Annotated in this window: 106 protein-coding genes (2 of these 106 cut by a window edge); 65 read left to right on the top strand and 41 right to left on the bottom strand. The window is 68.0% G+C overall.

Going from position 1 to position 113918, the window contains the following annotated elements; all coding sequences use genetic code 11:
* The 11 genes from CUR96_RS12490 to dnaA form a co-directional block, all read right to left on the bottom strand.
* On the bottom strand, positions 1-395 hold the 5' portion of the coding sequence (locus tag CUR96_RS12490; RefSeq protein WP_102193627.1) for a LuxR C-terminal-related transcriptional regulator. 295 nt of this gene lie to the left of the window's left edge; 395 of the gene's 690 nt are visible here — the first part of the coding sequence; it begins with the start codon at positions 393-395; its stop codon lies beyond the left edge, outside the window.
* 52 nt (positions 396-447) lie between these two features.
* Positions 448-1713 carry a sensor histidine kinase gene (locus CUR96_RS12485; protein ID WP_102193626.1) on the bottom strand — a complete coding sequence of 422 codons (1266 nt, stop codon included), beginning with the start codon at positions 1711-1713 and terminating at the stop codon, positions 448-450.
* A gap of 157 nt (positions 1714-1870) precedes the next feature.
* Entirely contained in the window at positions 1871-2275 is a 405-nt protein-coding gene (locus CUR96_RS12480) for a DUF3566 domain-containing protein (protein ID WP_102193625.1), read from the bottom strand.
* Positions 2272-4851 carry a DNA gyrase subunit A gene (gyrA, locus tag CUR96_RS12475; RefSeq protein WP_102193624.1) on the bottom strand — a complete coding sequence of 860 codons (2580 nt, stop codon included), beginning with the start codon at positions 4849-4851 and terminating at the stop codon, positions 2272-2274. The genes CUR96_RS12480 and gyrA overlap by 4 nt, the downstream gene beginning before the upstream one ends.
* A 52-nt stretch (positions 4852-4903) precedes the next feature.
* Positions 4904-6976, bottom strand: a complete 2073-nt coding sequence (gyrB, locus tag CUR96_RS12470; RefSeq protein WP_102193623.1) for a DNA topoisomerase (ATP-hydrolyzing) subunit B — start codon at positions 6974-6976, stop codon at positions 4904-4906.
* A 118-nt stretch (positions 6977-7094) separates the two neighbouring features.
* Entirely contained in the window at positions 7095-7589 is a 495-nt protein-coding gene (locus tag CUR96_RS12465) for a DUF721 domain-containing protein (protein WP_102193622.1), read from the bottom strand.
* Positions 7582-8757 carry a DNA replication/repair protein RecF gene (gene recF, locus CUR96_RS12460; protein ID WP_102193621.1) on the bottom strand — a complete coding sequence of 392 codons (1176 nt, stop codon included), beginning with the start codon at positions 8755-8757 and terminating at the stop codon, positions 7582-7584. Before recF ends, CUR96_RS12465 begins: the two co-directional genes overlap by 8 nt.
* A 107-nt stretch (positions 8758-8864) precedes the next feature.
* Complete coding sequence (locus CUR96_RS12455) at positions 8865-10676, bottom strand: amidase family protein (RefSeq protein ID WP_102193995.1); 1812 nt, start codon at positions 10674-10676, stop codon at positions 8865-8867.
* Between the two features lie 50 nt (positions 10677-10726).
* Positions 10727-11452: a cohesin domain-containing protein gene (locus CUR96_RS12450; protein ID WP_102193620.1), complete on the bottom strand. Its 726-nt coding sequence runs from the start codon at positions 11450-11452 to the stop codon at positions 10727-10729.
* A gap of 223 nt (positions 11453-11675) precedes the next feature.
* Positions 11676-12818 carry a DNA polymerase III subunit beta gene (gene dnaN, locus CUR96_RS12445; protein ID WP_102193619.1) on the bottom strand — a complete coding sequence of 381 codons (1143 nt, stop codon included), beginning with the start codon at positions 12816-12818 and terminating at the stop codon, positions 11676-11678.
* A 477-nt stretch (positions 12819-13295) separates the two neighbouring features.
* Entirely contained in the window at positions 13296-14687 is a 1392-nt protein-coding gene (gene dnaA / locus CUR96_RS12440; RefSeq protein ID WP_102193618.1) for a chromosomal replication initiator protein DnaA, read from the bottom strand.
* Between the two features lie 315 nt (positions 14688-15002).
* Here dnaA and rpmH point away from each other — a divergent pair, with 315 nt between their 5' ends.
* The 10 genes from rpmH to CUR96_RS12390 all read left to right on the top strand — a co-directional run bounded on the left by rpmH (position 15003) and on the right by CUR96_RS12390 (position 22936).
* A complete protein-coding gene (rpmH, locus tag CUR96_RS12435; RefSeq protein ID WP_045278552.1) occupies positions 15003-15140 on the top strand; it encodes a 50S ribosomal protein L34 in 138 nt (45 codons plus the stop codon).
* Between the two features lie 6 nt (positions 15141-15146).
* A complete protein-coding gene (gene rnpA / locus CUR96_RS12430) occupies positions 15147-15497 on the top strand; it encodes a ribonuclease P protein component (protein WP_102193617.1) in 351 nt (116 codons plus the stop codon).
* On the top strand, positions 15494-15844 hold the full coding sequence (gene yidD, locus CUR96_RS12425) for a membrane protein insertion efficiency factor YidD (protein ID WP_102193616.1): 351 nt from the start codon (positions 15494-15496) through the stop codon (positions 15842-15844). Before rnpA ends, yidD begins: the two co-directional genes overlap by 4 nt.
* 3 nt (positions 15845-15847) lie before the next feature.
* The gene (gene yidC, locus CUR96_RS12420) at positions 15848-16909 is read left to right on the top strand and encodes a membrane protein insertase YidC (protein WP_102193615.1); all 1062 of its coding nucleotides are present in this window, start codon (positions 15848-15850) and stop codon (positions 16907-16909) included.
* A complete protein-coding gene (locus CUR96_RS12415; RefSeq protein WP_102193614.1) occupies positions 16906-17400 on the top strand; it encodes a protein jag in 495 nt (164 codons plus the stop codon). The genes yidC and CUR96_RS12415 overlap by 4 nt, the downstream gene beginning before the upstream one ends.
* 34 nt (positions 17401-17434) lie before the next feature.
* Complete coding sequence (gene rsmG / locus CUR96_RS12410) at positions 17435-18061, top strand: 16S rRNA (guanine(527)-N(7))-methyltransferase RsmG (RefSeq protein WP_245861310.1); 627 nt, start codon at positions 17435-17437, stop codon at positions 18059-18061.
* 1176 nt (positions 18062-19237) lie between these two features.
* Positions 19238-20113: a ParA family protein gene (locus tag CUR96_RS12405; protein WP_245861240.1), complete on the top strand. Its 876-nt coding sequence runs from the start codon at positions 19238-19240 to the stop codon at positions 20111-20113.
* On the top strand, positions 20113-21087 hold the full coding sequence (locus tag CUR96_RS12400) for a ParB/RepB/Spo0J family partition protein (RefSeq protein ID WP_102193611.1): 975 nt from the start codon (positions 20113-20115) through the stop codon (positions 21085-21087). The genes CUR96_RS12405 and CUR96_RS12400 overlap by 1 nt, the downstream gene beginning before the upstream one ends.
* A gap of 61 nt (positions 21088-21148) precedes the next feature.
* A complete protein-coding gene (locus CUR96_RS12395; RefSeq protein WP_102193610.1) occupies positions 21149-22588 on the top strand; it encodes a sugar porter family MFS transporter in 1440 nt (479 codons plus the stop codon).
* A gap of 18 nt (positions 22589-22606) precedes the next feature.
* On the top strand, positions 22607-22936 hold the full coding sequence (locus tag CUR96_RS12390; RefSeq protein ID WP_102193994.1) for a tryptophan synthase subunit alpha: 330 nt from the start codon (positions 22607-22609) through the stop codon (positions 22934-22936).
* A gap of 22 nt (positions 22937-22958) precedes the next feature.
* On the opposite strand, the gene CUR96_RS12385 is transcribed toward CUR96_RS12390, so the two are convergent.
* From CUR96_RS12385 to CUR96_RS12365, 5 genes are all read right to left on the bottom strand, one after another.
* Positions 22959-23270 carry a hypothetical protein gene (locus CUR96_RS12385; RefSeq protein ID WP_146008159.1) on the bottom strand — a complete coding sequence of 104 codons (312 nt, stop codon included), beginning with the start codon at positions 23268-23270 and terminating at the stop codon, positions 22959-22961.
* A 105-nt stretch (positions 23271-23375) separates the two neighbouring features.
* Positions 23376-23699 carry a thioredoxin gene (gene trxA / locus CUR96_RS12380; protein WP_102193608.1) on the bottom strand — a complete coding sequence of 108 codons (324 nt, stop codon included), beginning with the start codon at positions 23697-23699 and terminating at the stop codon, positions 23376-23378.
* Positions 23700-23768: 69 nt separating this feature from the next.
* A complete protein-coding gene (gene trxB / locus CUR96_RS12375; RefSeq protein WP_102193607.1) occupies positions 23769-24743 on the bottom strand; it encodes a thioredoxin-disulfide reductase in 975 nt (324 codons plus the stop codon).
* 123 nt (positions 24744-24866) lie between these two features.
* Positions 24867-26465 carry a murein biosynthesis integral membrane protein MurJ gene (gene murJ / locus CUR96_RS12370; RefSeq protein WP_102193606.1) on the bottom strand — a complete coding sequence of 533 codons (1599 nt, stop codon included), beginning with the start codon at positions 26463-26465 and terminating at the stop codon, positions 24867-24869.
* The gene (locus tag CUR96_RS12365) at positions 26462-28579 is read right to left on the bottom strand and encodes a DUF6049 family protein (protein ID WP_102193605.1); all 2118 of its coding nucleotides are present in this window, start codon (positions 28577-28579) and stop codon (positions 26462-26464) included. Before CUR96_RS12365 ends, murJ begins: the two co-directional genes overlap by 4 nt.
* A gap of 97 nt (positions 28580-28676) precedes the next feature.
* Here CUR96_RS12365 and CUR96_RS12360 point away from each other — a divergent pair, with 97 nt between their 5' ends.
* From CUR96_RS12360 to CUR96_RS12345, 4 genes are all read left to right on the top strand, one after another.
* The gene (locus CUR96_RS12360; RefSeq protein WP_102193604.1) at positions 28677-30209 is read left to right on the top strand and encodes a DUF7059 domain-containing protein; all 1533 of its coding nucleotides are present in this window, start codon (positions 28677-28679) and stop codon (positions 30207-30209) included.
* A 29-nt stretch (positions 30210-30238) separates the two neighbouring features.
* On the top strand, positions 30239-31303 hold the full coding sequence (locus CUR96_RS12355) for an LLM class flavin-dependent oxidoreductase (RefSeq protein ID WP_102193603.1): 1065 nt from the start codon (positions 30239-30241) through the stop codon (positions 31301-31303).
* Positions 31300-31785 (top strand): GNAT family N-acetyltransferase, encoded by a 486-nt coding sequence (locus CUR96_RS12350; protein WP_102193602.1) that lies wholly within the window; start codon positions 31300-31302, stop codon positions 31783-31785. Before CUR96_RS12355 ends, CUR96_RS12350 begins: the two co-directional genes overlap by 4 nt.
* A 64-nt stretch (positions 31786-31849) precedes the next feature.
* Complete coding sequence (locus CUR96_RS12345) at positions 31850-32143, top strand: hypothetical protein (RefSeq protein WP_102193601.1); 294 nt, start codon at positions 31850-31852, stop codon at positions 32141-32143.
* Between the two features lie 98 nt (positions 32144-32241).
* Here the strand turns inward: CUR96_RS12345 and CUR96_RS12340 are convergent, their stop codons facing one another.
* Complete coding sequence (locus CUR96_RS12340) at positions 32242-34014, bottom strand: alkaline phosphatase family protein (protein ID WP_102193600.1); 1773 nt, start codon at positions 34012-34014, stop codon at positions 32242-32244.
* Between the two features lie 63 nt (positions 34015-34077).
* Between CUR96_RS12340 and CUR96_RS12335 the strand changes: the two genes are divergently transcribed.
* The 4 genes from CUR96_RS12335 (at position 34078) to CUR96_RS12320 (ending at position 39259) form a co-directional block, all read left to right on the top strand.
* Positions 34078-35505, top strand: coding sequence for a CCA tRNA nucleotidyltransferase (locus CUR96_RS12335; protein WP_102193599.1), 1428 nt, complete (start codon positions 34078-34080; stop codon positions 35503-35505).
* A 208-nt stretch (positions 35506-35713) separates the two neighbouring features.
* Positions 35714-37039 carry a GAF domain-containing protein gene (locus CUR96_RS12330; protein WP_102193598.1) on the top strand — a complete coding sequence of 442 codons (1326 nt, stop codon included), beginning with the start codon at positions 35714-35716 and terminating at the stop codon, positions 37037-37039.
* A 205-nt stretch (positions 37040-37244) separates the two neighbouring features.
* Entirely contained in the window at positions 37245-38795 is a 1551-nt protein-coding gene (exaC, locus tag CUR96_RS12325; RefSeq protein ID WP_102193597.1) for an acetaldehyde dehydrogenase ExaC, read from the top strand.
* A 62-nt stretch (positions 38796-38857) separates the two neighbouring features.
* Complete coding sequence (locus CUR96_RS12320; RefSeq protein ID WP_102193596.1) at positions 38858-39259, top strand: DUF779 domain-containing protein; 402 nt, start codon at positions 38858-38860, stop codon at positions 39257-39259.
* 202 nt (positions 39260-39461) lie between these two features.
* On the opposite strand, the gene CUR96_RS12315 is transcribed toward CUR96_RS12320, so the two are convergent.
* Together CUR96_RS12315 and CUR96_RS12310 are read right to left on the bottom strand one after the other, a co-directional pair.
* Positions 39462-40574, bottom strand: a complete 1113-nt coding sequence (locus tag CUR96_RS12315) for a hypothetical protein (RefSeq protein ID WP_102193595.1) — start codon at positions 40572-40574, stop codon at positions 39462-39464.
* Positions 40571-41557, bottom strand: coding sequence for a hypothetical protein (locus tag CUR96_RS12310; RefSeq protein ID WP_102193594.1), 987 nt, complete (start codon positions 41555-41557; stop codon positions 40571-40573). The genes CUR96_RS12315 and CUR96_RS12310 overlap by 4 nt, the downstream gene beginning before the upstream one ends.
* A 153-nt stretch (positions 41558-41710) precedes the next feature.
* On the opposite strand from CUR96_RS12310, the gene CUR96_RS12305 reads away from it, so the two are divergent.
* Positions 41711-42070 (top strand): hypothetical protein, encoded by a 360-nt coding sequence (locus CUR96_RS12305; RefSeq protein ID WP_245861238.1) that lies wholly within the window; start codon positions 41711-41713, stop codon positions 42068-42070.
* A 9-nt stretch (positions 42071-42079) separates the two neighbouring features.
* Here CUR96_RS12305 and CUR96_RS12300 read toward each other — a convergent pair whose 3' ends face one another.
* Complete coding sequence (locus CUR96_RS12300; protein WP_245861237.1) at positions 42080-42604, bottom strand: Lrp/AsnC family transcriptional regulator; 525 nt, start codon at positions 42602-42604, stop codon at positions 42080-42082.
* 211 nt (positions 42605-42815) lie between these two features.
* Here CUR96_RS12300 and CUR96_RS12295 point away from each other — a divergent pair, with 211 nt between their 5' ends.
* The 14 genes from CUR96_RS12295 to rplI all read left to right on the top strand — a co-directional run bounded on the left by CUR96_RS12295 (position 42816) and on the right by rplI (position 55776).
* Positions 42816-44402, top strand: a complete 1587-nt coding sequence (locus CUR96_RS12295) for an ABC transporter substrate-binding protein (protein WP_180969019.1) — start codon at positions 42816-42818, stop codon at positions 44400-44402.
* A 14-nt stretch (positions 44403-44416) separates the two neighbouring features.
* A complete protein-coding gene (locus tag CUR96_RS12290; protein ID WP_102193593.1) occupies positions 44417-45478 on the top strand; it encodes an ABC transporter permease in 1062 nt (353 codons plus the stop codon).
* Positions 45475-46380: an ABC transporter permease gene (locus CUR96_RS12285; RefSeq protein ID WP_102193592.1), complete on the top strand. Its 906-nt coding sequence runs from the start codon at positions 45475-45477 to the stop codon at positions 46378-46380. The genes CUR96_RS12290 and CUR96_RS12285 overlap by 4 nt, the downstream gene beginning before the upstream one ends.
* A complete protein-coding gene (locus CUR96_RS12280) occupies positions 46377-47165 on the top strand; it encodes an ABC transporter ATP-binding protein (protein ID WP_102193591.1) in 789 nt (262 codons plus the stop codon). Before CUR96_RS12285 ends, CUR96_RS12280 begins: the two co-directional genes overlap by 4 nt.
* Positions 47158-47997 carry an ABC transporter ATP-binding protein gene (locus CUR96_RS12275; RefSeq protein WP_102193590.1) on the top strand — a complete coding sequence of 280 codons (840 nt, stop codon included), beginning with the start codon at positions 47158-47160 and terminating at the stop codon, positions 47995-47997. Before CUR96_RS12280 ends, CUR96_RS12275 begins: the two co-directional genes overlap by 8 nt.
* 96 nt (positions 47998-48093) lie before the next feature.
* Positions 48094-49074, top strand: a complete 981-nt coding sequence (locus CUR96_RS12270; RefSeq protein ID WP_102193589.1) for a glycosyltransferase family 2 protein — start codon at positions 48094-48096, stop codon at positions 49072-49074.
* Positions 49071-50420: a polysialyltransferase family glycosyltransferase gene (locus tag CUR96_RS12265; protein ID WP_102193588.1), complete on the top strand. Its 1350-nt coding sequence runs from the start codon at positions 49071-49073 to the stop codon at positions 50418-50420. The genes CUR96_RS12270 and CUR96_RS12265 overlap by 4 nt, the downstream gene beginning before the upstream one ends.
* On the top strand, positions 50417-51577 hold the full coding sequence (locus CUR96_RS12260) for an acylneuraminate cytidylyltransferase (protein ID WP_102193587.1): 1161 nt from the start codon (positions 50417-50419) through the stop codon (positions 51575-51577). Before CUR96_RS12265 ends, CUR96_RS12260 begins: the two co-directional genes overlap by 4 nt.
* Before the next feature lie 68 nt (positions 51578-51645).
* The gene (locus tag CUR96_RS12255; RefSeq protein WP_102193586.1) at positions 51646-52518 is read left to right on the top strand and encodes an N-acetylneuraminate synthase family protein; all 873 of its coding nucleotides are present in this window, start codon (positions 51646-51648) and stop codon (positions 52516-52518) included.
* Complete coding sequence (locus tag CUR96_RS12250; RefSeq protein ID WP_102193585.1) at positions 52515-53921, top strand: DUF6716 putative glycosyltransferase; 1407 nt, start codon at positions 52515-52517, stop codon at positions 53919-53921. The genes CUR96_RS12255 and CUR96_RS12250 overlap by 4 nt, the downstream gene beginning before the upstream one ends.
* Positions 53922-54099: 178 nt before the next feature.
* Positions 54100-54468: a 30S ribosomal protein S6 gene (gene rpsF / locus CUR96_RS12245; protein WP_102193584.1), complete on the top strand. Its 369-nt coding sequence runs from the start codon at positions 54100-54102 to the stop codon at positions 54466-54468.
* 5 nt (positions 54469-54473) lie between these two features.
* Positions 54474-54992, top strand: a complete 519-nt coding sequence (locus CUR96_RS12240; protein ID WP_102193583.1) for a single-stranded DNA-binding protein — start codon at positions 54474-54476, stop codon at positions 54990-54992.
* 65 nt (positions 54993-55057) lie between these two features.
* Complete coding sequence (rpsR, locus tag CUR96_RS12235; protein ID WP_102193582.1) at positions 55058-55312, top strand: 30S ribosomal protein S18; 255 nt, start codon at positions 55058-55060, stop codon at positions 55310-55312.
* 11 nt (positions 55313-55323) lie between these two features.
* Positions 55324-55776, top strand: a complete 453-nt coding sequence (gene rplI / locus CUR96_RS12230; RefSeq protein ID WP_102193581.1) for a 50S ribosomal protein L9 — start codon at positions 55324-55326, stop codon at positions 55774-55776.
* Positions 55777-55841: 65 nt separating this feature from the next.
* On the opposite strand, the gene CUR96_RS12225 is transcribed toward rplI, so the two are convergent.
* Positions 55842-56801 carry a helix-turn-helix transcriptional regulator gene (locus tag CUR96_RS12225; protein WP_102193580.1) on the bottom strand — a complete coding sequence of 320 codons (960 nt, stop codon included), beginning with the start codon at positions 56799-56801 and terminating at the stop codon, positions 55842-55844.
* A gap of 62 nt (positions 56802-56863) precedes the next feature.
* Between CUR96_RS12225 and CUR96_RS12220 the strand changes: the two genes are divergently transcribed.
* From CUR96_RS12220 to dnaB, 3 genes are all read left to right on the top strand, one after another.
* Positions 56864-58105, top strand: a complete 1242-nt coding sequence (locus tag CUR96_RS12220; RefSeq protein ID WP_102193579.1) for an epoxide hydrolase family protein — start codon at positions 56864-56866, stop codon at positions 58103-58105.
* A gap of 2 nt (positions 58106-58107) precedes the next feature.
* Positions 58108-59190, top strand: coding sequence for a winged helix DNA-binding domain-containing protein (locus CUR96_RS12215; protein ID WP_180969018.1), 1083 nt, complete (start codon positions 58108-58110; stop codon positions 59188-59190).
* Between the two features lie 481 nt (positions 59191-59671).
* Positions 59672-61045 (top strand): replicative DNA helicase, encoded by a 1374-nt coding sequence (gene dnaB, locus CUR96_RS12210; protein ID WP_102193577.1) that lies wholly within the window; start codon positions 59672-59674, stop codon positions 61043-61045.
* Positions 61046-61097: 52 nt separating this feature from the next.
* Here dnaB and CUR96_RS12205 read toward each other — a convergent pair whose 3' ends face one another.
* Together CUR96_RS12205 and CUR96_RS12200 are read right to left on the bottom strand one after the other, a co-directional pair.
* On the bottom strand, positions 61098-61640 hold the full coding sequence (locus tag CUR96_RS12205; RefSeq protein WP_102193576.1) for a putative immunity protein: 543 nt from the start codon (positions 61638-61640) through the stop codon (positions 61098-61100).
* Positions 61640-62086, bottom strand: a complete 447-nt coding sequence (locus CUR96_RS12200) for a DUF6194 family protein (RefSeq protein WP_102193575.1) — start codon at positions 62084-62086, stop codon at positions 61640-61642. Before CUR96_RS12200 ends, CUR96_RS12205 begins: the two co-directional genes overlap by 1 nt.
* 55 nt (positions 62087-62141) lie before the next feature.
* On the opposite strand from CUR96_RS12200, the gene CUR96_RS12195 reads away from it, so the two are divergent.
* From CUR96_RS12195 to CUR96_RS12180, 4 genes are all read left to right on the top strand, one after another.
* Entirely contained in the window at positions 62142-62882 is a 741-nt protein-coding gene (locus CUR96_RS12195) for a MerR family transcriptional regulator (RefSeq protein WP_102193990.1), read from the top strand.
* 192 nt (positions 62883-63074) lie between these two features.
* Positions 63075-64409 (top strand): ABC transporter substrate-binding protein, encoded by a 1335-nt coding sequence (locus CUR96_RS12190; RefSeq protein ID WP_180969017.1) that lies wholly within the window; start codon positions 63075-63077, stop codon positions 64407-64409.
* Positions 64410-64469: 60 nt separating this feature from the next.
* Positions 64470-65450: a carbohydrate ABC transporter permease gene (locus tag CUR96_RS12185; protein ID WP_102193573.1), complete on the top strand. Its 981-nt coding sequence runs from the start codon at positions 64470-64472 to the stop codon at positions 65448-65450.
* Positions 65447-66418 carry a carbohydrate ABC transporter permease gene (locus CUR96_RS12180; RefSeq protein ID WP_219721983.1) on the top strand — a complete coding sequence of 324 codons (972 nt, stop codon included), beginning with the start codon at positions 65447-65449 and terminating at the stop codon, positions 66416-66418. Before CUR96_RS12185 ends, CUR96_RS12180 begins: the two co-directional genes overlap by 4 nt.
* A gap of 21 nt (positions 66419-66439) precedes the next feature.
* On the opposite strand, the gene CUR96_RS12175 is transcribed toward CUR96_RS12180, so the two are convergent.
* Complete coding sequence (locus CUR96_RS12175; protein ID WP_245861235.1) at positions 66440-67150, bottom strand: ThuA domain-containing protein; 711 nt, start codon at positions 67148-67150, stop codon at positions 66440-66442.
* Between the two features lie 119 nt (positions 67151-67269).
* Here CUR96_RS12175 and CUR96_RS12170 point away from each other — a divergent pair, with 119 nt between their 5' ends.
* Genes CUR96_RS12170 through CUR96_RS12160 form a run of 3 tightly spaced genes read left to right on the top strand, consistent with a single transcriptional unit; the run spans position 67270 to position 71275 of the window.
* On the top strand, positions 67270-69333 hold the full coding sequence (locus tag CUR96_RS12170; RefSeq protein ID WP_102193572.1) for an alpha-galactosidase: 2064 nt from the start codon (positions 67270-67272) through the stop codon (positions 69331-69333).
* Positions 69330-70310, top strand: coding sequence for a hydroxyacid dehydrogenase (locus CUR96_RS12165; protein ID WP_102193571.1), 981 nt, complete (start codon positions 69330-69332; stop codon positions 70308-70310). The genes CUR96_RS12170 and CUR96_RS12165 overlap by 4 nt, the downstream gene beginning before the upstream one ends.
* An 8-nt stretch (positions 70311-70318) precedes the next feature.
* Positions 70319-71275: a glycoside hydrolase family 43 protein gene (locus CUR96_RS12160; RefSeq protein ID WP_102193570.1), complete on the top strand. Its 957-nt coding sequence runs from the start codon at positions 70319-70321 to the stop codon at positions 71273-71275.
* 80 nt (positions 71276-71355) lie between these two features.
* On the opposite strand, the gene CUR96_RS12155 is transcribed toward CUR96_RS12160, so the two are convergent.
* The 3 genes from CUR96_RS12155 to CUR96_RS12145 form a co-directional block, all read right to left on the bottom strand.
* Positions 71356-72144 (bottom strand): hypothetical protein, encoded by a 789-nt coding sequence (locus CUR96_RS12155; protein ID WP_146008158.1) that lies wholly within the window; start codon positions 72142-72144, stop codon positions 71356-71358.
* Positions 72080-76141, bottom strand: coding sequence for a putative Ig domain-containing protein (locus CUR96_RS12150; RefSeq protein ID WP_102193568.1), 4062 nt, complete (start codon positions 76139-76141; stop codon positions 72080-72082). Before CUR96_RS12150 ends, CUR96_RS12155 begins: the two co-directional genes overlap by 65 nt.
* A 178-nt stretch (positions 76142-76319) precedes the next feature.
* Entirely contained in the window at positions 76320-77846 is a 1527-nt protein-coding gene (locus CUR96_RS12145) for an alpha-L-fucosidase (RefSeq protein ID WP_219721982.1), read from the bottom strand.
* A 180-nt stretch (positions 77847-78026) separates the two neighbouring features.
* On the opposite strand from CUR96_RS12145, the gene CUR96_RS12140 reads away from it, so the two are divergent.
* From CUR96_RS12140 to CUR96_RS12115, 6 genes are all read left to right on the top strand, one after another.
* The gene (locus CUR96_RS12140; RefSeq protein ID WP_102193567.1) at positions 78027-79028 is read left to right on the top strand and encodes a LacI family DNA-binding transcriptional regulator; all 1002 of its coding nucleotides are present in this window, start codon (positions 78027-78029) and stop codon (positions 79026-79028) included.
* A 127-nt stretch (positions 79029-79155) separates the two neighbouring features.
* Positions 79156-80457, top strand: a complete 1302-nt coding sequence (locus CUR96_RS12135) for an L-fuconate dehydratase (protein ID WP_102193986.1) — start codon at positions 79156-79158, stop codon at positions 80455-80457.
* A 25-nt stretch (positions 80458-80482) separates the two neighbouring features.
* Entirely contained in the window at positions 80483-82861 is a 2379-nt protein-coding gene (locus tag CUR96_RS12130; protein ID WP_102193566.1) for a glycosyl hydrolase family 95 catalytic domain-containing protein, read from the top strand.
* 72 nt (positions 82862-82933) lie between these two features.
* Positions 82934-83971 carry a LacI family DNA-binding transcriptional regulator gene (locus tag CUR96_RS12125; RefSeq protein ID WP_245861233.1) on the top strand — a complete coding sequence of 346 codons (1038 nt, stop codon included), beginning with the start codon at positions 82934-82936 and terminating at the stop codon, positions 83969-83971.
* Between the two features lie 109 nt (positions 83972-84080).
* Positions 84081-85001 carry a family 43 glycosylhydrolase gene (locus CUR96_RS12120; protein ID WP_102193564.1) on the top strand — a complete coding sequence of 307 codons (921 nt, stop codon included), beginning with the start codon at positions 84081-84083 and terminating at the stop codon, positions 84999-85001.
* Positions 84998-86635, top strand: a complete 1638-nt coding sequence (locus CUR96_RS12115; RefSeq protein WP_102193563.1) for a glycoside hydrolase family 43 protein — start codon at positions 84998-85000, stop codon at positions 86633-86635. Before CUR96_RS12120 ends, CUR96_RS12115 begins: the two co-directional genes overlap by 4 nt.
* 44 nt (positions 86636-86679) lie before the next feature.
* On the opposite strand, the gene CUR96_RS12110 is transcribed toward CUR96_RS12115, so the two are convergent.
* Positions 86680-86997: an NIPSNAP family protein gene (locus CUR96_RS12110; RefSeq protein ID WP_102193562.1), complete on the bottom strand. Its 318-nt coding sequence runs from the start codon at positions 86995-86997 to the stop codon at positions 86680-86682.
* Positions 86998-87215: 218 nt separating this feature from the next.
* Here CUR96_RS12110 and CUR96_RS12105 point away from each other — a divergent pair, with 218 nt between their 5' ends.
* The 9 genes from CUR96_RS12105 to CUR96_RS12065 are packed head-to-tail and all read left to right on the top strand — an operon-like array spanning position 87216 to position 94082.
* Entirely contained in the window at positions 87216-87779 is a 564-nt protein-coding gene (locus tag CUR96_RS12105) for a dihydrofolate reductase family protein (RefSeq protein WP_102193561.1), read from the top strand.
* A gap of 9 nt (positions 87780-87788) precedes the next feature.
* A complete protein-coding gene (locus CUR96_RS12100) occupies positions 87789-87968 on the top strand; it encodes a hypothetical protein (RefSeq protein WP_102193560.1) in 180 nt (59 codons plus the stop codon).
* 53 nt (positions 87969-88021) lie between these two features.
* A complete protein-coding gene (locus CUR96_RS12095; protein ID WP_102193559.1) occupies positions 88022-89443 on the top strand; it encodes an adenosylhomocysteinase in 1422 nt (473 codons plus the stop codon).
* The gene (locus CUR96_RS12090; protein ID WP_102193985.1) at positions 89440-90738 is read left to right on the top strand and encodes an amidohydrolase family protein; all 1299 of its coding nucleotides are present in this window, start codon (positions 89440-89442) and stop codon (positions 90736-90738) included. The genes CUR96_RS12095 and CUR96_RS12090 overlap by 4 nt, the downstream gene beginning before the upstream one ends.
* A complete protein-coding gene (locus CUR96_RS12085) occupies positions 90735-91190 on the top strand; it encodes a cupin domain-containing protein (RefSeq protein ID WP_102193558.1) in 456 nt (151 codons plus the stop codon). The genes CUR96_RS12090 and CUR96_RS12085 overlap by 4 nt, the downstream gene beginning before the upstream one ends.
* A 2-nt stretch (positions 91191-91192) precedes the next feature.
* A complete protein-coding gene (locus CUR96_RS12080) occupies positions 91193-92041 on the top strand; it encodes an ABC transporter substrate-binding protein (protein WP_102193557.1) in 849 nt (282 codons plus the stop codon).
* A 17-nt stretch (positions 92042-92058) separates the two neighbouring features.
* On the top strand, positions 92059-92904 hold the full coding sequence (locus tag CUR96_RS12075) for an amino acid ABC transporter permease (RefSeq protein WP_102193984.1): 846 nt from the start codon (positions 92059-92061) through the stop codon (positions 92902-92904).
* Positions 92901-93638: an amino acid ABC transporter ATP-binding protein gene (locus tag CUR96_RS12070; protein WP_102193556.1), complete on the top strand. Its 738-nt coding sequence runs from the start codon at positions 92901-92903 to the stop codon at positions 93636-93638. The genes CUR96_RS12075 and CUR96_RS12070 overlap by 4 nt, the downstream gene beginning before the upstream one ends.
* Positions 93639-93683: 45 nt before the next feature.
* Complete coding sequence (locus CUR96_RS12065) at positions 93684-94082, top strand: VOC family protein (protein ID WP_102193555.1); 399 nt, start codon at positions 93684-93686, stop codon at positions 94080-94082.
* Positions 94083-94106: 24 nt separating this feature from the next.
* Here CUR96_RS12065 and CUR96_RS12060 read toward each other — a convergent pair whose 3' ends face one another.
* Complete coding sequence (locus tag CUR96_RS12060; protein ID WP_245861232.1) at positions 94107-94763, bottom strand: histidine phosphatase family protein; 657 nt, start codon at positions 94761-94763, stop codon at positions 94107-94109.
* 36 nt (positions 94764-94799) lie between these two features.
* A complete protein-coding gene (locus tag CUR96_RS12055) occupies positions 94800-95027 on the bottom strand; it encodes an RNA-binding S4 domain-containing protein (RefSeq protein WP_102193554.1) in 228 nt (75 codons plus the stop codon).
* A gap of 98 nt (positions 95028-95125) precedes the next feature.
* On the opposite strand from CUR96_RS12055, the gene CUR96_RS12050 reads away from it, so the two are divergent.
* Both CUR96_RS12050 and CUR96_RS12045 read left to right on the top strand, forming a co-directional pair.
* Positions 95126-96211 carry a serine hydrolase domain-containing protein gene (locus tag CUR96_RS12050; protein ID WP_102193553.1) on the top strand — a complete coding sequence of 362 codons (1086 nt, stop codon included), beginning with the start codon at positions 95126-95128 and terminating at the stop codon, positions 96209-96211.
* Entirely contained in the window at positions 96208-96579 is a 372-nt protein-coding gene (locus CUR96_RS12045; RefSeq protein ID WP_102193552.1) for a hypothetical protein, read from the top strand. Before CUR96_RS12050 ends, CUR96_RS12045 begins: the two co-directional genes overlap by 4 nt.
* Positions 96580-96585: 6 nt before the next feature.
* On the opposite strand, the gene CUR96_RS12040 is transcribed toward CUR96_RS12045, so the two are convergent.
* From CUR96_RS12040 to CUR96_RS12010, 7 genes are all read right to left on the bottom strand, one after another.
* The gene (locus CUR96_RS12040; RefSeq protein ID WP_102193551.1) at positions 96586-97371 is read right to left on the bottom strand and encodes a DNA/RNA non-specific endonuclease; all 786 of its coding nucleotides are present in this window, start codon (positions 97369-97371) and stop codon (positions 96586-96588) included.
* A 54-nt stretch (positions 97372-97425) separates the two neighbouring features.
* Positions 97426-98142 (bottom strand): nicotinamide riboside transporter PnuC, encoded by a 717-nt coding sequence (gene pnuC, locus CUR96_RS12035; protein WP_180969016.1) that lies wholly within the window; start codon positions 98140-98142, stop codon positions 97426-97428.
* A 73-nt stretch (positions 98143-98215) separates the two neighbouring features.
* Positions 98216-99313 (bottom strand): GTP 3',8-cyclase MoaA, encoded by a 1098-nt coding sequence (gene moaA / locus CUR96_RS12030; RefSeq protein ID WP_102193550.1) that lies wholly within the window; start codon positions 99311-99313, stop codon positions 98216-98218.
* A gap of 20 nt (positions 99314-99333) precedes the next feature.
* Complete coding sequence (locus tag CUR96_RS12025; protein ID WP_102193549.1) at positions 99334-100401, bottom strand: ABC transporter ATP-binding protein; 1068 nt, start codon at positions 100399-100401, stop codon at positions 99334-99336.
* Complete coding sequence (locus CUR96_RS12020; protein WP_102193548.1) at positions 100398-101219, bottom strand: ABC transporter permease; 822 nt, start codon at positions 101217-101219, stop codon at positions 100398-100400. The genes CUR96_RS12025 and CUR96_RS12020 overlap by 4 nt, the downstream gene beginning before the upstream one ends.
* Positions 101216-102016 (bottom strand): molybdate ABC transporter substrate-binding protein, encoded by an 801-nt coding sequence (gene modA / locus CUR96_RS12015; RefSeq protein WP_245861230.1) that lies wholly within the window; start codon positions 102014-102016, stop codon positions 101216-101218. The genes CUR96_RS12020 and modA overlap by 4 nt, the downstream gene beginning before the upstream one ends.
* Positions 102013-102420: a TOBE domain-containing protein gene (locus tag CUR96_RS12010; protein ID WP_102193547.1), complete on the bottom strand. Its 408-nt coding sequence runs from the start codon at positions 102418-102420 to the stop codon at positions 102013-102015. Before CUR96_RS12010 ends, modA begins: the two co-directional genes overlap by 4 nt.
* Positions 102421-102657: 237 nt before the next feature.
* On the opposite strand from CUR96_RS12010, the gene CUR96_RS12005 reads away from it, so the two are divergent.
* Together CUR96_RS12005 and CUR96_RS12000 are read left to right on the top strand one after the other, a co-directional pair.
* Complete coding sequence (locus CUR96_RS12005; RefSeq protein WP_102193546.1) at positions 102658-103188, top strand: nucleoside deaminase; 531 nt, start codon at positions 102658-102660, stop codon at positions 103186-103188.
* 41 nt (positions 103189-103229) lie between these two features.
* Positions 103230-104705 carry an NCS2 family permease gene (locus CUR96_RS12000; protein WP_102193545.1) on the top strand — a complete coding sequence of 492 codons (1476 nt, stop codon included), beginning with the start codon at positions 103230-103232 and terminating at the stop codon, positions 104703-104705.
* Between the two features lie 259 nt (positions 104706-104964).
* On the opposite strand, the gene xdhC is transcribed toward CUR96_RS12000, so the two are convergent.
* From xdhC to CUR96_RS11980, 4 genes are all read right to left on the bottom strand, one after another.
* Positions 104965-105798 (bottom strand): xanthine dehydrogenase accessory protein XdhC, encoded by an 834-nt coding sequence (gene xdhC / locus CUR96_RS11995; protein ID WP_102193544.1) that lies wholly within the window; start codon positions 105796-105798, stop codon positions 104965-104967.
* 12 nt (positions 105799-105810) lie between these two features.
* Entirely contained in the window at positions 105811-108204 is a 2394-nt protein-coding gene (gene xdhB / locus CUR96_RS11990) for a xanthine dehydrogenase molybdopterin binding subunit (protein ID WP_102193543.1), read from the bottom strand.
* Positions 108201-109712: a xanthine dehydrogenase small subunit gene (locus CUR96_RS11985; RefSeq protein WP_102193542.1), complete on the bottom strand. Its 1512-nt coding sequence runs from the start codon at positions 109710-109712 to the stop codon at positions 108201-108203. The genes xdhB and CUR96_RS11985 overlap by 4 nt, the downstream gene beginning before the upstream one ends.
* Positions 109713-109889: 177 nt before the next feature.
* Positions 109890-110639 carry an IclR family transcriptional regulator gene (locus CUR96_RS11980; protein ID WP_102193541.1) on the bottom strand — a complete coding sequence of 250 codons (750 nt, stop codon included), beginning with the start codon at positions 110637-110639 and terminating at the stop codon, positions 109890-109892.
* Between the two features lie 205 nt (positions 110640-110844).
* Between CUR96_RS11980 and aceB the strand changes: the two genes are divergently transcribed.
* The 3 genes in view from aceB to CUR96_RS11965 are tightly spaced (at most 34 nt apart) and all read left to right on the top strand, a layout consistent with a single transcriptional unit that may run on beyond the window.
* Complete coding sequence (aceB, locus tag CUR96_RS11975; RefSeq protein ID WP_102193540.1) at positions 110845-112467, top strand: malate synthase A; 1623 nt, start codon at positions 110845-110847, stop codon at positions 112465-112467.
* The gene (locus CUR96_RS11970; protein WP_102193539.1) at positions 112464-113717 is read left to right on the top strand and encodes a DUF6986 family protein; all 1254 of its coding nucleotides are present in this window, start codon (positions 112464-112466) and stop codon (positions 113715-113717) included. The genes aceB and CUR96_RS11970 overlap by 4 nt, the downstream gene beginning before the upstream one ends.
* A 34-nt stretch (positions 113718-113751) precedes the next feature.
* Positions 113752-113918 carry the 5' portion of a bifunctional allantoicase/(S)-ureidoglycine aminohydrolase gene (locus tag CUR96_RS11965; RefSeq protein ID WP_102193538.1) on the top strand. Its footprint extends 661 nt past the window's final position, so only the first 167 of its 828 coding nucleotides appear in the window; it begins with the start codon at positions 113752-113754; its stop codon lies off the right edge, out of view.

Genomic DNA, 113918 nt, shown 5'->3' with positions numbered 1-113918 from the left:
GGGTCGAGCACCGTGGCACCCTCCGAGATCCGCTGGACGGATGCGAGGAACTCCGAGACATCGGCCACCCGATCCTTGAGCAGGTAGCCGAGGGGCCCGCCCTGCGCGGCGATCAGGTCGCTGGCGTACCGCTCCTCGACGTACTGCGAGAGCACGAGGAGGGGGAGCGACGGGTGCGTGGATCGAAGCCCGAGCGCGGCACGGATCCCCTCATCGGTGAACGTCGGGGGGAGCCGCACATCGAGGATGCAGAGTTCCGGTGCGGTGTTCTCGACGGATTCCGCGAGACCCTCGGTGTCGGGGAGTGCGGCGACCACTTCGTGGCCGGCGTCCTCCAGCAGCCGGACGAGTCCTTCGCGGAGCAGAACCGAGTCCTCGCAGATCAGGATGCGCATGAGAAGCGTCCGTCCGTGTCGATGTCGTCGTGCCGGCTGAAGTGCGTGCAGATCAGGATGCGCATGGCACGTTCACCTCCAGCGACGTCGGGCCGCCCTGCGGGCTGTCCAGCCGGAAGGTTCCGCCGGCTGCGAGGATGCGGTTGGCGATGCCGTCGAGACCGCCCCCGGGCTGGACCTGTGCACCGCCGATGCCGTTGTCCTCCACGCGGGCCCACAGCGTCCCGCCCTCGCGGATCCGCACGATCACCCTGGCCTCACTGGCGCGGGAGTGCTTGGCGGCATTGGTCAGCGACTCCGCGATCGAGAAGTACACGGCGGCCTCGGCTTCACGGCTGCATCGACCCTCCATGCGCACATCGAGGTGCACCGGGATGTGGGAGCGACCGGCGAGCGCTGACAGCGCCGCGTCGAGTCCTCGATCATCGAGCACCGACGCGTGGATGCCGCGGGCGAGCTGCCGCAGCTCGGTGATGGCTGCCTTCGTCGATGTGTGCGCCTCGGAGATCAGCGCCTTCGCCGTCTCCGGGTCGTCGTCGATCTTCTGCTGGGCGAGGCCCAGGGTCATCCCGACCGAGACCAGCCGCGGCTGGACCCCGTCGTGGAGGTCGCGTTCGATGCGGGTGCGCTCGACATCGGCCGCCCGCACAGCGCCCTCGCGCTGAGCCGTCGTCGTGCGGACACGCTCGGTCAGCTCGGCCTCGCGACTGCGGACGACGATCGCCAGGCTGATCGTCCTGTGCAGCAGGGCGAGCCCCAGCACTCCCATCGCGCAGGCGAGCACACCGAGGATTCCGACCAGAGGCGCCCAGCCAGGAGCAACGGCGTTGCCGAAGATGCCGTCGACCGGACCGTCGGACATCAGCGGCGAGAAGGCGAAGATCGCCGACGACACCAGTCCCCATGCGAGGCGCAGCACGATCGTGCCGAAGACGCCGGCGATGGCGAAATTCGCCAGTGCGCGCCACATCCGCCCGTCGATCGACTGCCGGGCGAGCGAGCGCAACCAGCCGCCGAAGCCGGGGTGCCCGCTGCCCCGCCAGCGCAGGGGAGCGATGTCGACGCGATACAGACCGCCGACGCGGGCCACCTCGAACCAGCCGATCCCGAACAGGGCGTACACGAGGCCGACGAGCAGGAGCACGCCGACGCCGAAGGCGAAGAGCAGGCCGATGCCTGCCCCGAGCAGACCGGAGAGCGTTGCGAGAACGGCCGATCCGATCACGCCGAGAGCGGCGAGATGCAGGATGGTCGTGATCACCCGCAGCGGGGGTTTCGCCGTCTGCGTCGGCGTCGGGGTCGCAGTCTGTGTCGTCATGGTTCAAACGTAGGGCGCGGCCCCCGGCCGCCGACACCGAGTCATCCGGAGATCCGAGTTCGGGTTTTCCCTACTCGCCCATCCGGGAAAGCAAGAAGCGAGGCGGATGCCGCAGCATCCGCCTCGCTTCTGAACCGGTGGTGAACCGGCCGAAGGACTAGTTCGACATGAAGCCGACGAGCAGCCCGCCGGTCACCTTGACGGCGACGTTGTAGATTCCTGCGATCACGGCGCCGAGCACGGTGAACACGATGAGGTTGAGGATCGAGACCACGGCGGCGAACGCCATCACCTGGGGAAGGCCCACGACCTGCGAGAGCTGGATGCTGCCGTCGGTGAAGCTGGCGACGATGCCGTCGGCTTCGGCCAGCAGCCCGGTCGCCTGCAGCACCAGGTAGATGAGGAAGAACGACACCATGGTGACGATCGCCAGGGCGACGGCACCGAGGAAGGAGAGCTTCACGGCCGACCAGAAGTCGACGTAGACCAGGCGCAGACGGACCTGCTTGCCGCCGGTCTTGCGCGTCGACTTCTTCGCCAGCTTGTCGGCTACTGTGCTCATGCGTCTTGGCTTTCCTCAGGGGTCTGTGTGGTCTCGGTCGCGGTCGCCTCGGCATCCGCTGCTTCCTCGACTTCTTCAGCGAGGCCCCGCTCGATGTTGCGGGCGATGGCGAGGATCCGGTCGGCTTCCGTCGTCCGGGCGAACACCACTCCCATGGTGTCTCGGCCCTTGGCAGGCACCTCGGCCACGGCAGAGCGTACCACCTTGCCGCTGGACAGAACCACCAAGACCTCGTCGTCCTCGGCCACGATCAGACCACCCGCGAGAGTGCCCCGATCGTCGTGGAGTTTGGCGACCTTGATGCCGTATCCGCCGCGTCCCTGGACGCGATACTCCTCGACCGCGGTGCGCTTCGCGTAACCGCCGTCGGTCACCACGAACACGAACTGACCGGGTGCTGCGACGGATGCCGAGAGCAGGCTGTCGCCCTCACGGAACTTCATCCCCTTGACGCCGGCGGTCGCGCGTCCCATCGGACGCAGCGCCTCGTCGGTGGCCTGGAAGCGCACCGACATGCCGCGGCGGCTGATGAGGAGGATGTCGTCCTCCTTGTTCACCATCAGCGCGCTGACGAGCTCGTCCTCCTCGTTCAGGCGGATCGCGATCACCCCGCCCTGGCGGTTGGTGTCGTAGTCGCCGAGGCGGCTCTTCTTGACCAGACCGTCGCGCGTCGCGAGCACCAGGTAGTCGGCCACCTGATAGTCGCGGATGTCGAGGACCTGGGCGATGCTCTCGCCGGGCTGCAGCGCGAGCAGGTTCGCGACGTGCGTGCCCTTCGCGTCGCGGCCCGACTCCGGCACCTCGTAGGTCTTCGCGCGGTAGACGCGTCCCTTGTCGGTGAAGAACAGCAGCCAGTGGTGCGTCGTCGTCACGAAGAAGTGCTCGACGATGTCATCCGCCCGCAGCTGCGCGCCCTTGATGCCCTTGCCACCGCGGTGCTGCGAACGGTAGTTGTCGCTGCGCGTGCGCTTGATGTACCCGTCTCGCGTGACGGTGACGACCATCTCCTCCTCGGCGATGAGGTCTTCCATCGACACGTCGCCGTCGAAGCCGTGCAGGATGTGCGTGCGACGCTCGTCTCCGAAGCGCTCGACGATGCCCGTGAGCTCTTCGCGGATGATGGTGCGCTGGCGCAGCTCGTCGGCGAGGATCGCCTTGTACTCCGTGATCTGGGCTTCGAGTTCGGTGGCCTGATCGATGATCTTCTGGCGCTCGAGGGCGGCCAGGCGGCGCAGCTGCATCTGCAGGATGGCGTCGGCCTGGATGTCGTCGATGTCGAGGAGCTTCTGGAGTCCCTCGTTCGCCTCCTGCGTGGTCTGCGATCGGCGGATGAGGGCGATGACCTCGTCCAGAGCATCCAGTGCCTTGAGGTATCCGCGCAGGATGTGCATGCGCTTCTCGGCCTCGTTGAGCCGGTACTGCGTGCGGCGGACGATCACTTCGATCTGGTGCGCGATCCAGTGGGTGATGAAGCCGTCGATCGCGAGCGTGCGCGGCACGCCGTCGACGATCGCCAGCATGTTCGCGCCGAAATTCTCCTGCAGCTGCGTGTGCTTGTACAGGTTGTTCAGCACGACCTTGGCGACGGCATCCCGCTTGAGGACGACGACGAGGCGCTGACCGGTGCGGTCGGACGACTCGTCGCGGATGTCGGCGATGCCGGTGATCTTGCCGTCACGGGCCAGGTCGCCGATCTTCACCGCGACGTTGTCGGGGTTCACCTGGTACGGCAGTTCGGTGACCACCAGGCAGGTGCGACCCTGGATCTCCTCGACGTTGACGACCGCGCGCATCGTGATCGAGCCGCGACCGGTGCGGTACGCCTCCTGGATGCCCTTGGTGCCGAGGATCTGCGCGCCGGTCGGGAAGTCGGGGCCGGGGACGCGCTGGATGAGGCCGTCGAGCAGCTCCTCGCGGGAGATGCCGGGGTTGTCGAGCGCCCAGAGCGCGGCATCCGACACCTCACGCAGGTTGTGCGGCGGGATGTTGGTCGCCATGCCGACCGCGATGCCGACCGAGCCGTTGACGAGCAAGTTGGGGAAACGAGCCGGGAGGACGGAGGGCTCCTGGGTCTGGCCGTCGTAGTTGTCGTGGAAGTCGACGGTGTCCTCTTCGATGTCCCGCACCATCTCGAGGGCGAGGGGCGCCATCTTGGTCTCGGTGTATCGAGGGGCGGCCGCACCCATGTTGCCGGGGGAGCCGAAGTTGCCCTGGCCGAGAGCCAGCGGGTAGCGCAGCGACCACGGCTGCACGAGACGGACGAGGGCGTCGTAGATCGCCGAGTCGCCGTGCGGGTGGTACTGACCCATGACCTCGCCGACGATGCGGGCGCACTTCGAGAACGACTTGTCGGGGCGGAACCCGCCGTCGTACATGCCGTAGATGACGCGGCGGTGCACCGGCTTCAGACCGTCGCGGACATCGGGAAGCGCACGCCCGACGATGACGGCCATCGCATAGTCGAGATAGCTGCGCTGCATCTCGGACTGCAGGTCGACCTGGTCGATCCTGCCGTGGTCGTGCACCGGCTCGGCGCGCTGCTCACCCTTGTCGGTGGGGAATTCTTCGTCAGTCATGTGTGTGTCAATCCGGTCGTTGATCGTGCGAGGCGAGGCGAGACGCCGGCACTCAGATGTCGAGGAAGCGGACGTCCTTGGCGTTGCGCTGGATGAAGCCGCGGCGCGACTCGACGTCTTCACCCATCAGCACGCTGAAGATCTCGTCGGCGGCCGCCGCGTCCTCGATCGTGATCTGCTGCAGGGTGCGGGTGGAGTGATCCATCGTGGTCTCCCACAGCTCCTTCGGGTTCATCTCACCGAGACCCTTGTAGCGCTGGATGCCGGCATCCTTCGGGATCCGCTTGCCGTTGTCGAGGCCGTGCTTGAGCAGGGCGTCGCGCTCGGCGTCGCTGAAGACGTACTCGTGTGCGGAGTTCGACCACTTCAGGCGGTACAGCGGCGGCATCGCGAGGTAGACGAAGCCCGCTTCGATCAGACCGCGCATGTAGCGGAACAGCAGCGTCAGCAGCAGCGTCGTGATGTGCTGGCCGTCGACATCGGCATCCGCCATCAGCACGATCTTGTGATACCGCGCCTTCTCGATGTCGAACTCCTCGCCGATGCCCGTGCCGAAGGCCTGGATCATCGCCTGGACCTCTTTGTTGCCCAGTGCCTTGTCGAGGCGCGCGCGTTCGACGTTGAGGATCTTGCCGCGCAGCGCCAGGATCGCCTGGGTGTGCGGATCGCGACCCTGCACCGCCGAGCCGCCTGCGGAGTCACCCTCGACGAGGAAGATCTCGCTGATCGACGGATCCTTGCTCGTGCAGTCCTTGAGCTTGTCCGGCATCGCGGCCGACTCGAAGACGCTCTTACGACGTGCCGTCTCGCGGGCCTTGCGCGCGGCGAGGCGGGCGGTGGCCGCGTCGATCGCCTTGCGGATGACGTTCTTCGCCTGCACCGGGTTGCGCTCGAACCAGTCGCCGAGCTGGTCGCCGACGACCTTCTGCACGAACGCCTTCGCCTCGGTGTTGCCGAGCTTGGTCTTCGTCTGACCCTCGAACTGCGGCTCGCCGAGCTTGATCGAGATGACGGCGGTCAGGCCCTCGCGGACGTCGTCGCCGGAGAGGTTCTCGTCCTTCTCCTTGATGATGTTGTTCGCGCGGGCGTACTTGTTCACCAGGGTCGTCAGCGCCGCGCGGAAACCCTCTTCGTGGGTGCCGCCCTCGTGCGTGTTGATCGTGTTCGCGTAGGTGAACACGTTCTCGGTGTACGAGGTCGTCCACTGCATCGCGACCTCGAGTGAGATCTTGCGCTCGGTGTCTTCGGACTCGAAGGCGATGACCTCATCGTTGACGACCTCGGCATGACGCACCTTGTTCAGGTACTCGACGTAATCGACGAGTCCGCGTTCGTAGAGGAAGACGTCGCTCTTCTGCTTCTCGACGACCGCGCCATCCACCTCGATCTCGTATGCCGAGGAGGGGCGCTCGTCCTGCAACTCGATGCGCAGGCCCTTGTTGAGGAAGGCCATCTGCTGGAAGCGCGTGCGCAGCGTGTCGTAGTCGAACTCGGTCGACTCGGTGAAGATCTCGGCGTCGGGCCAGAAGGTGATGACCGTTCCGGTCTCGTCGGTCTCCTCGCCCTTCTCCAGTGCCTGCTGCGGAACGCCGCCGTTCGCGAAGCTATGACGCCAGACGTGACCCTGACGCTTGATCTCGACCTCGAAGCGGGTCGAGAGGGCGTTCACGACCGACGAGCCGACGCCGTGCAGGCCGCCGGAGACCGCGTATCCGCCGCCGCCGAACTTTCCGCCGGCGTGCAGGATCGTCAGCACGACCTCCACCGTCGACTTCGACGGGTCGGAGGAGTGCGGGTCGACCGGGATGCCGCGGCCGTTGTCGACGACGCGCACGCCGCCGTCTTCGAGCAGCGTGACGAGGATCGCGTCGGCGTGACCGGCCATCGCCTCATCGACCGAGTTGTCGACGATCTCCTGGACCAGGTGGTGGAGCCCTCGGGGACCCGTCGAGCCGATGTACATGCCGGGGCGCTTGCGGACGGCCTCGAGACCCTCGAGGACCTGGATCTCATCGGCACCGTATTCGCCGGGCTGCTTCGGCGGGCGAGAGGAGGGGGTGCTCGCGGATACGGGGGTTCCCCCGGTGGTCGATTCCGTCTCGTCAGCGGGGGATTCAGGCGTCATCAGAGGGCGTTCTCCACATCGATATCACGAACTCCCATTCTAGCGGGATTTTCGTGCTCAATGCGGCTCAGCGGCCACGTGCGGCTCTGTAATCGATCGGAACCCCCTCGATGATGCCCTACCCGTAGGTATCGCGCGGGCCCCGCCCTGGAACGACTCTGGGACCCCATTTCCAGGAGGGGACGTCCGGCCCGATGAAACGGAGGTTCTCCACTCCTGCATCCGGGTACCGTCGGCCGATCTCGGTGAGGATCGTCGCGCGCATGAACTGCAGGTTCTTCGCCCACGCCGTCGAATCGCACTTCACGGTGAGGACGCCGTTCTCCAGCGACACCGGTTCGGAGTGCTGGGCGGTGCCGGCGCCCGCGAGGTCTGCCCACTGGCGCACCAGGTCTTCCCGGGCGAGGGTGATCTGCCAGCCGGAGTCCCGGCTGAGCTTGTCGAGCACCGATCCGAGCGCTCCGGGATCGCGACCGGGGGTGAACGGAGCGTTGTCATCGTCGTCCGCGATTCGCCGCTTGCGCTTCCACGACTTCGAGCTCGGCTTCAGACCGCGCAGCCGCAGATACGTGGCGACGGTCTCCGGCGTCTCGGATGCGGCTGTGTCAGTCATCTGTTCCTCCCGCCTGGCTCTCCGCGCGTTCGTCGCTGATGGTGCCCGCATCGATCCGCACCACATGGGCGTGCAGCACCGCAGGGATATCCTCCTCCACCGCCGCGGTCACCACCACCTGCTCGTAGCCGGCGGTGAGGGCGGCCAGTCGCTGTCGTCGATCGGCATCGAGCTCGGCGAAGACGTCATCGAGGATCAGCACCGGATCTCCCGCCGGCGATTCGCTGCGCAGCAGCTCGGCCGACGCCAGCCGCAGCGCCAGCGCCACCGACCAGGACTCGCCATGCGAGGCATACCCCTTCACCGGCAGGCCGCGCACGCGCAGGATCAGGTCGTCGCGGTGCGGGCCGACCAGCGTGAGTCCCCGGTCGAGCTCCTGCGTGCGCTTGGCCAGCAGCGCCGCGCGGAACAGATCGGCGATCTCGCCGCGGGTGTCGGATGCCGCGTCCTCGCCCTCCTCCGGGTCGCCGCCGCGCACCGACAGCGCCCATTCGAGCTGCGGCTGATGATCCGCGCCGGCGATCGCGGCGTAGGCCGTTGCGATCGGCGCCTGCATGTCGGTGGCCAGCCGCTGTCTCGCATCGATGATCTCGGACCCGAGCGCGATGAGCTTGTCGTCCCAGATGTCGAGCGTCGTCAGTGCTTCGCCCCGGATGCCGCGGGCTCGTGCGGACTTCAGCAGCGCGGTGCGCTGCTTGAGCACGCGGTCGTAGTCGCCGAGCACCGCCGCCATGCGCGGTGTGCGCTGGATGAGCAGCTGATCAGCAAAGCGCCGGCGAGAAGACGGATCGCCGCGGACGATCTGCAGATCCTCGGGGGCGAACAGCACGACGTGGGCGTAGCGGGGGAGTTCGTTGATCTTCGACGGCGAGCCGTTTATGCGCGCCTTGTTCGAACCCTGCCGGTTGAGCTGCACCTCGGCGAGCACCTTGCGTTCGCCGTGCGACAGCCGGGCCCGGATGATGGCGAACTCCTGCCCGTCGCGAACCATCGGAGCATCCGACGACACCCGGTGGGAGCCGAGTGTGGCGAGGAAGACCACGGCCTCGGCGAGGTTCGTCTTGCCCTGCCCGTTGCGGCCGACGAGAACGTTCGGGCCGGGGTGGAGGGAGAGTTCCGCGGTCGGATAATTGCGGAAGTCCACGAGGCTCAGGTGTTCCACAATCACGTGGTCAGCCTACCTTCGGGGTGGGACACCGGTTCGGTCGTCCCGAGCGGGAGGATCCCGCCGCCTCGGTGAACACGAAGGCGACGGGGTCCTCTCGCGACGACTCGTCAGGGGAGCGGTCCGTACAGGACCGGCGTCGTGCGGGCGTGCGTCGCCTGCTCGAACGCATACCCCAGTCCGAGGAGCGTGCCCTCATCGAAGTCACGTCCGAGGAATTCGAGGTTGACGCCGGCGCCCGGGTTGTCCTCGCCCTCGATCGTCTGCCCCATCGGCACGGTCACCGCGGGCATTCCGGTGTTCGGACTCAGACGCATGTTGGTCGCCTGCGTGCTGAACGCGTTGGTGCTCGGGTAGATGATCGCGTCGAGATCCCACTCATCCATCAACTGCGTGACGAGTTCCTTGCCCGCCGCGAGCTGGAGCGTGTGCGTGCCGTTCTCACCCGCCCACGCCTGGTAGGTCTCCTCCGTCACCGCGTTGCGTGTCTCGTAGACGGGCAGACGCGAAGTCACGTAGTTGCCGGTGGCGAGGATGTCGGTGAGGGTCCGAGCCTCGACGTCGGCGCCGAGGTGCGTGCCGATGTAGGAATCGAGGTCGTGCAGGAACTCGTTCGTCGACCCGGAGGGCTCGGACAGCACAGCGGCGAATCCCTCCGGCGCAGAGATCTCCACCACGGTCGCACCCTGTGCTCCGAGAGCGGAAGCCGCCTCGCCGAACAGCCGGACGGTACCTGTCTGCGTGCCCACCATTGCGGGGATGTAGCCGATGCGCGCGCCATCCAGGGACGTGTCATCGAGGAAGGAAGTGTACGAGTCCGGGACGCGCCCGTCCTGTTTCAGGGTCACCGGGTCCTCCTCGTCGATCCCGACGACGGCATCGAGGGCGACGGCCGCATCCATGACGGATCGCGTCAACGGTCCGCCGGTGTCCTGTGACAGGGCGAGTGGAATGATGCCGTCCCGGCTGGCGAGACCGACCGTGGGGCGCACGCCGACGAGCTGGTTGTAAGACGAGGGGACACGGATGGATCCACCGGTGTCCGTGCCGAACCCGATGCCGGCGAGGTTCGCCGCGATCGCCGCTCCGGTACCGCCGCTGGATCCACCGGCGGACTTGGTGGTGTCGTAGGGGTTCGCGACCAGCAGCGTCGATCCGGGTGTCTGGAACGACGAGAACTCCGAGGCGAACCCGTACGCGAACTCGTCGAGGCTGGCCTTGGCGAAGATCACCGCCCCCGCGGCACGCAGGCCTTCGATCATCTTCGCGTCCGTGGTCGTCTGGTTCTCGTTCCAGCATCCGCAACCACCCGTCGTGACCATGTCGACGGTGTCGTAGTTGTCCTTGACGGCGATCGGGATCCCCAGGAGCATGCTCGTCATGCCTTCCGCCGAACGCGTGGCGTCTGCCGCCGCGGCGGCGGCGAGGGCCTGATCTCCGACCGTGATGATCGAGTTGAGTGCACGGAAGCCGCCCGGCACGATGGCGCGGTCATAGGCTTCGATGCGATCGATGTAGTGCTGGGTGAGTTCGACGGATGTGGTCACGCCGGCGTTCATCGCCGCCTGCATGTCGATCACCGATGCCTCGATGATCTCGAAGGCGCCGTCGTCGTAGATGATCCGGTGTGACAGATCAGCCAGATCGACCACGGTGAGGGTTCCGTCGAGGTCCGTGTCCAGCACCGCGAGATCCTGCCACCCGGCTGACCCCGCGGTGAGACCCAGCGACGCGGCGGCGAGGTCGACATCGGCCGTGGTGACCTGCGCATCTCCGGTGACATCGAGTTCGGTGTAGTACGGCGCGAGCATCGGCGCACTCTCGGGTTCGGCGGCGGACGCCGGCGACATCGTGAAGGCGGACGCGGCGACGGCGCAGCCGATCGTGAGAACAGCGGTGCCGCGAATCGTGCGGAGCTTCATGGTGGTCCTTCTGCGGTCGAGTGTGCGAACGGGGCCTGCGGTGATCGAGGTCATGACCTCGCCCCCCGACGACGGAGGATCAGCACGATTCCAGTGGCTACGGCGGCCAGCGCGCCGGTGGCGGCGACGATCCATGGCGTCGCTTCCCCGCCTGTGCCGGCGAGCGGATCCCGTTCCACGGGCGGGGGAGTGGACCCGTTCGACCCGGATCCGCCGGTGCCTCCTCCGCTACCCGGATCCGTTCCGCCACCGGCATCTGCGATGACCGTGCTCGTCGCCGCGCCGACCTCGATATCGGCGGATGCGCCCGTGGAGTCGACCAGGGTTCCGCGGAGTAGGGTCACTGCCGCATCTCCTGGCGCGAGTGCGGTGAAGGTCAGGGTCACAAGGGACTGGGCTCCCGATAGACCGGGCGAGGTGCCGAGTCGCGTCGCCACCGCCGAGACCGCACCGTCCTCAACGTTCGCCGCCGAGATACCTCCGGCGGGGAAGACCTCGCTGCCATCTAGGAGTGACAGGAGTGCGGGGTCGAATCCGATCGAGAGCTCGTAGGCGTAGACATCGATGAGGCCCTCGGCCGAGACGGTCACGGTGATCGTCTCGCCGACTGCGGCCTTCGGTTTATCGGCAGTGATGGTGAGCGTGTCCGCCGGTTCGGGTGTGGTCTCGGCTGAAGCAGAGGATGCGATTCCCAGGGTCGATGCGGTGATGGCGGCTGCAGCGAGAAAGGTCGCGATGAGACCTCGCCCGCCGCGGATGAGGGTGTGATCCGGCATGCGTTGCGTCTTTCGTCAGAGGAAGACGAGCGCGGCTGCACGGCTGTTCGGAGCAGCCGTGCTCATCGGGTACGCACACTCTGACAGCGGCATGTTTCGTGCCAGGGACTCCGCGTTTCGACGATGTAAAGCGGGGAGTCATCAGCGCTCGGTCGGCGAAACGACGGTCGTCGCGATCAGGGCGCGACGGCGAAGGCCGAACGGGTGCTGCTGATCCTGTGGATCAGCGAAGGAGGAGGTTGGGCTGCAGCAGGTACTTGAACGAGTCGAGACCGGCCTGCTCCACGGAGGTCTGGCTGGTGATCAGCACCGGGCTGAGCTTGTTCGCGTTGTCGCTCGAGGTGAAGGTGACGCGTACGAACTCGCTCTTGACCGCGCCGAGGGCCTCGATCAGGTACTGCGGGTTGAGTCCGAGAGTGACGTCATCGCCACCGGAGAGGATCGCGTCGACGGATTCCGAGGCACGGGCGTGCTCGTTGCCGGAGGCATCCATCGTGACGCTGTCGCTGGTGAATGTGAATCGCAGCGGAGCTGCGCGGTCGAGCACCAGCGACACTCGGCGGACGGCTTCGACGAGGTCGGCCGTGTTGACGACCGCGTAGTGGTCGGTCTGCTCCGGGAAAAGGCGGCGGACCGGGGGGAAATTTCCCTTGATGAGCAACGACGTGACCGTCTTGTTGCCGGCGGTGAAAGCGATGATCTCGCGCTCGCCTGCTCCGGAGAACGCGATCTGGATGGTGCCGGCGTGACCGAAGGTCTTCCCGACCTCGAGCAGCGTGCGGGCAGGAACCAGAGCTGCCTGTTCGACGGCCGCACCGTCCCAGGGGATGTCGCGGAGCGACACCCGGTAGCGGTCGGTGGCGACGAGGCTCAGGCTCTGACCCGAGACTTCGAGCTGCACACCGGTGAGCACCGGGGTGACATCGTCGCGAGAGGCGGCGAAACCGACCTGGGCGATCGCGGTGCCGAAGTCGTCGGCCGGGACCACGCCCGTGGAACCGGCGACCTCGGGGATCGATGGATATTCCTCGACGGGCATGGCAGCCAGGGTGAAGCGGGCCGAACCGCAGGTGACGGTGATGCTGCCATCTTCCTCGACGGCGATGTCGATCGGCGCGTTCGGCAGGCGGCTGGCGATGTCGGAGAGCAGACGCCCATGGACGAGGATCGTGCCGGGTGTTTCGACCGTGGCTTCGATGGTCGTGCGAGCGGATGCCTCGTAGTCGAATGCCGAGAGCGTGAGGCCCGAGCCATCCGCCTCGATCAGCACACCGGCCAGGATCGGCTGCGGGTTGCGCTGGGGCAGAAGCTTGACGACGAACGACACAGCCTCGCTGAAGACATCGCGGTTGACCTGAAACCTCACGGGTGCTCCCTTGTCATCGTTCTCTGATGTGCCGTCATCATCCGGTCCCTGTGTGCAGGGCTTCCCATGCTAGCCCCACACTCCTGTCGTTCCCTACGCCCGGGTTTCGCACCTTCTGGTGATCGGATCGCGCTCATCAAAGGGTTAACTCCTTAACGGTGTTAACCGCTGTGGATTCTGTGGATAACTCGGTGGATAGTAGTCGCGAGTAGGGAACTACACGGCTGTCACTTGTGGAATCCCTGAGGAATCCGCGGTTCGGCGGCATCCACAGGGAATGGAGCAACCGGGTAGTTATCCACAGGTTGGCCCGATTCGCCCACATCCGTCCCGATGTGAACGGGTTCCATCCACAAGTTATCCACATGTGCATAGAGGCATCTATCGACGGCGCGCCGACCCCCTTGGGACGCAGAAGGGGCACGGAGACCCCTGCGGATGTCCGTGCCCCTTCTGCAGAGCCTCGTCGCTCGCTCGTCAGCGTCGCCCGAGCTGCGTGGTGATCTCGGTGACCTGGTTGTAGATCGAGCGCCGCTCCTTCATGAGTTCGCTGATCTTCTTGTATGCGTACATCACGGTCGTGTGATCCCGGTTGCCGAACAGCTGACCGATCTTCGGCAGCGACAGACTGGTGCGTTCGCGGCACAGATACATCGCGATCTGACGTGCGGTGGCGATCTGCTGGGAGCGGCTCGAGCCGTACAGGTCGTCGACGGTGAGCTTGAAGTAGCCCGCGGTGGCGGTGATGATGTCGGTCGGCGAGATGATGTTGTCCTCGGCCGTGTCGATGATGTCGCGGAGCACGGTCTGGGCGAGAGAGATGTCGAGTGCCGAGCGGTTCAGACTTGCGAAGGCGGACACCCGGATGAGCGCGCCCTCCAGTTCCCGGATGTTGGACGAGACGACCGTGGCGATGTACTCCAGGACCTCGTCCGGAATGTGCAGCGACTCGCTCTGAGCCTTCTTGCGGAGGATCGCGATGCGGGTCTCGAGGTCGGGAGCCTGGACGTCGGTGATGAGCCCCCACTCGAAGCGGCTCCGCATCCGGTCCTCGAAGCCCGTCAGGTGCTTGGGTGCGACATCACTGGTGATCACGACCTGCTTGTTGTGATCGTGGAGCGTGTTGAAGGTGTGGAAGAACGCCTCCTGCGTCTCCGCGCGTCCCTGCAGGAACTGGATGTCGTCGATGAGGAGGATGTCGACGTCGCGGTAGCGCGCCTGGAAGGCCGCGCCTCGGTTGTTCGCGATCGAGTTGATGAAGTCGTTCGTGAACTCCTCGCTGGAGACGTACCTCACCTTGACGCCGGTGTACAGCGACTGCGCGTAGTCGCCGATCGCGTGCAGGAGGTGCGTCTTGCCCAGGCCGGAGTCGCCGTAGATGAAGAGCGGGTTGTAGGCCTTCGCCGGGGCTTCGGCCACGGCGACCGCGGCCGCATGCGAGAACCGGTTCGACTGGCCGATGACGAAGTTGTCGAAGGTGTACTTCGGGTTGAGGCGCGACTCGTGCCGGATCGGGGTCGGCTGCTCCATCGGCGACTCGGGGCGGGGCTGCTCGCTGCGGCCGAAGTCGGTGACCGAGATCGGCGCCGTGGCCTGCTCGATGAGTTCATGGTTCACGACCACGCGGTACGAGGTGACCTCCTCGCCGATGTGGGAGAGGGCTTCCATGATCGGCAGGCGCAGACGTTTGTTGATCTGCGCGGCGGTCAGGTCGTTGGGAACGTCGAGGTACAGCGTCGCGCCCATCACACCGGCCGGAACCGCGAGGCTCAGGAAGCCCTGCAGCTGGGGGGTGACCCGGTCATCATCTGCCAGCAGCTCCTGCACCGTCGTCCAGATCGGCACATCGGGCAAGGCAGGTGAGGACATGGTGCTCCGGACGGGGCTCGCGGAAGGTCGGAAAACTACGGCCCCCCTGTGGATAACTTCGGATGCCACGGTAGTCACCGCGGCTGAGAACGGCAACCTGCCCTGGAGATTCCGCGCGCGTGTTGCGCGCACGCGGGCGACCAGGTTGTGGATAATGGCTGTGCGCATCCTGCCGGGTGCGGTCACTCGCTGTGCGCAGATTTGCTCTGCGCGCCGCCAAGACGTACCCTTAGTCGGTTGACTTATGCCATTTTTGGCAGTTCCCCATGTCTCCGGTCGCAGTGAACCCGGTGGCAGTATTCCCGGAGTGATTCCATGACTAAGCGCACCTTCCAGCCCAACAACCGTCGTCGCGCCAAGAAGCACGGCTTCCGTGCCCGCATGCGCACTCGTGCCGGTCGCGGCATCCTCGCGGCCCGCCGTGCGAAGGGCCGCACCGAGCTCTCCGCGTAGCCCGCTGTGCTCGCCCGCCCGTATCGTCTGACCCGCGGGAGCGACTACCGACTGGTCGTTCGACGTGGTTCACGCTGTGGCGGGGCGCGCGTCGTGACTTCGATGTTGTCGACGGGCGAGAGCAGAGTCGCGAGATTCGGCTTCATCATCAGCAAGCAGGTGGGTACGGCTGTGGTGCGCAACACCGTTCGACGGCGGCTCAAAGCCGTCTGTGCGGAAGCGCTCGAGCTCGTCCCCGAGGGCACGGATGTCGTCATCCGTGCCCTTCCTGCGTCCGCGTCGGCGAGTTTCGCCGAACTGCGGGCAGACGTACACCGCTGCCTCGGGCGGCTTGACGCAGATCGGCCGGCACCATGACGGCCCTTCCCCAGTCATCGGTGGGCACGGGGCATCTTGAGGCGAAGGATGCTGTGCGCAGCATCCCGCTGATCCCGCGCAACCTGGTGCTGGGCTTCCTCGCCGGCTATCGCAAGGTGATCTCCCCGCTGTATGGAGACGTCTGTGCGTACTATCCCTCCTGTTCCGCCTACGCTGTAGGTGCGGTGCAGCAGCACGGTGCCGCACGGGGAGCGCTGCTCTCCGCCTGGCGCATCCTGCGATGCAATCCCTGGTCCCGCGGTGGCGTCGATGACGTACCGCCGCACGAACACTTCCGCCACGACCTGACCTCGAATGGTTTCGTCGTCCCTGCTCGAAAGGACTGACCGGTGGGTCTCGACCTTCTGTTCGCAAGTACCTCGCCCCCGCCGGCCGCCGGCGGGTTCGATCTGCTCAGCACCATCCTCTGGCCCCTCAAGTGGGTCGTCGAGCTGGTCCTCGTCGCGTGGCACGCGCTGTTCACGGCCGTCGGGTTGCCTGCGGCATCCGGCATCACCTGGGTGCTCTCGATCGTCGGTCTCGTCATCGTCGTCCGAGCCGCTCTGATCCCGCTCTTCGTGAAGCAGATCAAGAGCCAGCGAAAGATGATGGAAATTGCCCCTGAACTGCGGAAAGTTCAGGAGAAGTACCGCGGTAAGAAGGATCAGCTCTCTCGCGAGGCCATGAGCCGCGAGACGATGGCGCTGTACAAGAAGCACGGCACGACGCCCATGTCGAGCTGTCTGCCGTTGCTGGTGCAGATGCCGATCTTCTTCGCCCTCTTCAGCGTGCTGAACGATGTGACCAAGCACGCCGGCTGGGGTGTCGGCGGAGTCGGGCTTCTGAACGCCGATCTCACGCGACAGTTCTACGACGCCAAGGTCTTCGGTGCGTCTCTGCATGAGACGCTCGGCAATGCGGTGGACGCGCAGAACGTCACCGCGATCATCATTCTCGCCACCCTGGTCGTCCTCATGATCGGGTCGCAGTTCTTCACGCAGCTTCAGATCATCTCGAAGAACCTGTCGCCGGAGGCCAAGACGGGCCAGGCGTACCAGATGCAGAAGATCATGCTCTACGTGCTTCCGCTGGGCTTCATCTTCTCGGGTGTCTTCTTCCCATTGGGTGTCGTCGTGTACTGGTTCATCTCGAACCTGTGGACCATGGGGCAGCAGTTCCTCGTCATCCGTGAGATGCCGACTCCCGGTTCCGAGGCAGCGAAGGCGCGCGAAGAGCGACTCGCGCGCAAGGGCAAGGCCATCGACTCGTCCGGCAAGGTCGTTCCGATGTCGGTGTACGAGGCCGAGCAGCAGCGTCTGCTCGAGGCCGTGGAGAAGGCGAAGGCCGAGACACCGAAGCGCCAGCAGCCCGTGGGTAAGAAGCGCGCGAAGAAGAAGGGTCCCACCGCATGACGACCGAGAGCGTGACCGCACACACCGAGCCGACGGTGGCCGAGCTCGAGAACGAAGGCGACATCGCCGCAGACTTCCTCGAAGAGCTGCTCGACATCGCCGACATCGATGGCGACCTCAATCTCGACGTCCGCCAGGGTCGGGCATATGTCTCGGTCGAGGCAGAGGGAGACGGACTCGCGCTGCTCTCCGCACCCGACACCGTCCAGTCCCTGCAGGAGCTGACTCGTCTCGCCGTGCAGAACAAGACCGGTTCGTTCTCGCGCCTCATCCTCGACATCGGCGGATCCCGCGACGTACGTCGTCGTCAGTTGGAGACGCTCGTGGATGCTGCGGCTGCGAAGCTGGACGAGGGAGCATCCCAGGCATCCCTGCCCGCGATGTCGAGCTACGAGCGCAAGCTCGTGCACGATGTCGCCGCCGAGCGGGGCCTCGTCTCGGAGTCGTACGGCGAAGGTGCCGATCGGCACACGGTTCTCCGCCGTCGTTGATGTTTCACGTGAAACATCCCGCTGGAGATCGCTCGTGAACGCAGTCGAGGCGGAGCCGGCGGTCACGGCTGATCTGTTCGGCGACAGAGTCGAGCTTGCCCGATCCTTCACCGCCGCCCTGGCCCGAGTCGGGGAGGAGCGCGGACTCATCGGCCCGCTTGAACTCCCACGACTCTGGACCCGTCACATTCTCAACAGTGCGATCGCAGCACCTCTGTTCTCCGGGTCTGTGGCGGACATCGGTTCCGGTGCTGGCCTCCCGGGGATCGTGCTGGCCATCGCTCGCCCCGATGTGCACTGGACGCTCATCGAGCCGATGGAACGTCGTGTCACCTGGCTCAATGAGCAGGTGAACGATCTCGGGCTGGACAACGTCGAGGTGCTGCGCGCTCGCGCCGAAGAGGTGGGTCGTCCCAAGGGTTTCGACGTCGTCACCGCACGTGCCGTCAGTGCTCTGCGCACACTCATCCCCATCACAGCGCCTTTGGTGCGCGATGGGGGAGAGCTAGTCTTGCTCAAAGGGATGAACGCCGCGAACGAGATCGAGGCGGCGCAGAAGCAGGTCAAGAAGTTCCGGCTCTCCGGGGTTCGCGTTGAAGTGCTCGGTGAAGGTGTGCTGCCGGAGACGACACGAGTTGTTCGGGCGGTTGTTCGGGGCTGAGGCCGGGCTTCGATGTTTCACGTGAAACATAGGGCTTTTGCGGGTAGTCGGTTGGTGCGGTGGGTATCTTAGAAACGGGCTTCGGGATGCTCCCCTTCGTTCGCAGAGCGGGTTCCCTCCCGCTTCGCGGGCCCCTCCCGATGCTCACTCCGGGGACATCCCTGCGCCCTCTGTGTCGGTGATCAGGACGGTTCTCCATCATTGGTGGTGAGTAGAGGGGTGGCAGCGTCTCGCTTCGCTCGACGACTGCGTGCGGTGATCTTCTGATGCACGCTGAGTGAAGGACATCACTGCTTCGGTTGGATAGGAAGCGCCGTGGTCCCGAGGCGAGATGTTTCGCGTGAAACATGCGTGATGATGTACGCGGGGAGTAGCTGTCGATTGATCTGCCGGCGAGCCCGGGGATGCACGTGGATGCGTGTCTGGACAACAGTGTCGCGATCGATGCGGTCTACCTGATCTTGGAATCGGCGAGCGAGCATCGGGTATTGCACTCGCGATGAGGGCTGGCGAGTGTCGGCGGCGTATGTGGGTGCGCGCGACGAGTACGGCTGGCCTCCACCGGATCGTCTATTGCGGATCGCACCTCAACGGCCTCATTGGGAGTGGGTGATCTCCCCGCTGGAACGATGGGAGTCATACGCGAACGACCTCGCCATCTCCGAGGCTCGCGACCTCATCCGTCAGGCATTGCACGACTCCGTATGTTTCACGTGAAACATACGCCCAATGGAGGCGTGGTGATCCCCGCTCGTCTGAAACTCGATCGGACGCGCTGATCCAGTCTCTCCGAGCGCTGTTTCACGTGAAACATCTCCCTCTAACCCGCGCCGCGCCCTCCGCAAACGAAGTGACGACGTTCTTCATACGGCGTACATCAGAAGATCACCGCGCAGTCGTCGAGCGAAGCGAGACGCTGCCACCCACCTGCCGCAACAGACTGTTGCTACTCGCCCGCGGGTGAGCATCGGGAGGGGCCCGCGAAGCGGGAGGGAACCCGCTCTGCGAACGAAGGGGAGCATCCCGGAGCCCGTTTCTAGGATGCCCAACGCACCAACAACACTACGAGCGACAAGCAACGTCCCCCGTTGCGATTAGAGTGGAACGCGGCCCCGAAAGGAGTGGATGTTTCACGTGAAACAATCCGAACAGGCATCACCGAAGTCTTCTTTCGGGATGGATACGCCGCTCGCGCGGGAACTCGCTGACCTCTCCGCCCGCCGCCGCGCGCTGGAAGCCGTGAACGTCGAGTTCACCGGGGAGACGCGGGTTCTCACCGTGTCGAACCAGAAGGGCGGGGTCGGAAAGACCACCACGGCGGTGAACATCGCTTCTGCTCTCGCGGGACTGGGCGCCAAGGTGCTCGTCATCGATCTCGATCCGCAGGGCAACGCCTCGACCGCGCTCGGCGTTCCGCACAGCGCGGACATCCCCAGCGTCTACGACGTCCTGATCGAAGAGTTCCCTCTTGCGGACATCATTCAGGTCAGCCCGGAGAACCCCAATCTCTTCTGCGCACCGAGCACGATTCACCTCGCCGGCGCAGAGATCGAACTCGTAGCCCAGGTCGCCCGCGAGCACCGCCTCCGCCGCGCACTGGAGGAGTACCTCCGTGACAGCCCGGTGGACTTCGTGATCATCGACTGCCCTCCGTCCTTGGGGCTGCTGACGATCAACGCCTTCACCGCGGCATCCGAGGTCTTCATCCCGATCCAGTGCGAGTACTACGCGCTGGAGGGTCTGAGTCAGCTGCTCGGCAGCATCCAGATGATCCAGAAGCACCTCAATCCCGAGCTGCACCTGTCCACGATCCTGTTGACGATGTTCGATGGACGCACCCGGCTCGCGCAGCAGGTCGCGGAAGAGGTGCGGAGTCACTTCCCGAGCCAGGTTCTGGAGACCGTCATCCCGCGTTCGGTGCGGGTGTCGGAAGCGCCGAGCTTCGGCCAGACCGTGATCGCCTACGATGGGCAGTCCGCCGGCGCCATCGCCTACCGCGAGGCAGCCGTCGAGATCGCGACACGTACCGTGTCGCAGAGCAAGGAGAAATGATGGCCAAGCGCACTGGACTGGGCCGGGGGATCGGCGCACTGATCCCCACCGCCGATCAGATGGAGCGTCCCGTCGACGTCTTCTTCCCCGGCGCGAATCTCCGACCGGCTCACGGGATCGACATCAATGGCCCCGAGGCCCAGCCGAAGGAGGAACTGGCCGAGGTCCCTGGTATCCACCTGGTTCAGATCGACCCGCACAAGATCGTCCCCAACCCGCGCCAGCCCCGTACTCACTTCGACACCGAAGACCTGGCGGAGCTCGTGCACAGCGTTCGCGAGTTCGGAGTGCTGCAGCCGGTCGTCGTGCGCAAGAACTCCGAGGGCGAGTACGAGCTCATCATGGGGGAGCGGCGCACGCGCGCCGCCCGTGAGGCCGGCCTCGAAGCGATCCCGGCGATCGTTCGTGAGACCGCCGATGAGGATCTCCTTCGCGACGCGCTGCTCGAGAACCTGCACCGCTCCGAGCTGAACCCGCTGGAAGAGGCATCCGCCTATCAGCAGCTGCTCGAGGACTTCGGCATCACCCAGGAGCAGCTGGCCACGCGCATCGGTCGTTCCCGCCCGCAGATCAGCAACACGATCCGCCTGCTGAAGCTGCCGGTGCCCGTGCAGCAGCGTGTGGCGGCCGGCGTGCTCTCGGCCGGCCACGCCCGGGCGATCCTGAGCCTTCAGACCCCGGAGGCCATGCAGCGCCTGGCTGACAAGGTCGTGAACGAAGACCTCTCGGTGCGTGCCACGGAGGAGGCCGCGAAGTCGCAGCCCACCGCGGCCGGGAAGGCGCCGAAACCCACTCCCGGGGCTCGACGCGCGTACCTCGACGAGGTGTCCGGCAAGCTCGGAGACCGCTTGAACACCCGCGTGAAGATCTCTCTCGGCGCGCGCAAAGGCCAGGTCACCATCGATTTCGCTTCGATCCAGGATCTGAACCGCATCCTCTCCGAACTGGGCGAAGAAGGATACGGTCAGGGCTGATCCCCCCAGCGGCGGATCGCTTCGCCTAGACTCGCGTCAATTCGACGATGAGGGGGATGACATGTCCAGAGTCCAGACAGCAGCCGGCATCCAAGGACGTGTGATCGCGGTCAGTATCGCTGCAGCACTCGGTGGATTCCTCTTCGGGTTCGACACCGCGGTGATCAATGGCGCTGTCGACGCCCTCGCCGGCGACGTATCGGGGTTCGATCTGGGAGTCGGTCTCAAAGGCTTCGCAGTCTCGTCGGCGTTGATCGGCTGCGCCGTGGGTGCCTGGTTCGCCGGACCCATCGCGAACAAGCGCGGTCGGATCCCCGTCATGGTCGCCGCCGCTGCGCTCTTCTTCCTCTCGGCGATCGGGTCGGGACTCGCGTTCAGCGTTGTCGATCTGATCATCTGGCGCGTGGTCGGTGGACTCGGTGTCGGAGCCGCATCCGTCATCGCTCCCGCTTACATCGCCGAAGTCTCGCCGGCACACATCCGCGGACGACTCGGGTCTCTCCAGCAGCTGGCGATCGTGACGGGCATCTTCGCGGCACTCCTCTCCGATGCGATGCTCGCGGGCATCGCTGGGGAGGCCGCAGCGCCGCTGTGGGGTCTCACCGCCTGGCGCTGGATGTTCATCGTCGAGGCGATCCCCGCCCTCGTCTACGGGATCATGTCGCTGCGCCTCCCGGAGTCTCCGCGCTATCTCGTCGGAAAGGGCGAGTTGGAGAAGGCGGAGCAGGTGCTGACGACGGTGACCGGAACAGTCGACGTGAAGGCGAAGATCGCGGAGATCACCGGAACGATCAACACCGATCGAACGGGATCGTTGCGTGATCTGCGCGGGAACCGGTTCGGCCTGAAACCTGTGGTGTGGGTCGGAATCCTGCTGTCGGTGTTCCAGCAGTTCGTCGGCATCAATGTGATCTTCTACTACTCCACGACCCTGTGGCAGTCCGTGGGCTTCGGTGAAGCGCAGGCACTGCTCATCACCGTGATCACCTCGGTCACCAACATCGTCGTGACGATCATCGCCATCATGCTCGTCGACAAGGTCGGCCGACGCGTCATGCTGCTCGTCGGTTCGGTCGGGATGACGCTCACGCTCGGCCTGATGGCGCTGGCGTTCTCGTTCGGCACCCTCGACGCTGCCGGAACGGTCACGTTGCCCGACCCGTGGTCGACGGTCGCTCTCATCTGCGCCAACGGTTTCGTCGTGTTCTTCGGTGCCACATGGGGGCCGCTGGTCTGGGTGCTGCTCGGGGAGATGTTCCCGAACTCGATCAGGGCTGCAGCCCTTGCCGTGGCGGCGGCGGCGCAGTGGGCGGCGAACTTCTTCATCTCGACGACGTTCCCGGCCTTCTCCGAGATCGGCCTCACCTTCGCCTACGGGTTCTACGCGTTCTTCGCCCTGCTGTCGTTCTTCTTCGTCTACTTCAAGGTGGCCGAGACGAAGGGCAAAGAACTGGAGGAGATGACCGACGACGCCAAGGTGGAGCGCCGACCCCGCCGGTAGCGCGCGTAGGCTGGAATGGTGTCAGAGTCCATTCCACGCCGCGCGAGTCTCGAAGTTCTGCGTGCCGAGGCGGCGGACGAACTGGCCGTGCTGATCCAGGAGCGCCTGCTCGGCGGCGAGGACCCGTGGGAGTTCATGGAGGACCTGCCCAGCGTGGACGAGCTGGTCGTCTACCTGCTCCGCGCGGACAACATCAATGCGAACGACGGCGTGCGCCCCAATGCCGCGCGACACTACCGGGTGCTCCGTCAGATCGCCCTCGAGTATCCCGATCTGACGCCGGCGGTCTGGGGACTGCTCGACGAGAAGCAACGGCACCGGAGATGGGACCCGACGGTCTCATCCTGAGACGGGGTCGGGGCCTGCGTCGCTAGCCTGCCTGCGCAGCCAGTGCCACCACGACGGCGACGACGGGTACGGCCCCGAGAACGATCGCGATGGCGCCGAACAGTCTCGGCCGCGAGAAGATGGCCGCCGCGATCCCGAGAATGACGGCGACCGCTCCGACGACCACCGATGCGTAGAAGAACAGGACAGCCAATACGACGGCGTTCGTCAGACCCTGGTCCGAGGAGCCGCCGATGAGCCAGTATCCGAGGATCATCAGTGTCGCCACAGCCCCCAGTACAAGGGAAGTGATCGCGAGTCCAAGCCGGGAGTTGCTCGGTGAGAGTGTCGTCATACGAGGAGACTATCGGCCCGCGGGATCTGAGCGATCCGCCGCGCTCATGAAGAAGCCCGCCCCCTCCAAGCGGAGGGGGCGGGCTTCGTCATGAAGAGCCGAGTGTCAGCCGATGAAGGCTTCGAGGTCCTTCTCGAGCGCGAACTTCGGCTTGGCGCCGATGATGGTCTGCTTGACCTCGCCGCCCTGGAACACCTTCATCGCCGGGATCGACGTGATCTGGTACTTCATGGCGAGCTCGGGGTTCTCATCGACGTTGAGCTTGAGGATCGTGATCTTCTCGGGATGTTCCGACTGGATCTCGTCGAGCACGGGGGAGACCATGCGACACGGGCCGCACCATTCCGCCCAGAAGTCGACCAGTACGGGACCATCGGCCTGCAGCACGTCCTGCTCCCAGGTCGCCTGGCTCGTCGCCTGTGCACTCATCAGAAATTCTCCTTGATCGTAGGATTCGCCTGCTACAACAGCGGGCGACCGGTATGTGTTCCCGAGGGGTCATGCGACGATGATCTCCGCGGCTTCAGCCGCGGGAACCTCGACCGATGCGTCCTCGAGGTCGGCGAGGAAGTGCTCCGCGTCGAGTGCGGCCACCGTTCCGGTTCCGGCAGCGGTGATCGCCTGACGGTAGGTCGGGTCGATGACGTCGCCGGCGGCGAACACGCCGGGGACCGAGGTGATCGACGTGCGACCGTCGACCCAGATCGTGCCCTCGGGGGTGAGGTCGAGCTTGCCGTGCACGAGGTGCGTACGCGGGTCGTTGCCGATCGCGACGAACACGCCGTCCAGCGGGAGGTCGCGCAGCGATCCGTCGACCGTCGAGCGCAGCTGCACGCCGGTGACGGCATCCGCACCCTGGATCTCGGCGACCTCGCTGTTCCAGATGAACTCGATCTTCTCGTTCGCGAACGCGCGCTCCTGCATGATCTTCGACGCGCGCAGGGAGTCCTTGCGGTGGATGACGTACACCTTCGACGCGAAGCGGGTGAGGAAGGTGGCCTCTTCCATCGCCGAGTCGCCGCCGCCGACGACGGCGATGGTCTTCTCGCGGAAGAAGAAGCCGTCGCAGGTGGCGCACCAGGACACGCCGTAACCGGAGAGGCGCTCCTCGCCGGCGACCTCGAGCTTGCGGTAGGCGGAACCGGTCGCGTAGATGACGGTGGATGCCTCGTGCACCGCACCACTGCCCAGTGTGACCGTCTTGACGGGTCCGTCCAGGTCGAGGGACGTGACGTCGTCGTAGAGCACCTCGGTACCGAACTTCTCGGCCTGCTCCTGGAACTTGGCCATCAGCTCGGGGCCCTGGATCCCCTCGGGGAAGCCGGGGTAGTTCTCGACCTCGGTGGTGTTCATCAGCTCGCCGCCGACCTCGACGGAGCTCGCGATGAGCAGCGGGTTGAGGCTCGCGCGCGCCGCATAGATGGCAGCCGTGAAACCGGCCGGGCCGGAGCCGATGATGATGACCTGACGCATGTGCTCTCCGTTGCTGAAAGTCTGTTCCCCTGGTTCAACCCATGGTAACGGCGGGTCATTCCCGGAGACAGCGTCGATGGAGCCCTGACATGAACATTCGGTGCCGGCTCCCAGCCGGCCGACTCAACGACCAGGCAGGAAGCGCCGCAGCATCGAGGTGGCGACCTTGAGCTCCGGGGCGCGCAGCAGGAGCAGCACGAGGATGTAGACCGCGACGGCGGCCGCACCGATCACCGCCGTGCCGAGGGCGCCGAAGAGCTTGTCGGCGGTGGTCCAGCCGGTGTTCCCGCCCAGGAGCAGGAAGGTGCCCCAGCCGGCGAACCCGGCCGAGATCGCCGCGATGACGTAGCGACCGAGCGACAGCGCCGTGCGGCCGAGCTCGAGACTGCCGAGACGTCGACGCAGCATCCACACGGCGATGATCATCTGCACGATGCCGGCGATCGACTGACTGAGTGCGACCCCCGCGGCCAGCTGGGAGAGCGGCACGAAAGAGGGGAGCGCGACAGCGGTGGCGACGATGATCGCGCACTGCACGACGGTGAACCAGAACGGCGTGCGCGTGTCGCCGTAGGCGTAGAACGTGCGCTGCACGATGAACAGCACCGACAGCGGAAGGAGCCCGACGAGGTACGCGATGAGCACGGGAGCTGCCGCGGCGGCGTCGGCGGCGTCGTTGGTGAAGATGCGGGTGGCGGGCACGGATGCAGCGACCAGGGCCACCGTCGAGACGACGATGAAGAGCGACACGACGCGGATGCAGCGGGCGACGTCGCCGCGCACATCGTCGTCTCGCCCTTCGGCGGCGTGTTCGGAGATCTGCGTGAAGTACGGGGTGCCGATGGACACCGTGAATATGGAGTACGGCAGCATGAACACGAGCCAGGCCGCCATCATCATGAACCCGGACGGGTGATCGCCAGACGCGGCCGAGACGATCGTCGCCTGCACGAGTCCGGCCAGCTGGCCGGCGATGACCATCGCGAAGGTCCAGCCCGCAAGCCGGCCGACGTGCCGGAGTCCGACGCCGCGCCAGTGGAAGTCCGGGCGCAGGTGCAGACCGGTCTTTCGCCAAGCGGCGAGCAGGATCACGGCCTGCACGGCGATCCCCAGGGTGGCCGTTCCCCCGAGCACCGAGATCATCGCCGGATCCCACATGTCGACGTTGCGACGGTCATCGCCGAACAGCGCGATGAAGAGCAGAAAGCCGGCGATGGAGATGACGTTGTTGGCGATGGGGGCCCAGGTGTACGGGCCGAAGACGCGTTTCGCGTTCAGGGTCTCGCCGACGAGCGCGTACAGGCCGTAGAAGAGGATCTGCGGCAGGCACCAGTAGGCGAATGCGGTGGCGAGGGCGTGCTGGTCGGGCGTGAAGTCTTTCGCGTAGACGAACACGAGCCACGGGGCGAGGAGCATCGCCAACGCTGTCGCTCCGACGAACACGATCGTGCCGAGGGTGAACAGCTTCGAGATGAACGCCTGGCCGCCGTCTTTGTGGCTCCCGGCCCGGACGATCTGCGGGATGATCACGGCGGTCAGGATGCCGGTCTGGATGATCGTGAAGATGTTGTTGGGCAACTGGTTCGCGGTGCCGAAGGCGTCACCGGCCCGCCCGATCGATCCGATCGCGGCGACCAGCACGATCGTGCGCAGCAGACCCGTCAGCCGTGAGACCAGCGTTCCCGCCCCGAGAATGGCGCTGGCCCGGCCGAGACTGCTCAATGCTCCTCCTCGAGCGGTGCCGCCTCGGCATCCGCCTTCACGTCTTCAGCTGCCGCATCCGCATCATTGCGACGCCGGCGGCGCACCGTGCGCACCACGCCCACGACGATCAGCAGCGCGGCCAGCCCGCCGAAGATGACGAGGCCGATGGTCTCCCATTCGGCGCGCACCGAGACATCCGCGTAGCGGGTCGTGCCGATGTCGACCCCGGTCGGGCTCTTCAGGCTGAGTCTCACGTCGAGCTCGCCGCTGCCGACACGCGCCGACACGGGAACCTTGACGCGGGTGTTGCTGGCGGCGTCCGCACGGGCCTCGGTCTCGCGCTGCACGTCGAGGCGCAGGTCGGAGGGCTGCGCGAGCAGACGGACGTTCACCGGCCACGGCAGATCGTTGCGCACCCAGAAGCCGAAGTCCGCATTCGCTCCGAACAGCTGGATCGTGCTCGTCGGCTCGATTCCCACGGATCCCAGAGTGGTCTGCGTGGCGGTGCGATGCTCGTCGACGGCCGTCGTGAACTCATCATCGGTCTTGCCGACGGCGATCACCCGGAGGATCTGGATGCGCTCAGGGCCGAGCAGCAGCTGCGGTTCGTCGAGGATCGTCGAGAAGGCGTTCAGGGTGACCTCGTCGGCCAGCATCGCCTGCAGCGCGGTGGCACGGGAGGCATCCGGGGCTGCCGTCAGGGTCACGGCCGACGGAGCAGCGGAGCGGAGCGCCGAGAGGTCGAAGGCCGGAGTGTCGACGGCCGAGATCGCGGCGCGCAGGGCCGCAGCGGTGCGGGTCTCGTCGCGCTCGAGTCCGATGAGAAGCGGGACACCCGGCGCGCTCTGCGCAGCCAGGAAGAGATGCCCGTTCGCGGCCGCGAGCGCACCGGCGCGCGCGTCGGTGTCGGGTTCGGCTGCCGCGGCCGACAGAGCGGCCGACATGGCGGCGTCGGTGATGAGGAGGTCGTTCTCGCCGGCGACGGCGTGCCCGCTCACTCTCTCGTCGATGGAGGTGGAGGGCAGGATGGTCGTCGCGGGCCCGCCGAGGTAGCCGGCGAAGGTCGCGAGGTCGTCGCCGGTGACATCGCCCCGCGGCCAGAGGATGCCGGGCATCGCTCCCGTGACCGTGGTCAGTGCCGTGTCGTCGGGAACGGCGGGTTCGGGGGTCGGTGACGGCGTGGGTTCCGGGGAGGCGGTGTTCGGGGCGCTCGGGAACAGCTTCGGGTCGAGGAAGGCGCGCAGGGTGGTCGGCTGCAGCAGTGCGGGGAGAGCGGCGTGGGCCTGCGTGGCGGCATCCGCATCGCCGAACTGCAGTGCGAACCGTTCATTCGGAAGAGCCTCGAGACGCGCCAGCCATTCGACCACCCGGCCCGGGGCCGACGTGCCCAGCGCCCGGATCGCGGCGGGGATGGCCGGATCGATCGCCAGCGCGGCGGCAGTGCCGACGACCCCTTCGAGCTGCGCGGTGAGAGCGCCGTCCGGCGCGGTCAGCGCGACGAGTTCGTCGAGGGTGAGGAGCGACCCGCTCGCAGGAGTCGCGGTGATCGGCACGAGTACTCCGACCTGCGGCGCAGGGGCGGCGGTGACGATGAGGACGCTTCTCGAGGCGACGTCGGTCAGGATGGCGGGGTCGGAATCGGCGCCGTCGGTGCCGCTGAGTGTGGCCCGCAGCGGATAGACACCGGGGGTGAGGTCGGCGAGGGATTCCTGCGGAACGGTGATGCTCGTGGTGGAGGAGGCGCCGGGCTCGACGGAGGTCGTGCCGTCGGAGCCCAGGGGGGTGAACACCGCGTCGATCACCCCTTCATCCAGCCAGGCCGAGAGGGATGCGCCATCGCTGAGCGCAGTGCGACCGAGTTCGAGGACCACGCGCCCTGCGGAGAGTTCGGCGTCGGCGCCGTTCTGCACCGTCAGTTCGGCGGTGGTGGCCGTTCCCGGGGCCACCGCTCCGTTCAGGCCGACCGACATGAAAAGTTCCACGAAGCCCTCTTCGGACTGCGCGTCTGTCGCGGCGTAGCTCGGAGCGGCACCCATCCCGCAGATGCCCAGAACGATCGCGAATGCGACCGCGCCGCGCGCGAGCCGCAGCAGCTGCGCGCGAAGGCCGGTTTCGGGAGTGATCACGGTCATAGGGTCTTCCTCGAACGCCGGCGACGCTGGCTGCTCGTGAGTACTGACCCTGTGATTCTAGGTGTGCGACCGAAGGAGAACCCTGAAGACGCGTAGAGTGACGGCCGTGTCCGACACCCCTGCGCCCGTACCCGAGCCGTTGCACTGCGCTGCGCTCGCCGCCGACCTCGACGCCGCGGACTTCCGCTCCGAACCGCTCCGGCGCCTGTGGGGAGAAGAGGCCGACGATGCTCTCGGGCGGGGGATGCGCGAGCCGATCCTGCGCGCGATCTCGGGTGACGAGGGAGTACTCGCGACGCTCGGACGACTGTTCGTGCTCGGGATGCCTCAGCCGGCGAACCTCGTCGCAGCGGCCGTCCCCCGCCTCGGGCTCAACGGGCTGACCGCTCTGGGTCTGGCCCGCGCCGACGCGGAGACGGTGACCCCGTGCGCGCTGCTGCGCCCGCAGTCTTTCGTCGATGCCGACGGCGTCGGGGAGTGGTGGATCGCCAGTGACCTCGACGAGACCGCGCTGGGGACGGCCCTTCCTGCCGACCACGTGCTCGGCGTCGGCGGCGCATCACGCACTCTCGCTGAGACGATCCTTCCCATCGAGGTCGACCGGGCCCTGGATCTCGGCACCGGGTGCGGCATCCAGTCGCTCCTCGTCGCCCGATACGCCCGTACGGTCGTGGCGACCGACCTCTCGGCACGTGCCCTCGCCTACGCGGAGCTCAACGCGCGGATCAACGGCGTGTCGAACATCGTCTTCCGCCACGGGAGCATGTTCGAGCCGGTGGCCGGAGAGGCTTTCGACCTGGTGGTCTCGAACCCGCCGTTCGTGATCACGCCGCGCGGCGAAGGAGTGCCGGAGTACGAGTACCGCGACGGCGGTCTCGTCGGCGACGCGCTCGTCGAGCAGTTCATCCGTGATGTTCCCTCGTATCTGACGCCCGGGGGAGTCGCCCAGCTGCTCGGGAACTGGGAGACGCGCACGGGAGCGCATGGCCAGGAACGGCTGTCGTCATGGGTTCCGGCCGGTCTTGACCTGTGGGTGGTGCAGCGGGAGGAGCTCACGCCGCTCGGCTACGCGGAACTCTGGATCCGCGACGGCGGCACGACCCCGAGGGATGCGGCGTTCACGCCTCTGCTCTCCGCGTGGCTCGACGATTTCGCCCTGCGGGGAGTGACATCGATCGGCTTCGGCTACGTGCTGCTGCGTCGCCCGGCTTCGGCGGATTCGCCGTTGCGGCGGATCGAGACCGTATCGCAGCCGGTGTCCGGCGTCGGCCGGGCGCTGCGAGACGGTCTCGCGGCGCATGACCTGCTCGCCGCCGGTCTTCCACCGACCCTGGTGACCGCGCCCGACGTCACCGAGGCGAGGCACCTGCTCCCCGGTGACGACGATCCGAGCGTGATCGAGCTGCGTCAGGGCGGCGGATTCTCCCGCACGCTGTCCGTCGACCCGGCGCTCGCCGCATTCGTCGGCGCGTGCGACGGCGAACTGACGGTCATGCAGATCGCGGCCGCGCTCGCCGACCTGTTCGAGGTGCCGTTCGCCGATCTGTGGGCCGACCTCGAGCCCCGCATCCGCTCGCTCGTGTTCGACGGGTTCCTGGCGCCGCCCGCATCGTCGGGCGTACGGGAATAGCCGGCAGCATCCATTCGTTCGCATAGATCATGAAGGCTTTCGGATTCCTCTCGTTCGGGCACTACGCCGACGTACCCGGCTCGGCGACCCGCACCGCGGGTGACATGCTGAAGCAGACCATCGAGATCGCAGAGGGCGCCGACGAGATCGGCGTGAACGGCGCCTACGTGCGGGTGCACCACTGGGCCCGTCAGGCCGCCTCGCCGATGCCGCTGCTCAGCGCGATGGCTGCGCGCACGAAGCGCATCGAGGTCGGCACCGGCGTCATCGACATGCGCTACGAGAACCCGCTGCAGTTCGCGGAGGAGGCGGCCGCTCTCGACTTCATCGCCGACGGGCGCATCGCGCTCGGTGTGAGCCGTGGGTCACCCGAGACCGCGCTGCGCGGTTACGAGACGTTCGGGTACGTCGATGAAGAGGATGCGGAGCGCGGGAGCGTGCTCGCCCGGGAGAAGTTCGACCTGTTCCTCGCCGCCATCGAGGGCGAGCGCATCGCCCCCGGCGATCCGCGGATGGTCGGCGCCGGGCGCTACCTCGCGATCGAGCCGCAGTCGCCGACGTTGCGCGACCACATCTGGTGGGGCTCCGGTTCACGGGCGACCGCCGAGGACACCGGGCGCCGCGGTCTCAACATGATGAGCTCGACGCTTCTCACCGAGGCTACGGGAGTACCGTTCCACGAGCTGCAGCGCGAACAGATCGACCTGTACCGCGCCGCCTACAAGGCGGCCGGTCACACCGGCACTCCGCGCGTCTCGGTCAGCCGCAGCGTCTTCCCGCTCGTCTCCGATATGGATCGCGCCTACTTCGGACTGCGCTCCGAGGAGAACAGCGATCAGGTCGGAATCATCGACGGCTTCCGCTCGACCTTCGGCAAGACCTACGCGGCCGAGCCGGACGTGCTGATCAATCAGCTGCTCGCAGACGAGGCTGTGATGGCCGCCGACACTTTGATGCTGACCATCCCGAACCAGCTCGGCGTCGACTACAACCTGCACGTGCTGGAGTCGTTCGCGAAGCACGTTGCACCGGCCCTGGGCTGGAAGCCGAACACCGAGGGGCCGGTTCAGGGCGATCCCGTCTCAGACGCATGACGGACCGCTCGAGCATGGTCGTCGTCCGCGAGGCGTCCTTTCCCGAAGACGAAGCCGCAGTCTCCGCCCTGCTGGAGGACTACCTCAAGCAGACGGAGGCGGAGAAGGCGGATCACGACCTCACCCCACGGGCAGCTGCACTTCCCGATCGCTACGCCCATGAGATCACGGACCCCGAGAAGTCGCTGGCCGGGATGCGTGTGCTCGTGGCGTCGGTCGACGGAGTGGATCGCGGGATCATCGTGGTTTCGAGGGGTGCCGAGGTGTCGGAGATCAAGCGTTTCTGGACGACGCCGCCGGCGAGAGGTCATGGCGTGGGAAGCGCACTGATCGGTGAAGCCCTTCGTCACGCCGCTCGCCCGGTGAGACTGTCGGTGTGGGACTGGCGCGAGCCGGCCATCCGCATGTATCGGGGACTGGGATTCTCGCCCGCCGTTCCCTGGGACGAGCGGGAGAGGCTTCTGTTCCTCGAGCTCATCTGAGCGGCCCTGACCGCGAGCGCATCCGCCCTCCGGCCGACGAAGCTGATTCGCTACGGTGGGACGCATGAGCTACACAGGGGACTCGTCGGTCGGTGGACGTGTGAGAGATGTCGAGAAGGACTACGCACAGCGGCAGACGAGGCTGTTCCGCAACTTCGCCCTCGTCGAGGGAAGCGTGCTGCTGATCGTCGTGGTGGTGGTCTACGTGCTCGGACTCGTCGATCCCGATGTCGGAGTCTGGGTGCTCGCCGGCGTTGCGCTGATCGGAGGGGTTTCGCTCAGCGCGCTCCTCATGCAGCACTTGAAGAAGCGTGCGGCGGCACTGGCGCAGGCCCGCGGAGAGAACCCGCTGTTCTGAGCGACATTTCCGCCTGAAACGGGCCTTCCAGCACGAGACAGAGCCCGCCCGGCCCTGGTCTCATGCCGGAAACTCTGTCTCATGCCGGGGGCTCGTCCTCACCCCTGGTCGACGCCGAACAGGCCCTTCCCGTGCTTGTGCAGCAGCTCGTACGCATCCTCGTAGGTCTGCGGCTCCTTGTCGCCCGGCAGTCCGTATCGCGACAGGAGCAGACCCAGCAGGCCGTGGGCAGGCGGCGTGAGCGGCTTGTCCTTGTGTGCGTGCGCCGGGTGCGGCGGAATCGCCTCGGGGTTCTCCGGGTTGAACGACGGCCTCGTCTCGGGCCAGTCCGCAGGATGCCGCGGCTTGTCGAGGTTGATGACGTTGAACAGGTCGTTCGCGGTGGCGTCGCGCCGGGTGAGCGGCTTGAGACCGTGCAGCCTGCTCAGCGTCGCGATCACCGAACCGTGGTGCATCTCGTCGTTGATGACGGTACCGCTTCGGGTGTACGCGGACACCGCGATGGCGGGAACGCGGCAGCCGAGCCGATCGAACTCGAAGCCCATCTCGCCGGGACCGTCCGCCGGGTTCGGCGGGGTCGCCTCGGGCGGCGGCACGTGGTCGTAGCATCCGCCGTGCTCGTCGAAGGTGATCAGCAGCATCGTGTTGACGGCGTTGGAGCCCTTCTCGGACTTGCTCTGCCGGATCGCGGTGTAGATGTCGTGGATGAGCTCGTCGCCCGCGCGCACGTCGGAGAACGCGCTGTTGATCACCTCGGAGCCGTACACGTCGCTCTCGTGCAGCGCTCCGAACGGCGGGTGGAAGTCGTTGTGGTTGTAGACCATGCGCGGTTCGATGAACGCGTACGCGGGCAGTTCGCCGTGCTCGGCATCCGCGTAGAAGTCGTCCATCGTGCCGAAATGCTCGGTCTTCCAGAACTTCTCCAGCACGGGTGCGTGCAGCACGCCGGTGAAGGACACCATCTGCAGCTCGTCGAAGTACACCTTCCAGCTCAGGCCCGCGTCCTCGAGCCGGTTGAAGACGGTCGGCACGGGGGGCGCATCGATCCACTTGTCGTAGCCGCCGCCGTGCTTGTTCGTGACGAAGCCGTGCGAGGTGGAAGCGTGGAAGAAGTGCCTGTTGCAGAACGTCTGCGACGGCACGGCGCAGAACCAGCTGTCGAACACCGCGAACTCCTTCGCGAGCGTCGACAGCGTCGGCAGCATCTGCGGGGAGAACGACCCCATGATCTGGTTCGCCTCTTCGGGGGTGGGAGCCGTGCCCTTCTTCAGGCGCATGTAGTTGATGATGTAGTCGGTGAGGAAGCCGCCCATCGTCGCCTTCTCGCCGTTCTGCGGAGCGTTGAACGGATGCTCCATGCTCTCCACGAAGAGCGCCGCGTTCGTCTCGGGCACGACGGTGTTGAAGAGCTGGGTGTTGACGTGGGGATACTCCTCACCGGGGTCGGGGTTGGGGTAGCCCATGATCTTGTCGGTGTCGCCCTGGTAGATGTGGGTGGGGACCCACGTCGTCCCGTCGATCGAGAAGTTGCCGTAGTCGCCGAAGTTGAGGCCGTCGAAGGTCTGCCCCTCCGGCAGGTCCTCCTTCGAGTACAGGTAGCCGAGCAGATTGTCGAAGGACCGGTTCTCACCCATCACGACGACGAGGTGGTCGAATCCGGGCGCATGCCGCGGAGCGAGCGCGCCGAAGTCGTTGGATCCTTCGAGGAAGCCATGACGTTCGCCGATCGCATTCCCGATCGCCGCCCCGCCGACGCCGCCCGCCACGGCACCCGCGACGGCGGCCCCGCCGATCTTGAAGAAATCGCGCCGGGAGGTGGCACGCTTGCTCGCCGCGAGATCGTCCGCCGCTGGGCCGTCTGTGTCAGTCATGAGGCTGATCCTATATATCGGCCTCCGCCGGGAGTACGGGGGCACCCCGGTACGCTGGAACCCATGCTCAATATGGCCGACGGCCTGGCCCGCCTCGGCGCGCTCGCCGCGCACCCCGTCGTCGCGACGCTCGCGCGCGCCTTCGCCGACGCCGGTTTCGACCTCGCCGTCGTGGGCGGCCCGGTCCGCGATGCGCTGCTCGGACGCGAGACCCACGACCTCGACTTCACCACCGACGCACGGCCGGACGACATCCTCCGCATCGTGAAGCCGATCTCCACTGCGCACTGGGACATCGGCCGCGCCTTCGGCACGATCGGCGCCCGCGTCCAGGGCGAGCAGGTGGAGATCACCACCTACCGCGCCGACAGCTATGACGGCGTCACGCGTAAGCCGACCGTCGAGTTCGGCGACACCATCGAGGGGGATCTCGCTCGCCGCGACTTCACCGTCAACGCCATGGCCCTGCAGGTGCCGGCGGTCAAGCTGGTCGACCCGGCCGGCGGCGTCGAAGACCTCGTCGCCGGCATCCTGCGCACCCCGGCCGACCCGGGCGTGAGCTTCGGCGACGACCCGCTGCGGATGCTGCGGGCCGCCCGGTTCAGCGCGCAGCTCGGCTTCGAGATCGAAGAGGCGACGACCGACGCGATCACGCGGCTGCGCGAAACGCTGACGATCGTCAGCCCGGAGCGCATCCAGTCCGAACTGGTGCGGCTCATGCAGACCGACGACCCCGTGCGCGGCATCCGCGCCCTCGTCGACACCGGCCTCATCGAGGAGTTCCTCCCCGAAGTGAGCGCGCTGCGCCTCGAGGTCGACGAGCACCACCACCACAAGGACGTCTACGAGCACTCGCTCACCGTTCTGACTCAGGCGATCGAACTCGAGCACGCCCGCAACCCGGGGGCCGAGCCGGATGTCGCCCTGCGCATCGCCGCGCTGTTGCACGACATCGGCAAGCCCCGCACGCGCAAGCTCGAGGACGGCGGCGTCGTCACCTTCCACCACCACGACATCGTCGGCGGGCGGATGGCGCGCAAGCGGATGCAGTCCCTGCGCTTCGACAGCGGCACGACGGATGCCGTCGCCACCCTCATCGAACTGCACCTGCGCTTCTTCGGCTACGCCGAGGGCGCGTGGACGGATGCCGCGGTGCGCCGCTACGTGCGAGACGCCGGCGACCTGCTGGAGCGCCTGCACATACTCACGCGTGCCGACGTGACCACGCGGAACCGGCGCAAGGCCGCACGGCTCTCCAGCGCGTACGACGACATCGAGTCGCGCATCGCGGCGCTCCGCGAGCAGGAGGAGCTCGACTCCATCCGCCCGGAGGTCGACGGCAACCGCATCCAGGAGATCCTCGGGATCAAGCCGGGCCGCGAGGTCGGCGAGGCCTACCGGTTCCTGCTCGACCTCCGTCTCGACGAGGGCGTGCTCGGCGCGGACGTCGCCGAGCAGCGGCTCCGGGAGTGGTGGGCCGCCCGCGGCTGAGCCGTTCGTGGGCATCCGGACGCATCTCGCTGTCGGCAGTCGTTCCGGTACATCTGTCGGCTCAGATCACAGATGTCGGCCCCGAAACCCTTTTCTCCGCCGACGATCGCGATTCCCGACCGACAAAACGCACCGGTCTCGAGGCCATTCCGCCCGCGGCATCCGGCTCGTACACTGGGAGCGCTCCCCGCCGACGATCGGAGACTTCGTGGCCGCGCCGTGGCACCCTTCGGGTGATGCCCTTCCGGAGGCATCGCGTCTGCTCATCGAGCGCGCGCACGAGGAGCTGATCGCGGGGAACCTCGAAGACAAGCGACTCCTGCAGGTGCGCCCGCTGGTGCGCGAGTCCTGGGAGCGATCGCTGCGAGGACGGGTCGGGCCGGAGGCCGCGCCGGGGCTCGAGCTCGCCACCGAGGAGATCGAGGCGTATCGGCTTTCGCATCCGCTGGCGTCGGTGATGGACATGATCCGTTCTCTCCTGCTCGGGGCGAGTGAAGAGGATTCCGGCGTCGTGATCGCGGTCGGAGATCAGGCCGGCCGTCTGCTCTGGGTCGAGGGCGACCGTCAGGTGCGCTCGCTCACGGGCGACATGGGATTCGTCGCCGGAGCGAACTGGGCGGAGGATGCCGTCGGCACGGCCGCACCGGGCACCGCCCTGACTCTCGGGCAGTCGGTGCAGATCCGCGGCGCCGAGCACTACAACCGGCTCGTGCACCCCTGGTCGTGCACCGCGGCGCCGGTGCGAGACCCGGAGACGCGGCGCGTGCTCGGGGTGATCGACATCACCGGAGGCGACGAGGTGGTCTCGCCGCAGGCGCGCCTTCTCGTCGACGCGACCGCACGTGCGGTGGAGTCCGAACTCATGGTGGCTCGACTGCGCCGTCGCAGCGAGACTCCTCGGCCGGCCTCGACCTCGACGCGGGCGAGGCCGACCACCCGGGCGACCCTGCACGTCCTCGGGCGAGACCGAGCCCGGCTCGAGACCGAGGCGGCATCGGAGGAATCGGTGATCGAGCTCAGCGCCCGCCACGCCGCGATCCTGCTGATGCTCGCCGTGCATCGCCAGGGGCTCTCCGCCGAGCGCCTGGCCGAACTCGTCTACGGTCCGGACACCTCGGTCGACACCCTTCGTCCCGAGATGGTGCGCCTGCGCAAAGTGCTCGAGCGGCACGCGCCCGGGCTGGTCCCGGATTCGCGGCCGTACCGGCTGCCGATCGTGCTCGAGACGGATGCTCAGGACGTGCTGTCGCTCTTGGACCGCGGTGCGCACCGTGTGGCGCTGACGGCGTATCGCGGGCCGGTGCTGCCGGAGTCGACCTCCCCAGGGGTCGAGGAGTTCCGCGAGTCGGTGCGCGGCGCACTGCGCGAGGTGATGCTGTCTGAGGCCAGCCTGGACGTGCTGCTCGCCTACGCCGAGATACCCGAGGGGCAGAACGACGCCGCGACACTCCGCCTGGCCTTGGAGATGCTGCCGGCACGCTCACCGAAGCGCGCCGCCCTGGTCGCCCGCATCACGCGCCTCGAATCCGACTAGCGACCCGCGGCGCCAGCATCCACCGCTCCCGTCGCGAAAAGGCCCGGTGTTCAGCGCGAATACCGGGACATTTCGCGACGGGAACGAGCTGACCCGGCCGGGCGCAAGTACCCGCAACGTTGCGCATCCTCGCGCAACCCCGGCGGAGCTACGTTCTGAGCACAGCCGCAGAGCACCGAAGCCGCGGCCCGTCGAAGGAGTCAGGATGACCATCGTCGAAGAAGACGTGTCCACCGCCTACGCCGCCCCCGGTCAGCCCGGAGCCGTCGCGAACTATCGTCCCCGGTACGGCCACTACATCGGCGGCGAGTTCGTCGAACCCGCGAAGGGGCAGTACTTCGAGAACATCAGCCCCGTCAACGGCAAGCCGTTCACCGAGGTCGGACGCGGGACCAGCGAAGACATCGACCGGGCTGTCGATGTCGCCTGGAAGGCGTTCGCGGGCTGGGGGAAGACCAGTCCGGCCGAACGCGCCGTCGTCCTGAACAGGATCGCCGACCGGATCGAGCAGCACCTCGAGGAGATCGCCGTCGCGGAGACCTGGGAGAACGGCAAGCCGGTGCGCGAGACGCTCGCCGCCGACATCCCCCTCGCGATCGATCACTTCCGCTACTTCGCGGGTGTGCTGCGGGCGCAGGAGGGCGGGATCAGCCAGCTCGACGAGAACACCGTCGCCTACCACTTCCACGAGCCGCTCGGCGTGGTCGGGCAGATCATCCCGTGGAACTTCCCGATCCTGATGGCCGTGTGGAAGCTGGCGCCGGCGCTCGCCGCGGGCAACTGCATCGTCATCAAGCCCGCGGAGCAGACCCCCGCATCCCTGCTCTTCCTCTTCGAGATCATCGGCGATCTGCTCCCCGCCGGCGTCGTCAACATCGTCAACGGCTTCGGCATCGAGGCGGGTGCGCCGCTCGCCCAGCACAAGCGCATCCGCAAGGTCGCCTTCACCGGTGAGACCACGACCGGGCGCCTGATCATGCAGTACGCCTCTCAGAATCTGATCCCCGTCACGCTCGAGCTGGGTGGAAAGAGCCCGAACGTCTTCTTCGAGGATGTCGCGCGTTCGACCACCGACCCCTTCTACGACAAGGCGCTCGAGGGCTTCACGATGTTCGCCCTGAATCAGGGGGAGGTGTGCACATGCCCGTCCCGCGCCCTCATCCAGCGCTCGATCTATGATGGCTTCCTCGCGGACGGACTCGAGCGGGTGAAGAAGGTCGTGCAGGGCAACCCGCTCGACCCCGCCACGATGATCGGCGCGCAGGCATCGAACGACCAGCTGGAGAAGATCCTCAGCTACATCGACATCGGCACGCAGGGCGGTGCGCGTCTTCTCACCGGCGGCGAGCGGGTCGACCTCGGCGGCGACCTCAGCGAGGGCTACTACGTCGCTCCGACCGTCTTCGAGGGCACGAACGACATGCGCATCTTCCAGGAGGAGATCTTCGGCCCGGTGCTTTCGGTCACGAGCTTCGACGGGTTCGACGACGCGATCTCCATCGCCAACGACACCCTGTACGGCCTCGGCGCCGGTGTCTGGAGCCGCAGTGGCGACACCGCCTACCGCGCGGGACGGGCGATCGAGGCGGGTCGGGTGTGGACCAACACCTACCACCAGTACCCGGCGCATGCCGCGTTCGGCGGGTACAAGCAGTCCGGCATCGGTCGCGAGAACCACAAGATGATGCTCGATCACTACCAGCAGACGAAGAACCTCCTCGTCTCCTACGCGGAGGGCCCGATGGGCTTCTTCTGAATCGCATCCGCCCGGCGGGCGCTTCGGCATCCGCCGGGATCCGACACGAGAAAGGGGGCGACATGGCCGGCAGTCAAAAGGAGCGGGTCGCCGTGACGGATGCCGCCGCATTCCTCGTCCGCGAGCTCTCGATGCAGCACGGACCCCTGATGTTCCATCAGTCGGGTGGATGCTGCGACGGCTCATCACCCATGTGCTACCCGGTGGGGATGTTCCTCACCGGCCCGAGCGATGTGCTGCTGGGTGCACTCGACGTGGGACTGGATGCACCTGTCGAGGTCTTCATGTCGGAGTCGCAGTTCGAGTACTGGAAGTACACGCATCTCACGATCGACGTCGTACCGGGACGTGGCGCGGGCTTCTCGGTCGAGGGGCCGACCGGTATGCGATTCCTCATCCGCTCCCGGATGCTGAGCGAGGCCGAGCTGGAGTACTTCGGCCTCGCGTCGCATGCAGGCGCATGAACGCAACCGCGCGCAACCTGGGCGGGTATACCCTTTCCCACACGCGCCGTGAAGTGTCAGTCCCCAGCTGATCGCCGGCGTTGACGGCTCTGCCGTCGTTCGGAGGGGGAGTCGATTCTCTTCTGATCCCGAGGGGGGACGGGGTGGACGTCTGTCCCCACAGGCGCCCACCCCGACACCCGGTCTTGCCCCCTCGCCCGGTTCAGCGCAGCTGCATCCAGAACCAGAGCATGCCGAACGCGGCCATGACCACGATCGGCACCCAGGTGAAGCGCCGCTTCAGGCGACGCCCCTGCGCCGCGACACCCGGGGGAGGCGTCAGCATTCCGGCGGGAGCCGCGAACGGCAGCGCCTGATGGGTACCCGGTGCGGATGCCGCGACACCCGGGTTCTCCAGCAGCAGCCGCTCATCGCGCCAGCGCGCCCACTGGTCGAACTTCGTGATCAGCGCGCCGACGGCCCCGAAGAGCCACGCCCAGGTCGCCGAATCCAGCGTGGTGACCTGGCGTTTCGTGTACAGGAACAGCCAGTCGTCGACGATCTCGACGTCGAGCTGCGCGGCGTTGTCGATGAAGCGCGCCATGATGTCGGGCGTGAACAGGTAGAGAGCGTCGCGTTCGTAGCCGGCCGGGCAGTACAGCGTGAAGTACCTGTCGAAGTCGCCCTCGAGGGAGAGGCGCTGCTCCTTGTGGAACGACGCCGGCAGGTTGGACCCGAACACGGAGTTGTTGCCCTCGGCGTCGAGCACGATGTTCGGCAGCGGCACATCGAGCTTCACGGCGACGTAGCCCCAGGTGTAGGTGGTCGAGTTCTTCCCCGACTTCACCGTGTACTGATAGTTGCCGAACTCGACGAACCGCGGTGCGGTGCCGCGCACCAGATCCTTCGCGACGCGTCCGCCACCGATGCTGAAGATCATGCCGGGCAGGGGCGGGTCGGCGACCTTCGCCTCGTAGCTCATGCCGTTCGCCTGAGCGAAGCGGTTGAGGCGGTAGCGCCGCTCGCGCGCGCCGCGATAGCCGAACCATGCCAGTACGCCGCCGCCGATGAGGATCGCGGCGAGGACGGCCAGCGGGATGGCAGCGATCCACGGCGATCTGCTGGACGCGCTCATCGCGAGGGCGATCGTCGATGCGACCGGAATGAACACCATCCCGGCGATGACCAGCGCGACGACGGCGATGACAGTCGACGCCGACGCCCCGGATGAGCCTCGTGCCCGCAGTTCGGCGGCGAAGGCGCTCACCGCGCGCGCGTCGACCGGCTCCGTGAGCGGGCGGGCGTCGAAGGCCACCGACGGCTGCGGAGCGGTCACGCGTTCACCTCATCCGCATCCCAGGTGAGCTCGGAACCCTCGTCGATCGGGAAGGCCTCGAGGCGATCGTCGGCGCGGATCGCCTCGACCAGCTCCACGGACCCCGCGATGATCGTCGAATCGAAGTCAACCTCGCTGACCAGCACCCAGGCATGGTCGTCGGGCCACAGGATGCTGGGACTCTGCGCCGACGGCGGGAAGCCGTGCTCTTCGGCCGGCCGGTCCCGCCAGGGTGCGTCGAGGATCCAGTCGGGGTGCGCGAAGGACCGCGGTGCGGCAGAGAACAAGACGTGCCCCCGATGGGGGAGTTGGAGCCTCGGGCCCTCGGAGATCTCGCGGGAGAGGATCCCCTCCTGCCACGTCTTTCTCCGGAACACGCTGTTGAAGGGGTCGCGGCCGCTGCGATCGAGCATCGCCTGATGGTTCGGGTCGTCGCTGAAGGAGTAGAACCCTCGTGACGGGCCGTGGCCGCGGAATCCGAGGAGGCCGCCCCACCCCTCCCAGACGGCGGCCCAGCCGGCATCCGGGGTCGACGTGTGCGTGACGAGGTGCTCGGCGACGGCGGCGAGCGGCTCGATCTCCAGCCGACCGATCGGCGGATCCAAGTACCGCCATCCCGCGCTGTCCCGGGGCCCGTCCTCGTTCTCGATGATGCGCCCTGGCGCGACGAGGTGCTGCCACTGAGCTCCGGGATGCATCGTCGTGCCCATGGATGCGGCGGTGTCGGTCCAGCTCACCCGATCACCGATGATCTCCGGGTCGCGTGCCTGGAAGGCATCCCACGCGTCGCGGTGCGCATCGTAGGGGAGTCCGGGCCACTCGTCTCCGACCGGGCGGTCGCGGTGCGCGGGGTGGAACACGCGCGCATACGCCGGGTATCCGCGCGGCACGACGACGTGCATCGTCCAGGCATCCGTCGGAGGGCCGTCGTCGAGCCGCTCGCGCAGCCAGTCTCCGGCCGAGGTGTCAGACGTCCATCGCATGCGACCCACGGTACCTGCGTGCGTCAGACAAAACGCACCCCACGGGAGCTTCGGCGAACGTTTCGTCTCGCCTCGTTCGTGCGCCGGGTGGCCGCAGGAGACACCCGAAGAACCCGCCCGAGCGTCTTCGGGCGGCTCCTCCATAATCGGAGCATGACTTCCCCCGCACGCATCGCCTCCCTCGACGGCCGCCGATTCCGGATGGTGTCGTCGACGACCTCGGCGGTCGATCACGAGGCTCCGAGCATCTTCGAATACTTCGAACGCGACGGCGCGATCTGGGGCGGGTACGAGGGTGACACCGTCACATTCGGGAAGTTCGTCGGCACCCGCACGGGCGACACCATCTGGGTCTCCTTCGTGCACGTGCTCGCCGCATCCGGTGCGGTCGTCACCGGCGATGGCGAGAGCGACCTGGAGCTGACCGACGACGGAGCGATCCGTCTGGTCGAGCACTACGAGATGCACGGGCTTCCCCAGCTCAGCGTGTGCGAGGAGATCCTCGCGGGCTGAGAAAGCCGATCAGCGCGGCGGCAGCGTGTCGCGGCCGGGAGACGCCGGCGTCCAGCGGGTCATGCCCAGCGGGATCTCGGTGCGGCGCTCCGGAAGGTCCGACGGCAGCAGGTACGCCCGGCGGATCACTTCGTCCAGCACCACGACGCTGACGACCGTGCGCACCTCCGGCAGCTGCGCGATGACTCCCGTGGAGAACTCGTGCACGCCGCTGACGTCGACGGCACGGATCAGGAGCATCGCGTCGTGCTCGCCGGTGGTGATGGCGCACCATTCGACGTCCGGCATCTCAGTGACCTGCTCGCGGAAGGACTCCCAGGCCTGCGGCATCACCGTCACGAACACGAGCGCGGCGATCGAGAGCCCGGCCTTGGCCGGATCCACCCGCGCGCTGAACCCGGTGATCACCCCGTCGTGCACGAGCGTCTCCATCCGCGTATAGGCGCTGGCCCTCGAGATGCCCACCCGTTCGGCGAGCGACGCGATCGAGACCCGGCCGTTGTCACGCAGCACATCGAGGATTCTGTAGGACACGTCGTCCAGCGGCATGGCACTTCGTCCAGATTGCTTCGGGACTTCCGAGACTCTGCTGGACATAATGCTCCTTGTAGGTGTGGTTGGCACCAGATCGTGACAGCGTTACCCATTCTTGATAGACGGATCGCCGCCTATCGTGGGAATCTGAACCCGGTCGTCCACTCGATGTCGACCTACCCGAATGTACTCCTCGCCCTTGGAGGCCGCCATGATGTCGCCCCGAAGCACATCGTTCATCGCCCTGGGAGCCGTCGCGCTCCTCGCCCTCGCCGGCTGCTCGGGAGGGAACTCCGCGAACAACGGCGGTGACTCCGCCGCCGGGGACTCGCTCGTGATCGACACCGCGTTCACCGTCGAGACCGCCGACCCCGGCCACACCTACGACCCCACCGGCAACATGCTCGCCAAGGCGCTGTACGAGACGCTCGTCGACTTCGAGGGTTCCGACGTGTCCACCCCGGTCCCCGGGCTCGCCTCGTGGGAGCAGAACGACGCCGCGACCGAGTTCACCTTCACGCTCGAAGGCGATCGCGTCTTCTCCGACGGAACGCCGGTCGAGGCGAAGGACGTGGTGTTCACGCTGCAGCGCATCCAGGGGATGGCCGACGCGAAGCCGAACTTCCTGCTGGCCGGTGTGACCATCGCGGAGGTCGACGAGAAGACGATCACCTTCACCACCGAGACGCCGCTGCTGCAGCTGCCAGCGATCCTCGCCAACCCGGCACTCGGCATCGTCAACTCCGACGTCGTGATCGAGAACGGCGGCAGCATCGACGGCAGCGACAGCGCCCAGAAGTTCCTCGACGGCGAGTCCGCCGGGTCCGGGCCGTTCACGCTCGACACGCTCGATCTCGCCTCGCAGATCGTGCTGACCAAGAACGACGAGTACAACGGCGACGAGGAGGCCGGCTACTCGCGGGTCGTCATCCGCAACGTCACCGAGAGCGCCACGCAGCTCGCCAACCTCAAGGGCGGCGACTCGATGGTCGCGATGGACCTCAACGGCGACCAGGTCGCGAACCTCGGCGGCGGACTCCAGGTGGAGTCGGTGCCGTCCGGCCAGACCATCTTCCTGCTGCTGAACCAGTCGGAAGCCGTCGCCGGCGAACTCGCGAACGTCAAGCTCGCCGAGGCGATCCGCTACGCGCTCGACTACGACGCTCTGCTCGAACTCGCCGGTGCCGGTGCCGTGCAGGCGACGGGCGTCATCCCGCCCGGGTTCGAAGGCGCGCTGGACGGCGGCATCGAGCAGGACCTCGGCAAGGCAGAGGCGGCGCTCGCCGCGGCCGGCTACACGGGTCAGACCCTGAAGCTGCAGTTCCCGAACGACTACCCCGTGGGCGGAGTGGAGTTCACCCCGCTCGCCGAGCGCGTGCAGGCCCAGCTGGCGGATGCGGGCATCACGGTCGAGCTCGCACCCGCGCCGTTCGCCACCGAACTCGACGCGTACGTCAACGGCACCGAGGGCTTCGGCCTGTGGTTCTGGGGTCCGGACTACGCCGACTCGGCGAACTTCCTGCCCTTCGGCCCCGGCCTCAAGGTGGGCCTGCGCAGCGGCTGGGCAGCCGAGGCGAACCCGACGATCGCCGGCATCGCGGCAGAGGCCGCCAGCGCGACGGATCCCGCCCAGCGGACGTCCGCCTTCACGGAGTTCGCCGAGGCGATGCAGGCAGAAGGCCCCTTCGTGCCGCTGATCGTCCCCGGTCGCAACATCTCGACGGCGGATGACGTCTCCGGCGCCGTGTACAACTCGGTCTGGGAGATGGACATCGCCGAGATCGCCCCAGCCGGCTGAGCGGGGCCACCGTCATGACGACCGTGGCCGTGCGGCAGCAGGCGCAGCGGCGCCGGTCCCCGCTTCTCGGGTACCTGCTGCGCCGGATCGGCACCTCTGCGCTGCTGCTGCTCGGCGTGACCATCGTGACGTTCGCGCTCACGAACCTCGTTCCTGGCGATCCGGTCTCGGCGGCGCTCGGCGAGGGCGCCTCGCAGAACCCGGAGACCCGGGAGGCGTTCATCCGGGCGCACGGACTCGATCAGCCGCTCGTGGTGCAGTACCTCATCTACATGGGGAACCTGTTCCGCGGAGACCTCGGCGACTCGCTGGTCACCGGCCGTCCGGTGACCAGCGATCTCGCCACCGCGGTACCGGCGACGATCGAGATCGCGATGTGCGCCATCGTCGTCAGTCTCGCGGTCAGCGTGGTGCTCGGCACCCTCGCCGCGTACCGGCGCGGGCTCGTCACCGACCAGATCGTCCGGGTGGTGACCCTGGTAGGCCTGAGCGTCCCGACGTTCTGGCTGGCGCTGGTCAGCTTCTACGTCTTCTTCCTTCAGTTGCGCATCGCACCGGGCTCCGGCCGCATCTCACCGTCGATCACCCCGCCGCCCCGGATCACCGGGCTGTACACGATCGACTATCTGCTCAACGGCGACGGCGTCGGATTCGTCGACGCGATGGCGCACCTGGCCCTGCCGGTGATGGTGCTGTCGCTCGTGACGATCGGCCTGCTCACCCGGTTCATCCGCACCTCGGTGCTGGAGGTGCTCGGCAGCGACTACGTGCGCGCGGCCAGAGCCAAGGGGCTGCCGGCGATGCGCGTCATCCTCGACTACGTGCTGCGAGGTGCGGCGCTGCCGATCCTCACGGTCGTCGGCGTCGCGTTCGGCTCGCTGCTCTCGGGCACCGTGCTCGTCGAGTCGGTGTTCGCCTGGCCGGGCCTGGGCACCTACGCCTACAACTCGGCGTCGAACCTCGATCTGCCCGGCATCATGGGCGTCGGCCTCGTCGTCGGCGTCATCTACCTCGTGATCAACTTCGTCGTCGATCTGCTCTACGGCGTGCTCGATCCGAGAGTGAGGATCGCATGACCGCTCGCACCGCACCCCTCGGGCGGTTCCGCTTCCGCTGGCCCCGGGCCTGGCGCACCCCGCTCGGCATCATCGGCACCGTCATCGCCGCCGGCTGGGTCATCGTCGCCTTCACCGCGCAGTGGTGGGTGCCGTTCGGGCCGAACGCGCAGGTGCTGCCCCGCCTGCAGCCGCCGGGCATCGACACGCTCCTCGGCACCGACGGCAACGGCCGTGACATCTTCTCCCGGCTGATGACCGGAGCCACCGTGAGCCTTCCGCTCGCGCTCATGCTCGTCCTCGCGGCGATGGTGATCGGCACGGTGATCGGCGCCGTCGCCGGCTACTTCGGCGGATGGCTCGACGAGACCCTCATGCGCATCACCGACCTCTTCATGGCGTTCCCCACCGTGATCCTCGCGATGGTGGTCGCGGCATCCCTCGGGCCCTCGCTGTTCAATGCGGTGATCGCGGCGATCGTGGTGTCCTGGCCGCAGTACTCCCGCGTGACGAGGAGCATCGTGCTGGGACTGCGGGGACAGAACTACGTGATCGCGGGGCGCCTGCTCGGCCACTCGCCGCTGCGGACGCTGTTCGTCGACATCCTGCCGAACATCGCCGGCCCTGTGCTGGTGCTCGCGACCCTCGACATCGGCGCGGCCATCCTGCTGCTGTCCGGCCTGTCGTTCCTCGGCCTCGGGGCGCAGCCGCCCACCGCGGAATGGGGCTCGATGATCTCCTCGGCCATCCAGAACTTCGACGCGTGGTGGCTGGGCGTGTTCCCCGGTCTCGCCATCCTCACCGTCGTGCTCGCCTTCAACCTCCTCGGTGACGCGATGCGCGACGTGCTCGACCCGACCGCCGAGATCGCGCACGAGAAGCAGGCCGAGCACAACGCCTCGGCGAAGGTGGGTGCCGCATGAGCGCGCTGAGCATCCGCGATCTCACGATCGACATCGGCCGGCCGCTGGTCCGCGGCGTCTCCCTCGAACTGGAACCGGGGCGCATCCACGGTCTCGCCGGCGAATCCGGCTCCGGCAAGACCCTCACCGCGCTCGCCGTTCTCGGCCTGCTGCCGCGGCAGGCGCGCACCGGCGGCTCCATCACGCTCGGCGGGGAGCAGCTGCTCGGGATGCGCCGGCGTGCGCTGAACCGCATCCGCGGCCGCCGGGTCGCGATGGTCTTCCAGGATCCCTCGGCATCGCTGCATCCACAGCTGCCGGTCGGACGCCAGCTGACCGACCACATGCGGGTGCACCTCGGGCTGCGCGGTGCGGCGGCGCGCGAACGCGCGGTGGAACTGCTCGAGACCGTGCAGGTGCCGAACCCGGCCGAAGCACTCCGGCGCTACCCGCACCAGTTCTCCGGGGGTCAGCGTCAGCGCATCGCGATCGCGTGCGCCCTCGCCTGCGACCCGGATGTGCTCCTCGCCGACGAGCCGACGACCGCGCTCGACGTCACCGTGCAGGCCGGCATCCTGCGCCTGCTGCGCGACCTCGCCTCCGAGCGGGAACTCGCTGTGCTGCTCGTCACGCACGACCTCGGAGTGATGAGCGCCATCGCCGACGAGGTGATGGTGATGAAGGACGGCCAGGTCGTCGAACGCGCCGACCGCGAGACGCTGTTCCGCTCGCCGCAGCACGAGTACACCCGGAAGCTCCTCGCGGCGCTGCCCGGGTCACGGATCGAGGAGGACCCGAATGACTGAGATCGCTGTCCTCGATGCCAGAGACATCGTGGTGCGCTACCCCGGCAGCCCGCCCGTGATCGCCGTCGACGGGGTGTCCGTGCAGGTCGCCGTCGGGGAGACCGTCGCGCTGGTCGGCGAATCCGGAAGCGGGAAATCGAGCCTGGCGCGCGCCGTCGTCGGCATCGAGAAGGTCGCGGCCGGAACCGTGCGCTTCCGTGACGCCGAGGTCGCGCCCCTCGGCATCCGCCGTCGCCCGACCGCCCTCACCGGCATCCAGATGGTGTTCCAGGATCCGTCGACGTCGCTCAACCCGCGCCGCCGGATCGGCGACCAGATCGCCGACGGCATCGCCACCGCGCGCCACCGCGGCGAGGCAGGGTCGCGGGTCGAGGAGTGGCTCGAGCGCGTCGGCCTGCCCGCCCAGGTCGCGACGCGGTTCCCGCATCAGTTCTCCGGCGGCCAGAAGCAGCGCATCGCCATCGCCAGGGCGCTCGCCGCCCGGCCGGCCCTGCTGGTGGCCGATGAGCCGATCTCGGCACTGGACGCCTCGACCCAGACGAGCGTCGCCGCCCTGATGCGCGATCTCGTCGCGGAGGCCGGAGCGGGGATGCTGTTCATCTCGCACGATCTCGCCGTGGTGCAGCGCATCGCCGACCGGACGCTCGTCATGTACGGCGGGCGGGTGCTGGAATCGGGGCCCACCGCCGAGCTGTGGGCAGACCCGCAGCATCCGTACACCCGGTCGCTGCTCGCGGCGATCCCGGAGCCGGACGGCCTGGGACGGATCCCGGAGGCGCCGACCGCCGAGGACCGGATGCTGTGGACCGAGGTCGCTCCGGTCGTGCGCTGAGGGGCGGCACAGGTCACCCGGTGTTCACCCGGGCGTCGCCAGTCGGCAAGGGGGGAGTGCCACCATGCCGGATACCTGTCCAGCCCCGGGAGTTCTGTGCGCACGCCATCGGTCACCGTCATCCTTCCCGCAAAGGACGCCGGAGCGTTCATCGGCACGACGCTGGAGACCCTGCTGCGGCAGTTCGACGATCCGGCCGCGCTGAAGCTCGTCGCCATCGACGACGGGTCCAGCGACGACACCGGAGCCCAGATGCGACGGTACGCCGAGCGCTTCGCGCACGCCGAGGTGCTCGTCAATCCCCGCGCGGTCGGGCTCGCCACCGCCCGCAATCAGGGGCTGGCGCATGTGGAAGGCGAGGCGTTCTGCTTCGTCGACGGGGATGACTGGATGCAGCCGCAGCGCCTGCAGGTGCTGGCCCGTCGGCTGGGCGAGCTGGACTGCGACTTCGTGCGCACGGATCACGTGCGCGTGACCGGCACGGAGCGCGTGCTCGTGCGCGCGCCGTTCGCCTGGCGGGAGGTGGTGGCCTCGCCGAGGGAGGCGATCCTCCCCGCCGACGACACGACGATGGTCGACTATCCGTACGCCTGGGCGGGGGTGTTCCACCGGCGCCTCATCGATCGCGGACTCGCCGCGTTCCCCGACGGCCTGTTCACCGCCGAGGACCGGCCGTGGATCTGGCGCCTGCATCTGCAGGCAGAGACCTTCGCCGTCGTCGATGCCCCCGCACTCCTCTATCGACGGGGCGTCTCCACCTCGCTCACCCGGGTGCACGATCGCCGCCAGCTCGACTTCGCCCGCTCGCTCGGTCAGGTGATCGACATCGTCGAGCAGGATGCCGAGGCGGAGCGCTTCCTGCCGAAAGCCGTGTGGACCGCGCTCGCCCTGAGCTCGCACCACCTCGTCCGCTCTCGGCAGATGACGCCCCGATTGCGCGCGGAGATGCGCAGCGGCATCCGAGAGCTGCTGCGCCGTTTGCCCGCGACCGAGGTCGCGGCCGCCCTGGACGACTTCGCGGGGTCGCGGCGGAGGGTGCTCGCCCGGTCGCTGCGCGGGGCAGGACGAGCCTCATGACGCAGCTCTTCGCCCTGCACAGCGCCTACGGCCTCGCCACCGCCGCGGCCGCCATCGACGAGGGCGTGTTCGACGGGGGAGGGACGCGCATCCTCGTGCCGTTCAACTCGGCCAGGGTGCCCGAGACGACGCGCGGCATCGACGAGCTCCCGAACCTCGCCCGGCTGCGTGCCCGCTTCGATCGGATCGAGTCGCTCGACGCGCTGCTCACACCGCTGCATCCGAGCGCCTGGGACCCGTCCGAGGGTGAGCTGCTCGTGCTGCGCCGCCTGCTCACCCGCGCGTGGAAGCTCGAGGGGGAGCTGGAGCTGTGCGTGCAGAGCCCCCAGGTGGCGCCGGCGCGCACCCTGCTCTCCCTCTTCCCCGACGCCCGGCTGACCATCATCGGCGACGGGCTGATGACGTACTCGCCGATCCGCGTCGCGCTGCCCCGCACGGTCGTCGAGCGCATCGGGCGCGTCGTGTACGCCGATGTCGTGCCGGGCGTCGAGCCGCTCGTGTTCACGGAGGCGGGCGCCGTCCGGGTGCCGGTCGCAGCTGGGAGCTTCGGGCGCGTGCTCGCCGAGACGGCGGCATCCGACTCCGAACTCGATGCCCTCGCCGACGGTACTCCCACGGCACTCGTGCTCGGGCAGTACCTCGCAGCCCTCGGTCTCGTCGCGCCGGCCGAGGAGATCGCGATGCAGGCGGAGATGGTCGATCGCGCGGCCGGGTGGGCGCCGGGCCGCATCGTCTTCAAGCCGCACCCGGCCGCCCCGCCGCAGCTCGTCGAGGCGCTGCGCGAGCGCGCGCTCGGCCACGACATGGAGTTCGCGGTGTACGAGGGGCCGGAGTCCGCAGAATTGGTCGCGGAGAGGCTGGATGCCGTCGGCGTCGTCGCCGGCTTCTCGACCGCACTCCCCACCGTGCAGGCGCTGTCCGCCCGGCCGATCGCGGCGGCGGGCACGGCGGCGGTGCTGCGGCGATTGGCCCCCTACGAGAACAGCAACCGGGTGCCGGCGACGATCGTGGATGCGCTGACGAGACCGGCATCGCCCTACCGCGAGCCCGGTCGCCTTCAGCTGCTCGTCGACGCCGTCGGTTACGCGATGCAACCCGTCATCGCGGCGCATCTGCGGCCGCGCGCGGAAGAGCTGCTGCGCACGATCAGCGCCACGGAGCGCGAGCGGTACTTCTTCGCGGAGCGGCTCGCCGAGCTGCGCCTGCCCGGCGCGCCGAGGGAGGGGTTCGCCCGTCGGATGCTGCGCTCCGCCGGCGGCGTCGGACGCGTCGAGGAACTCCGACTGACCATCGCCGGAGCGCGCAAGCGCGCCGCACGAGCATGGAAGGTGGTGCGGGGCCGATGACCCGAGTCGCCGCGATCATCCCCGCCAGAGGCGGATCCAAGCAGGTCCCGCGGAAGAATCTCAGCAGGGTCGGCGGTGTGCCGCTCATCGTGCGGGCGGTGCGCGCCGCTGCGGCGGCCGACGGCGTCGACGTGGTCGTCGTCACCACCGACGACGACGAGATCGCCGCGGTGAGCGCCGCCGCCGGAGCGCACGTCGTCCGCCGCCCGGCCGAGCTCTCCGGCGATACGGCATCATCGGAGAGCGCCCTCCTGCACGCGCTGGATGCCCTGGAGGGCGAGGGGATGCCCGTCGATCTCGTCGTCTTCGTGCAGGCCACGTCGCCGTTCATCCCCAGCGCGGGGATCGACGAGGCCATCGAGCTGGTCCGCTCCGGTAGCTGCGACAGCGTCTTCTCGGCGCACGAGACGTACGGGTTCCTCTGGGCGCGGGGCGAGGACGGAGCGGCCGTCGCCGTCAATCACGACGCCGCGCACCGGCCGCGGCGCCAGGACCGCCAGCCGCACTTCCTCGAGACCGGGGCGTTCTACGCATTCACGGCCGATGGGTTCCGACGGGCCGGGCACCGCTTCTTCGGCCGGATCGGGATCGTCGAGGTGCCGGAGTGGACCGCGGTCGAGATCGACGACGCGCAGCACCTCGCCGTGGCATCCGCCGTCGCCGGCCTCGTGAGCGGATCCGAGGCGATCGAGGTGCGCGCCGTGGTGACCGACTTCGACGGGGTGCACACCGACGACACGGCCCTCGTCGACAGCGAAGGCCGCGAGTTCGTGCGCGTGAGCCGGGAGGACGGCATGGGGGTGTCGCTGCTGCGGCGCGCCGGCATCCCGATGCTCATCCTCTCCACCGAGACGAACCCCGTCGTGCGCGCCCGAGCCGAGAAGCTGCGAGTGCCGGTGCTGCAGGGCATCGACGACAAGCAGGCGGCGCTGGCCGACTGGGCGGCCGAGAACGGCATCGCGCTCACGGACATCGCGTACCTCGGCAACGACGTCAACGACCTCTCCGCGATGCGGTCGGTGGGGTGGCCGGTGGCGGTCGCGGATGCGCATCCGCTGGTGCGATCCGAAGCCCGCGTCGTGCTCCGCGCCGCCGGGGGACAGGGCGCCGTCCGCGAGCTGATCGAGCGCGTTCTGCAGGTCGACCGACCCCGGTAACCCGCGATTCGCACGATGTTCACCCCCGGCGCGTACCCAGGAAGCTGAGGCTACGACTGGAGGACGACATGACCGTCACAATCGGATCGCGCGTGATCGGAGGGGGCCGTCCCGCATACGTCATCGCGGAGATCGGCCTGAACCACAACGGCGACGTGGACATCGCCAAACAGCTCATCGACGTGGCGGCCCGTGCCGGTGCCGATGCGGTGAAGTTCCAGAAGCGCACCCCGGAGATCTCGACGCCGGAACACATGCGCGACGTGCTGCGTGAGACGCCGTGGGGCACGATGACCTACCTCGACTACCGTCGCCGCGTCGAGTTCGGCCGTGACGAGTACGTCGAGATCGGCGACCACGCCACACTGCAGGGACTGGACTGGTTCGCGTCCCCGTGGGATGTGCCGAGCGTCGCGTTCCTCGAGGATCTCAACGTGGTGGCGCACAAGGTCGCCTCGGCCAGCCTCACCGATACCGAGCTGCTCGTGGCGCTCCGCGAGACCGGCAAGCCGATCATCCTCTCCACCGGCATGTCGACGATCGAGCAGATCGACCGGGCACTCGACACCCTCGGCACCGACCGGGTCGTGCTCATGCATGCCACCTCGACGTATCCGATGGAGCCGGAAGAGGCCAATCTCCGGGTCATCAGCACGCTCCGGGATCGCTATCCCGGCGTGCCGGTGGGCTATTCCGGACATGAGCGCGGACTGCAGATCTCGCTCGCGGCCGCAGCCCTCGGCGCCGTCGCGGTGGAGCGCCACATCACCCTCGACCGCACGATGTGGGGCTCGGATCACGCTGCCTCTCTCGAGCCGACCGGCCTCGCGCACCTGGTGCGCGACATCAGAGTCATCGAGACCGCCCTCGGTGACGGGGTGAAGCGCGTCTTCCCCGGCGAGCAGGCGCCGATGGCGAAGCTGCGTCGCGTACCGGCATGACGTCCGCCTCGCACGGAGATCCGCTGCGGGTCGTCGCGATCGCCGACGCCGACTCGTTTGTGAAGTGGTCGGCGTCGCTGCTCGACGCCGTGCCGGGCATCCGCCGCCACCTGCTGATCGTGCGCACCCCGCTGACCGTGAGCCCGGCGCAGCAGCGCACGGCGCTCGCGGGCACGTCCTTCGTGGATGCCGGGGTGACGCGGGTCGGATTCGACGAGCTCGACGGCTGGCTGGGCGGGCACCGCCCCGATGTCGTCGTGCTCGCCGGCCGCGGACCCTTCGTGCGCCTCGTCGCCCGGCGCATCGACCGGATGCGGCGGCGCCCCGTCGTCGTCAGCGGACTGCCCGGGATGTCGATCCCCGCCCAGCGCGGGGCGCTCGAGTACCGCCGCGAGAGCGACCTGCTCGTGCTGCACTCGCATCGGGAGGAGCGGGCTTTCGCCGAACTCGGCAGGCAGATCGGGGTGACGTTGCCGACGGCGCTGGCCACCCTGCCCTTCGCGCGGTCGCTCACGATCGAGAGCACGCGCGCGGTTGCCTCGGCACGCGTCTCCGCGCAGGTTCGCGCGAGCGCCCGCGGCCACTCGGCCGGAAGGGTCGCCCTTGCCGAGCGCCCCGCGCCGCGCCCGTCCGGTACCGATCTCGTGTTCGCGGCCCAGGCGCTGGTGCCGACCGAACGGCAGGAACGGGCGGAGCTCGCTCGGGTGCTCCGACAGGCGGCGGAGGCCGATCCGACTCGGCGCGTGGTCGTGAAGCTGCGCTCGCGGCCGGGAGAGGCCGAAACGCACCTCGAGCGCGACGCCTACGCCGATCTGCTCGCCGCGCGGCCGGCGAACCTGGTGTTCTCGCATCAGCCGATGGCGGCGGCCCTGGAGAGCGCAGAAGGCCTGGTCACCGTCAGCTCGACCGCGATCGTGGAGGCGATCGCGCGCGACATCCCGGTGATCGCCCTCGACGTGTTCGGCGTGAGCAAGCCGCTGCTGAACACCGTCTTCGTCGGCAGCGGGCTGCTGGGCGGAGCGGAGGAGGTCGTGGGGCGGCGGTTCCGGCATCCGCATCCGCAGTGGTTGCGCGACAACTACTTCCACTCGGATGCGGAGTCCACGTGGTGGACCCAGGTCGAGCAGCTGGTCGCGCTGCGCCGCGAAGGCCGACTGCGTGCGAAGCCCGTGCCGGTCGGGCGTGGCGGAGCGCTGCACGCCGCGTGGCACCGCGCGAGCGTGCTCGGCGCCGAGGACCGCACGGTCGCCGGACGCGTCGCACTGGGGATCGGCAGTCCGCTGGTGCGCGGCATCGTCGCGCTGCGACGCTCGCGCGGTCGCGCGGGCGCCGACACGTGGGCGGATGCCGGCACCGACTACACGCTCGAACCGACCCCGCACCGCGACCCGATCCGGCGCTGATCCGGCGTCGGGCGGAGGACGGCCGGCGGGCGGCATTCGCGACACGCCCGGATCTCCGCTAGACTGCCAAGGTTGTCTGCTCGATTCCGGGATCTCCGGAAGACGGCCGGCACGTTCACACACCCTCCTGCTTCCGGGAAAGCCCCGGAAGCCGTTCTAGTCCGAAGGAGGTGGGTAAGTGACGCACCAGTACGAGCTCATGGTCATTCTGACCCCCGAGATCGACGAGCGCCAGGTCGCCCCTACGCTCGACAAGTTCCTGAAGGTCATCACCAACGATGGTGGCTCGATTGACAAGGTCGACATCTGGGGCAAGCGCCGTCTTGCATACGAGATCCAGAAGAAGAACGAGGGCATCTACGCCGTCGTCAACTTCACCGCTACCAGCGAAGCCACGCAGGAGCTCGATCGTCAGCTGAAGCTGAACGAGCAGATCATGCGCACCAAGGTGCTGCGGTCTGAAGAGGCTCAGGCGATGGTCATCGCAGAGGCGAAGCGCTCCGACGAGAAGGCAGCCCGCAAGGCCGCCAAGGCTGCGAAGGCCTAAGTCTCATGGCCGGCGAAACCGTCATCACCGTTGTGGGAAACCTCACGGCCGACCCCGAGCTGCGCTACACGCAGAACGGGCTGCCGGTGGCGAACTTCACCATCGCATCGACGCCGCGCAACTTCGACCGTGCCGCGAATGAGTGGAAGGACGGCGATGCGCTGTTCCTCCGTGCATCCGTCTGGCGCGAGTTCGCCGAGCACGTGGCGGGTTCGCTGACGAAGGGCATGCGCGTCATCGCGCAGGGTCGCCTGCGTCAGCGCTCCTACCAGGACCGCGAGGGCAACCAGCGCACCGCGATCGAGCTGGAGGTCGACGAGATCGGCCCCTCGCTTCGGTACGCGACCGCGCAGGTCACCCGTGCGGCCTCGACCGGCGGCGCCGGTGGCGGTGGCGGTGGCGGTGGACAGTCTCGTCCCGCGCAGCAGCAGGTGTCGGAGGAGCCGTGGTCGACGCCCGGTTCCTCGACCAGCGCAGATGCCTGGAGCACTCCGGGCAGCTTCGGCGACGACACCCCGTTCTAAACAACTTCGGATCCGTTTCCTGAGCTCGTCTCGGGATCGCATCCGCTCATCGAAAAGGTAAAACAATGGCTGGAAAGTCGAGCGGCGACCGCCGCAAGCCGCGGAAGGGTGGCAAGCCCACCGCTCCCGCGAAGTCCATCCGGGTTGGCGTCATTGACTACAAGGACGTCGCAACCCTTCGCAAGTTCGTCTCGGAGCGCGGCAAGATCCGTGCCCGTCGTATCACCGGTGTCTCGGTGCAGGAGCAGCGTCTGATCGCCACGGCGGTCAAGAACGCACGCGAAATGGCGCTCCTGCCTTACGCCGGCGCCGGACGCTGAGGGGTAGGGACATGGCAAAGCTGATTCTCAAGAACGAGGTCGCCGGGCTCGGTAGTGCCGGTGACGTGGTCGAGGTCAAGAACGGGTTCGCCCGCAACTACCTCATCCCCCAGGGCTTCGCTACGGCGTGGACCCGCGGTGGCGAAAAGCAGGTCGCATCGATCCAGGCCGCGCGTCAGGCACGCGCGATCCACGATCGTGACGACGCTGTGGCCGTCAAGAACGCCCTCGAGGGCACCAAGGTCCGCCTCGCCGTCAAGGCGGGTGGCGAAGGTCGCCTCTTCGGATCGGTCAAGACCGAGCACATCGCGGATGCTGTCGCAGCCGCAGGTCTCGGCGCGATCGACAAGCGCAAGGTGCACATCACGTCGCCGATCAAGACGACCGGTGAGCACGAGGCCACGGTTCGCCTGCACGACGACGTGACCGCAGTCATCACGCTGCAGGTCGTCGCCGCCAAGTAAGGCACGATACCCGCACGAATGCCCCTGTCCTTCGGGACGGGGGCATTCGTCGTTTCCGGGCGTGCTCAGTGTCCGCCCGCGGCACGCGAGAGGCGGTCGGCGAGGCGGCGGGCCTCGGCGGCGAGAGCGGGCGTATCGGCGACCGAGAAGTCGAGGTCGAGCATGCTGAGGTGGCGGAGCAGCGCCGCCGGATCATCGGAGCCGCTTTCCAGCACGCAGCTCTCGTCATCCCGCCGGGTCAGCCGCCCCGCCGACGAGGGCAGACGCTCGGCGACGACCGACAGCGGCGCGAGGATCACGACGCGCGCCCGGTACTCCCAGGGCGCGGAGGCAACGCCGCGGTCGACATGGTCGGCCGGGCCTTCGGGCGGCAGTTCGCGAGGCACGAACCGCCGGCCCGTGGGCAGGCGCGGAGAGAGCCGGTCGACGCGGAAGGTGCGCCAGTCGTCGCGTTCGAGATCGAAGGCGAGCAGATACCAGCGGCCGGCGCGGAGAGCCAGCCGGTACGGCTCGACGATGCGGCGCGACTCCGACTCGGAATGCGAGCGGTAGTCGAACCGGAGCTGCACCGCATCCCGGCACGCGGTCGCCAGAGTGAGGAGCAGGTCGGAGCCGACAGAGGGGCCGTGGAACGGCACGGCGACCATCGTCGACTGCATCGTGCGGATGCGGTGGCGGAGGTGCGACGGGAGCACCTGGTGCAGCTTCGCCAGGGCGCGGACGGAGGCCTCCTCGAGATCGGCGATCGAGCCGTCCGCTGCCGTGCTCAGTCCCACGGCCACCGCAATGGCCTCCTCATCGTCGAGGAGCAGCGGAGGCAGCGCTGCACCCGCGCCGAGCTGGTACCCGCCGGCGACGCCGGGGGTGCTCTCGATGGGATAGCCGAGTTCGCGCAGACGTTCCACATCCGCGCGGATCGTCCTGGTGGTGACCTCGAGACGCTCGGCGAGCAGACGGCCCGGCCAGAAGGGCCGGACCTGCAGCAACGACAGCAGCTGCAGGAGACGTTCGGAAGTTCTCAACATGATCTCAAGTCTCTTTTATATTGCGGAAGCGAACGTTCCGCAATGACTTCTACCTTGGAGTCATGAACAACACGACGAGCAGCATCCGCCCCTTCCGCATCGAGATCGCCGACAGCGCCCTCGACGATCTCCGCACTCGGCTCACGCAGACCCGCTGGCCGCGCGACCTCGACGGGACCGCGTGGGAGCGCGGCATCCCGGTCAGCTACCTGCGCCCGCTCGCCGAGTACTGGCGCGACCGGTTCGACTGGAAGGCGCAGGAGGCGCAGCTGAACGAACTGCCCCACTTCGTCACCGACGTCGACGGCCAGCCGATCCATTTCGTGCACGTGCGGTCTGCGGTGGCGGGCGCCAGGCCGCTGCTGCTCCTGCACGGGTGGCCGAGCTCGTTCGTCGAGTTCCTCGATGTGATCGGACCGCTCACCGACCCGGTCGCGCACGGCGGTCGCGAAGAGGATGCCGTGCACGTGGTCATCCCATCGCTGCCCGGTTTCGGATTCTCGCCGCTGAGCGGGCAGGGGTGGGGCGACCTGTTCCGCGTCGCCGGCGCGATGGCCGACGTGATGACACGACTCGGCTACGACCGCTTCCTTGCGCAGGGCACCGACGTCGGTTCCGGCATCGTGGGGATGCTGCCGATGGTGGCTCCGGGGCGCGTCATCGCGACGCACGTCAACGGCCCGAGCCCGTTCCCCCTGGGGGCCGCGATCCCCGTCGACGGTCTCACCGGCGCCGACCGGGAGCGCGCGGAGCGCTTCAACGTCTTCCGTGAGGACGGTGCGGGATATCTGCACATCCAGGCCACGCGTCCGCAGACGATCGCCTACGGCCTCAACGACTCGCCGGTCGCCCAGCTGGCCTGGATCGTGGAGAAGTTCAAGGAGTGGAGCGACCCGGCGGCAGCTCTGCCGGAGGATGCCGTCGACATCGACCGGCTGTTGACCACCGTGAGCCTGTACTGGTTCACTGAGGGCGGCTGGTCGTCGGCCCATGCGCTCTATGAGGGGATGCAGGTGTATCGCCGTTTCGCCGCGATGGCGGCCACCGACAGCAACGCGTCCGGCGAGGGCGCGTCCGACGAGGGCGCGTACGACGCGGGCGCCGCCGGTGGGTGGGAGGCTCCGCCGATGCCCCCGGCTGCGGCCTCGGTCTTCGCTGCCGACTTCTCCGTTCGCTCAGTCATCGACCCGGCATCCGCATTCGAGTCATGGACGGAGCACGAGAACGCCGGACACTTCCCCGCGATGGAAGCACCCGAGACCCTCGTCGCCGATCTCCGCCGCTTCTTCGGCGAGCACCGCTGACCATGGGGGCGCAGACGCTCAGCGACCGGGCCCTGAACAGGGCGCTGCTGTCCCGGCAACTGCTGCTCGATCGCGGCGACCACTCCGCGATCGATGCGGTCCGGCTGCTCGTGGGGATGCAGGGGCAGGCGCCGCTGGCGCCCTACGTCGGTCTCTGGTCGCGGCTGCGCGATTACCGGCCGGAGGCTCTTGCCGAGGCCCTCGAGCAGCGCCGCCTCGTTCGTGCGACCCTGATGCGCGGCACCGTGCACCTGGTGACGGCGGATGACGCGCTGGTGATGAGGCCGCTCACGGAAGCGGCTATCGCCCGAGGGTTCCGGATGGGCTTCAGCAAGCGTCTTCCGGCCGAGCAGGCGGAGGAGGTCACCGCGCTCGGCCGGGAGCTGCTGTCTGAAGCGCCGCTGACGCGGTCGGAGCTGCGCGCGCACTTCCGCGAGCGCTGGCCCGACCGCGACGCGGACGCCATGGCCTACGCCGTCAGCTATCTGCTGCCGACCGTGCAGCCGACGCCGAGGGGCGTGTGGGGGCAGCCGCAGGGCCAGGCGCGGCTCGCCCTCATGGACTCGTGGATCGGTCAGCCTCTCCAGGCGGATCCATCGATCGACGATGTCGTGCTGCGCTACCTCGGAGCGTTCGGGCCGGCCAGCGTCGGCGATGTCCAGGCGTGGTCGGGGCTCACCGGACTGCGTGAGGTGCTCGATCGCCTGGCGCCGCAGCTCATCGTGTTCGTCTCGGAACGGGGGGAGGCGCTCTACGACCTTCCCGATGCGCCACGACCCGACGCCGGCATTCCGGTGCCGCCGCGCTTCCTTCCCGAGTACGACAACGTCCTCTTCTCGCATCGAGACCGGGCCCGGATCATCGACACAACCGGCCGCATCCCGTTGCCGCCGGGCAACGGCGCACGCGCCGGCACCTTCCTGCTCGACGGCATGTTCCGGGGCACCTGGGGCGTCGAGGGAGAATCGCTGCGCATCGTTCCGTTCGCCGCGCTGGATGACGCCTCCGTGTCTGCACTGCTCGAGGAGGGGCGGCTTCTCGCGGCGTTCCTCGGCGTGACGACCGCGACCGTCGACGACGATTGATCGGGCGCAGATCGCTCGAGAGTACTCCTGTGATCCATCCTTTGTCCATGAGACTTCCGGGCGTGACGGGTGGACATCCGGCGAAGGCGCGCCCGGGAGAGATCCGGCTTGACTTTCCCCAGGTTCTGCACATCTCCCCATCACGAGCTCAACCTTCAATCACGCCTTGAAGTCGATTCCCATCCACAGGGTGGGGAAACATGAAAACCCTGGTCCCCGCAAAAAAGAAAGTCAACAGGCAGGGCAGTCCACGGGGTTATCCACAGGCGTTGTGCACAGACACTCCGGCTTTGTCCGCACGCTTTCCACATAGTTATCCACAGGCCGTGTTGCGTGTGGAATCGGCCGCTCCTAACGTGGTCGAGCGACCGAATGTCGGGGGCTCCTGGTTCGCTGTGCGAAGGGTGGGGACTCACCGTCATCGCAGGCAATCAAGCTCGGGCAGCAGCCGAAGCAATCACGTCGCATCGAAGGGGGCAGTGTGTCGATCGCCGACATCTCGGAGGAGCGACTCGGGGGAAAGCGCCCGCCGGAGCGCGTGCCACCGCACGACCTTCTCGCGGAGCAGAGCGCGCTCGGCGGCATGCTGCTGTCGAAGGATGCAGTCGCCGATGTGATCGAGACGCTCAGGGGCGCCGACTTCTACATCCCCAAGCACGAGCTCATCTTCGAGGCGATCCTCTCGCTGTACTCCCACGGTGAGCCGACGGACGTCGTCGCGGTCACCGATGAGCTGATCAAAACCGGTGAACTCGGCCGAGCCGGCGGTGCCGACTACCTGCACACGCTCACCTCGATCGTCCCGACCGCGGCGAACGCCGGCTACTACGCGGGCATCGTGTCGGAGCGGGCGATCCTGCGTCGGCTGGTCGACGCGGGCACGCGCATCGTCCAGCTCGGCTACGACGGCCAGGGCGATGCGACGGACATCGTCAACAACGCGCAGGCCGAGATCTACTCGATCACCGGTTCCGAGACGGCCGAAGACTACGTTCCGCTGCAGGTCGCGGTCGACGCCGCGCTCGAGGAGATCGAAGCCGCGAGCGGCCGCGACGGATCGATGACCGGAGTTCCGACGGGCTTCAAGGAGCTCGACGAACTGACCAACGGCTTGCACGGCGGACAGATGATCGTGGTCGCCGCCCGACCCGCCATGGGTAAGTCGACGCTCGCACTCGACTTCGCGCGCTCGGCATCCATCGGTCACAACATCCCCTCGGTCTTCTTCTCGCTCGAGATGGGCAAGAGCGAGATCGCGATGCGTCTGCTCAGCGCCGAGGGTGCGATCCCCCTGCAGAATCTGCGCAAGGGAAACCTCGATCCTCGGGACTGGACCACAGTCGCCGCGACCCGCGGGCGCATCAACGATGCGCCCCTCTACATCGACGACAGCCCGAACATGACGCTCGTCGAGATCCGCGCGAAGTGCCGTCGCCTGAAGCAGCGCGAGGGCCTGCGCATGGTCATCATCGACTACCTCCAGCTGATGACCTCGGGCAAGCGCGTCGAGTCACGCCAGCAGGAAGTCTCCGAGTTCTCCCGTAGCCTCAAGCTCATCGCGAAGGAGCTGCAGGTTCCGGTCATCGCGCTCTCGCAGCTGAACCGTGGTCCCGAGCAGCGCACCGACAAGAAGCCCGCGATCAGCGACCTTCGCGAGTCGGGCTCGATCGAGCAGGATGCCGACATGGTGATCCTGCTGCACCGCGATTCGGTCTACGACAAGGACATCCGCCCCGGCGAGGCCGACCTCATCGTGGCCAAGCACCGTAATGGCCCGACCGCGACGATCACCGTCGCGTTCCAGGGGCACTACTCCCGGTTCCGCGACATGGCGCCGGGTGGGGACTTCGCGTAACAACGAAGGTTTCGCGTGGGAGCGGGTCGCTGTCTCAACGCGATTGTGCGGATCAGAAGGTCCGATCGGCCAGATCTGCTTGGATGGCGCGGATGTTCGCTGCGAGGACACCTCGACTGAGAAGCCCGGGTCCGAGCGGACCGCTCGTGTCGTCACCGAGGAGCGGCAGCCGTCGTAGCGCTGTCCTGGCTTCCGGGCTCAGCTGATCGAGCTGCCAGCGGATCTCTTCACAGACAGCATCGGCCTGATCGGGTCTCGACAAGCCCGCAGCTTTGGCCGCGTATGCGGCGGCCCCGAGGGCATGGGCGCCCATATGCGCCACGCCGGCGGCTTGCGCAGCGGCTCGGGCGGCCGCGATGGCCGGCTGGGTGGTGACGACGTGCGCAGCGCGTCCGGCGACGAAGCGGCGACGGATCTCTCCTGCGGCATCGAGCTCGCCGCGCGCGAATGCCCGGGTGCGAGCGATCGCATCTCGCGGCCGCGAATCGGCAGGTGACTCCGACTCGAAGAGCGCGAGGACTCGTTCGGCGCAGTCCGCTGCCCACCATGCCACGAGCCGGCGGTCGATCTCGCTCAATGCCTGCAGCGATGCCATCACGCACTGCCCGAACGACGAGAAGCGCGGGCTCGTGCTGCCTCATGCGCGTCGTGCAACAGCGAGATGACCTGCTCCGACGTCGAAGCTGCCGGGTTCACCACCGACACCCATCCGGCAGCCCCGTACAGAGGGTGCGAAACGAACACATCGGCATCAGCAGGGGTGGCATCGCGATCCACAATCTGCGGTGCGCGGTCGCGTCCGACGTGGATGTTCACGCGGAACCGGCCTGGCTCGTCGAGTCGCGATTCCTCGTCACCTGGATAGTTCTTCGTCACGATGGTTCCGTACGGCTGAGTCCGCTCCGGCATCACACCATCCGGGGCGTAGTAGAAGAAGGCATCACCCCACGCCAACTCCGGCGAATCGCTCCCCTCTCCCGGAATGACCACGAGCACGCCCTCGAAGTCGTTGACAGTATCGACGATCTCTTTCATCTCCATCCCTCAATCGTCCCCTTCAAGTGCTTATGTGGACTTTGACGCGATGGGAGCACGCATGCAGACGACGAAGTCTCAAGAGGCGGGATGGACAACAGCTGCCGTCGCCCGGATCGTGGGCTATTCCACCCAACAGGTGCGCGATCTCGAACGTCTCGGAGTCCTCCCCGCCGCCGAGCGCACCCCCAACGGATACCGGCGCTACGAGGAACGCCACATCACCGCGCTCCGCGCCTATCGCGGACTGGCCGCCGCGATTGGCCCCGTGCCGGCACGACAGATGATGCCCGCCCTCATGCAGGGCACGCTCGAGGCCGCTGCAGAGAAGATCGACGACCTGCATGCCCTGCTCGCCCGAAGCCGAGACCAGGTTCGCGAAGCAAGCCACGGTCTCCACGCCGTGCTCGCCGACACCGCTCACGTGTTCGACGACCACGACTCCATGTCGATCGGCGAACTCGCAGAGGCGCTCGGTGTTCGCTCCTCAGCGCTGCGCCACTGGGAGCACGAAGGACTCGTCAACCCGGACCGGATCAGCCAGTCCCGAACACGTCGATACACGGCTCGGGCAATCAGTGAAGCGCGTATCGTCGCCGCACTCCGAAGCGGCGGACACCGCATCCCGCCGATAGCGCGCGTACTCGATCAGCTTCGCGAGCACGGCCTGACGGCGGAAGCGCAAGCGCTTCTCGACGAGCGGCTGTCCGACCTCAGCCGCCGCAGCGTCGCACTCCTCGGCGCCTCAGGAGATCTCCACGCCCTGCTGAACGAGCGCCAGCAGACTGCCGTGGCGCACTGAACCGCCATTGGGGACAGGCTTCACCGGAACTGGGGTGGCGATCCCGGGACAGCTATTGACACGCCCACGCGTCCCGGTCATACTTTGGATGACGTTATCCACCGCGAGCGATCCCGAACGATGCCGCGGGGAAACCCGTCGTCCGAAGCATCATGTACATCATTGACGAGTACGTCACAAAGGAGTGAATCCATGCGATCTGTACAACGGGGTACCCTCACCCTGACCGCCGGCCTGGCCGCGGTCGCCCTCCTTGCCGGCTGCGCCGGCGGCGGGGCCCCGGCCGACACGAAGCCGGACGCATCAGAGCCCGTCACGATCGACGTGTGGGGCTGGGATGCGGAAGTGACCCAGCAGGTCGTCGACGCCTTCAACGAGAGCCAGGACGACATCACGGTGAACTACGTGCTGCAGGCGAGCAACGTCGCCACGCAGACGAACTTCCGCAACGTCATGGAGTCGAAGCAGGGCGTCCCGTGCCTCGTCCCGGGTTTCACTCCGCTCTCGACATCGCTCGTCAACGGCTGGGCGCAGGACATCACCGAATACGTCGAGCCCGTGGCCGACCGGTACAGCCCCGGTGCACTGGCCAGTGCGAAGATGGGCGACAAGTACTACGGCGTGCCGGCGGGGCCGTCGGCGCAGTTCATGATGGTCAACTCCAAGACCCTCGCCGACAACGGCGCCGAAGCACCTGCGACGTGGGAAGAACTCGTCGAGACCGGGAAGACACTCGCTCCGTCGGGCGTCAAGATCATCAATTTCGCGGGCGAAGACCCCTCGTCGCTGATCAACCTGTCCCAGCAGGCGGGCGCCCAGTGGTTCAAGATCGACGGCGACAGCTGGACGGTCAACCTGCACGACAAGTCCACGCTCAAGGCGGCGGGCATCATCCAGGAGATCGTCGACAACGACCTCAACTCCACGCAGACCTACCAGGACCGCCCGGCACTGTACTCGTACTTCGACAGCGGCCAGCTCGCCGCCCTGCCGACGCAGTGGTGGTCCCTGACCGGTCTGCAGACGAACCTCGTGAACTCCCTCGGACAGTGGGACGCAGTCCCGCTGCCGCAGTTCGAGGGTGCGAAGGAGCGCGTCACGTCGGGCCTGGCGAACCCGGGCATCGTGCCCGTCGGCTGCGAGCACCCGGAAGCAGCCGTCGCGTACGCCACGTTCGCAGCGGTCGATCCTGACGGCATCGCCGCCAGCAAGCACCCGGAGACCGGCGCCATCGGTGTCCCGACCGCGCTCAAGGACGTCTCGGACTACACCGAGGCGGTCGTGCCCGACAAGCTGTTCGACCAGTCGCCCGCCGAGGTCGGCACAGTGATCGCCGACGCCCAGGCCGAGACGATCGGCAAGTTCGAGCAGGGACCGAACTACGACGCGTGGTTCCCCGAGCTGCAGGATCAGTGGGGCAAGTTCATCGCCAAGCAGATCACCCTCGAGGAGGTGCTCGCCAACGTCGAGGCGTACATCGCGAGTGATCTGGAGAGCAAGGGCATCGACTACACCGTCGCAGACTAGGCGGTGCTCCGGCGCACCGTGTGGTGCGCCGGAGTCGGCATCGAAGGAAAGGAGACGCGGATGTCTTCCACAGCAACGCTCCGTGATCCAGAGGTCAGGACCGGATCCCCATCCGAACCGGACGATGGACGGGCACCCGCGTCTCCTCGCCTGTCGTGGCGCACCCTCCAGCGACTCAAAGGCGCCTCGTTCACGTGGCCGTTCTTCATCGGCTTCGCCTTCTTCACGGTCATCCCCGTCGTTCTGGCGCTCGGACAGAGCTTCTTCTCATCGAAGTCCTCCGGTCTCGGGTTCGGTGAGGCCGAGATCAGCTTCTCCGGCTTCGAGAACTTCGCCCGAGTCTTCGTCGACGCCGTCTTCTGGGAGTCGATGCTGCGCGTCGCGATCTATGCCGCGATCGTCGTTCCCGTCACCCAGATCGTGAGCCTCACACTCGCCCTCCTCGTCGACGCCGTCACCCGCAGAGTGGCCGGCCGCTTCCGGCTCTCGCTGCTCATCCCCTACATGATCCCGGGCATCGTGGCGACGATGATCTGGATCTACCTGTACAGCCCCGTGGTCGGCCCCTTCCAGCCGATCTTCGACGCGCTCGGTCTCGACATCAACTTCTTCTCCGGTTCGCTGGTCTGGTTCTCGATCGGAAACCTCGCGCTGTGGGGGAGCATCGGCTTCAACATGCTCATCCTCTACGGCGCCCTGCAGGCGGTGCCGCGCGAGATCTTCGACGCGGCACGCGTCGACGGGGCATCCGACTTCCGTGTCGCCATGTCGATCAAGGTGCCCTATGTCCGCGGGTCTCTCGTGCTGACCGGCGTGCTCTCGATCATCGGCACGCTGCAGATCTTCGCGGAGCCGACCCTCTTCCGCGCGGTGTCTCCGGAGACCATCACGAAGGACTTCACCCCGGCGATGGTGATCTTCAACCAGGCGTTCCAAGTCGGAAACCTCAACTACGCGGCCGCCCTGTCGATCATCCTCGCCGCCGTCGTCGGCCTCGCGTCGGCCGTCATCTACCGCTTCACGAACAAGGCTGAACAATGACTCTGACAGATCTCGATCGCGCGGCCCTGGAAACGACCGACGACGTGAAGAAAGTCGAGCGGGCGGCGATGCGTGCCGCCCGTCGCAGCCGACGACGCGCAGAGGAAGGCGATCACTCCGGCCTCGCCTCCGCCCGCGGCGGTTCGAAGTGGTTCGTGCTCGCCGGACTGATCCTCTTCACGATCTACTCCGTCGGCCCCGCATGGTGGCTCATCGTCTCGGCGACCAAGTCCAAGGAGCAGCTCTACACGACCAACGGCCTCTGGTTCGCCGACTTCCGGCTCTTCGAGAACCTCGCGTCGCTGTTCACCTACCAGGACGGCGTCTTCGGGCTCTGGATGTGGAATTCCACGGTCTACGCGCTGGCCGGAGCGATCGGCCAGACGATCGTCGCGCTCGCCGCCGGCTACGGCCTGGCGATGTATCAGTACCGCGGCAAGGGGATCTCGATGGGGTTCATCATCGGGTCCTTCCTGATACCCGGCGCCCTTCTGACGATCCCGTCGTATCTGCTCTTCGTGCAGGTGGGTCTCTACGACTCGGCCTGGGCCATGATTCTTCCGGCGTTCTTCGGTTCGTTCTCGGTCTATCTGGCGAAGGTCTACGCCGAGGGCGCCATGCCCCCGGAACTGATGGAAGCCGCTCGCATCGACGGTGCCGGCGAGTACCGCATCTTCTTCAGCATCGGCCTGCGCCTGCTGACCACGGCCGGAGCGACGATCTTCCTGCTCCACTTCGTCGCGATCTGGAACGCGTTCTTCGGCCCGCTCGTCTTCCTCCGCTCCGCGGAGCGGTGGCCGGTGATGCTCGGGCTCTACTCGTGGCTGCAGCGTGGAGCGGACTCCACGGTCGACCTCACCAGCCTGGTCATCACGGGGTCGCTGGTGGCGACCATCCCGATGGTGCTGCTCATGCTCGCGATGCAGCGGTACTGGAAGGCCGGCGTCACGATGGGAAGCCTCAAGTAGCGGATGCCGGCCCGCCCACGATCAACGGGGTGAGGTCAGCCAGCCGGCGAGTCGCGCCAGGAGCGCGCGATGGCCGGCGGATGCGTAGGACTCCTCGTCGTGACCCAGAGTGTCGACGGCGATCCTCGATGCGCCGTGCTGCCGCACCCAGGCGGTGGGTTCGACGGCACCGTCGACGAGATGCGTCGCCACGACCTGCCTCTCGCCGAACTGCTGCAGACGTGCGTACCGCTCATCGAAGACCGCGAAGGCCTCGATCGTCGGTCCGGACGGCAGCTCGCCCCCGGTGATGTCGGCGATGTCTGCGGGTGGATGCCACGACAGGCCGGGCACCCACATGCCGCCGATCGCCGGCGCCCATTCCGGATAGTCGCGCAGTGACGACAGAGCACTGTGGACGGCGAGAACGCCGATGCCGCGCTCGAGGGCGGCGGCGAACCCCGACGTCGATGCCCGAGGTGCTGCGCCGGCCGAATCGGCGGAGCGCCACGGATCACCGGCGTTCACGACGACGAGGTCCACCCCCTGCAGGTTCGCCATCGCGTGATCGACATCGTCATCGATCTCGACGTCGAACCCCGCCGGCTCGAGTACGCGCGCGAGCAGCGGACTCGTCCTGTCGAACGGATGCCACGGGTCGGCGTAGCGCCCAGAGCCGCTGGCGATGACTGCCCGCATGTCGTCCTCTCTCCGGAGCAGCTCACGGTCCCGAGCGCCCTCGATGTCCATCATGACATCACCTCTGATACGCTGATGGATAACGACATCCACTCGATGCGAACATCGATGCTTGCACCAGGACAGAGGAGTCCACCATCGCCGAGGAACTGCTTCTGTCGCCGACGGCCGCTGTGGCCGCGAGGCTCGAACCGAGCGCCGTCGCGGACCTTCACTGGTCGCCGCAGCAGCCGGCATCGTTGTCGTCGTTCGATGGATCGAACCTCATCGGACGCGACGGCGTCGCGCTCATCGAGGTGTTCACCGCGGCCGAGCAGCGCGCGCGATCGAGCCAGGCCTATGTGCGGTCCGCGGTCGGCGAGCGGCTCCGGGTGAGATCGGCGCAGGAGACCCGGGATGCCGATGCCGATCTGCTGACGATCGAGCAGTACGACGAGGTCAGCGGCCTCGTCGTGCGCACGACGGTGACCCGGCCCTCGGGGCTCGGCGTGATGCGGTTCGAGACGGTCATCCGCAACGACTCCGACGAGCCGGTCATCCTCACCGCGATCTCCAGCGCGTCCTTCGGCTTCGGCAAACCGCAGACGGAGTCGCTGAGCGGACTCGCCCTCGGCGTCGCCGCCAGCGAATGGCTGGCGGAGAACCGCTGGCGGGAGCATCCGCTCACCGACGTCCTGCCCGCCCTCGACCTCGCCCTGCACGGCCAGGACGGCCGCGGGCACCACAGCCTGACCAGCCGGGGCGGGTGGTCGAGCGGAGAGCACCTCCCGACCGGCTACCTTCTCGACCACGAGACCGGCGAGACCATCGCCTGGCAGATCGAGACCAGCGCCGGCTGGCACGTCGACCTCGCCGCCGCGCGCGACGGGGCGACGCTGTCGCTCCTCGGCCCCGCCGATCTCGAGCATCAGTTCGCTCACGAGCTGCAGCCCGGAGCGTCGTTCGAAGCCGTTCCCGTGGCCGTGGCCGTGTCTCCGGACGGGCCGGACGGCGCGATCGCGCAGCTGACGGCCTATCGCCGATGGCTCCGCCGAGACGTCGCCACGCCGGATCTGCCGATCGTCTACAACGACTTCATGAACACGCTGATGGGGCAGCCGAGCACAGAAGCACTTCTCCCGCTGATCAGGGAGGCGGCCGCGGCCGGGGCCGAGGTGTTCTGCATCGACGCCGGCTGGTTCGCCGATCCCGAGATCGGCGACTGGTGGGACACCGTCGGCGAGTGGTCCGAGGCACCCGATCGGTTCACGCTCGGTCTGCGCAGCGTCTTCGACGAGATCCACCGACTCGGGATGAGGTCGGGGATCTGGCTCGAGCCCGAGGTCGTCGGCGTGAACAGCCCGATCGCGGAACTTCTTCCCGAGGAGGCGTTCTTCCGCCGGTTCGGCACGCGTGTGCGAGAGCACGACAGGTACCACCTCGATTTCCGGCATCCGGCGGTGCGCAGCCGGATGAATGCGGTCGTCGACCGCCTGATCGCCGATTACGGGGTCTCGTTCTTCAAACTCGACTACAACATCAATCCCGGTGCGGGCACGCAGTGGCAGGCGGCGGGAGCCGGCGACGGCCTGCTCGGGCACACCCGGGCGTTCCGCGACTGGCTGATCGGGATCCACGAGCGACACCCCGCGGTGCTGGTCGAGAACTGCAGCTCGGGCGCGATGCGGGCCGACTACTCGCTCCTCGCGGTCACCCACCTGCAGTCGACGAGCGATCAGCAGGATCTTCTTCTCTACCCGCCGATCGCCGCCTCCGCGCCGGCCCACATCCTGCCCGAGCAGAGCGGCAACTGGTCGTATCCTGCTGCGGCGATGACGGCCGAGGAGATCGCCTTCACGATGGTCACCGGCCTGAGCGGCCGGCTGTATCTCTCCGGCTTCCTCGATGCGCTCGACGACGAGCAGCGCGCGCTCGTGCACGAGGCCGTGCGCCTGCAGCTGAGCGACCGTCACCTGCTCAGAACGGCCATCCCGTTCTGGCCGCTGGGGCTTCCCGGCTGGGATGACGACGTCGTCTGCCTCGGCTATCGCCGCGCCGAAGACATCGCGCTGTTCATCTGGAACCGGGGAGAGACACCGGCCGAGATCCTGGTCCCCGGGGTGCACGGAACGGCGAGCGTCGCCTACCCGAGCGCGTCTTCCGGCTGGTCCACCGTGTCAGGATCGCAGGGACTCATCGTGACGACGACGCCGGGACCGACGGCGCGCATGATCACGGTGGCGGGAGGAGTGCGATGAAGGCGGCGTTCGCCATGGCGGCCGAGACCCTACCGTTCGTGTTCGGCGAAGAGGAGCTGCGGCGACTTCACGAGCTCCTCGACATCGACACGGAGCGCACGTTCGGATCGATCGATGCCCTGAGCGATGAGGAGATCGACGGACTCGAGCTCCTGATCACCGGATGGGGTGCGCCGATGATCGGCGAACGCGAGCTCGCACGCCTCGCCTCGCTGCGCGCCGTGGTGCACTGGGGCGGCGGGATCGGGTTCATCGACCCGAGCGCGACCGAGCGCGGTCTCGCCGTCTCGTCGGCGCGATCTGCCAACGCCGTACCCGTCGCCGAGTTCACGATCGCGATGATCATCCTCGCGGCCAAGGACGCGTTCTGGGCATCGCAGCGCTACCGCACCGAACAGCGCGAGATCTTTCGCGAGATCGAACTGCCGCACACTGGCCTGTACCGAAGGACGATCGGGCTGGTCGGCGCATCGACGATCGGCCGGCTGGTCATCGAGCAGCTCCGGGACCGCGATGTGGACGTCCTCGTGTACGACCCGTACCTGATGCCCGACGATGCCGAACGGCTCGGGGTCGAGCGTATGGAAGACCTCGAAGCGCTCGCGCGGCGCAGCACCATCCTCTCCCTGCACGCGCCCGCCTTCGCGCGGACGGACGGCATGATCTCCCGGGCGGTCCTCGCGGCGATGCCCGACGGTGCGACGCTCGTGAACACGGCTCGCGGCTCACTCGTCGATCAGGACGCACTCGTGGAAGAACTGACGAACGGGCGGCTGCGGGCGATCCTCGACGTCACCGACCCGGAGGTGCTGCCGGTCGGCCACGCGCTCTACTCCCTTCCCAACGTCTTCCTCACGCCCCATCTGGCCGGATCGACCGGCAACGAGCTGCGGCGGCTCGGACACGCCGCTCTTGCCGAGGTGGAGCGCTTCGTGTCCGGCCGGCCGTTCGAGCATCCGTTCCCGCTTTCGCAGTGAACCGGTCCATGACTCCACGCACCGAGTACGCGGGGTATCTGTACGCCCATTTCAAACGCGAGTCGGCAGACGGGGAGCAGATCCACTTCGCGTTGAGCGACGGCAACGACCCGCTGCACTTCGACGACCTCAACGGAGGTCGGCCGGTGCTCTACTCCCGGTCGGGAGAGCGCGGTGTGCGCGACCCTCACATCGTGCGATCGCCGGACGACGGCCGGTACTACATGGTCGCGACGGATCTGCGCCTCTTCGGCAACCTCGACTGGGACCGGCACGTGCGCTCGGGCAGCCGCTCGATCATGATCTGGGAGTCGGACGATCTGGTGCACTGGGGGGAAGGGCGCCTCGTCGAGGTCGCACCGGCGGAGGCCGGCAACACCTGGGCGCCCGAATCGATCTGGGATCCCGAGCAGGATGCCTTCGTCGTGCACTGGTCGTCGACGCTCTACGACGACGAACGGCACGAAGGCCAGAGCCACAACCGCATCATGTACGCGACGACGCGGGACTTCCTCCACTTCTCCGAGCCGCGCGTGTGGATCGACCGGGGCTGGCAGACGATCGACGCCACAGTGATCCCGCACGAGGGCCGGTACTACCGGTTCCTGAAAGACGAACGCGCGCGGGGCGGCACGGCTCCGCACGGCAAATCGGTGTTCTCCGAGACTGCCGCTTCGCTGACGGCGGGCGAGTGGACGCCCCTGGCCGACGGCATCGGTCTCGACGCGATCAGTCGAGGTGAGGGACCGCTCGTGTACAGGTCGAACACGGAGGACAGATGGTTCCTCTGGATCGACGAGTTCACCGCGGAGCGCCGCTACGTGCCGTTCGAGACGACCGATCTGGCCGGCGGTGCCTGGACTCCTGTCGAGAACTACCGTCCGCCGAGGGACCCCTGTCACGGCGTGGTGCTGCCGGTCACCGCCGAGGAGTACGAGCGGCTCCGCGCCGCCTGGGACAGCTGACCCGGCCGGTCGCGCCCGGCCCTCCGAACGCACGATGCCCCCTCCCCGAGATCACAGGGAGGGGGCATCGTGCGCGAGAGTCAGTTCAGCGTGAACGTGACCGTCTGCGTGTTCCCGGCGACGTCGTAGACGATCAGGGTGTTCGCACCCTGAACGGCCCCGAACACACCCGGAGCGACGAAGTTGATGTCGGACCAGTTGTTGTTGCTGAGATCCTTCACGACCCCGTTGAGCTCGACCTTGTCGATCTTGCCCGCGTCATGGAGCTTGAAGCTCACCCTGTCATAGGTCTGGCCGGTCGCCACCGTGAACTCGGAGCCCTCCTTCACCGTCGCCGTCGGCGCGGTCGCATCGATCGTGAACTCGAATGTGCCCGTCGCCGACACGTTCCCGCCGACGTCGTGCGCGTTGTACCGCAGCGTGTACGCGCCATCCGGCAACGGCACATTCGCGGCGTGGCTCCCGCTGAGTGCACCGTCGGCGATCTCCGACTGCGTACTCGCGATCAGAGTGTCACCCTTGTACACGTTCGCGACGATCTGGGAGAGGCCACGATCGTCCGTCGCATCCACCTGCAGATCCAGCGACGAGAACGGACCCGCCGTGGTCGGCGCAGCCAGCGTCGCCTCGGGCTTCACGGTGTCGGCATCGATCGCACCGGCGAGGAGATCAGCGGCGGCGTCCACCTCGTCCTGGGTGGCACCCTTGTCGTCGGCGACGGCGCGGGCGGCGTCGCGTGCGCCGACGAGAGCTGCCCAGGCATCGGCGCTCCCGCTCCAGCCCTCCTCGGTCAGCGCTGCGGCGTCATCGATCCAGACCGCGAGGCCGGACTTGTCGATCACCTCGACGATGAACTGGAGTTCGGCCACATTGCAGAAGCCGTTGCCGCCGTTGATGCGCAGAGCCCCGTACTGGACGGGCTCGGCCAGGGTGAGCGTGTTCCAGCCTCGGACCGGTGTGCCCGTGTTCGCGAACTCCGTCCAGGTGGAGCCGCCGTCGTCGGAACCCTGGATGCTGAGACCGGTCGCCCGCAGGGGTGCACTGTCTCGGGGGGAAGTACTTCACGCCGACCACACGGTAGGTGCTCCCATCCGCCGGAAGCACGGTGTTCGTGCAGAACTTCGTCGTCGTGTCGGTGAACGTGGCCGTATTGCCGTCGAACATGCGCCAGCCGTTCGCCGCCGCATTCGTCGTGCCGTCTCCGGTCCCGGTGTTCGCCGTGACCCAGGACGGATCGAAGGTCGCCGGCGCCTCGGACGCCGACGCGTCCAAGAGGTCCCACGCGTCGACGACGCGCTGTGCCAGCGCCTGCACGTCTGCCCCCGATTCGGCCAGTGCCGTGCGGACGGCGGCGATCTCACGGGGGAACAGCAGCCGTGAACCGCGCGTGTAGGTGCTCAGATCCACGGCGTCGGCCCGTTCGAGAAGCGGCTCGATGTCATATGTCGACGTGCCTAGGAGCCGGAGTTCCGCGATGTGGATCAGCATGCCGTTCTTGACACGCAGGTACCGGTAGGCGCCGTCGTCCATCGCGGGAAGGTTCTGCCACGTCAGCGTCTTGAACGTCGGAGCGGTGAGCGTGGTCCAGGTCGACAGGTCGTTCGAGCCTTCGAACACCAGGCCGTTCATCTGCCGCACGCCCTCGTTGTCCTGGCGCGCCAGGTAGTCGAGGCGGTCCATGGCGACCCGGGTGCCTTCTCCGAAGTCCCAGATCAGGTCGGCCTGGCCGTCGACGGTGGCGATGTTGCTGAAGGTCGTCGCCTTCGCGTCGAACATCTTCGCCGCTTCGCCGGCCTTCGCCGCATCGGCCGAACCGTCCGCTGCGATCACGGCGGCGGTCGAGAGGTCGATGAGATTCCGCTCATCCGCGCCGTACAGCGCGGTGCCGTCGGTCGCGCCGTGGATCGTCGCGGCCGCTTCCGCGTCCTCCGTCGTGTGGTCGATGGTGACATCGAGGCGACCGCCCCCGCTGAGGTCGCCGAGTGTGCCGGTGGCCTTCCAAGAGAGGGAGTCCTCGCTCGTCGCGGCGAGCTCCTGCCCGCCGACCTTCACCGTCGCGGAGCTGATCGGCTTCGCGCTGGTGAACGTGACATCGATGCGGTCACCGGCGATCACCCTGCTCGCCTCGGCGTCGGGAGAGGCCACCGAGACGCTGGTGATGTCTCCGGGGACTTCGGAGCGCTCGCCGAAGACATGGAACTCGGCGACCGACCAGATTCCCGGATATGCGGGGTCGATCGGCGGGCCCGGCTCGTCGAGCTGGAGCCTCAGGTAGCGGAACTCCTCGCCGCGGTGTTCGGCGATGACGGGAATGGTCTCCATGTCATTGGTGGCGCCGGTCGGCCGCTCCGAGAGGAGGACCCACGTGATGCCGTCGTTGGAACCGTAGACGTTCGTGCCCTGTGAGCGCATCGGGAACGAGAAGCGGGCCTGGAGGCCGAACTCCTCGACCGATACGCGATACCGGGCGCCGTAGTCGAGCGTGACGAACCCGACGCGGAGATCGCCGAAGTGACTCTCGTTGCTGCCGTCGGCGAGGGCCCGGGCCTGGTCGACGGTCATGTTCACCGGCGTGACCGCTTTTCGATAGTCGAGAGAGCCGTCTGCCAGCCGCGGGTTGAGCAGTTCGAGCGCCTCGATGGCGTCGAGCAGGGCTTGGAACGCGGTGCGGAACTCCTCGTCGCTGCCGTTCTCGGACGCCTCCTTCGCGTCGGCGAGTACGGCCTGATACGGCTCGTCGGAAGCCGAGGTGTAGACCGCGCCCTCCTCAGTGCCGTCGGCGATGGCGGCGGCGATCATCTTGGGCCGGTTCTCGGTCACGACGAGCTCGAAGGTGCGCGCCGAGATGGCGTCGCTGTCATCGGCGAGGATCTGGACCTCATGGGTGCCGCGATCACCGGAGCCCGGCCTCCAGGTGACGGTGCCGGTTGCGGCGTCGAGCTGCGCGCCGTCGGGCAGGCCGGACGCGGTGTGCGCGGGGGCGCCGCCCGTGTCGGTGGCGCCGAGTGCGAAGGTGGAGGTCGCGTCCGGCCACAGGTAGTAGCGGCTGCGTGCCTGCTCGAAGGCGGGCGGCGTGAGGTTCTTCTGGGCGTCGAGCATGACGCTGTCGATGTCGACGGAGGAGCCATCGCCCGTGATCCGGAAGAAGTGGGTGTGGGGCCCGCCGGCGGGATAGGTGATGTATCGCCATTCGCCGTGCGTGTCCGGCAGTTCGATCCGCGCCATGACACCGGGCTCCCGGTCAAGCGTGTTGCGCGGGTCGGGCTCCTCCTTGTCGAGCACCTCCAGGACGGCAGGGCCATCGGTGCGCACGAGGACGCCCAACTTGCTGTTGCCCGGGTACATCACGCGGCTGACGACGCTCACCGTGCCGTCGGCATCGGCGGTCGCGCGGGCGAAGGTGCGGTCGTCTTCGGTGACGATCTCGGTGCCCTCGTCGAGCGCGATGCCGTAGTTGCCGAGGGTGAGTGCGGTGTCATCCACCGGGGTCGGTTCGGTGCCGGCGATCTCCGGCGGAAAAGCCACCCAGTACTCGATGCTCTTGTCGCCGGGGCTCCAGAAGTTGTTGACGCCGGTGCCGTACTTGTAGAGCGGGCCGTCCATGCGCTGGTGCAGCAGAGCGACGTTCGGGGCTTCTGCTTCCACATCGACGCCCTCGACGTACTTGTACTGGTAGTACAGCTCGTTCAGCGGGTTGAACATCCGCCCGCGGTAGGCCGGGGAGATGGTGCCGCCGGTGCCGCGATCGTCGATGTACGGTGTCGGCTGACCCATCATGTATCCGTCGAAGGCGTTCGCGCCCGCGAGGAGTCGGTTGCCGAGGAACCCGTAGGCGGAGACGGCGTCATCCGCGGTGGAGACCGTGCCGTCCTCGGGGTCCACCTTGGTGCCCTGCACGTGGAGGAAGCGGGCCATGGCCGCGAGGTTGTCGATGTTGCACTCGGCGTGGGCCTGGTCTCGGCCCATCTCGCGGAGTTGCACGAAGTCCTCGCCGTAGGGGTTGGCGGGGTCATCGGCGTCGATGAGCGGGATCTGCTGCGCGATCGAGCCGTTGATGTAGTCATCGAACGAAGCGTTCACGGTGGTCCACTCGACGCCCGTGGCGTAGGCCTCGGCGTCGTCCGCATAGATCGCGGTGGCGATGCGGCCGTAGAGCCCGAAGTTGTGCTGGTTCATCCATCGACCGTTCGAGTACAGGAACTTCTCGACGACGGGGTTGGCGAAGTTGGTGAGCAGGCGTTCGTCGTCTTCGGTGCTCCAGACGATGTCGTAGCCGTCCTGGGTGCCGGGGGTGTCGTCGGCGAGCGGGTCGGTCGCGCGGATGATCTCGGCGGCCATGAGGAACTGCGACAGCGGTTTGCCGGTGTGGATGTGCGCGTCGGCGAAGTACACGAAGCCGTCGGGATTCATGCTCGCCCAGGTGCGCAGCGCCTGGATCGCGTTCTTGCGGTAGACCTCGTTGCCGGTCATGACCCACATGAGGGACTGGGTGAGCGCGCCGAAGGAGTCGTTGGTCTGCCTGCCGCGCAGGCTGCCGTGGTTGAAGTTCGGATCGAGAGCGACATCGGGTTCGGCGGCGGACTTGGAGTTGGATGCCCGGTACCCGGTACCTGCGGCTCCGGTGGCCGACATGGCGCTGAAGTAGGAAGCCCAGGGCTCCTGGCCGGTGCGCACCATCTCCTGAGCGTTGCGCAGGTCTTCGGCGGAAAGTCCCACGCCGGGGTGGACGAATCCGGCGTCGCTGATGGTCTCGTTGATCGCGACGACGTTGTCGGTGATGAGGTCTTCGTCGACAGCCGCTCTCGCGGGCGATGCCGCCACGAGGAGGCCGGCCACGACAGCCATGGCGGCAGCCACGGCGGTCATTCGTGATCGTGTGCGGTTTCGGGCTTGCGTCATTGCATGCTTCCTTCCCTGGGCTCCGCGTAACGCGGCGGCCACTCGGCCGCACCGCCGTCGAAGCATGGATATCGATATCCTTTGTTTCGAAGGCTATCGAGAGCGCGGGCAGGAATCAACCCCTGCACAATCGTTTGTGCAGGGGTTACTGGTGCAGGAAGTCCGTGCGCGGCGGGATGGCCTCCGGTTCGAGGAACAGCTTGACGACGGCGGCGCGAGAGGTTCGGACGATGAGCTCGCCGGGTGTCTGCTCCCAGACGACGGGGCCTGATTCGCCGAGGATGGTGACTTCCTTGATCGGGCGAGTGAGAAGTCCCGCGCCGCGGCCGAAGGCGCGGATGCGCAGCTCGTCGTTCTCGGGTTCTGCCAGGGGGATCGCGTAGACGTAGTCGCCGGTCACGTGGGCGCGGGAGGTGAAACGGAAGTCGGATGCGGTGAAGCTCCGCGACTCCGAGTCGACGAACGAGCCGACAGCCACCTGCGTCGGCCCCTCACCGGAGATGACCCACGGCCGGGTGCCGTAGATCGCCTCGCCGTTGGCGGAGAGCCAGTCACCCATCGCCAGAAGGAGTTCCTGCTCTGCCGCGGGGATCGTGCCGTCCGGTTTCGGGCCGATGTTCAGCAGCAGGATGCCGTTCTTGGAGACGACATCGGCGAGCTCGACGATCAGGTCGTTGGCGCTCTTGTACTGGTGGTTCTGCACCCATGACCACGCGGTCTTCGACACGGACGTGTCGTTCTGCCACACCGCCGGACGGATGCCTCCCATCGTGCCGCGCTCGATGTCGTACACGGCGGAGCCCTCGGCGAAGGCGTCCCACTTGTAGTTGATGACGACCTCGCGGCCCCACGCCGCCGCGCGGTTGTAGTAGTACGCGGCGAGCTTCGCGACGTACGGCTTGAACGCCGGATGCTCGATCCACCAGTCGAACCACAAGACCTGCGGGCGGTAGCGGTCGATGATCTCGACGGTGCGCAGCAGCCAGTCCTCCAGGAAACGCTCGCTCGGCGCGGTCTCCTCACGCTGCGCCGGACCGTAGAAGTCCAGGGTCTGCGCGGCGAGCACATCGGAGTCGAACTTCGCTCCACCGTTCATGAAGAACCAGTGCTCGGCACGGTGCGACGACGCCCCGCGCACCATCCATGCCCGGTCGGTGGCGGCGCTCAGGTCGCCGAACACGTCACGCTCGGGCCCCATCCGTGCTGCGCTCCACCGGGACCGTTGCGTGTCGTACATCGCGAAACCGTCGTGATGCTCAGCGACCGGCACGACGAACTGCGCCCCTGCCCGCCGGAACAGCTCCGCCCACTCGTCGGGGTCGAACCGATCCATCGTGAACGAGGGGATGAAATCCTTGTACCCGAACTCACGATGGTCACCATAGGTCGCGACGTGATGCTCGAATTCCGCGGTGCCCTCGCGGTACATGTTGCGCGAATACCACTCGTTGTTGAACGCCGGGACGGAATACACGCCCCAGTGGATGAAGATGCCGAGCTTCGCGTCGGCGTACCACTCCGGCGGCGTATAGCCGCGGAGGGACTCCCAGGTGTCGGTATAGGGGCCGGCGTCGATCACGGCCTGTACGGCGTCAAGTGCTCGGGTGTTGTCCGCGACATCGACCGGATCGGGCAGTGCGGCAAGGTCGAGTGGTGGCAGAGACTCGGTCACGAGCGTTCCTTTCGAGTGGGAGGGAGATTCGTCGGGCCCAGGCGGCACGGAGCCGCTCGTCCTCTGCGGCGCGCCCTCGTGCGAAATCACCGTGGCGTCGATCGTGTTCCATCCTCGAGATCCTTGGGAGTGACCATACGAGCAAACGTTTGCTCACGCAATATCCTCCATACTGGAGACGTGGTCAGCCTCAGTGATGTCGCGGGGCGCGCAGGCGTTTCGGTATCCGTCGCATCGCGCGCTCTCTCCGGCGATCCTTCGGCTCGGCTGAGCGAGATCACCAGGAAACGCGTCCATGCCGCCGCCGCAGATCTCGGGTACCGGCCGAATCACGCCGCACGATCCCTGCGTCGAGCTCGCACCGATGTCGTCGCCCTGATCGTGCCGGACGTGACGAACGCGCTGTTCGCGGAACTCACCCGGGGGGCGGATGCCGAGGCGGTCTCGCGAGGACTCACCGTTCTGCTGGGTCGCGGTGACGACACTGCGACCGGTGTCGCTCTGGCGGGAAGGCTCCTGGCGGAGGGGCGCGTCGACGGCGTGATGCTCCAGCCGCATGACGGGACCGATCCGAACGAGCTCGCCGCGCTGGCGGCATCCGGCGCTCCCGTCGTCATCGTGCACGACGAGATCCCCGGGGCGAGCGCGATCCTTCTCGACGATGCGGCGGCGGCGGTGGTCGCGGTCGAGCATCTGGTGGCGATCGGGCGTACGCGCCTGGCGCTCATCGGCGGGATGCCGTCATCGTCGAGCGCTCGCCGCCGCGAAGACGGCTTCCGTTCGGCACTCGCCCGGCACGGCATCCCGGCACGCGAGGAGTGGATCACGCGTGTCGGGTACGGCCCGGAGGACGGCCGTGAGGCGATGAGACGACTGCTGGACACCGAAGATCGTCCCGATGCGGTGGTCGTGTCGAACGTGAACGCCGGCTTCGGTGCTCTCGCCGAGGCCACGCGGCTCGGAGTCGCCGTGCCGGAGTCTCTCGCCGTCGCGGCGATCCACGATTCATGGCCCGCGGCATACTCGGCGCCTGCACTCACCTGCATCCGTACGCCGCTCTACGAACTCGGCCGCGCCGCGGTGGCAGCACTTTCCGACCGCATCGGGGGAGGCGGCCCCGAGGTCATCCGGATCTCCTCGCCCGCTCCGGTGATCCTGGCTCGGGCCTCGACTCGGGTCTGAACGACGCGGAGTGACACCCGGGCGTATCGTGCACTACAGTGAACAAACGTTTGCGCACGTCGGGTGTTCGTCCGATGCGCAAACGATCAGATTCACACCGGCAACGCCGGCCGAACCGGGAGTGCAGATGTCGACCATCTCGTCCATCGAAACCTATGACATCCGTTTCCCCACCTCGCAGAGCCTCGACGGCTCCGACGCGATGAACAAGGACGGCGACTACTCCGCGGCCTATGTGATCCTCCGCACTGACGACCCGGAGCTCGCCGGCTACGGTTTCACGTTCACGATCGGGCGCGGGAACGACATCGTCACGATGGCTGCTGCGCAGCGGGCGCTTCCTCTCGTCGGCCGGAGCGTGACCGAGATCGTCGGTGATCCCGGCGGCATCTATCGGGAACTGCAGTCGGACTCGCAGCTTCGCTGGCTCGGCCCCGAGAAGGGGGTCATCCACATCGCGCTGGCCGCGGTGATGAACGCCGTGTGGGATCTCGCCGCACGCGTCGCCGGAGTGCCGCTGTGGCGGCTGCTGGTCGAGATGAGTCCCGAGGAGCTGGTGGATGCTGCGGATCTGCGCTATCTCTCCGACGCCCTCACCCGCGAGGAGGCCCTCGCCCTGCTGCGTGAACAGGAGCCGTCACGCAGGGCGCGGATCGCCGAACTCGAAGCCCGTGGCGGCTATCCCTGCTACACGACCAGCGCCGGATGGCTCGGATACAGCGACGACAAGTTGCGCCGTCTCCTGCAGGAGGCGGTCGACGAGGGATACCGGCACATCAAGCTCAAGGTCGGCGCGAATCTCGAAGACGACGTGCGACGGCTGCGCATCGCGCGCGAGACGATCGGCTGGGATGCCCGGCTCATGATCGACGCCAACCAGGTCTGGGATGTCCCCGAGGCCATCGACTGGATCGGTGCGCTCGCCGAGTTCCGCCCCCATTGGATCGAGGAGCCGACCAGTCCCGACGACGTCCTCGGCCATGCCGCGATTCGCAAGGCGGTCGCCCCCATCGGCGTCGCCACCGGTGAGCACGGCATGAACCGCGTGCTGTTCAAGCAGTTCCTCCAGGCAGAGGCCATCGACTATCTGCAGCTCGATTCCGCGCGACTGGGGAGCGTGAACGAGATCATCGCCGTCTACCTCCTGGCGGCGAAGTTCGGAGTCCCGGTCTGCCCGCATGCCGGCGGCGTGGGGCTTTGCGAACTCGTCCAGCACCTGTCGATCTTCGACTTCGTCGCCGTGTCCGGGTCGCTCGAGGATCGGGTGACCGAGTACGTCGACCATCTTCACGAGCACTTCGTGGACCCCTGCATCGTCGAGCGGGGGAACTATCTGCTTCCCTCTCTGCCGGGCTACTCCGCACAGATGCACGAGGATTCGATCTCCGCGCACACGTTCCCGCTCGGAACGTACTGGGCCAGTCGCTGACGAGAACCGACCGAGAGGAACGACCATGGACCTGACGGACGACCTGGGGACAGACCCGGGCGCGCTGATCGCCCGCGAGCCGGCCGAGCGATTCACCGATGCGTTCCTGTTGGGCAACGGGTCGCTGGGGGCGACCGTCTACGGCGGGCGCGGCATCGAGACCTTCGATCTCAACCTCGACACGCTCTGGTCCGGTGGTCCCATCTCCGCCGAGGAGAGGGTCGATCCGACCCTGATCACCGATCTGCGCCGTGCGATCGCCGCCGAGGATCACCAGCGTGCAGACGCGCTCGCGGTGCGCATCCAGTCCGATCGCTACACCCAGTCCTACCAGCCGGTCGGACGAATCCAGTGGGTCTGGGGCGACGTATCGCGCGACGGCGACTACCGCAGGAGCCTGGACCTGAACACGGCCGAGGCGACCGTCGTCCATGCTGGCGAGGCGATGACCGCCTTCGTCAGCGCACCAGACGGCGTGCTGGTCGCCCACACGACCGGTGCACTGAGCGCGGGCTCCGCCGAGCTCAGCAGCCCGCACCCCGTGCTGCGCGAGGAACGGTTCACGTCGAACGCCGTCGAATGGATCCTCGCCGCCGGCCGCGTTCCGAGGCATGTCGCACCGAACTACGTGACCTCGACCGACCCCGTGGTGTACGGCGACGAGGAGGTCGGCACCGGAGCCACGGCGCCGGCGGGCATGGGATGGGCCGTCGCGGTGGCGGTCGTCCGTGAGGCCGGTGGTGGTGCGCGGTTGATCGCTGCGGTGACCAGCGGCTTCCGGGGCTACCGCGAACCCGTCAGCATCGATCTCGAGCAGCTCATCGCAGAGGCACGCGCACGGGTCGAGTCAGCCCTTGAGGTCCCCGCCGGCGAGCTGAACGATCGGCATCGCGCCGACTACAGCACGTTCTTCCATCGCAGCGGGATCGACCTGACGGCGTCGGAGAACGCAGCGGCCGTCGCCGCTCAGCGCTACTTCGATCTGGGGCGCTACCTGCTCATCTCCTCGTCGCGTCCGGGCACGCAGGCCGCCAATCTGCAGGGGATCTGGAACGTCGATGTGCGACCGGGCTGGAGCGCGAACTACACCAGCAACATCAACGTGCAGATGAACTACTGGGGCGCCGAGGCAGCCGGTCTCGACGATCTCGCGCAGCCTCTGCACGCGCTCGTGGAAGACCTCGCCGAGGCCGGTCGACGCACCGCCGAGCTCCGCTACGCGGCCCGCGGTGCCGTGGTGCATCACAACACCGACATCTGGCGATTCAGCGACCCGGTCAAGGGCGAACCGCAGTGGTCGAACTGGAGCATGGGGCTGGCCTGGATGTGCGCCCACCTCGGAGACCGGCTCGACTACCGCTGGTCGGAGGACTTCGCTCGACGTGTCGCAGAACCGGCCACGCGCGCGGCAGCGGAGTTCGTGCTCGACCAGCTGGTGGAAGACGGCGATAGGTGTCTGCGGGTGAGCCCGTCGAGCTCGCCCGAGCACCGATTCACGCACGGCGGCGCGGTCGCCAGCGTCACGGCCGGAGCAACCATGGATCAGGAACTCGCCCATGAGGTCCTGTCGCGTCACGTCCGGCTCGCCGGCGCGCTGGGGCTCGACGACGCGCTCGCCGCGGAGGCGGCATCCGCCGTCGCCGCCCTGCGGCTGCCCGGCATCGACGCCGAGGGGCGGACGGAGGAATGGGGCCCGGGGTTCTCGGCCACCGAGCTCGACCATCGGCACCTGTCGCACCTGTACGGCGCGTTCCCCGGATCGCGGATCACGGCCACGCGCGACCCGGAGATGTTCGAGAGCGTGCGCCAGGCCCTGACGTCGCGACTCGCCCACGGCGGCGGGTACACGGGCTGGAGCCAGGCCTGGGTCCTCTGCCTCGCCGCCCGGCTGGGTGAGACGGAGCTGACCGAGCTGGCACTGTCCCGGCTGCTCGGAGACCTGAGCTCCGCGTCGCTGCTCGACCTGCATCCGCATGGCGGATGGCCCGGCGGGTACATCTTCCAGATCGACGGCAACTTCGGGGCGATCGCGGGGATCGTCGAACTCCTGCTGCAGAGTCACGACGGTGCGGTGTCGCTTCTGCCGACCCTGCCGCCGAGCTGGAGGAGCGGATCTGCGCGCGGTCTGCGCGCGCGGGGCGACATCGGCGTCGACATCTCCTGGGCAGATGGCGAGTTGCGGACAGCGGAGCTGCAGATCCCGGCGCCGGGCGTGATCGTGGTCGAACTGCCGGAGACCGTCGACATCGGGCCGTTCGATGTGCACGGAGCGCCGGTGCGATTCGTGCCCGTGGCGAGCGTGGCGGGACGCCGCCGCATCGAGTGGTCTGCGGACGTGCCCGGGCGTTACCGGCTCGCGCGGCGGGTCGAGTCGGATGCTGCGCCCTCGTCGGCGGAGCGATAGCGAGCCGCAGGTCAGGCGACGTTTCGGATTAGGATAACGTTTGCACACCAGATGCACGGAGAGGAGCCCGGTTTGCCTGCGGAGAAGCCGCCGACGCTGACGGATGTCGCCCGCCTCGCCGGCGTGTCGGTCCCCACGGCTTCTCGTGCGCTCAATCCCGGCGTGCGCGGTGAGCAGAGCGGATCCCCGGTGCTGAGACGGCGCGTTCTGGATGCCGCGCGCGCGCTCGGCTACTCCGTGAACCCGGCTGCCCAGGCGACCAAGGGCGGGCGCTCGCGCACCGTCGCGCTCGTGGTGAGCGACATCGAGGACTTCGGCTCAGCGACGATGATCTCCGGGGTCATGCACGCGGCCGAGAAGCGCGGAGTCTCCGTCGCCGTCCGGACGACCCTGGACGATCCGCTTCGCGAGTTGGAGTTGCTCACGACACTTCGCGGTGAGCGGCATCGCGCCGTCGTGATCGCGACCGGCCGCACGACGGATGAGCACCGCGAGCGGGCACTGGGTGCGCAGCTGAAGACCCTTGCAGAACACGGAACGCGGATCGTGATCGTCGGCGACAGCTCGCTCGGCTTCCCGTCCGTCACCGTCGACAATCACGAGGCGGCGCGACTGCTGGCCGACGCCCTGGCCAGAGCCGGCAAGAAGCGGTTCGCTGTTCTGTCCGCACCGGAGATCGAGATCACCTCGAGAGACCGCGTCCTGGGCTTTCTCGACGGGCTCGCCGCCAACGACATCGCGGTCCGGCCGGAGGACATCGTCCACCGCGCCTTCTCGCGAGACGGCGGGTACGCGGCGATCGACCAGCTCAAGGACCGCATCGCGGACCTCGACGTGATCGCCGCGATGAGCGACGCGATGGCGGTCGGTGCGATCGCACGTCTGCGCGAACTCGGCGTCGAGACTCCGCGAGACGTGGAGGTCACCGGGTTCGACCACGTCCCGATGCTGGGAGACGTGCTTCCGCGGTTCAGCACCGTCGAGGTTCCGCTCGAAGCGTTCGGAGAGGCCGCACTGTCGCTGGCTCTGGACAACGACGAGACCGAGGCGGATGCTCACATCGCCTTACGGGCGACGCCCATCGTGCACGGCACGCCGATCAGCCGCTGACCACTGACCGTCGGCGGACGGTCACATTCTCGGAATCCCTGGCAAACGATATCCAAGTGCGGGTACGATCTGAGACATCGTCAGCGACACAGAACTCATAGGAGAGCAGATGGACAGCGCAATCGAGGTCGTCACCGAGGGAGCGGTCATCCGTCCCGGAACCGTCTTCCGGGACGACCGCGGCCGGGTCGCCCAGCTGCACGGCATCGGCATCCAGCGCGTCGGGGAGACCTGGTACGCCTGGGGAGAGGACAAGGCCGCCGGAGGCACGTTCACGGCCGTCGCCTGCTACTCGTCGCCTGATCTCGTCTCCTGGCGTTTCGAGGGCGACTCCCTCAGCATTGGCGACGGAGATCTCGCGGCCGATCGCGTGATCGAACGCCCCAAGGCGCTTCGTCGTCCGGACGGCGCCTGGGTGATGCTGCTCCACGTCGAGACGGCGGACTACTCCTACGCCCGCGTCGGATACGCGATCTCCGACACACCGGCAGGACCCTATCGGTACCTGCACAGCGAGCGGCCGATGGGCAACATCAGCCGCGACATCGGGGTGTACCAGGAGGACGGCGTCGGCTACCTCCTCTCCGAGGACCGCGACAACGGACTGCACATCTATCGTCTCCGCCCCGACTACTTCGGCGTCGAGAGCCTCGTCGCAACGCTCCGGCAGCAGGCGCGATCGGAGATCGGCTATGAATCGCCCACGCTCGTGCGACACGAGGGCCTGTACTACCTCTTCGGCTCCGACCTGACCGGGTGGAGCACGAACGACAACATGTACAGCACCGCACCGTCGCTCGAGGGCCCCTGGAGCCCATGGCGCCCCTTCGCCCCCGAAGGCTCTGCGACGTTCGACTCCCAGGTGAGCGTCGTCGTGCCCGTCGGAACCGGTCACCTGTACATCGGCGACCGGTGGCAGAAGGACGCGCTCGACACCTCGCCGGCCGTATGGCTGCCGATCTCGCTCGCGGACGGCGCGGCGACACTCGAGTGGCACGATGCGTGGAACCCCGAGGACGCCTTCGGATGAGCCTCTCACCCGACCGGACGCCGTGCGTGGTGAGCATCCAGAACCCGGTCCTGCGGGGGTTCAACCCCGACCCGTCGTTCCTCCGCGTGGGCGATGACTACTACCTCGCGACCAGCACGTTCGAGTACCACCCCGCCGTCCGTCTGCACCACTCGACCGACCTGGTGCACTGGGAGACGATCGGCCACGCGCTCGACGACGGATTCGATCTGAAGGGCATCCCGGACTCGGGCGGAGTCTGGGCCCCGAGCCTCTCGCACGCCGACGGCATGTTCTGGCTCGCGTACTCGGTCGTGCGGACCATGGACGGCGACGACAAGGACATCGACAACTATCTCGTCACGGCGACCGACATCGGCGGCCCGTGGAGCGCCCCGGTGCATCTCGGCTCCCGCGGGTTCGACTTCTCGTTCTTCCACGACCCCGACGGCTCGCACTGGATCGTCGGGGTGCAATGGGATCAGCGGCCGGAGTATCCGTCGTTCAGCGGGCTGGTGATCGAGCAGTACCTGCCGGAAGAGCGACGGTGCGCGGGCGAGGCGAGACTGATCTACTCGGAGGATTCGCTCGTCGAAGGGCCCAATCTCTACGTCATCGACGGCTGGTACCGCCTGCTCATCGCGGCCGGCGGTACCGGCTGGAACCACGGCATCACCTCGGCGCGCTCTCGCTCGCTGTTCGGTCCCTACGAGCGCGATCCGCGCCCTGCGGTGCTCACGACGCGGGATGCGCCGGGCGAACCGCTCCAGAAGGCGGGCCACGGGGAACTCGTGCAGACCCCGGCCGGCGGCTGGCTGCTCGCCCATCTCGCCAGCCGGCCCACCATGCACCTCGGGGAGCGGTACTCGACGCTCGGTCGTGAGACGTGCCTGCAGGCGGTTCGCTTCGATGAGGACGGATGGTTGCGGCTGCGCGACGGCGGACATCATCCGCAGACGGTCGTGGCGATCGAGGACGTCGGCCCCGATGCCTCACGCGCCGCCGGATCGCCGGTGCACCGGGGATTCGCCGATGAGTTCGACCAGCCGGAACTCGATCGCCGACGGTGGTCGACCCTTCGCGCGGCAGTGCCCGGCGACGTCGCCGACCTCCGCGCCCGGCCCGGCTGGCTCCGGCTCCGAGGCGGCCATTCACCCTCGTCGGTCTTCGATCAGTCGATGCTCGTCACCCGGGTCGAAGAGCACGTGAGCACGGTCGAGATCGTGCTCGACGCCGCACCGACATCGCCGCGCGAGGCGGCGGGTCTCATCGCCTGGTACGACCGCAGCGGGTGGATCTGGCTCCAGCTGACGTTCGACGCCGAGCACGGTCGCCACCTCAGGGTGGTTCAGCGCGACGGCACGCGCACGACGCGTTCCGAGCCGGTCGCGGTGCCGGCCGGCCCGCTCCGGCTTCGCGCCGAGCTCAGCGGTCCGGAGCTGCGATTCGCGGTGGCCGGCGCCGAGTCGGAGTGGTCTGCGGTGCCGGGCGTCTGGCCGGCGTGGACTCTGTCCGACGACCATGGTGATCGCCTCCGATTCACCGGGCTCTTCTTCGGGGTCCGCGCCGACGATCTGGACAGTCGCGGCTGGGCGGCCGACTTCGACCGGTTCGAGATCGGTTTCGCGGTCTCCACGTCTGCATCCTCTTCGTGATGCGCTGATCGGCGAGGTCGCCTGTCGGTCTCCGGGGGCCTCGGCTACCGGTCGGTTTCAGCGAAGAGCGGGGTCAGGAATCGGCGTTCGTATCGCCGGATGCACCTGGTGCGCTGGGCGTAGAGATACGCCTCCACGCAATCCGGGTCGTTCGCAGAGTCCTGACGATAGCGCTCGTACGACGCGAGGGAATCGAACGTGAAAAGAGCGAACGCCTCGTCGCTGTCGCCTTCGCTGGGAAGGAAGTAACCGTGGTGGCGTCCGCCGAAGCGCTCCACGAGAGCGATCCAGAGCCGTCCGTACTCACGGAACTCGTCCAGCTTGTCCGGGTCGATCTCGTATCGGAGGTGAATGGAAATCATGGCGTCCTCTCGGGTGGTGCAGGGGTCTCGGCGCGCTGACAACTATTCCAGGACCCAGGGCGCGTCGAGGTGCGTGCCCGCAGCGCAGGGCCGCGCACGTCAGTGATCGGGTAGGGTTCCGCGGCGCCGCCGACCGGCCTAGACTCCTGCCCGAAAGCATCCGTTCGGCCTCGCCTCACCGATGACGCGCGGCGACGCGGGGCGTGAAGGAGACGACGATGCAGACCCTGACGATCGACTTCATCTGCTCCCTCGACGGCTACGGCGCCGCCGAGGGATGGCCGGGCTGGTGGGGAATGGAGAGCCCCGCGTACCTCGATTGGCTCGAGAACGCTGACGACAAGGACGATCCTCTGCTCATGGGCGCGAAGACCTATCGGGTGATGTCGACGCTCACGGCCGGCGGAGAACCGGGCACCGAGGTGCTCAACGGCATCCCCAAATACGTCTTCTCCTCGTCCCTGCCGGAGCCGCTCACGTGGGAGAACTCGACGCTGGTGCGGGAAGATGCCGTCGCGTACGTCCGGCGGCTCAAAGAGGATTCCGATCGGCCGTTGCGCACCATCGGCAGCATCGCGCTGTGCCGATCACTGCTCAGGGCGGGTCTCGTCGACCGGTACCGTGTCGGGATCTTCCCCGTCATCACGGGGGTCACCGGGCACGACCGGATCTTCGACGGCTACCCCGATGTGCGGCTGGATCTCGTCGAAGCTCGCACCTTCGACATGAGCATCCAATTGCTCGAGTACATCCCGACCGTGCTGGACGGCCCTCCCTCCTAGGCTGGAGCCATGACAAAGAACAGCCTCTGGACCGTCGTCGGCGTCATCGTCGCCGTGGTGATCGCCTGGTGGATCGTCGGAGCGCTGTTCTCACTGCTCTGGTTCATCGCGAAGCTGGCGATCGTCGCCGTGGTGGCCGTCGTGGTGTTCTTCGTGCTGCGAAACCTGTTCCGTTCCGACGGCGACTGACAGCGCAGGATGCTGCGCGCGGCGTGCCTGTCTGCTGCGTCTACGCTTTACGAGTGACCGACCCGACCACGACCGCCGAGCGTCTCGTCCGCCGTTTCGCCCGTGAGACGAACCTGCTCGTCGCCGGTCGCGATTTCTCCGTCATCGGGACGGATGCCGTCGCGGAAGAGCTGCGCCGGCTGATCCCGGCTCTCGGTGGTCATCTCGCGGGCGGCGGAGTCGTCTTCGCGCCCGGTCAGGAGCCGCAGATCCTGATGGACGGCGGTCTGCTTCCTGCCCGATCGACGGCCGAAGAGCGGGTGGACATCGCCGGCGCGCACATGCCCGTGTCGTCGGCCATCGCCCGCCGTCTGGGCGATGCCGGTGCGGTGCGCGGCATCCGCATCGGAATCGCCATGGTGCTGGAGCCCAAGACCGCACAGCTCGCACTCCTGCTCCGCGACGCCGGTGCCGATGTCGCGGTCTACGCGCACCCCGACGAGATCGACGTCGATGTCGCCGATGTGCTGCGCACGCGCGGCATCCCGGTCGACGGCGACCCCGCGCTCGCCGGAGACGCGGAGCGCAGAGCCGCGATCGCGTTCCTGCGCCGTGGATTCGATCTGCTCCTCGACGATGGCTCCCACCTGATCAGGCTCGCGCACGAGGAGGGGCTCGCCGCCTCGCTCCGCGGCGCAGCCGAGGAGACGACCAGCGGCCTCACCCCGCTGCGTCTCATGCAGAGCGAGGGGCTGCTCGGCATCCCGGTCATCGCCGTCAACGATGCGGCGATGAAGACCTCCTTCGACAACCGCTACGGCACCGGGCAGTCGTGCGTGTTCGCGATCGCCGACGTACTGGATGCGGCCGGGATCGGGATGCGCGACCGGCCGGTCGTCGTGATCGGGTACGGACCGGTCGGCGAGGGCGTCGCCGCCCATCTCCGCGCGTTCGGCGTCAGCGTCGGCGTCGCCGAGACCGACCCGGTTCGCGCGCTGCGGGCGGCGCACGACGGGTTCGAGATCGGAGCACTCGAAGAGCTCGCACCGGGAGCCCTGGTGATCTCCGCGACCGGTGCACCGCACACCATCGGCACCGGCATCCTCGCGGCCGCGCATATCGTCGCCGTCGCCGGCGGCGTCCCTGGCGAGGTCGACGTGGATCTCGCAGCGTTGCGACCGGAGCACGAGCATCTCGACAGAGTCGGCGACGGGGCGTTGCTGATCGCCCGCGGCGGCTGCGTGAACCTCGCTGCGGCGGAGGGCAACCCGATCGAGATCATGGATCTGTCGTTCGCCGTGCAGCTCGGCGCCGTCGAGCACCTGCTCACCCGCGACCTCCCGCCGGGACTCCACGCGTTCCCGGCCGAGGCGGATGCCGCGATCGCGCTGGCCGCCCTCGAGGCGCGCGGCGATCGGATCGACGAGCGCGGCAGCGCGCAGATCGAGGCACAGGGCGAATGGCGCTCGCCGCGATACCGGGAAGCGTCGGCATGAACGGGGTCACCGTGTACTCGGCCGGCCTCGTCGTGCCGATCACGGCGCCGCCGATCTCGGACGGCGCCGTCGCGGTGCGCGATGGCCGCATCATGCACGTCGGCGAACGCGCCTGGGTGCTGAGATCCCTCGCCGAGCGCGGCATCGCCGCGCGCGAGGTGCACTGGCCGGGCATCCTCACGCCGGGACTCGTCAACGCGCACACCCACCTGCAGTACACCGGCATGGCCGACGTGGGACGCGGCCGCTACGACGGTTTCGACGACTGGGTGCGCGCGTTCGATCCTGTCTACGAGGCGGGCAGGGACTGGGGGATGGATGCCGCTGCCGGCGCCGAGATGGCGCTGCGCTCCGGCACCACCGCCATCGCGGACGTCGTCACCGACGATGCGGCGGCCACCGCTCTCCACGACGCACGACTGCACGGGATCACCTACTGGGAAGTGATGAGCTGGACCAACGCCGACTGGGCGCGGACCGGTCGCGCCCAGGTCGAGCACGCTCTGGACGCGCTCAGCACGCCGCCCGGTACCGGGCTGTCGCCGCACGCCCCGTACTCGCTCGACATCGAGCCTCTGCTGGAGATCCCCGACATCGTGCGAGAGCGCGGCGGACGCATCCACATCCACCTCGGCGAGGCGGCCTTCGAGAGCGAGTTCGCGCACGAGCTTCCCCAGGCCTGGCACACCGCCGGACTCGCCAGCTTCCAGGAGCTCCGGGATGCGGGGTTCGGCACCAGCGCCACCGAGTTCGTGGACCAGCTGGGCGTGCTCGGCCCCGACTGCCACATCGCCCACGGCGTGTACATGAGCGCACGAGACCGTGCGATCCTGCGCGAACGCCGCACGACCGTCGCGCTGTGCCCGAGGTCGAACGCCGTCATCGGACTGGAGGAACCGCCGATCGCCGCCTACCTCCGCGAGGGCAGCCCCATCGCGGTCGGCACCGACTCGCTGTCGTCGAGTCCCTCACTCGACGTGATGGCCGACGTCGCCGAGCTCGCGCGGATCGCCAGATCGCAGGGTTACACCGACCGAGATCTGCACGCCCGGCTCCTCGGGGCCGCGACGATCGGCGGCGCCCACTCCATGGGGATCGACGTCGGTCCCGAACGGACCGGCTATCTCGCGGTCGGGGCGCTCGCCGACCTGACGTTCTTCGACCTCCCGGCAGGGGCCGATGCGATCGCGGAGCTGGTCGAGGCCGGCGCAGGCCGGGCCACCGCCACGGTCGTCACCGGCGAACTCCGCCACGCCGCCGCGGCCTTCCCGGCCGCAGAGGGAGAGATCTCATGACAGACCGACCCGAGACCGCCGAACGCCTCGATCTCGCGGCGCACCCCGAGGGCGGCTGGTTCCGGCGCACCTGGACGAGCCCGAACGCCGTCGAGACGCCGAACGGCCTGCGGCCTGCCGCCACCTGCATCCACTACCTCCTGCAGGCCGAGGAACGCAGCGAGTGGCACGTCGTCAGCAGCGACGAGCTGTGGCTCTGGCATGGCCCTGGGCGGCTCGAGCTGAGCCTCGGCGGCGACGGTGCCGAGCCCGCTGAGCCGACCATCGTCGTGCTCGGACCCACGGACGCCGCACAGGTGCTCGTGCCGGGCGGAGTCTGGCAGGCCGCCCGCCCTCTCGACGCCGCCGAGGTGCTCGTCTCGTGCTTCGTGTCGCCAGGTTTCGATTTCGCCGATTGGCGGCTCGCCGAGTCGCCTACTCTGATACAAAACCCGAACTCTATCCAGGAGTAGCCGTGCCCTTCGCGCCCACCCTTCGCCGCGCCGCGGCTGCTGCCGTCGCCGTTCTCGCCGCCGTGTCCCTCACCGCCTGCGCCGGCGCGGCGACCCCCTCCGCCGGTTCCGATGATGGCTCCCTGCAGACCGTCACCGCGGGCAAGCTCACGATCGCGACCGGCGAGCCCAACTACGAGCCCTGGTTCGTCGACGACGAGCCGTCCAACGGCAAGGGCTTCGAGGGAGCGGTGGCGAACGCCGTCGCCGAGCAGCTCGGCTTCGACGCCGCCGACATCGTCTGGGTCCGCACCGGCTTCGACGCGGCCATCGCACCTGGACCTAAGGACTGGGACATCAACATCCAGCAGTTCTCGGTCACAGACGAGCGCAAGAAGGCCGTGGACTTCTCTTCGTCGTACTACACGACGTCGCAGGCGGTCGTCGCTCTGAACGACTCGCCCGCGGCAGCGGCGACGACCATCGACGACCTCAAGAAGGCCACCGTCGGCGTCGCGGCCGGCACGACGAGCTACAACGTCGCCAAGGAGCAGCTCGGCGAGGCGAACCTGAGTGTCTTCAACACCGTCGACGACGTCGTGCTCGCCCTCAAGGGAGGTCAGATCGACGCGATGATCACCGACCTGCCCGGCGCCTTCTATGTCACCGGAGCCCTGGTCGACAACGCCGCGGTCACCGGTCAGTTCGCCAGCACTGACGGAGGAGACCAGTTCGCGGTCGTGCTGCCCAAGGGGTCTGCGCTCACCGGCGCCGTCACCGATGCCGTCGACGCTCTCCGCGACGCGGGCACCCTCGACGAGCTGCAGCAGGAGTGGCTCAGCGACGCGGTCGACGTCCCCGTCCTGAAGTGACCCAGCTCTCCGCCGAGATGGCGTGGGAGCCGAGCGAACTCGAGCTGTCACGTCGCGCTCTGCGGCGCCGGGCGACCACCCGCTCGGTTCTGATCGCATTCGTCAGCAGCATCGTGCTGCTCGGCGTGCTCGCTCTCGTCATCGTCAACACCCCGGGCTGGGCGGTCGTCCGACAGACGTTCTTCGACCTCGACATCGGGGTGAAGAGCATCGGGCCGATCCTGCAGGGACTGCTCACCAACCTGCTCGTGCTCGCGATCGCCGCGGTCGGCGTCGCGATCCTCGGGACGCTGCTCGCGACGATGCGGTCCCTCCGCGGGCCGGTGTTCTTCCCGCTGCGAGCCGTCGCGGCGGCGTACACGGACTTCTTCCGCGGGGTCCCGCTGCTCATCGTGCTGTACCTGATCGGCTACGGAATCCCGGCGCTGATGATCTTCCCGCGGATGCCCCCGGCGTTCTGGGGAACGATCGCGATCATCGTCACCTACTCCGCATACGTCTCCGAGGTGCTGCGCGCCGGTATGGAGGCGGTGCACCCCTCGCAGCGCGTCGCCGCGCGCTCGCTCGGGCTCAGCCATGCGCAGACGCTGCGGATCGTCGTCATCCCGCAGGGGGTCCGAAAGGTCGTCCCGGCGCTGATGAACGACTTCGTCTCGATGCAGAAGGACGTCGGCCTGATCTCGGTGCTCGGTGTGATCGACGCCGTGCGCGCAGCTCAGCTGCAGGTGGCCGACACCTACAACTACACCCCCTACGTCGTCGCCGGTCTCTTCTTCATCATCCTCAGCTGGCCGATGATCCGGCTCACCGACGGCCTCACGGCCCGGCTGAACAGGCGCGAGCAGGCCGGAGGAGTCGTATGAGCGTTCCCGTGATCGAGGCCCGCGGAGTGCGCAAGCGCTTCGGCGACCACGACGTGCTTCGCGGTGTCGACCTGGGAGTCGGCACCCACGAGGTCGTCGTGCTCATCGGAGCATCCGGATCGGGCAAGTCCACGCTGCTGAAGACGATGAACCTGATCGAACGGGTCGACGACGGCCAGATCTTCCTGACCGGCGAGGACATCACCGATCCCCGGGTGGATGCCGACGCCGTGCGCGCCCGCATCGGCGTGGTCTTCCAGCACTTCAACCTCTTCCCGCACCTCACCGTGCTCGACAACGTGACGCTGGCGGCGCGCAAGGTGCATGGGATGCCGAAGACCGAGGCGCACGCACGCGGTCGCGAGCTGCTCGAGACGCTCGGGCTCGGCGCCAAGGCCGACGAGTACCCCGATCGGCTCTCCGGTGGCCAGCAGCAGCGTGTCGCGATCGTCCGCGCTGTCCTCACCGAGCCGGCCGTGCTGCTGCTCGACGAGATCACGAGCGCGCTGGACCCGCAGTTGGTCGGCGAGGTCCTCGATCTCGTGCGTGAGCTGAAGCGGCGAGGTACCACCATCGTGATGGCGACGCACGAGATGTCGTTCGCCCGCGAAGTCGCAGACCGGGTGGTCTTCCTCAAGGAGGGCGTGCTGATCGAGCAGGGGCCGCCGTCGCAGATCTTCGACGCGCCGCAGCATCCGGCCACCGCGGAGTTCCTGGCGCGAGTGCGGCACTGAAACACGACGAGGATCGATGTCGGAGGCGTGGTCTAGCGTGATGGCGTGACTGTGCGACTCGAGGGAATCACCGTGCTGGCCGGCGATGTGGCGGCGCTGACGGCGTTCTTCCGTGACGCGCTCGAACTGCGGCCGGCCGTCGTCGAGGAGCACTACGCGGCCTTCGAAGGCGACGGGGTGCGGTTCGCGGTTTTCTCGCGCCAGGGCATGGGGGCGAACACGCATGATCACCCCGACTACCGCAGGCCGAGATCGGGTCAGGCGTTCGAGCTGAACTTCGAGTGCGATGATGCCGCAGCGGTGGATGGCCGGCTCGCGCACATCAGGAGCCTCGGCGGCCTCGTGATCGCCGAGCCCGTGCGCACGGACTGGGGTCACTACTCCGCGTTCTTCGCGGATCCGGAGGGGAACATCCACTCGCTGTTCGCGGTGCTTCGCGACTGACGGCCGCGACGCCGACGTCCGGTCTCAGGACGCGGACGGCTTCAACGGCAGTCGCGGGCCGTGGTTCCACGCCAGGATCGCCGGCTGCTCGCGGTCGAAGCCCAGCACCGAGACCGACCCGGCGTCAAGCGTGATCTGCGCGGCGAATCTCGGGGCAGCGCGCAGGAACACCGCCGCGAGGATGCGCAGGTAGTGCCCGTGCGCGATCAGGGCGACGTCGCCCTCGGCCATCGCGGGGAGCACGCGGGTGAGCACACGGGACGCGCGCGCGGCGACCTCTTCGACGGTCTCGCCAGGCGTGTCGCCTCTGATCACGCCGTGCGCGAAGGCGGTCCAGTCGTAGCCGAGCTCGGCGCGGATCTCCGAGGTCGTGCGACCTTCGTAGCCGCCGTAGTCCCATTCGATGAGCAGCGGGTCGACCTCGGCATCCAGCCCAGCCAGCTCCGCCGTCCTCCGCGCACGCTCCAGCGGCGAGCTGAGGATGAGCCGGAAGTCGTAGTCGCGCACGAGTTCACCCGCCGCGCGAGCGAGTTCCTCACCGCGCGCGGTGAGCGGGATGTCGGTGCGGCCGGTGTGCTTGCCGGTCCTCGACCACTCCGTCTCTCCGTGCCGGAGCAGCACGAGTTTGCCCTGCGGGTTGTCGGGGGCCGGGTGATCGGGCAGCGGGTCGGATGCATCCACACGGCCACCGTACTCCGCCGAGCGTGCTCCGCGCGGTCAGGGACGAACGCGGACCGTGCGTCCCTCGAACGTCACGAGGTCGCCGTCGTGCAGCTGGCGCCCGCGCCGGCGATCCACCTCGCCGTTCACCGTGACGTACCCGTCGATGATGACCTCTTTCGCGTTTCCGCCGGAGTCGAGCAGGCCGGAGAACTTGAGGAACTGACCGAGGCGGATGACGTCGCCGCCGATGGCGACATCGTTGATCGGGCCGGGCTTCGTCATCCTTGAATGCTAGCCGCCACGTACCCGTGCCATTTGTCACGACTACAGGTGACACCGCGACACTTACGCGGACCGCGCCCCACTGATGGCATGGAAGCATGACCAGATCTTCACCCCTCGCCATCGGATCCGCCGTCCTCGCGGCGGCCCTCGTGCTCGCCGCGGGCCTCATCTCCACGCCGCCTTCTCCCCGACTCCAGCCGCACACGAGCGGTGATCCCGCTCTCGCCCGGGCGGTGGAGCACGCGGTCCGGACCGGGGGTGCGCTCGATCGCGTGAGCGTCGGCTTCGTCGACCTCGAAACCGGGGACAGGACGTTGACCGCCGGATTCGGGGCCGATGACGACACCGAGTACGAGATCGGCTCGGTCACCAAGACCTTCACCGGCAACCTGTTCGCGATCGCGATCGAACGCGGTGAGGTCACGCCGACCGAGACCCTCGCGGCGGTCTTCCCGGTGCTCGAGGGCACTCCGGCCGGTGGGGTCACGCTGGAGAGCCTGTCGAATCATCACTCCGGGCTGCCCGGCCTCGATGAGGCCTCGACGCCACGCGTGCTTCTGGACACGGTCACCAACCGTGATCCCTATCGAGGAACGGTGGACGACCTGCTCGAACAGGCCGGACGTCAGCAGCTCGTCGCCCCGGGACACTTCCTCTACTCGAACCTCGGGATGTCGCTGCTGGGCCAGGCCCTGGCTCACCGTGCGGATCTCGGCTACCCGGAGCTCGTGCAGGAGAGGATCTTCGATCCGCTCCAGATGACGCACAGCAGGATCGTCCTCGACGGATCCGAGCAGCCGGACCTCACGGCCGGATATTCGGTCACGGGGATTCCGCAGGAGCCCTGGTCGATCGGCGCCTTTGCGCCGGCCGGCGGCATCCGCTCGACGATCGGCGACATGGCCAAGTACCTGCGGGCGCTCCTCGACGGCAGCGCCCCCGGCGGGTCCGCGATGGATCACCACCTCGATGGGGAAAGCGGGGCGGAGGGCTATGCCTGGTTGATCATCGAACAGGAGGACGGTCCGCCGTTGACCCTCCACAACGGGCAGACCGGAGGATTCAGCTCGTTCCTCGTGCTCGATCGCGAGCGCGGCAGAGGTGCGGTGGTGCTGTCCAACACGGCGGCCCAGCTTCCCGATGTCGTCGTCGATCTCGTCACGAAGGGCGTCACCCAATGAACCTCTCGCCTTCCCTCCTGCTCGCTGTCGCCCTCGTCGTCTTCTCGGCGCTCTACGCGCTCAGAGCGTGGGCGCCCAAGCGATTCGGCATCGCGGATCGACTCGGCGCCAGCGCGGAGTCGACGGGGCTGCTCGCCCTGTTCACCGTGCTGCACTTCGCGACGGGGTGGGCCGGAGTCCCGGTGCTGCTGTGGGTGGCGTCCGTGGTCCTCGCCGCCGGGGGAGTCGCCGGTCTCGTGCTGCGCATCCCGGCTCTCCCGTGGCTGCGCGGGCGTCGCCGACTCGGCCTGCGCATCGTGATGCTCTCGATCGCAGGAGTCCTGTGCGCCCTCGTCTTCATGCTCGGAGCGATCTCCGCCTGGGGATAGGGATCCTCAGAGCACGATGTCGTGAGGCTCGTCGAGAGTCAGCCACGTGCCCGGACGGGCGGTCCGTGCGGGCAGCCCATCGGCATCCGCCAACGGGCCCAGATCGATACCGGTGATGCCGGCGATGTCGGCCACCGGCACCTGGAACGTGCGGAAGGCTCCGAGCGGCGGCGCGGCCAGCAGGCCCTCGGGGGTGTCGATGAGTTCGGACTGGTCCAGCAGGAAGCCGGCCGCCGCGAGACCGTCCGGGCCCTGCCAGGCCGCGACCTTCCAGAAGCGGAGCGGGATGCGGATGCCCCGATACGGCGGATCCTCGTCATCGAGAACCGGGGCGGTGAAGACCGACACGCGCTGGTCGGTCGTCTCGGCGTACTCGAGCACGTGGTCCTCGAGACCGAGCCACAACTCCTTCGACTGGTTGAAGCCGGAGGCTTGCGGGGCGGCGTTCGGGTAGAAGAACGTCGCCTCGGTGGCCTCGCGTGCATCCTCGGTGTCACCCCAACCAGGATCGCGCCGCCGCACCAGGTGGCCGCGGTCGAGGTCGTTGCGGGCGTAGACGTCTGGGCCGGTCTGCTCGTCGGCGTCGGCCCGCGGGTCGAGGCGCCACTCGCCGGTGCGCGGGAGTTCGCGCAGCCGCGCGCCGTCGATGTTCACCGCGGTGGCGGCGGCGAGTCGCCGCTCGGGGTCGAGCAGCACGGAGAACCGCGGATAGGGGAGCGTGCGGGTCGCGCGTGCCGGGATCGGCATCGGCAGCGGAGTGGCGAGGAACTGCGTGTCGTAGCCGTCGGTCATGCCTCTATCGTGCCGGATGCCGCCGACGTCACCGCCTGGTCGGGCGGCCGGGTTTCAGCGCGGCTCCCCCTCGGCGTGCCGCGGGCTCGGATCGGGCGGGATGATCTCCACCGGCGGGGCGGATGCCGCGTGCGCTCGCCACCAGACCACGAATCCGATCGCGGTGAAGACGCCGTAGAAGACGTACATGAATCCGGTGGCGTAGTACCCCGAGCCGAAGAGCAGCGGCACCCCCACCACATCCACCGCGATCCAGATCAGCCAGAACTCGGTCCAGCCCTTGGCCATGCCGTAGGTGGCCAGCAATGACCCGACGAAGGTCCAGGCATCCGCCCATACCGGCTCCCAGGACCCGAGGGCGCGGAACAGCGGGGTCAGTGCGACGGTGCCGATGATCATCACGAGGACGAGCCCGATGCGCGCACCGGTCGGCGCCCATCGCGGCGTCACCCGACCGCCGCCGGACGACGCCTGCCGCCATCGGACCCAGCCGTAGATCGCGACCGCGATGAACATCACCTGGCGCGCGGCCTGTCCGAGCAGATGCGGGAGCGAGTGGTCGGGGCTGAGGATCGAGCCGAGGAAGACGGTGAGCAGCAGCACGTTGCCGATGATCCCGACCGGCCAGGCCCAGATCTTGCGGCGCATGCCGCCGAGCGCGCTCGCGAGCCCGAAGGCGTTGCCCACGACCTCGCGCACGAGGAGCACCTGCCCTCCGGGCAGCGTCCAGTACGAGTTGAAGCCGTCGATCAGCCACTGCAGCGCGTTCATCGTTTCCCGCATCCGCGCTTTCGGGAGCGCATCGCCGACGCTAGCAGGAGCGGCGACCAGCACCGAGCCCGCGTCAACCGCCGATGTAGCTCATCTCGATGCGCTGGCGCGCCTCACGCAGTTCCGGGGTGAGGCTCGCGCGCACCTCGGAGTAGCGATCGTCACGGGCGCCCCAGATCGACGCCATCGCGACCGCGAGCTGCTCGTCGTCGGCGCCACCGCGCAGCAGCGCGCGCAGGTCGTGACCCTCGGTGGCGAACAGACAGGTGAACAGCTTGCCCTCGGTCGAGATCCGTGCCCGGTTGCAGGTGCCGCAGAACGTGTTCGTCACCGACGAGATCACGCCGATCTCACCCGAGCCGTCGGCGTACCGCCACCGCTTCGCGGTCTCACCGGTCGAGAGGGCGCCCACGGCCTCGAGCGGGAAGAGCGTGCCGATGCGCTCGACGATCTCCGCCGAGGGCACCACTTCGTCGAGCGACCAGCCGTTGGACGTGCCCACATCCATGTATTCGATGAACCGGAGCACGTACGGGGTTCCTTTGAACCGGGCCGCCATCGCCTCGATCTCGCCGTCGTTCAGCCCGCGTTTGACGACCATGTTCAGCTTGATCGGGCCGAGGCCCACGGCGTGCGCGGCATCGATGCCGTCGAGCACGCGGGCGACCGGGAAGTTCACGTCGTTCATCCGCCGGAACAGGTCGTCGTCGAGCGAGTCGATCGAGACTGTCAGGCGGTCGAGCCCGGCATCCTTCAGCGCCTGCGCCTTGAGGGTGAGCGCCGAGCCGTTCGTGGTCAGGGCGATCTCGAGCCGCTCACCTTCGGGCGTGCGCAGAGCGGCCAGGCGGGCGATCAGGTCTTCGATGCCCCGGCGCAGCAACGGTTCACCGCCGGTCAGTCGCAGCTTGCGGACACCGTGGGCGGCCGCGACCCGCGCGATCCGCTCGATCTCCTCGAAGCTGAGCAACTCGTCGCGATCGAGGAACGCGTAGTCCCGACCGAAGACCGTCTTGGGCATGCAGTAGACGCAGCGGAAGTTGCAGCGGTCGGTGACCGAGATGCGCAGGTCGCGCATCGGGCGGTCGTACCGGTCGAGCAGGTTGCCCGTCGAGGGCAGGCGCGACGCCCCGGTGGCCCGCGGATCCGCAGCGGGAGCTGGAGTGGTCGACATCGCCTGTGCCCTTCGAGTGGCTACGGTAGCACCGCTGCGGACGAGCGGCGCATCGAGACGTCCTGGTGAGCGACCGAGAAGCCGAGCTGTGCGCCTGGTCGGGCGCCGCGAGCGAGCGCGCTCGATGACGGGCAGTCGACGGCGATCTCCGGATGCTCCGCGGTGAAGAGCCGGATGCCACCGGGGATCGGTTCCATCAGCGACACCGTCCCGGTCCACGCATTGGCGACCTCCGCGGCCGCCGAGGCAGGGCGAATCCGCACCGAGCCGGGCGCGAACACCGCGGTGCCGGTGTCTCCCGCGCTCAGCCGGTCGCCGTGCCCCGCCCACCGCAGTCCGGAGTGGCTGCGCAGGATGCCGTCGGCATCGGCCGTGCCCGCCAGGAGGTTCACGCCGGCCACGGCCGCCACGAACGACGAGTTCGGGTGACCGAGCACGTCGGCCGTCGTGCCCTGCTGTGCCACGCGTCCGTCATGCAGCACCACCGTCCGGGCGGCCAGCACGACGGCATCCAGCGGGTCGTGGGTGACCAGCACGATCGGGATGCCGACGCGGTCGCGCAGTTCGGAGACGAGACGCCGGGCCTGACCGGCCGTCTGGGCGTCGAGGGCGGCGAACGGCTCATCCAGCAGCAGTGCATCAGGAGAGGCCGCCAGCGCGCGGGCCAGGGCGACGCGCTGCTGCTGGCCGCCGGACAGTTCCGCCGGCCGTCGCTGTGCCAGCTCGTCGAGGCTCACCTCGGCGAGCTGCGCGTGCGCGACCTCGTGTGCCTCGCCGCGCGGCATCCCCTGCGCGCGCGGCCCGAACGCGACGTTCTCCAGAGCGCTGAGGTGCGGGAACAGCATCGGACGCTGGCCGAGCAGGCCGATCCGGCGCCGTTCCGGCGGCACTGAACGATCCAGCGTCCGCCCGCCCAGAATGATCCAGCCGTCGACCGCGCTGTGGTGCCCGGCGATCGCACCGAGGAGCGTCGACTTGCCCGAGCCGTTCGGCCCGATGACCGCGAGCACTTCGCCGGCATGTGCCGTGATGGCCGCCTCCAGCAGGAACGCACCGACACGGGCGCGGATGTCGACGTCGAGCGTCATCGGATCGCATCCGCTCGCCAGCCGCGCATGAGCACGAGCACGCCGACGGCCACGATGATGAGCATGAGCGACAGGGCGATCGCGGTGTCCTCCCGAACACCCGCGCCGTTGAATGCCGTGTAGATCGCGAGGGGCATGGTGCGGGTGACGCCGGGTGCATTGCCGGCGAACAGCGCCGTCGCACCGAACTCGCCGAGGGCGCGGGCGAAGCAGAGCACGGAACCCGCCACCAGCCCCGGCGCGACGAGCGGCAGCGTCACCCGGCGGAAGACGGTGAAGCGGCCGGCGCCGAGCGTCGCCGCGACCAGTTCATGGCCGGTGCCGGCGGTGCGCAGCGCGCCCTCGACCGAGATGACCAGGAAGGGCAGCGCGACGAACACCTGCGCGATCACCACGGCGGCGGTCGTGAACGGGATCTGCACGCCGGCCGCCGTCAGGGCACCGCCGAGGATGCCTCCGCGGCCCAGCAGCGAGAGCAGGGCGATGCCGCCCACGAGCGGCGGCAGCACGAGCGGCAGCGTCGCCAGGGTGCGCAGGATCGAGGCCAGCCAGCCAGGGCTGCGCGCGATCACCAGCGCCAGCGGGATGCCGAGGACGGCGCAGATCAGCGTCGCGATCGTCGCGGTCGACAGCGACAGCCCGAGCGCCTGCATCGCCTCGGGCGAGGTGATCGTCTCCGGGACGCCTGCCCAATCGAGGCGCAGCAGCAACGCGATGAACGGAAGCACGAGAAACAGGGTGGCGACGCCGGCGGGGATCGCGATCCACACCGGCAGGCGGGGCATCCGGCCGTCCTGCGGCGGTGGCGGCATGCTCATGGCGCACCGAAACCGAAATCGGCGAGCACCTGCCGGCCGGCGTCGGACAGCACGAACGCGACGAACGCGTCCGCCGCGTCCGGGTTCGCGGCGTCCTCGAGCGACACCAGCGGATACACGTTGGTCGCACGCTCGGCTCCGGCGATGTCGATGCCGGCGACATCGCCGGCGGCCGCCAGGACGTCGGTGCGATAGACCAGACCCGCGTCGGCCTCGCCGGATTTCACCTTGCTGAGCACGGCGATGACGTTCTGCTCCTCGCTCGCGGGCGCGAACGTCACATCGGCCGCGTCGAGGAGGGCGTGCGCCGCGGTGCCGCACGGCACCTCGGGAGCGCAGAGCACGACGGTGAGGCCGGCCGCTGCGAGCGCATCGAGCGAGCGGATGCCCTCGGGGTTGCCCGGTGCCACCGCGATCTGCAGGGTGTTGGTCGCGAACGTCTCCGGAGCGGCCGCGAGACCCGCATCCACCACCTTGGTCATGTTCTTCTCGTCGGCCGCGGCGAAGACGTCGGCGGACGCGCCTTCGAGCAGCTGGACGGCCAGCACCGAGGAGCCGTCGTAGTTGATCGGGCGCACGTCGACCCCGGGATGCAGGTCCTCGAAGTCCGCCGCCAGTCGATCGAAGGCGCCGGAGAGCGAGGCGGCCGCGAAGATCGTGAGCTCACCGTCGAGGCGCGGGTCGCCCACGGCATCCGATCCGCCGGACTCGACGGGGAGCGCCGAGCATCCGACGGCACCGAGGGTGCCGATCAGAGCAGCGGCGGCGAGCATCCGCCGGATGCGGGGAGCGATCACTGCGCGGCATCCCGTTCCGTCTCGAGGATCACCATGGTCGCCTTGACCACGGCGACGGCCTTCGACCCGACCTCGAGTCTCATCTCCCGCGCCGCTTCCGACGACATCAGCGTGATCACCCGATGCGGACCGCACTGCAGCTCGACCTGAGCCATGAGTCCGTCGATCTCGACATGCGTGACGAGGCCGGTGAAGCGATTGCGTGCGCTGCGGCGCACGTCGCCGACGTCGCTGGCCTCGGACGCCATCGCCTTGGCGCGCGCCGCCAGCTCCGATCCGTCGACCACCTGGCGGCCGGAGGCGTCATGATCCAGCGTGAGGATGCCGTCGGCGACCCATCGACGCAGTGTGTCGTCGCTCACGCCGAGCAAGGAGGCGGCCTCACTGATCCGAAAATGCGTCATGAAATGAACCTTAGCCCCGCATCTGCGGAATGGCAATCAATAATATCGCATCGCGGAAGAGTAATTCCAAAAAAGTTGGACGTGGAGTGGTTTCGCTGTTACTGTCGGAGAGCCCCGCCGAGCTCCCTCGAGGTCCACGGTCCGGCGAAGAAATCACAGTCAGCGGATCGACGAGGATCACGCCCGAACGCGTGAATCCTTGAGCATCCGCATCGAACGCAAGGAAGTTCTCCCACCATGGACTCCACCGGTACCACCACGTCGATCGCCGCGGACGCGGCATCCACCGGGCCCACTCCGGCCGACTACCTGGCGCGAGCGGTCGACCTCGCCACCGAGAACGTCCGGAACCAGGGCGGCCCGTTCGGCGCTATCGTCGTCTCGGCCGACGGGCGCGTGTTCGAAGGCGTCAACCGCGTCACCGCGAACCTCGACCCGTCGGCGCACGCCGAGGTCACCGCCATCCGCAACGCCTGCCAGGGCCTGGGCACCTTCGACCTCAGCGGCGCCGTGCTGTACACCAGTTGCGAGCCCTGCCCGATGTGTCTCGCGACCTCGCTGTGGGCTCGGATAGAGAAGGTCTACTTCGCCGCCAACCGCGACGACGCCGCGGATGCCGGCTTCGACGACGCCGTCTTCTACCGCTATTTCGAGGGCGGCGAGGACGACAGGGCGATCATGCCCGTCGTGCAGGAGCCCCTCCCGCCCACACAGCGGGTCGCCGCCTTCACCGAGTGGAGCCGGACGGCCACTCGCATCGACTACTGATCCCGACCCCGCTTCATCCACCCGAGCAGGAGAGTACTTTCATGACTCAGACCGCTGATGTCCGCAATGGCGCGGACGCCCCGGACGAACAGCCGCCTGTCAGCGCGCTCGACCGATTCTTCGAGATCACCAAACGCGGCTCGACCATCCCGCAGGAGGTCCGCGGCGGCCTCGTCACGTTCTTCGCGATGGCGTACATCGTCATCCTCAACCCGATCATCCTCAGCAGCGGCGAGGACGTCACGGGAACCGCACTCGACTTCGCGCAGGTCGGCGCCGTCACAGGTCTCACCGCCGGTGTGATGACCGTGCTGATGGGCCTGTTCGCCCGCGTGCCGTTCGCGCTCGCCGCAGGCCTGGGCATCAACTCGTTCCTCGCCGTATCCGTGGTCGGCGACGTGAGCTGGCCCGAGGCGATGGGGCTCGTGATGATCAACGGCGTGCTCATCGTGCTGCTCGGCGCCACCGGCATCCGGACGGCGATCTTCCATGCCGTCCCCCAGGCGCTGAAGGCGGCGATCACCGTCGGTATAGGCCTGTTCATCGCCTTCATCGGCTTCGTCGACGCCGGATTCGTCAACCGCACCCCCGCCGGTCCTCCGGTGCAGCTGGGCGACAACGGATCGCTCACATCGATCCCGACCCTCATCTTCGTCGGGACTCTGGCGCTGATGGGCATCCTCATCGCCCGCAAGGTGCCGGGTGCGATCCTCATCGGCATCGTCGCCGGCACGGTCACGTCGATCATCGTCGAGGCGACGATGAAGATCGGACCGATGTTCGGTGAGAACGGCGAGAACCCGGGCGGCTGGCACATGTCGGTACCGGGTATTCCGACGCAGTGGCTGAGCATCCCTGACTTCTCGCTGATCGGTCAGTTCGACCTGCTCGGATCCTTCGGCCGAATCGGCGTGCTCTCGGCGGTCATGCTCGTCTTCACGCTGCTGTTCACGAACTTCTTCGACGCGATGGGTGCGATGACGGGCCTCGCGAGGGAGGCGGGCATCGCCCGGAAGGACTCCACCTTCCCGCGGCTCCGCAGCGCCTTCGTGGTGGAGGGCGCGGGCGCGGTGATGGGCGGCGGCACCTCGAGCTCGTCGGCCACCGTCTTCATCGACAGCGCGGCCGGCATCGCCGAAGGGGCCCGAACGGGCCTCGCTGCCCTGATCACCGGCGGGCTCTTCCTGCTGTCGATGTTCTTCACGCCGCTCACGGCTATCGTGCCGATCGAGGTGGGGGCGGCGGCACTCGTCATCGTGGGTGCGCTGATGATGTCGCAGATCCGCGAGATCAAGTTCGACAAGTTCGCCGTCGCGATGCCGGCATTCCTCACGATCGTGACGATGCCGCTGACCTACTCGATCGCGAACGGCATCGGCGCCGGGTTCATCGCCTGGGCCGTCGTCAACACCCTCGCGGGTCGTGCCCGCAAGGTGCACTGGCTGCTCTGGATCGTCGCCGTCGGATTCGCGGTGTACTTCGTGCGCGGACCGATCGAGACGATGCTCGCCGGCTGAGCCGCGGCATCCGCCCGATGAGGCCGTCCCCACACGGGGACGGCCTCATTCGTGTGCGTACCGGGACGGCGGCGAGAGCCGGCGGTGCCGAACACGATCAGTTCGTCGGCTCAGAATCCCGGATGCCGGTCGGATCCGGCCGTTTCGGCCGACAGAGCGCACTCCGGACCGACAAAGCGACCGTGCGCAGGGCGGAGGAGGGGCGGAGGCTGCGGGGAGCGGGCGCATGCGGGGTGGGCCGGTGCGGATGCCGGACGGATCAGTCGCGGGTGACGTCGACGGGTGCGGCCTCGTCGATGAGCTGCAGCATCCGGGCGGCGACGCTGACGGCGATGGCCGCCGGCTGCTTGCCCGGCACCTCGGGGATGCCGATGGGTGTGGTCACCCGCGCGAGGTCGCTCTCGGTCTGGCCGAGCTCGAGGAGCTTCTTGCGGAAGCGCGCCCACTTCGACGTCGACCCGATGAGCCCGATCGACGCGATGCCGTCGGTGCGGAGCGACTGGTCGACGACCGCCAGGTCTTCGACGTGGTCGTGCGTCATCACGAGCACGTGTGCGCCCGGCGGGAGCGCGGTCAGGGCGGCCTCCGGTACCGGCGAGTGGGTGATGTGCACGCGCGCGACGCTGCCGGCGAAGATGCCGGATGCGTCGCCGACCCGGTCGGGCGCGAGCATCTCGGGGCGGGAGTCGATCAGGTGCAGGTCGAGTTCGTGCCGGGAGAGGATGCGGGCCAGTTCCAGCCCGACGTGGCCGATCCCGAAGATCGCGACCGTCGGCGTCACGCGCATCGGCTCGAGCATCATCGTGACCTCTCCTCCGCAGCACTGCACGCCGTACTCCGTGACGGCCTTGTCGCTGAGCGTGAGCGTCAGCAGTTCCGGCTCGGCGGATCCCGCCGCCAGAATCTCGCGTGCACGGTCGATCGCTGTCGCCTCGAGGTTGCCCCCGCCGACGGTTCCGAAGACCTCGCCGGGGGAGACCACCATCTTCGCGCCGCCGTTGCGCGGCGCATGGCCGCGCACCAGGGCGAGGGTCACGACGACCGCGGGAGTGCGCCGTGAGCGCAGGTCCTGCAGAGCGTCGAGCCAGTCCATCGCGGGCTCCGATCAGCGCGCGGCCGCGAGTTCGGGCTCGGGCTCGGCGCGGTCGGCGCGCGGGTCGGCGGCAGGATCGGCCGCCTGCTGCGCCGAGCGGACGGCCCAGAACACGGCCTCCGGAGTGGCGGGTGAACCGAGCTCGACCGTGCGTCCTGCCGGGCCGAATGCGGCGACCGCTTCGCGCAGCGCCTCGCGGGCACTGAACGCGAGCATGAACGGCGGTTCGCCGACGGCTTTCGAGCCGTACACGGCACCGTCTTCGCGGGCGTTCTCGAACAGGCGCACGTGGAACTGCTCGGGCATCTCCGAGAAGCTGGGCAGCTTGTACGTCGACGCGGACTGGGTCTGCAGGCGGCCGCGATGCGGGCCGTCGCCGGTGTCCCAGCGCAGCTCCTCCAGGGTCAGCCAGCCGGCGCCCTGCACATAGGCGCCCTCGATCTGACCGATGTCGAGCATCGGAGAGAGCGAGTCGCCGACGTCGTGCACGATGTCGACCCGGCGCAGCGTGTACGCGCCGGTGAAGCCGTCGACCTCGACCTCGGTCGCCGCGGCCCCGTAGGCGAAGTACTTGAACGGCGAGCCCTGCATGATCTCGGGATTCCAGTGCAGGCCCTCGGTGCGGTAGTACCCGGCTGCGAACAGCTGCACCCGCTGCAGGTATGCGGCGTTGGCGACCTCGCCGAAGGTGAGGCGCTGAGCGCGGTTGCCGAGGCCGGTCACGAAGCCGCCCTCGAACTTCACGTCACGCGCGTCGACGTTGAGCAGTCGGCCGGCGACGCCCGCCATCCGCTCGCGGATCTGCTCGCACGCGTTCTTCACCGCGCCGCCGTTGAGGTCGGCACCCGACGATGCGGCTGTGGCCGAGGTGTTGGGCACCTTGTCGGTGCGCGTGGGAGCCAGGCGCACCTGGTGCAGCTCCAGCCCGAGAGCGGTCGCCGCCACCTGCATCATCTTCGTGTGCAGGCCCTGTCCCATCTCGGTGCCGCCGTGGTTGATGAGGACGGAGCCGTCCTTGTACACGTGCACGAGGGCGCCGGCCTGGTTGAAGGCGGCGAAGTTGAAGGAGATGCCGAACTTGACCGGGGTCATCGCGAGCGCCCGCTTCACGTGCGGGCTCGCGGCGTTGAACGCGGCGATCTCGGCGCGGCGCGCCTCGACATCTGCCTCGCTGTGCAGCTGATCCCAGATCGTCGTCATCCGGTCGGCATCCTTCACCAGCTGCCCGTACGGGGTCGACTGACCCGGCCGGTAGAAGTTCTTCCGGCGCAGCTCGAGCGGATCGATGCCGAGGGCGGGAGCGACCCGGCCCAGGATGTCCTCGATGAGGAACACGCCCTGCGGACCCCCGAATCCGCGGAACGCGGTGTTCGAGGCCTTGTTGGTCTTCACGATCCGTCCGTGGGCGTGCACGTTCGGGATCCAGTAGGCGTTGTCGAGGTGGCAGAGCGCGCGCCCGAGCACCGGCTCGGACAGGTCGAGGCTCCATCCGCCGTCGCACGTGAGCACGGCATCCAGTCCCTGCAGTCGGCCGTCGGTGTCGAAGCCGACCTTCCATTCGATGAGGAAGGGATGCCGTTTGCCGGTCATCGTGATGTCCTGCGTGCGGTTCAGGCGCAGCCGCACCGGGCGGCCGGTGAGCTTCGCTCCCAGCGCGGCGATCGCGGCGAACCCGTGCGGCTGCATCTCCTTGCCGCCGAACGCGCCGCCCATGCGCAGCGACTGCACGGTGACCTCGCTGGCCGAGATCCCGAGCACATGCGCGACGATGTCCTGCGTCTCGGACGGATGCTGCGTCGAGCACTGCACGAAGTACTGGCCCTCGGAATCGCGAAGCGCCAGCGAGGCGTTCGTCTCGAGGTAGAAGTGCTCCTGGCCGCCGAACTCGGTGACGCCTTCGAAGACGTGCGCTGCGGCTGCCAGTGCGCTCGCCGCATCCCCTCGCTCCACCGTGCGGGCGATGCCCTGATACGAGCCGGCCTCGATGGCCTCCCGCACGGTGATCAGCGACGGCAGCGGTTCGTACTCGACAGTGACGCGCTCGGCACCGAGGCGGGCGGCCTCCTGCGTCTCGCCGAGCACCCAGACCAGGGCGTGCCCGTAGAACATCGCCTCGCTGGGGAAGAGCGGCTCGTCGTGCTTGATGCCGGCGTCGTTGACCCCCGGCACGTCGTCGGCGGTGAGCACCCGCACGACGCCCGGGACCTCGTAGGCGCCGGAGACGTCGACGGTGACCTTCGCGTGCGCGTTGGTGGACTGCACCGGCCAGGCGGTGAGCACGCCGGCGGTGTGCGCGGCGAGGTCATCCGTGTACATGGCCGCCCCGGTGACGTGGAGGGCGGCGCTCTCATGCGGCGCGCGTACTCCGACGACGGGGTTGGCCGGGCGATCGGCGAGAGCGCTCATGCCGGCACCTCCTTCGAATCGATGACCGTCGTGCTGTACAGCTTCAGCAGCGCGGTGTTCAACATGAGCGAGCGGTATCCCGCGCTCGCGCGATGGTCGGACATCGGGGTGCCTTCACCGCCGAGGACCTCGGATGCCGCGCGCACGGTGGCGATGTTCCACGGCCGGCCGATCAGGGCGTCCTCGGTCGCGCGGGCGCGGAGCGGCGTGGCCGCGACGCCGCCCAGTCCGATCCTGGCGGCGGTGACGACCCCGTCCTGGATGTCGAGTGCGAACGCGATGGCGACGCTGGAGATGTCGTCGAAGCGACGCTTGGCGATCTTCTGGAAGGACGTCACCCGTGCCAGCGGTCGCGGGATGCGGATGGCGCGGATCAGCTCGTCCGGACGCCGCACGGTCTGGCGGTAGCCGGTGAAGTACTCGGCGAGGTCGACCTCGCGCTCGACGATCCCGGATGCGCCTGCTCCTGGGGCGGATGCCAGGACGAGGCGCGCCCCGAGGGCGAGGAGCGCCGGCGGTGTGTCGCCGATCGGCGAGCCCGTGCCCAGGTTGCCGCCGAGCGTCCCGCGGTTGCGGATCAGCCGGGAGGCGAACTGGGGGAACAGCTGGGCGAGCAGCGGCACGGTGCCGTTGAGGCGCTGCTCGATTTCGGACAGCGCCAGCGCGGCGCCGATCTCGATATGGCCTTCGGCGCCGGAGGCGACGTCATCGGTGACGGTCAGGGTGCGCAGCTCGTCGAGCTGCTCGATGGCGATGACGAGCGGTGCGCGACGGCCGCGGATGTTGACCTCGACTCCCCAGTCGGTGGAACCGGCGACCAGCAGGGCGTCCGGTTCGTCGCGCAGCATCCGCAGCGCGTCGTCGAGCGAGGCGGGGCGGACGAACCGGGCGCCGTCGATCTCGGCATCCGTGGGCACCGCGCGGGGCGCCGGTTCCGCGAGGCGCTGCTGCAGGGGATCGTCCTGCTCGGGCGAGCCCAGCGTGTACGCGGCGTCGCGGATCGGCCGATAACCGGTGCAGCGGCAGAGGTTGCCGCTGAGCGCGTGCAGGTCGAAGCCGTTGGGCCCGTGCTCGGCGTCGTGCTCCGAGCATCCCTCGTCGTGCTCGTCGAGCGCCGGGGGTGTGCGGTCGCTGCGGTAGAACTCGCCCGCCATGCTGCAGGCGAAACCCGGAGTGCAGTATCCGCACTGCGATCCGCCGGCCTCGGCCAGCTTCTCCTGCACAGGATGCAGTGCCTCTGTGGTTCCCAGGCCTTCGGCCGTGACGATCTCCTGCCCGTTCAGGGCATAGACCGGAACGAGGCAGGCGTTCACCGGCGTCCATGCCGTGCCTCCGTCGGGGGTCGGCGTGGCCAGCAGCATCGCGCAGGCGCCGCATTCGCCCTCGGCGCAGCCCTCCTTGCTTCCGGAGAGCCCGGAATCGCGCAACCAGTCGAGGGCGGTCGCGTGAGCAGCGGCGCCGGCGAGCGGGCGGCGCCGGCCATTGACGTTGACGGCGATGTCATTCATGGAAGATCTCCTCAGATCCGGCGGTGGTGCGGGGAGCAGCTGCCGGATGCCGACTCGAGTGATGCGAGTCTATGCTTCCGGCCGTCCCTTCTCCATCGAGAGTTCAGCTGACACTATTCCATGATTCGGAAATGCGATTCTGAACTATGGAAAGAGTATGCCGGTCTGAGGATGTGGTCAAGTGGCGAGGGCGGAGATCTCCGCGACGATCTCGCGGAGCACGGGTACCGACCGCTCAGCGAAGCCTTCGTCGACGCGCGCGACCGGGCCTGACACCGACACCGCGGTGGGCACCGGCATGTCGGGAACTGACATCGCGTAGCAGCGCACGCCGATCTCCTGCTCGCCGTCGTCGATGGCGTATCCCCGCTCCCGGGTCAGCGCGAGGTCGGCCAGCAGGGCCTCGATGGAGTCGAGGGAGCGCTCGGTGGCGCGTGGCATGCCGGTGCGCGCGATGATCTCGCGGACGGCGTCGTCGCCCAGCTGCGCGAGGATCGCCTTGCCGACGCCGGTCGAGTGCAGGAAGGAGCGGCGGCCGACCTCGGTGAACATCCGCATTGCGTGGGGCGATGGGGCCTGCGACACGTAGATCACCCGGTCGCCGTCGATCGTGGCGAGGTTCGCCGTCTCGCCGAGGCGTTCGACGAGGTCCTTCAGCTGCGGCATCGCGATCTGCCCGAACTTGCGGTTCGCCACTTCGCCCAGGCGCACGAGCTTCGGGCCGAGCGCATAGCGGCGGTTCGCGAGCTGACGGGCGTATCCGAGGGAGACGAGTGTGCGGAGCAGCCGATGGATCGTCGGCAGCGGCAGGTTGGCCGACGTCGACAGCTCGCTCAGGGTGACATCGCCGCCGGCGTCGGCGATGAGTTCGAGCAGGTCGAAGACTCGGGCGACGGACTTGACGCCATCGGTTGCGCCTGCGGGCATGCGGGGACCTCTTGTCTGCGGCAACTATCCGCATCGTGGAAATGATCTGTCGAACAGGCTATCCCATCGCCGGATTGCAGAGCAGATGGAACGGGCGGGACTCGAGCGGACGGGGCGCTGCTCTTGAAATTCCGTATAGTGGAGGTTAATATCCACATAACGAACAACGGACTACAGCTCGCGCCAACGAAGGAGGAGCGGTCGCATGACCATCCAGATCACCCGTGAATGCCGCATCGACGGCGCCGACGACATTCTCACCGCGGATGCGCTCGCCTTCGTCGAGGAGCTGCATCGCCGCTTCGACGCCCGGCGCCGGGAACTGCTCGACGCCCGTCGGGAGCGCCGTGATGAAGTCGTCCGCACCGGCCGCCTCGACTTCCTGCCGGAGACCGCTCACATCCGCGAGTCCGAGTGGCAGGTCGCCCCCGCACCCGAGGCGCTGCAGGATCGAAGGGTCGAGATCACGGGACCTGCCGCCCCGCCCAAGATGGCGATCAACGCCCTCAACTCGCAGGCGCGGATCTGGCTCGCCGACCTGGAGGACGCCGCCAGCCCGACATGGGAGAACGTCGTCGCCGGCGTCAAGAACCTGAGAGACGCCGCCCGTGGCACTCTCGCGTACACGTCGCCGGCGGGCAAGGCCTATGCGCTGCGCACCGACGTGCATCGGCCCACCGTCGTCGCCCGCCCGCGTGGCTGGCACCTGCCGGAGCGGCATGTGCTGATCGACGGTGAGCCGGGCAGCGGTGCGCTGGTCGACTTCGGGCTGCACTTCTTCCACACCGCCCGTCAGCTGATCGCCAACGGCCACGGACCGTACTACTACCTCCCGAAGATGGAGAGCCACCACGAAGCACGGCTCTGGAACGACATCTTCGTGCACGCGCAGAACGCCCTCGGCATCCCGCAGGGCACGATCCGCGCCACCGTGCTGATCGAGACGATCCCTGCGGCGTTCGAGATGGATGAGATCCTCTACGAGCTCCGAGACCACGCCTCGGGTCTCAACGCCGGGCGCTGGGACTACCTGTTCAGCCTGATCAAGGTCTTCCGCGACCAGGGCGAGGCGTTCGCGCTGCCCGACCGCGCCGACGTCGCGATGACGGCGCCGTTCATGCGCGCCTACACCGAGCTCCTCGTCAAGACGTGTCACCGCCGCGGTGCATTCGCCATGGGCGGGATGGCCGCCTTCGTGCCCAACCGCAACGACCTCGATGCGACCAGAGCGGCGTTCGAGAAGGTGCGCGCCGACAAGACGCGGGAGGCGAACGACGGCTTCGACGGGTCCTGGGTCGCGCATCCCGACCTCGTCCCGGTCTGCCGCGAGGTCTTCGACGAGGTCCTGGGCGAGCGGCCCAACCAGCTCGACCGCCAACGTCCCGAGGTGTCGGTCACGGCCGATCAGCTTCTGGATGTGGCATCCGCCTCCGGAAGCGTCACCGAGACCGGCCTGCGCACCAATCTCGCCGTCGCCGTCACTTACACGGCGGTGTGGCTCTCCGGGAACGGCGCCGTCGCGATCAACAACCTGATGGAGGACGCGGCGACCGCCGAGATCTCCCGGTCGCAGGTCTGGCAGCAGCTCCGCAACGGGGTGCGGCTCGCCGACACGGGGGAGCAGGTGACGCCGGCCCTGGTCGAGCGTCTGCTCGCCGAGGAGGTCGCCACGCTGCGCGCGGGAGTGCCGGATGCGGAGTTCACGGCATACTACGAGCCGGCGACCCGCCTCGTCTCGACGATCTGCCTCGACGACGACTACGTCGACTTCCTCACGCTGCCCGCCTACGACCTTCTGGTGCACGCCGAGCATGAGGCGATCGCGTGAGCACCGTCCTCGGTGCCGCTGATCTGCTGCGCGTGGAGAAGCGTCTCGCAGCGACCGACGAGCTGCTCGAGACGGCGTACCCGGGTGACGACGGATCACGCCAGCCGGTGCACACCGTCTACGTGCCGGCCGACGTGTTCGCTCCCGATCTCGCCACGCAGTGGGGCGCGCAGGCGCTCGCCGCGGTCGATGACATCGGGGGGATGACGCGGCTCGCCGAACTCGTCGGGGTCGCACCGTCGCTCGTCGAACGCGTCGCGGACCGGGTCGTCGCGAAGCTCGTCGCCGAGCCGATCGAAGACCTCCGCCTGGACTTCGAAGACGGCTACGGCGACCGCGGCACCGCCGAGGACGCGGATGCCGAACGGGCCGCTGCCCTGGTGTCGGCCGCCGTCGTTGCGGGGACCGCACCGCCCTTCATCGGCATCCGCTTCAAATGCTTCGAGAAGCCGACCCGCGCCCGGGCGCTGCGCACCCTCGACATCTTCGTGGGCGGGCTGATGGACGCGGGCGGGCTGCCGGACGGACTGATCCTCACACTGCCGAAGGTGGCGACGACGGCGCAGGTCGAGGCGATGGCCGACGTCGCTGAGGCACTGGAGCGGGCGCACGGCCTGGCGCCGGGGCGTCTGCGCTTCGAAGTGCAGGTGGAGACCCCGCAGCTCGTGCTCGGACCTGATGGGCGCTCGCCGCTGGCGCAGTTGCCGCTGGCCGCTCCTGGACGGATCTCGGCCCTGCACTACGGCACGTACGACTACAGCGCGTCACTCGGCATCGCCGCGCACTGCCAATCCATGGAGCATCCGGTCGCGGACCTGGCGAAGGAGATCATGCAGCTCGCCGTCGCCGGCACCGGCCTCCGCCTGTCCGACGGCTCGACGAACATCCTCCCGCTCGGCGAGAACGCCGACGAGGCGTGGAAGCTGCATGCACGACTCGTCAGGCGATCGCTCGAACGCGGCTTCTATCAGGGGTGGGATCTGCACCATCATCAACTGCCGACGCGATACCTGGCGAGCTACGCGTTCTACCTCGAGGGGTACCCCGAGGCTGCGGCGAGGCTGCACGCCTATCTCGCGCAGACGGCGGGCGCGGTGCTCGACGAGCCGGCGACGGCCCGCGCGCTCGCCTGGTTCGTGCTGCGCGGCGTGCAGTGCGGAGCCATCGACGTGGCAGAGGTGCGCGCCGACATCGACATCGACGTCGACGGGCTCACCGCCCTCGCCCACCCCCGGCTCGCGCACGTCTGACGAGCGAACGACCACCCGACACCCGAGGAGAATCATGGGCTACTACACGCCGGCCGGCGGACTTCCCGGCCAGAGCGAGCTGCTCACCGACCGCGCCATCGTCAAAGAGGCGTACACCGTCATCCCGAAGGGGGTGATGCGTGACATCGTCACGAGCAATCTGCCGGGCTTCACGCAGACGCGGTCGTGGATCATCGCCCG

The sequence above is a fragment of the Microbacterium aurantiacum genome, from assembly GCF_002872075.1.
Lineage (GTDB): Bacteria > Actinomycetota > Actinomycetes > Actinomycetales > Microbacteriaceae > Microbacterium > Microbacterium aurantiacum_A.
The sequence above is the reverse complement of the archived record's forward strand: the minus strand, read 5'-3'. Positions and strand labels throughout refer to the sequence as shown.

What these genes read in the sequence shown, in the direction of transcription:
- xdhB (WP_102193543.1), bottom strand. Translation starts at nt 108,204, where the DNA reads ATGAGCGCTCTCGCCGATCGCCCGGCCAACCCCGTCGTCGGAGTACGC.
- CUR96_RS12120 (WP_102193564.1), top strand. Translation starts at nt 84,081, where the DNA reads ATGGACAGCGCAATCGAGGTCGTCACCGAGGGAGCGGTCATCCGTCCC.
- CUR96_RS12400 (WP_102193611.1), top strand. Translation starts at nt 20,113, where the DNA reads ATGGCCAAGCGCACTGGACTGGGCCGGGGGATCGGCGCACTGATCCCC.
- yidD (WP_102193616.1), top strand. Translation starts at nt 15,494, where the DNA reads ATGACGGCCCTTCCCCAGTCATCGGTGGGCACGGGGCATCTTGAGGCG.
- CUR96_RS12115 (WP_102193563.1), top strand. Translation starts at nt 84,998, where the DNA reads ATGAGCCTCTCACCCGACCGGACGCCGTGCGTGGTGAGCATCCAGAAC.
- CUR96_RS12395 (WP_102193610.1), top strand. Translation starts at nt 21,149, where the DNA reads ATGTCCAGAGTCCAGACAGCAGCCGGCATCCAAGGACGTGTGATCGCG.
- CUR96_RS12185 (WP_102193573.1), top strand. Translation starts at nt 64,470, where the DNA reads ATGTCTTCCACAGCAACGCTCCGTGATCCAGAGGTCAGGACCGGATCC.
- CUR96_RS12310 (WP_102193594.1), bottom strand. Translation starts at nt 41,557, where the DNA reads ATGCGATGGACGTCTGACACCTCGGCCGGAGACTGGCTGCGCGAGCGG.
- CUR96_RS12465 (WP_102193622.1), bottom strand. Translation starts at nt 7,589, where the DNA reads ATGACTGACACAGCCGCATCCGAGACGCCGGAGACCGTCGCCACGTAT.
- CUR96_RS12190 (WP_180969017.1), top strand. Translation starts at nt 63,075, where the DNA reads ATGCGATCTGTACAACGGGGTACCCTCACCCTGACCGCCGGCCTGGCC.
- CUR96_RS12130 (WP_102193566.1), top strand. Translation starts at nt 80,483, where the DNA reads ATGGACCTGACGGACGACCTGGGGACAGACCCGGGCGCGCTGATCGCC.
- exaC (WP_102193597.1), top strand. Translation starts at nt 37,245, where the DNA reads ATGACCATCGTCGAAGAAGACGTGTCCACCGCCTACGCCGCCCCCGGT.
- CUR96_RS12385 (WP_146008159.1), bottom strand. Translation starts at nt 23,270, where the DNA reads ATGACGACACTCTCACCGAGCAACTCCCGGCTTGGACTCGCGATCACT.
- CUR96_RS12100 (WP_102193560.1), top strand. Translation starts at nt 87,789, where the DNA reads ATGACAAAGAACAGCCTCTGGACCGTCGTCGGCGTCATCGTCGCCGTG.
- CUR96_RS12335 (WP_102193599.1), top strand. Translation starts at nt 34,078, where the DNA reads ATGCTCAATATGGCCGACGGCCTGGCCCGCCTCGGCGCGCTCGCCGCG.
- CUR96_RS12010 (WP_102193547.1), bottom strand. Translation starts at nt 102,420, where the DNA reads ATGACGCATTTTCGGATCAGTGAGGCCGCCTCCTTGCTCGGCGTGAGC.
- CUR96_RS11985 (WP_102193542.1), bottom strand. Translation starts at nt 109,712, where the DNA reads ATGAATGACATCGCCGTCAACGTCAATGGCCGGCGCCGCCCGCTCGCC.
- rpsR (WP_102193582.1), top strand. Translation starts at nt 55,058, where the DNA reads ATGGCTGGAAAGTCGAGCGGCGACCGCCGCAAGCCGCGGAAGGGTGGC.
- CUR96_RS12220 (WP_102193579.1), top strand. Translation starts at nt 56,864, where the DNA reads ATGAACAACACGACGAGCAGCATCCGCCCCTTCCGCATCGAGATCGCC.
- CUR96_RS12175 (WP_245861235.1), bottom strand. Translation starts at nt 67,150, where the DNA reads ATGATGGACATCGAGGGCGCTCGGGACCGTGAGCTGCTCCGGAGAGAG.
- CUR96_RS12365 (WP_102193605.1), bottom strand. Translation starts at nt 28,579, where the DNA reads ATGACCGTGATCACTCCCGAAACCGGCCTTCGCGCGCAGCTGCTGCGG.
- gyrB (WP_102193623.1), bottom strand. Translation starts at nt 6,976, where the DNA reads ATGACGCCTGAATCCCCCGCTGACGAGACGGAATCGACCACCGGGGGA.
- CUR96_RS12160 (WP_102193570.1), top strand. Translation starts at nt 70,319, where the DNA reads ATGACTCCACGCACCGAGTACGCGGGGTATCTGTACGCCCATTTCAAA.
- CUR96_RS12020 (WP_102193548.1), bottom strand. Translation starts at nt 101,219, where the DNA reads ATGAGCATGCCGCCACCGCCGCAGGACGGCCGGATGCCCCGCCTGCCG.
- CUR96_RS12055 (WP_102193554.1), bottom strand. Translation starts at nt 95,027, where the DNA reads ATGACGAAGCCCGGCCCGATCAACGATGTCGCCATCGGCGGCGACGTC.
- CUR96_RS12415 (WP_102193614.1), top strand. Translation starts at nt 16,906, where the DNA reads ATGACGACCGAGAGCGTGACCGCACACACCGAGCCGACGGTGGCCGAG.
- CUR96_RS12180 (WP_219721983.1), top strand. Translation starts at nt 65,447, where the DNA reads ATGACTCTGACAGATCTCGATCGCGCGGCCCTGGAAACGACCGACGAC.
- CUR96_RS12050 (WP_102193553.1), top strand. Translation starts at nt 95,126, where the DNA reads ATGACCAGATCTTCACCCCTCGCCATCGGATCCGCCGTCCTCGCGGCG.
- CUR96_RS12215 (WP_180969018.1), top strand. Translation starts at nt 58,108, where the DNA reads ATGGGGGCGCAGACGCTCAGCGACCGGGCCCTGAACAGGGCGCTGCTG.
- moaA (WP_102193550.1), bottom strand. Translation starts at nt 99,313, where the DNA reads ATGTCGACCACTCCAGCTCCCGCTGCGGATCCGCGGGCCACCGGGGCG.
- CUR96_RS12405 (WP_245861240.1), top strand. Translation starts at nt 19,238, where the DNA reads ATGGATACGCCGCTCGCGCGGGAACTCGCTGACCTCTCCGCCCGCCGC.
- CUR96_RS12485 (WP_102193626.1), bottom strand. Translation starts at nt 1,713, where the DNA reads ATGACGACACAGACTGCGACCCCGACGCCGACGCAGACGGCGAAACCC.
- CUR96_RS12260 (WP_102193587.1), top strand. Translation starts at nt 50,417, where the DNA reads ATGACCCGAGTCGCCGCGATCATCCCCGCCAGAGGCGGATCCAAGCAG.
- CUR96_RS12195 (WP_102193990.1), top strand. Translation starts at nt 62,142, where the DNA reads ATGCAGACGACGAAGTCTCAAGAGGCGGGATGGACAACAGCTGCCGTC.
- CUR96_RS12250 (WP_102193585.1), top strand. Translation starts at nt 52,515, where the DNA reads ATGACGTCCGCCTCGCACGGAGATCCGCTGCGGGTCGTCGCGATCGCC.
- rplI (WP_102193581.1), top strand. Translation starts at nt 55,324, where the DNA reads ATGGCAAAGCTGATTCTCAAGAACGAGGTCGCCGGGCTCGGTAGTGCC.
- CUR96_RS12455 (WP_102193995.1), bottom strand. Translation starts at nt 10,676, where the DNA reads ATGAAGCTCCGCACGATTCGCGGCACCGCTGTTCTCACGATCGGCTGC.
- gyrA (WP_102193624.1), bottom strand. Translation starts at nt 4,851, where the DNA reads ATGACTGACGAAGAATTCCCCACCGACAAGGGTGAGCAGCGCGCCGAG.
- CUR96_RS11980 (WP_102193541.1), bottom strand. Translation starts at nt 110,639, where the DNA reads ATGCCCGCAGGCGCAACCGATGGCGTCAAGTCCGTCGCCCGAGTCTTC.
- CUR96_RS12005 (WP_102193546.1), top strand. Translation starts at nt 102,658, where the DNA reads ATGGACTCCACCGGTACCACCACGTCGATCGCCGCGGACGCGGCATCC.
- CUR96_RS12225 (WP_102193580.1), bottom strand. Translation starts at nt 56,801, where the DNA reads ATGTTGAGAACTTCCGAACGTCTCCTGCAGCTGCTGTCGTTGCTGCAG.
- CUR96_RS12040 (WP_102193551.1), bottom strand. Translation starts at nt 97,371, where the DNA reads ATGACCGACGGCTACGACACGCAGTTCCTCGCCACTCCGCTGCCGATG.
- CUR96_RS12480 (WP_102193625.1), bottom strand. Translation starts at nt 2,275, where the DNA reads ATGAGCACAGTAGCCGACAAGCTGGCGAAGAAGTCGACGCGCAAGACC.
- CUR96_RS12320 (WP_102193596.1), top strand. Translation starts at nt 38,858, where the DNA reads ATGGCCGGCAGTCAAAAGGAGCGGGTCGCCGTGACGGATGCCGCCGCA.
- aceB (WP_102193540.1), top strand. Translation starts at nt 110,845, where the DNA reads ATGACCATCCAGATCACCCGTGAATGCCGCATCGACGGCGCCGACGAC.
- CUR96_RS12345 (WP_102193601.1), top strand. Translation starts at nt 31,850, where the DNA reads ATGAGCTACACAGGGGACTCGTCGGTCGGTGGACGTGTGAGAGATGTC.
- CUR96_RS12025 (WP_102193549.1), bottom strand. Translation starts at nt 100,401, where the DNA reads ATGACGCTCGACGTCGACATCCGCGCCCGTGTCGGTGCGTTCCTGCTG.
- pnuC (WP_180969016.1), bottom strand. Translation starts at nt 98,142, where the DNA reads ATGAACGCGCTGCAGTGGCTGATCGACGGCTTCAACTCGTACTGGACG.
- rpmH (WP_045278552.1), top strand. Translation starts at nt 15,003, where the DNA reads ATGACTAAGCGCACCTTCCAGCCCAACAACCGTCGTCGCGCCAAGAAG.
- CUR96_RS12070 (WP_102193556.1), top strand. Translation starts at nt 92,901, where the DNA reads ATGAGCGTTCCCGTGATCGAGGCCCGCGGAGTGCGCAAGCGCTTCGGC.
- CUR96_RS12275 (WP_102193590.1), top strand. Translation starts at nt 47,158, where the DNA reads ATGACTGAGATCGCTGTCCTCGATGCCAGAGACATCGTGGTGCGCTAC.
- CUR96_RS12355 (WP_102193603.1), top strand. Translation starts at nt 30,239, where the DNA reads ATGAAGGCTTTCGGATTCCTCTCGTTCGGGCACTACGCCGACGTACCC.
- CUR96_RS12280 (WP_102193591.1), top strand. Translation starts at nt 46,377, where the DNA reads ATGAGCGCGCTGAGCATCCGCGATCTCACGATCGACATCGGCCGGCCG.
- CUR96_RS12200 (WP_102193575.1), bottom strand. Translation starts at nt 62,086, where the DNA reads ATGGAGATGAAAGAGATCGTCGATACTGTCAACGACTTCGAGGGCGTG.
- CUR96_RS12340 (WP_102193600.1), bottom strand. Translation starts at nt 34,014, where the DNA reads ATGACTGACACAGACGGCCCAGCGGCGGACGATCTCGCGGCGAGCAAG.
- xdhC (WP_102193544.1), bottom strand. Translation starts at nt 105,798, where the DNA reads ATGGACTGGCTCGACGCTCTGCAGGACCTGCGCTCACGGCGCACTCCC.
- CUR96_RS12290 (WP_102193593.1), top strand. Translation starts at nt 44,417, where the DNA reads ATGACGACCGTGGCCGTGCGGCAGCAGGCGCAGCGGCGCCGGTCCCCG.
- CUR96_RS12205 (WP_102193576.1), bottom strand. Translation starts at nt 61,640, where the DNA reads ATGGCATCGCTGCAGGCATTGAGCGAGATCGACCGCCGGCTCGTGGCA.
- CUR96_RS12135 (WP_102193986.1), top strand. Translation starts at nt 79,156, where the DNA reads ATGTCGACCATCTCGTCCATCGAAACCTATGACATCCGTTTCCCCACC.
- CUR96_RS12255 (WP_102193586.1), top strand. Translation starts at nt 51,646, where the DNA reads ATGACCGTCACAATCGGATCGCGCGTGATCGGAGGGGGCCGTCCCGCA.
- CUR96_RS12045 (WP_102193552.1), top strand. Translation starts at nt 96,208, where the DNA reads ATGAACCTCTCGCCTTCCCTCCTGCTCGCTGTCGCCCTCGTCGTCTTC.
- CUR96_RS12110 (WP_102193562.1), bottom strand. Translation starts at nt 86,997, where the DNA reads ATGATTTCCATTCACCTCCGATACGAGATCGACCCGGACAAGCTGGAC.
- CUR96_RS12305 (WP_245861238.1), top strand. Translation starts at nt 41,711, where the DNA reads ATGACTTCCCCCGCACGCATCGCCTCCCTCGACGGCCGCCGATTCCGG.
- CUR96_RS12285 (WP_102193592.1), top strand. Translation starts at nt 45,475, where the DNA reads ATGACCGCTCGCACCGCACCCCTCGGGCGGTTCCGCTTCCGCTGGCCC.
- CUR96_RS12000 (WP_102193545.1), top strand. Translation starts at nt 103,230, where the DNA reads ATGACTCAGACCGCTGATGTCCGCAATGGCGCGGACGCCCCGGACGAA.
- CUR96_RS12295 (WP_180969019.1), top strand. Translation starts at nt 42,816, where the DNA reads ATGATGTCGCCCCGAAGCACATCGTTCATCGCCCTGGGAGCCGTCGCG.
- CUR96_RS12105 (WP_102193561.1), top strand. Translation starts at nt 87,216, where the DNA reads ATGCAGACCCTGACGATCGACTTCATCTGCTCCCTCGACGGCTACGGC.
- CUR96_RS12085 (WP_102193558.1), top strand. Translation starts at nt 90,735, where the DNA reads ATGACAGACCGACCCGAGACCGCCGAACGCCTCGATCTCGCGGCGCAC.
- CUR96_RS12075 (WP_102193984.1), top strand. Translation starts at nt 92,059, where the DNA reads ATGGCGTGGGAGCCGAGCGAACTCGAGCTGTCACGTCGCGCTCTGCGG.
- CUR96_RS12165 (WP_102193571.1), top strand. Translation starts at nt 69,330, where the DNA reads ATGAAGGCGGCGTTCGCCATGGCGGCCGAGACCCTACCGTTCGTGTTC.
- CUR96_RS12265 (WP_102193588.1), top strand. Translation starts at nt 49,071, where the DNA reads ATGACGCAGCTCTTCGCCCTGCACAGCGCCTACGGCCTCGCCACCGCC.
- CUR96_RS12350 (WP_102193602.1), top strand. Translation starts at nt 31,300, where the DNA reads ATGACGGACCGCTCGAGCATGGTCGTCGTCCGCGAGGCGTCCTTTCCC.
- CUR96_RS12150 (WP_102193568.1), bottom strand. Translation starts at nt 76,141, where the DNA reads ATGACCGCCGTGGCTGCCGCCATGGCTGTCGTGGCCGGCCTCCTCGTG.
- CUR96_RS12090 (WP_102193985.1), top strand. Translation starts at nt 89,440, where the DNA reads ATGAACGGGGTCACCGTGTACTCGGCCGGCCTCGTCGTGCCGATCACG.
- dnaA (WP_102193618.1), bottom strand. Translation starts at nt 14,687, where the DNA reads ATGTCCTCACCTGCCTTGCCCGATGTGCCGATCTGGACGACGGTGCAG.
- trxA (WP_102193608.1), bottom strand. Translation starts at nt 23,699, where the DNA reads ATGAGTGCACAGGCGACGAGCCAGGCGACCTGGGAGCAGGACGTGCTG.
- CUR96_RS12240 (WP_102193583.1), top strand. Translation starts at nt 54,474, where the DNA reads ATGGCCGGCGAAACCGTCATCACCGTTGTGGGAAACCTCACGGCCGAC.
- trxB (WP_102193607.1), bottom strand. Translation starts at nt 24,743, where the DNA reads ATGCGTCAGGTCATCATCATCGGCTCCGGCCCGGCCGGTTTCACGGCT.
- CUR96_RS12450 (WP_102193620.1), bottom strand. Translation starts at nt 11,452, where the DNA reads ATGCCGGATCACACCCTCATCCGCGGCGGGCGAGGTCTCATCGCGACC.